Here is a 115,343-nt window from a genome sequence, read left to right as displayed (position 1 = left end):
TAAAATTGCTTCACGCGCTTCCACGTTTTGCTTTTTTATTACTTTTTCTTCTTCGCGACGAATTAAATTGGCACTCATATTCTGTTTTGCCGTTAATTCGGTAATCTTTTTAATTCCTTCAGAATCTAAAATATTATCGGCACTTAAAAAACGTAATTCGGTTTGTTCCAAATAATCAATTGCACAATCGTCTAAAATATATCCATTTAAATCTGTTCCGATAATGTTCAATATTTCATCACGAAACTCACGACGTGCTTCGTATAATTCAATAAAATCGAATTTTTTACCAACGGTTTTCAATGCTTCGGAAAACTTCGATTCAAAAATACTTTTCAATGTTTCCGGATCACTTGCACGGTCACATCCTAAATTTTGCGCTACATTGATCACATCGTCTACCGACTTGTTTACGCGAACGAAAAACGCTACTTTGATATCGGCACGAATATTATCGCGACAAATCAACCCGTCATGCTGCATACGGGCAATTTCGATTTTCTTTACCGAAATATCCATGATTTCCATTTTATGAAAAACCGGAATTACGTACATTCCTTTGTTGAATGCCACTTTAGATCCGCCCACACCAGTACGCACAATTGCCTTGCCCTGCGGAATTTTTTTGTAGAACATGCTTAGTACTACAAAAAACGAAATAATTAAAAATACAATTATGCCTAATGCTAAAAGTATGATTCCTGATACGCCCGAAAGCCCATCGATTAATAATAGTTTGTTCATTGATTTAATTTAGTTAGTTTATATTATGTAAGGTTATGTTTGGTTGTACTTCGTAAATATTGTTTTCTACGGCTTTAATAATCATTACTTCTGCGCCGTATTCTATGCGGTTTCCTGTTTGACTTTTTACATTTAACCGAAATACATCTTTTTGAATGGTTACTTCTAAAATGCCTATTTTGTTGTTTTCTATGGTTGATTTCAACGTACCGGTTCTGCCTAAAAAATCGATTGATTCTTCGCCGTTATAGCCTAAATTTTTGTACATTTTTACTAATGGTTTTGTTACATAATGCATGATTACGAAGGTGATTACAAACACCGGAAGCAGTATTAACACTGATTTGATGCCCCAATTCGCCAAACCTAAAAAGATGGATGACAATAAGGTAAGAATCCAGCCGATGAACTTAAACAAGGTTACAATGACCATTAACGGCATTTTGCCTATGTTGATAAATTCTAACACTTTTGATCCGAAGGAAACCTCGCCGTCAGCATCGGTATTTACATCGCCATCGGAAACATCGCCCATGTGAAATTCGGCATCGGTATCTATTCCATCGCCCGAAAAAAACATAAAAACCCAATACAGCAAAGACATTCCGGTAAGAACCGTCATAATTCCGTTTGAAAGCGGATAGAATAATAGGTTTAAAAGTTCTGCCATAGTATAGTTATTTGTTTTTAGTTATTAGTTCTTGCAAACAGTAATATAATTAAATTTTCGTCAGTTCGAGCCTGTCGAGAACCTATCATTCAAAGACTTCTCGATACGCTTCATTTCGTTACGCTACTCGAAGTGACGGATCTAAATATCATGTTATAAAGTTAGTAACAGTCATTACTTTTATATTTCGCGTTTAAAAGTGTAGTGAAAACCATAAGCTGTTCCGCTCATATCACGACTTTCGGTTGTTACTAATTCCCAGCCTTGACTGCCCATATCGTTTAAAATTTTATCAATTTCAACAATATCGAATTTCCAGGTCCAGGTACCTTTTGGTTTAATTTCTATTGTTTTATATTCAAATCGTTTCATATAATGGTGTTTTAATTATTTCTTGAATTAATATTGTTTTAGATTTCTCGACTCCGCTCGAAATGACAGCTATCGATTGAACTAAGAAAAATTAGAGATTCCTCCTGCGTCGGAATGACAAACTTTTGGTTCTCAACTCCGCTCGAACTGACGGTTCTTTCGACTTTTCAACCTTTGACTTTAAGACTTTATTACATTCCTAATTGTTTCTTCAATGCATCTAAATCGGCATCTGATGAATTTTCGTTCAACGCCTGATCTATTTCATCTGAAACATTTGGTGTTTGTTTTGCCATTTCGCCATAAGCTTTAGCCAGCGCTTCATCTTCTTCCACCTTTTCTTTCATGCGTTCCAACATACTTATGGTGCTGTTTGAATCCATTTTTGCCAGTTGTTTATTCACCACTTTAGTTGCGTTTGCCACACGAACCCGAGCTTTAATGGTTGCTAATTCGGTTTCCCATTTGTTGATGTTGTACTTTAACACCTCGATATTCTTATGAACTTCGTTCGAAGATTCGTCGTGAATATTTGCTTGCGAGCTTAATTCTTCGGCTTCCAACAAATTCTGCTTCTTTAAATGCAATGCTTCTTTTGCCAAACGTTCAGCCTGATCAACTTCCAACTCCTGTTTTTGAAGTTTTTGAAGCAACAACACCGCTTTGTTTTCAAAATCGGCAGCATCTTCGCGTTTTTTATCGGCAGCGTTATGGGTGCGAATTGCCAATGCTTTTACTTTGGCGTACGCTTCCATTGCCTGATCTAAATCTTCTTTCATTTCACGGATTCCTTGTTCCGTCATTTTAATGGGATCTTCCATTTTATCGACTACGGCATGAATTTCTGCCTGACCAATTCTAAAAATTCTTTTAAAAATATTCATATCTTTTATTTTTTAATTCTTTGAAAACTGTATTAACTGTTCGGAATATTCGCTTAACAACAAACTCAGCGAGTTTAATGCGGCATCAAATTCGTTAAAATCTAAATTGTGAATTTGCAGCGTATATCTAAAAATAACTTTCGAACCATCTTCGGTAAGTGCAAAAGCACCGTGAATTATATCTCTGTTTTTCATTAACAAAGCCTTGAACACCTGCATATTATCGGCTTGTAACGTAAACAGGTATTGTTCAAATATTAAAACGGGCGCGGCAACACCAACGATTAAATTCTGAACTCCGTCTGCCAGATTTTCTATCAAAAAAATCCCTTCTTCTTTGCTTTTATATTTGATACTGTATCCTGTATCCAAAATATATTTTTCGACGTTTAAAAAATGCATTGTAAATTAATTTTGTATCTTGCACATATCTTTTGCATAAAGATAATACTTTTTGCAAATAAATTTAGCAAAATTTTTATTTTTTTTCAAAATGAGTAAAATTGGTTACAATATAAAGAAGCTTCGAAATGTAAAAAACTTAAGCCAACAGGCTTTTGCCGATATATTCAACCTTACGAGAGGTAATATTTCGTCGTACGAAGAACTACGTGCGGAACCCAAATTAGAAAGCATTATAAAAATTGCTAATTATTTTAGCATACCATTAGAACATCTTTTGACAAAACAACTGTCGGTTAACGAGATTTTAAACTTTAACGACTATTTTAACGAGGAAGGTCAGAAAAAATTACAAAAAAACTTTGCAAACATTCCGTTTATTTCACGCGAAGCTATTCATCATATTAAAGAAGGAACTTTTGATGTTCAGAAATTAGATCTTATTGCTTTTCCAATGTACAGCTCGCACAAGTTTATTGCTTTGGAGCTTACACACGAAATTGCCGCACCGGCAAATGTGGATATTCCCGAATACACCATTCTGTTTTTTGAACAAGTTCAAATTGATACCTTACACATGTTAGATAATCATTTCGGAATGTTTTTAACGAATACCGAAATTTTTATTGGAACGTATAATCAAAACAAAACAACGATAAATTTGAAGCTGAACGAATGGAAATCGGAAGATTTTAATACCGAAAACCTGCAAAGCTTTTGGAAATTATACGCTAAATTTGAAAAAAAATTATAAAATGGTTCAGTCAAAATTAAGTAACACCGCCTACTTTTACAGCTTACTAATTTTAAGTTTTCCGGTTTTAACTGCCTTTATTGTCAACAAGTTTTTACGCATGTTTCAAGATAACTGGCATTGGGGCTTAACAGTATTTTTGGTTGTGTGCGGTTTGGTAAGTTTGTTTGTAATTATTTGGGGCTTTTTTATTGAAATGAACCTGCGCATGGCAACAATAAAAATAACTAACGACACCATTGAAATAAAACAACTGTTGGGCTTTGGCACTAAAAAAACTTTTAAAAACACTGATATTGATGGTTTTGCCATTCGTGAATTTAGACAGCGAGCGCAATACCACGAATATTGTTATTTGATTCAAGACAAAAAAGCAATTGCCGTTTTTTCTAGCTTGTATTACAAAAATTATATGGAAGTTCGAGATGAATTGCAACAACGCTTAAAGCTTTTGAAGTAGAATGCAAAAGCACCGAAGAAAATATAGCCTTTTTGAAAAAATAATCGACAGTATTGTTTTACTTGGATTGATTACATTTTGGTGTATTATTTGGAGAGTAAATCAAAATCCGGATCAAAATCTTCCAACACATTTTAATATTCAAGGTACAGCCGATAGTTTTGGCAACACTTCTCATTTATATATCCTAGGATTTATTAATACTTTTCTTATACTTGGACTGTATTTTTTGAAATGGAGAAATATCCCTTTAAATTTTGGACAAGAAATTACAAAAAATAATAAAGAAGCAATTATGCATGTGATGCGTAAAACCGTTTCCATTTTCGCATTGAGTATTTTGATAATTTTCGGTATCATTTTGTACGAAACCATTACATATAAATCTTCGCAAACACCCTACTTATTTATTTTGATACTTTTTTGTATTAAAGTTCCAGTTATTTTTTACTTCATTAAAACACAAAATATTAAACAGTAATTTTGTATCTTTAAAAGAAAATATGGGCAAAAATTGTTTAGAATGTGGCGAAAAAATCATTGGTCGTGAAGATAAAAAATTCTGTAACGATGCCTGTCGCAATACCTACAACAACAAATTAAACAAAGACACCACCAATTTAATGCGAACGGTTAATTACGCGTTGCGTAAAAATTACCGTATTTTATCAGAAAACAATCCTGAAGGTAAAGCAAAAATCAATCGTAAAAGACTGCTCGATTTAGGTTTCGATTTTTCACTATTCACTTCCATATATGTCACAAAGTCTAACGCAACTTATTATTTTGTGTACGATCAAGGTTACATGCCTATAGAAAACGACTGGTTTGTTTTAGTAAAAAAGAATTAAAATGTACGGATATCTGTTAAAAATTCATTCTTATCTGCGCTGGATTGCCTTAGTATTTCTATTATTCGGTTTGATTTTCATCTTCCTGAAAAAATCGAAAAAAGCTATTTACACGATCAAAGATTATCAACTTTTTAAAGTGATAAAAAACGTTTTCAACCTACAGTTTTTAGTCGGAATTTTACTACTTACACAAAGCCCAATGGTTAAAGCTTTTTGGTCGCAAGTTAGCCAAGCAGTAAAATGGCGAGAAATACGCTTTTTTGGATTAGAACACCCATTTATGATGATTTTGGGCGTATTGCCTTTAAATGTTTTTACTGATAAAACCAAAGACAAAATCGGCACAGATACCGCTTTTAATTATCTGTTTGTTAGATATCTAATCATACTTTTTATTCTTTTTGTTTCGGTTCCATGGTCCTTTTCTCCCTTTACCGCCCGACCAAATTTTCGATAATTTTAAGAACTTACTCATACTTTTTTCATAATTTAAGGGAAAAATTCACGAGAAAGAATGCAGATTAATAAAGTAGAACTCCGCAATTTAGAAATTGAAGATTATATAGAATTAAAAAATTCCATGCTTCAAGCGTACGAAGAAGGTGTGGAAGATCCGTATTGGAAAAAAGAAGAAATCCGTCGATTATTGAAAGTTTTTCCCGAAGGACAAATTGTTATTGTGGTTGACGATGTGGTTGTTGGCGCAGCTTTGTCGTTGATTGTAGATGAAAGTTTGGCACTATCAAACCACAAATACAACGATATTGTTACCGACAGTAAATTCAACGCGCATAACCCCGATGGCGATGTGTTGTATGGGATCGATATATTCATCCACCCGAATTACCGTGGTTTGCGCTTAGGTCGCCGTTTGTATGATGTACGAAAAGAATTGTGTGAACAACTGAATTTAAAGTCGATAATTTTTGCCGGCCGAATTCCAAATTATCACAATTACTCCAAAGAACTCACGCCCAAACAATATTTAGATCGGGTTAAAACCAAAGAAATCCATGATCCGGTCATTTCATTTCAGGTTAACAACGATTTTCATATAAAAAGATTACTGCGCAATTATTTAGAAGGCGATCGCGATTCTCGTGACTACGCCGTTTTATTGGAATGGAACAATATTTCGTACGATAAATCGCCTGTTTTAATCAACGCCAAGAAAAGTGTGGTTCGTTTAGGTTTGATCCAATGGCAAATGCGTCCACTGAATAATTTAGAGGAATTTTTTGATCAGGCAGAATTTTTTATCGATGCCGTTTCAGGCTACGAAAGCGATTTTGCAACCTTTCCCGAATTGTTTGTTGCTCCGTTAATGGCAGATTACAATCATTTGTCAGAATCTGAAGCAATTCGTGAATTATCAAAATATACCGATACCATTCACAAGCGTTTTCAGGAATTAGCTATTCAGTACAACATCAATATCATTACCGGCAGCATGCCCTATTTAGAAGATAATGTGCTATATAACGTTGGTTTTTTATGCAAACGAGATGGATCGTCTGAAATGTATCGAAAAATACATATTACACCTAACGAACGTTTGTATTGGGGAATGCAGGGCGGCGATGTGATACAGACGTTTGATACCGATTGTGGAAAAATCGGAATTATTATTTGTTATGATGTGGAGTTTCCCGAATTATCGCGTATTATGAGCGAAGACGGAATGGAAATTTTGTTTGTACCTTATTTAACCGATACCCAAAACGGATACACCCGTGTACGTAGTTGTGCACAGGCGCGCGCTATTGAAAACGAATGTTATGTGGCAATTACCGGTTGCGTAGGAAATTTACCAAAAGTAAACAACATGGATATTCAGTACGGACAGGCGGCGGTTTTTACGCCGTCTGATTTTGCTTTTCCTAACAATGGCGTAAAGGCAGAAGCTACACCAAATACCGAAATGACCTTGATTGTTGATGTAGAATTAAATGCTTTAAAAGAATTGCACGAATTGGGAAGTGTGCGTATTAAAAAAGACCGACGCTTGGATTTGTATAAATTGAGAAAACTAAAATAGAGCCATAAGGCTCTATTTTTATTTAATGTAAGATTCTAATCTGTTTAAGAAATCTTGAAAAGCAACCGCTTCGTCTTGCGGAACGCGTTTAGCCAATTCAACACCTCTTTTTTGGTATTCGTTTAATTTAGGACCTAACGTTTTTAAAGCTTCAGAATCGTTATTTGCTGTAGCTGTTTTAAAATCGTTAACAAACTTGCTGTATTCTTGCGCAAACTGATCTGCTTCGGCGTACTGAAACTTTGGAACAGCAACAACATCTTCTACCGTATTCTGTTGTACTTCGTTAGAATTTTCAACCGGCGGATCGGTCATTGGTTCCTGAATTTTGTTTTCTTCTTTTTTACATGCTGTCAACAATACTGCCGACAATAACATGGGATAAACTATCTTTTTCATATTAATTAATTTTACTATTTGATTTATAAATGTAGTAAAAAACAAAATACAATTGCAAAAAAAAAGACACAGCAAACACTGTGTCTTAAAATTTAGAAAAATTTGTTTTACTATTTAATTGGAGCTTGTTGTTGCTGAGCCAATTTCATAGCGTATTCTTGCCATAACTTAACATCTTCCGGTGTTAATTTTGCAGCTAATTCTGTTTGTTTTTTAGTCCACTCAGCAGCTTTCGCTTGTAATTCTTGAATTTTTGCAGCATCTCCAGATTTTGCTGCTTCCATTGATTCTTTTACATAAGCAGTATATTCTTCTGCCATTTTTTGTGCTTCCGGAGAACTAAATTTAGGTACTTCTAAAGTAGTTTCTGTGGTGGTAGTTGTTGTCTGCGTTTCTGTTGCAGGATCTACAGTTGTTTCTGTTTCTGTAGTTGTTGTTTCTTCAACACCTTTCTTTTTGTCACAAGATACTACTAACATAGTTGATGCGAATAATGCTGATAACACTAATTTTTTCATATACAATATTTTAATTATTTATATCAAATATAATTTTTTTTTTGAAACTTACAAATTTTTAATTAATAATATAGTGAATTATTAACAAATGATTTTTTAACTAAAAGTTGATATTCTTATAGTTATAATTGATTTTTCATTTCTTCAATAATTTCTTTTGGTAGAAATTGTTGAAAACTATATTTCAAGCCCATTTCTGCCATTGCAAAACGTACTTTTTGTGTTGAATAATCGTAAATGGCAGCAACCAATCTTTTATCCTTTATATAAATTACAGTTACACCTTCTTTTTGCAACATTTCACCCATTTTGTAACGATCTTTTCCTATGGTTTCGATTAAACCAACAGTGCTTGCGATTTCTTTTTTACTGTAATTTCCGGTTACGGTCATTTCAAAATTCATTATGGCTTCTAAAACTCCAAAAGTTTTATTTCCTTGCTTGATGATTTTTTTTGGTTTTGTTGTTTCAATTTCTTTCAACACAACTTTTAAATCTGGAAGGATTTCCCAATTATCAAAATTGCTTTGAAGCATATTTTTCATTTGCTCTTTTGAAAACCGAGTGGCTTCAAGGTAATCTTCCGATACAAAATTTACGGCTTGATCAAAGTTCTTTTGCTGGAGCGAGGTATAGAATTTTTTAAACTCGACTTTCATTAGGTATTTTATTTCATTGTCTAACGCTTTTTGGGTGGTGTTTTTGCCTTGTAAGTTGTATAATTCTGTTTTGCCTATTTGTTTTCCATTGGTATATTTTACAACCGAAGCCAATTGCCCGTTTACATGGTAGGTTTTCCATTCACCTATTTGCTTTCCATTCTGATAGTTACCGGTTCGCAAGAGTTTTCCATTCGAGTAATAATCATTCCATTCACCGTGTTTTTCACCGTTTGCGTATTGTCCGATACTTTCTAAATCTCCACTTTGGGTATAAAACTTCCATTCGCCGGTTTGTTTACCGTTTTGGTCATATTTACCCGATTCTTTGATTTTACCGTTTTTGTAGGTAATATAGGTATTTCCCGTTTTTTCATTATTGGTCTCTGGTGCTATTTTAATTGCCTCTGTTTGATTTTGCCCTAAAGCAAAAATGCTGGTAAAGAGTATTACTGTTAAAATGAGTAACTTTTTCATATCAATATTTTTCTGTTTTTATTAGGTTGCCTTGTTCATCATAATATTTCCATTCGCCTATTTTGTTTCCATCTTCATAATTTCCATTAGCTTTTAATTTTTTATTTTTATGATAAAATTTCCACCGTCCAATCCATTCACCAGACATTCCAAAATTACCTTTTGAGTATAATTTCCCATTCGGATAATAAAATTTCCACTTGCCTATGCGGTCGCCACATTCATTCTTCCTATTTCTTTTAATTGTTGCATGGCAAGCAAATCTTTGAGTTTACTTTTCTCGTCCTGATTTTTGCTTTTTTGGGGTAATATTTCAAAAACATATTCACCGTAATATTTATTTTCTGGTTTTGCGGTAAGTTTATTGTCTTCAAAAATTAAAATATTGTCAACGAATATTTTTTGTCCGTCATCATAATGTGGTTCTACATTTTTTAAGATAATTTTATTTTGCTCTTCAAACATCCATTCTGTAGTATAAGTGTTGCTATAACGTAGTTCTTTGCAACTGCTAATTCCTTTTTCAAAAATAATGGCATTTTGTTCATTAAAAGTTATCTCGAAATAAGTATTGTATCCTGCACAAGCATCAGGGACATTGGTTTCTTCGCATACAGATCCAATCTTTGTTATAAAAGTTTTCCCTTCAAGTTCAGTTTTTAACTGTGCTGATGCGCAACTTGAAATTAAAAGCAAAGTGAAACGTATTATTTTTTTCATTTTTTAAATTTATCTTTATGTATGTTTTTATACTTCACGAAAAGTGAAGTACATCTGTTGTCATAATCGTTATAAACCGTTTCATCAAAATCTTCGAGATACGTTTTAAAAAAATACATTTTACTTTTAATAACGGGCATTTCTACCCATTGTTCGCTTTGTTCTTTGTCATTATACTGCCAATTACCTATGTATTTATTGGTAAGTAGATTTACACTGGAAGAGCCGTTTGCTCCGTACCAATTTATATCACTTTCACGACGTCGCATTCCTATCAGGCGTATACGTTTTGTTCTTTTCTCATATTTAAATTGACTCGCCACGCCATAACGCCCAAATTCAATCGCAAATTCAAATCCGTTTTTGCTTTCTTTTATGTAATAATTATCAGCGTATTCTAATCCGTCAATTGGTAAACTATGCACTGGTTTAAAATTTATAGAGGACAATTGACTGATAATTAATCTATTGTCTTTATCAAAATATATTGTATCGTTTATACTATCAAAATCAATGTCTTTTACAAGCTTTTCTTGTGTAAATACATTTGTACAACAAAATGTAGCGAGTATGTATAGAAAATATTTTTTCATTTATTGATGTTGTTTTGTTCAATTAACTTTTCAAACCCAAAGCATTTTATTTTTGCTAATATTCAATTGAAAAACCTGTTTTATTTTGAAAATATTTCATATCCATCTGGTAATCAACTCGTTTTAAGAAAATATATTGTGCGATTATACTTTTTTATTTCTTTTTAATCATATAAAGTCTTCCACCTTCATTTATCTTAAAAAGTTGATAATTCTGGAAATCGTAGCAAGAATAAGAAATGTTTTGAACAGCTTCTCCATCAATTTTAATATGTTCTGATTTTCCGTCCGAATAGGTATGATACCTTGCTAAAGTACCTCCGATAGATTTTTCGTCTATTATAAATTCTTTTAATTTATCGGCAGTTTCAGACAAGAGAAAGCTTTGTTTTAAGTGTAAAGTTTCTTCGTTTAAAATCACATCAAAAAACAATTCTCCTATCCATTGTGTAGAATGTCTTCCCGAACCGTTTCCGTATCCGCCTCCGCCGCCGTAAATTGCTACCTTTTTTGTTTTTTGGAAATGGCGTGGGGTTATTTTAAACTCCGGTTTATTGATTTTAGTTCGATAAGCAGCTTCCTCGTATTGCTCGTTATGGTCTTCAAGAGGACGTACCAAAGTATCTGATAGATTACCATTTTCATCGTATTCATAAAAAGTCAAGGTAAAAGGTTGGTTTTTTAGACGGCTCTTTTCCAAAATGGTAATATTATTTTGTGGTGTGACGATATATCCTAAAGGATAAAAATAATAGTGATCATCAAAAATCATTTTCATTTCATACTTGTCCGATACGATGGTTTCTTCGGTGTCTATGTCTTTATAATGTTTATATTCATCAGGTATTTTTGAGTCATGGAAGAGGTTAGTTACAAAGACATTTGTTTTTGCTCTACTAGCATCGCTGTCTACGATTATTAAAATAATAAGCGCCAATATTCCTGCAATAATGTATGTCATCTTTTTCATAATATTAACCAAAGATATAAAGCAACAGACCAACACTGAAAACCGCTAATACAACAAGTATAACTATTTGTACCGCACTGATAAATTGAGGGTTTTTGAATAAATAAAAACTCCATACTCCACTAACAAGAGTAATAAAACTGCATACCCCGAAAAAAAGTGATGCAATATTTCTGCCTAATCCCGATGCTCCTTCTGCAACGCCAGTGCGAGACTGGGGTAAGTAAATGCCTATCCAATTAACAATGATAATCAGCAAATAAACGGCAAAATAAATCAATAAAATAAGGGCTGTTTTTTTCATAATTATGTATAGGTTAAGTGAATATTTTTCTGTTATTTTATTTGACTTTAGCTAACTAGAACAGAAATTATTAGTGTGTATGGAGAGTTATTATTTTTGCTTAATAATATTAATTACTAAAAGCAGCGTGGCAATTATCCCTACTAATATAGCAACGAACTTCATTACAAAACCTGTATAGAAGTAAATATAAGGCGGGTCGAATCCATAAATTTTCTCTATGTAGCTACCAATTAAAAAAGAAACAGTTGCCACAAGAATAAGGATTATCCATTTCTTTGCTCTCATAGTTTGTACCAAGTGATTTTTTGTTTTTCTTTGTTGTAATACATCTTATAAGTATTTCCATTTTTGTAGAACAAAATCTTTCCATCTTGATAATTGAAACTCTGAATAAAAATATCCGACGATAAAATCAAGTTTCCACTGTAATCGTAATAATCAACTTTGTGTTTTTCTTTGTTAATCCATGCTTTATATAACGGAAGTTCGGAATTGATGCCGCAAACCTCTTCGTATCTCACCGGGATTATCCATTTTTTGTTCACAATATCATAAACACCAACCCTTTTTTCTTTTGATGCAATGGCATAATCCGTATTTTTCCCAAATGTTATATTGTCGTATTCCAAAGACAGAACAGCTTGCCCCAAACTGTCAAACAAACCTTGATAAATAGGCAGGTTTTTCATATTGTTGATGATTATTCTTGTATCGGGATTTGGGATGCGGCAGGGATTTTTAGAATAGGTTTCTATTGTCCAAAGATTTCGGTCCAAATCTTTGGATTGTACACCCTGAACAAAAACATCTTTCCGTTCATGATTAAATAAATATGCTTTTTCCATGATGAAATCATGTTTTACTTTCTTACCGTTATTTAAAACGAAATAACAGTAAGTTCCTTTGTCTGCTAAGATGTATTGTCTTTTGTTTTCACGATTCCAAATCAGATTTATTTTCGAATATTCCGAAGGAAGAATCTGTTTTCCCAAACTATCAAACAATGCAAAATTTTCTCCTTTTGATAAAGCAAAATCTCCGTTGGAGAAATTAGATTGATTTGGTTTTCTTTCGTTTTCTCTTTTCTTATTTGACGGTCGTATTCAAAAGGAACAACTATTTCATTTTTCCGATTGATGACACCTTGTTTTCCATTACTACCTCTGGCAAAAATTTAATTAGGATTGTATCGATAAGGATTTTCAGTATAATTATATGAAAATGGAATGACTACAAAACCTGTTGTGTCAATCAGTCCATGTTTAAAATTAAAAAACGGTGGTGTATAAAATGCTATTCTGCAATTTCCTCTTTCGCAATCGCTCAACACTTCGCCCAACCCCCAAAATATGTGATATTCATTTTTATCCGCATCGTACTTTCCCGGAATCCAGGCTCCAGCAAAACCGAAACAACCCCAAATAAAATAGATGGGAAAAGGTATCATCAATGCAATGAGCCATTTTTTGTATTTTTTTCTATTATTCTTCAATCTACAAAATAAATATGATGCCCAATATAAATGTGAATCTTTATATTAATTGGGGTTACAATATTTTTTATATTCCCTTTTTACATCTTCACGACCAAGCTCAATCGCTCTTTGCAAATCTGAACATACGCCCTCTGTATCATTAAATTGATGCTTAGCGACGGCACGATTGATGTATGCTAAAGAATAGTTGGGATTTAACTCAATAGCCTTATCGAAATAAGGTATACTTTCACTGTATTTTTTCTGATGATTGTATAATATTCCAATATTGTTGTAGGCTTTATCTTTAAATAATAACTGATTATCGGTATCTTTTACTGCCAACTTAAAATAATCCATTGCTTTTTCTGGTTTTGCCTGATCCTGGTAACATATACCAAGACAGTAGAAAGCATCTCCCCAATCGGGTTTTAACTCCAGTGCTTTGAGAAAATCTGTTTCTGCTTCAGCCATTTTTCCTGTATCTGCTAAAGCCATCCCCCTGTCTAAATATGCCCATTCATATTTTGGCTGTAATTCGATTGATCTAGAAAAATCGGCAATACTTTCTTCAAACAGCTCCAATTTGTAATTTAGATCACCTCTTCTATAATAGATAAAAAATAATGCCGCAGGGTCAGGATTGAGGATAATAGCTTTAGTTAGGTTAGTTTTTGCTTCTTCATATTTACCCAGCGCTGTAAGCAGACTTGCCTTTTTGATGTATAAAGCTCCTGCTTGAGGATCATGAATTAATGTGACTTCAATGTTTTTTAAGTACTCTTCAATCTTTGCTATTTTCACAGGATCAGTTTCTATAACAATATTATTTTGATTATAGCCGATGTTAGTAACAAATAACGCAATGATAATAAAAAGAAACAATTTAGTTGCTTTATATTTTCTATATATTATATTCATACTGATTTCTTTATGCTAAAATAACTTATTTCAATCAACTACATTTAGAGTATTATTCATTTTACAGCCATTAGTTATTTAAAATAATACGGGCTTAAGTAAAAACCAAGCCCGAATGTAATAAGTGTTATTTAACTTTTTTAAATACAAATTTTAATGCAACTACATTTAGTTCGTAATCTTCTGCTTCTTCTCTTGTTAAGGGTCTTTGAATTTCAAAAGCATCAGCTGTAAGTTTTTTAATTTCAAAACTGTCTTCAAAATCTTCGCCTTCACCCAATGCCAACTTAAATGTGTTTCCTGTAACATTCCAAATTCCGTTTATGGTATCTCCGCTACATTCGCTTGCATTGTTACTACGATTGTAATCTATATTCTGCAAAATACCTCCTGATTTAAATTCAAAAGTATCGTGCGGACAAACTCCATTATCATCAGAATAAGTTGAAACCACATTACCATTAGCATCCAAAGCTAATTCTTCTATGTAATCCCATTTTCCAACTAACTGGTTTTGTTCTGACGGTGCCGACTTATCATCATCTGAACATGATGCAACTGTAACTGCAATAGCACTTAATGCTAACATTGAAAAGATCTTTTTCATAATTTAATTTTTTCTAAATAGTAAACAGTACAAAATTATGATGCGTTTAAAAAAGTATTTGTAGAACTTTTTATAGGCAGAATGACGAACTTGTTCTACACATTAAAAAACAAAACTCGCACTGAAACTATATTCGTGCGAGTTTTATCATTTTATTATCAAATTGATTATTCTTCCACATATAAAACCAAACCTTTAAGGTAAGATCCTTCTGGGTGGAACATATTCACAGGATGATCTGGACCTTGCGAAAGTTTGTGCAATACACGTACTTTTCTACCCGATTCTATTGCTGCAGCTGCCACAGTATTGTAAAAAAGTACCTCATCTATAACCTGCGAACACGAAAAAGTAAATAGAAAACCGCCTTTTGTAATGGTTTTTAAACCGGCAACGTTTAAGCGCTTGTACGCTTGAGTTGCAGTATGTTTGCTTTTGATGTTTTTGGCAAATGCAGGCGGATCTAAAACAATAACTTCGTATTGGTTTTTATTTTCTTTTAAAAATTCAAAAACATCTGATGCTACTGCCTGATGATTACTTCCCGGAAAGTTCAACTCCATATTTTGCGCAGCCAATTTCACGGCTTTATCAGATATATCAACAGAGGTAACCAAATTGGCACCAGCATTCATGGCGTAAATAGAAAAACCGCCGGTGTAGCAAAAAGTATTCAACACTTTTTTTCCGCTTGAATATCTTTCTAATAGCTTTCTGTTTTCACGTTGATCTAAAAAGAAACCAGTTTTTTGTCCTTCAACCCAATTTACATGAAACTGAATGTTGTTTTCTTTCGCCACTGTTTCGGCAGCGGTTCCGTATAAATGAAAATCGGTTCCGGTATTTGGAAGGGTGTTGGCACTTTTGCAATAAATGGTTTCGCAATAATCAGGAAAACATTTTTGTATGGCTTCGGCGATTTTCTTCATGTTCAAGTAAATCCCTGTAGAATGTGCCTGAACCACGAAGTTTTTGTTGTAATAATCGATAATCAAACCCGGGATTTCATCGCCTTCGCCATGAATCAATCTAAACGCATTGGTTTCTTCAATATTAAAAAGTTTTAAACGTAAATTCCATGCAGCTTTTAATCGGTTTTCCCAAAAACCATCAGTAAAAACTTCGCCTTTAAAAGTTAATATGCGTACAACGATGCTTCCTTTATTGCTGTAAAAACCTGTTGCCAAATGATCGCCATTGTACGTAGTAACATCAACCATTTGTCCGTCTTCCAACGCATCACTTACACCATAAACGGCACCACTAAAAACCCAAGGATGCTTACGTAAAATTGACTTTTCTTTACCTTGCTTTAATATAACCTTTGCAAATTCCATTTAATTATTTTTTACAAAAGTAAAACAATCTCGTGTTTTTAGGCGTAAAAAAATCCATCGCAATGATGGATTTTATGTTTAAGTTTGATCTTTTTCTTCTTTATCAGAATCAGATGTTTTTCCTTCTTCGTGGTTCTGCTCTTCTGTTTGCAACACTTTTGGTAAATCTTCGTCTTTTGGTTTTTTACGGTAAATATATCTGTTGTAATATTTTTCAAATAACGGTGTGGGTGCAGTATCTTCGCCTAAAACAAAACCGTACGGGCGTAAGCCTTCTACATTATCGAAAATAATTTTAAAGATCGCCAAAACAGGAATTGCTAAAAACATTCCGGCAATTCCCCAGATCGATTCTGCAATTACAATTCCAAACAGTACTACGAACGAGTTTAATGCTACTTTAGAACCAATGATTTTTGGTGTGATAATGTTTCCGTCGATTGAATTTACAACCAAAACTGCAACAATTACCCAAAGTGCCTGTATAGGTTCGCCTGTTGCCAATGTTACAATTGCTGCCAAAATAGTAGCTATAAAAACACCAATGTAAGGTATTAAATTTAACACTCCGCACAGCACCGCAAACAATAACGCATACCTAATACCAATGATTGAATACGCAATAAACATTAAGCCCGAAACCGCAACTACCTGTATCATTAAACCAAAAATGTATTGTTTTATGATGCTTTGAATTTCGGTAATTACTTCTTTTACTTTGATTTGATCTTGTGGCGGAAAACACCATATTAAGAATTTAACCAAATGACTGCGGTACAGTAAAAAGAAAAAGATTCCTAAAAAAGTGAACATTGCCGATGCCAGCACAGAAGTTAACGATGTAACTGCGGTACCCAGCACGCCAGATCCGCGCTTAAGGAAATCTTCGGCATTTTTTTCGATATAATTTATTTGCTCTTGTTCTGATACGCCAAATTTATCGTACACATAAACTTGTGCTTCGTGAACCAATTTTTCAATTTGTTGTTGAAATTCCGGCAGATCTTCCGTGAACCGAGCCATTTGTGTTCCAATAAAATAAAACACGGCAATTACCGCCAAAGTAAACACTATGGCAGATAACAATGAAGATACTATACGCGGAAATTTCAGTTTTTTTTCTTGAAAATTCGACAGCGGCAGCAGCAACATCGATACCAAAAAACCAATAACCAACGGCACCAACACAGGTTTACCGGCAATACAAATATAAAATATAGCTATTAAGCTGATTAAAACACACGCCAAACGTACTACAAATGGTACTTTCTTTTTTTGATCGGATGGATCGGCTATAGCTAAATCATTATATCTTTCTAAATTTTCGTTTTTCATAGCCAATTTATTTTTTTAGATACTCATTTCAGGAATCGTTCCTTCAATGATTAATTCAGCTTCTGTTGCTTTAATGATTTCTTCTACCGATACACCCGGAGCACGTTCTAACAATTTAAAACCGTTTGGAGTAATTTCCATTAAAGCCAATTCGGTCACCACTTTTTTAACACAGCCAACACCTGTTAAAGGCAAGGTACATTTTTTTAATATTTTAGATTCGCCTGCTTTGTTAACGTGCATCATGGCAACAATGATATTTTCTGCCGAGGCTACTAAATCCATAGCACCGCCCATACCTTTTACCATTTTTCCAGGGATTTTCCAGTTAGCGATATCTCCGTTTTCAGAAACTTCCATAGCTCCTAAAATGGTTAAATCTACATGTTGTGAACGAATCATTCCGAAACTCATAGCCGAATCAAAAAATGATGCACCTGGTAATGTGGTGATGGTTTGTTTGCCAGCGTTGATTAGATCTGCATCTTCATCGCCTTCAAAAGGAAAAGGTCCCATACCTAAAACGCCGTTTTCTGACTGAAATTCTACGTTCATTCCTTCGGGAATATAATTTGCAACCAAGGTTGGAATACCAATTCCCAAGTTTACATAAAATCCGTCTTGTAACTCTTTGGCTATGCGCTTTGCAATACCTATTTTATCTAATGCCATAATTAATCTCTTTTACGTACCGTTCGTTGTTCAATTCTTTTCTCATACTTTTCGCCTTGAAAAATACGCTTCACATAAATTCCCGGAATATGGATTTGGTTCGGATCTAATGCACCTACCGGTAACAGTTCTTCTACTTCGGCAATGGTGATTTTACCTGCACCAGCCATAACTGCGTTAAAACTGCGTGTAGTTCCTTTGAAAATCAAGTTTCCGGCTTCGTCACCTTTCCATGCTTTTACAATAGCAAAATCGGCTTGGTAGGCTTCTTCCATTACATACATTTTTCCGTTGAATTCGCGTGTTTCTTTACCTTCGGCAACTTCGGTTCCGTAACCAGCCGGTGTAAAAAATGCAGGAATACCTGCTTGTGCAGCACGACATTTTTCTGCCAATGTACCTTGCGGTGTTAATTCAACATCTAATTCGCCACTTAACATCTGGCGTTCAAATTCGGCATTTTCACCTACATAAGAGGCGATCATTTTTTTTATCTGACGTTTTTGCAATAGTAATCCCAGACCAAAATCATCAACACCTGCGTTATTAGAAATACAGGTTAAACCCGTAATGTTTTTACGAACCAATTCGGCAATTGAATTTTCGGGGATACCGCTTAATCCAAATCCGCCCACCATAATGGTTTGATTATCTTGCACATCGTGTAATGCTTCTTGCGCATTCGCAACCTTTTTATTAATCATAATTATTTAGATTGTTAAGAGTATAAAAATATAAAAAAAACGACTTCAAAAAAAGAAGTCGTTTAAATATTAAAAATCAAATTCCGTAGGAACAGTTTCTGTTGGTGGTGCTAAACTATCTCTTTTGCTGCTTCCGCCAATAACCGAATCATTTGCAGCACGTTTCCAGCAATCAACCAACACACTTATGTTTGCAGGACGTTCAAAATCTTCATCGGAAACATACAGCGTTTTATCGCCATAACATTTTTTCATAAAGATACCCCAAATTGGCAAAGCCATTGTTGCTCCTTGTCCGTAAACGGTTGATTTAAAGTGTGCTGCACGATCTTCGTTACCAACCCAAACACCGGTAACCAAATTTGGAACCATACCAATGAACCATCCGTCTGAATTGTTCTGTGTGGTACCCGTTTTACCTGCAATAGGATTTTTAAACGCATACGGATAACCTGTCATGGTATGATAACCCGCTCCACCTGAACCTGTGTAACGCAAACGCCCACCTGATCCACCTTCGGTAACTCCTTCTAACAATTTAACAATTGCGTAGGCAATGTCTTTATTCATAACATCGCGCGTTTCGGCTCTTGATTCAAACAAAACAACTCCGTTTTTATCTGTAATTTTATTTACAAAACGTGGCTTAACATAAACTCCTTGATTTGCAAACGTACTGTAAGCCGCAACCATATCGCTCACCGTGATTTCAACAGCCCCCAACGCAATTGCCGGAGAAGCCGGAATATCTGATTTTACACCTAAATCTCTACATAAATCGATTACCGCTTTTGGGCCCACACGATCCATTAAACGAGCCGTAACAGTGTTTAACGATTGCGCCAAAGCATATTTCATTGTTACCGAACCGTAATATTTACCTGCCGAGTTTTTAGGCGACCATGGTTGTTGAATTCCATAGCGTCCTTTAGGCATGGTAAAAGGTCCGTCGTAAATATAATCGCAAGGACTCATTCCCAATTGATCTATAGCTGTTGCGTACACAAACGGCTTAAAGGTAGATCCAACCTGACGTGCCCCTTGAGCAACGTGATCGTACTGGAAATGTTTGTAATCGATCCCTCCTACCCAAGCTTTTACATTCCCTGTAACCGGTTCCATAGACATCATACCCGATTGTAAGAAATGTTTGTAGTAAACAATAGAATCGCGCGGTGTCATTAACGTATCTTTTTCGCCTTTCCAGGTAAAAATCGCCATTTTGGTTTTAACATCGAACGATTTAATGATATCTTCCTCTTCTTTACCTTGGGCACTCATTTGTCGCCAACGCTCTGAATTACGCATTGCACGATCGATGATCTTCTTAGTTTCTGCCTGATTGATCTGAATGAAAGGTGCATTTTTATTGCCTTTTTGCTGCTTAAAGAATTCTTTCTGCAAATTAGCCAAGTGCATTTCTACCGCTTCTTCGGCGTATTCCTGCATACGGGAATCAATTGTGGTATAAATACGCAAACCATCGCGGTAAATATCATACGTTGATCCATCTTTTTTAGGATTTTCTTTTACCCATTTACGCATATAATCGCGCAAATATTCTCTAAAATACGTTGCGTAACCTTTTGTGTGCGTCTCTGGTGTATAGTTGATTTTTAAAGGCTTTGCCTGATATTTTTCTTTTTCGGCTTCGGTAATTTTACCGTTCTTAGCCATTTGCGCCAAAACAATGTTTCTACGGTTTTCTGCTCGATCCGGATTAAAACGCGGATTGTAACGAGAAGGTGCCTGAAGCATTCCTACCAAAACAGCAGCCTCTTCAACCGTTAGTTTTTTAGGTTCTTTATTGAAATAGATGTTCGCCGCCGAACGGATACCATAAGCATTACTAACAAAATCTACCGTGTTTAGATAATAAGCAATGATTTCGTTTTTGGTGTACTGACGCTCTAATTTTACGGCAATAATCCACTCTTTTACTTTTTGAATTACACGAAAAAGCTTGTTGCTTGAACCCGAACTTCCGTGAAATAAGTTTTTTGCCAACTGCTGGCTAATGGTACTTGCACCCCCGCTTGATCCGGCGCTGAAAATAGCACGCATGGTTCCACGGGCATCGATACCAGAATGCGAACGGAAACGCTCATCTTCGGTAGCAATCAACGCATCAACCAAATGTTGCGGTAATTCTTCGTACTTAACAGGCACGCGGTTTTCAAGGTAAAATTTACCAAGGGTTTTTCCGTCTGCCGATATAATTTCTGTAGCTACACTTGATTCCGGATTTTCCAATTCATCGAAACTTGGCATCGCACCAAAAATTCCCCAATTGGCAAAGGCAAAAATCAATATAACAAAGGCAACACCTGCACCGAACAATTTCCAAAATAAACGCAGAAATTTTCTGTTTGTAGATAGTTCCTTCTTTTTAGAATCTTCTATTTTTTCCATAATGTCTTATGAATAATTATTGTACTTGTAAACCAATTTCGGTAATACCGTTTAAAACTGCATCGCCTTTTACTTCATTTACTTTTCGCATGGCGTGTTCCACTTCAATTTTGTAAACTCCCTGCTTTTTAAACACCACTTTTTTTCGCCAGATAAGCTTGTGTTCTTTCACATCGGTAAAACCGGTTCCCAACATAGTTCCGTCTGCATTCGCCATTTGATACTGCAACGTATCAACCGTAGCGTTACCTTCGGGCGGAAACATTTTTACGATTAAAAACAGGTTACTGTACGGATAATCGCTTTTTGTACGAATATTTATGTACGCATCGTGCTTTGTTATGGTATCTAACGATTCAAAATCAAAAACAGTAGGTTCGCTTTTTTTCCAACCGTCTGGCAATGATTTGTATTCGTTAAAAAAATCGGTCGTAGTACAAGCTGTAAATGCCATTACTGTTGATAAGGCAACAAATTTAAAGAGATTTCTTTTATTGTTTGTTATCATTTGGTTTACTGTTTGGGTTGTTTCCGTTGTTTTTATTAGGTCGTTTAAAATTCTTCTTCCGAGCCTGATTTTTACTGGCACCTTCTTCGTTTGATTTTACAGGTGCGTTATTTTGAACAGCCGGTTTTGGCTTTTCGGTTTGATTATTTTGATTGTTCTGATTATTATGAACTCTTGGCTGATTGCTTTTTGGCGAACGATTATTTTGTTGCTTTGACTGACCTTGTGGTTGTCTTGAAGCATTTTCGTTTGAACGTGGGGCTCTTTTAACATCGGTTGCTGTGCTTGCAGCCGGTTTTTCTACTGTATTGCCTACCGGTTTTTTCTTGTTGTTGCGCTGTGGTTTTCTTCTTCGCTTAGGTTCGTCAAATCGCGATAAACTGTCTTCTGTAGTTGCTACATTTTGAACAGAAACAGTATTTTCATCTTCCGCAACATAATCTTCAATACTGTCAATAACTTGTCCTTGCTTGTTTAAAGCCAATATTTCTTTAACCTGCGGGACTTCGATCTTATACCAGTTTGCGCTGTTTGATGGATAAGCAAACCACATAACTTGTTTGAAAATATCGATCTTTTGGCAATATGCTTCTCCGTTTTTTGTTTGTAATTTAGTATCTGTATCGGGCATTCCTTTTAATGCATCCAAATACGTATCTAATTCATAATTCAAACAACACTTCAACTTACCACATTGACCAGCCAATTTTTGCGGATTCAACGACAACTGCTGATAACGCGCTGCTGCCGTATTTACACTTCGAAAATCGGTTAACCAGGTAGAACAACACAATTCGCGACCACAAGATCCTATACCGCCTAAACGAGCAGCTTCTTGACGGAAACCTACCTGTTTCATTTCGATACGGGTATTGAATGTACGGGCAAATTCTTTAATCAACTGACGGAAATCTACACGATCGTTCGCCGTATAATAAAAAGTGGCTTTAGAAGCATCGCCTTGAAATTCGATATCGGAAATTTTCATTTCCAGTTTTAATTCAATAGCAATTTCACGAGCACGAACTTTCATTGGTTCTTCGCGCTTGCGGGCATCACTCCAAATGTCGATATCTTTCTGCGTTGCTTTTCTGTATATTTTTAGGGTATCACCATACGGATCTACCTTCTTTTTCTTCATTTGCACTTTAACCAACTCGCCGACTAAAGTTACCACTCCGATATCATGCCCGGGACTTGCCTCGGTTGCAACCACATCGCCCATTTGCAATGCCAGTTTATCAGTATTTTTATAAAAGTCTTTTCTACCGTTTTTAAAACGAACTTCAACTACATCAAAAGGTTCAAATCCCGAAGGATAGTGCATGTTCGACAACCAATCGAACACACTTAACTTATTGCAACTGTCGGTTCCACAAGAACCTTTGCTACCACAACCTTTTGGAATGCCAGAATCGTTTGTTTTAGTAGAACAATTTGTACATGCCATATATATTGAACAACTTGCGTTGTGTATATTAATTAATAAAAAATTTGTGTAAAGATACTATATTTTCGTTGCGCATAATAACGTGTTAACGTTTTATAGCATTTTACCAAAATCTAAGATAAGTAAAAAATTAAAAAAGTGACAATTTTAATTAATGGGGATGTCTTTATAAAAAATTAAAGCTGCCAAAAGGCAGCTTTATTTTTATTGTTTCTCTTTAATCAAATAAATATAAACGGGAAAGTGATCACTAAATCCCGGTTCGCCGCTTAATTGGTTTCGCAACGGATAACCTTTATACTGACCTGATTTCTGTACTAAAAACGGTTTGTTGAAAATTCCTACCTTCCAATAACGGAAGCTTGAATAATCTTTGCTTAAAAGTGGTTCTGTAAAAATAATCTGATCGAAAATATCCCAGGCATCGCGGTAAGCAATTGTACCGTGACCTTCTTTATACAATTGATACATCGGGTTAAAAATTCCGCCTTTCTTCACATCGTCTTTTTTGCCTTTTGCTTCTAAAACATCTTTTACCGATTTATTATAAGGCCCGTCGTTTAAATCACCCATTGTAAAAACTTTAGCATTTGGGTTGATGTTGTATAACGAATCAATAATTTTTTTGTTCAACGCTGCCGCAGCCTCACGGTTTGGACTACTTTTTTTCTCGCCACCCGAACGTGACGGCCAGTGGTTTACAATAAAGTGCATTTCTTCGCCATCTAGCAAACCGGTAACCAATAATTGATCACGTGTGTAAACGCGTTTTCCTTTGCCATTGTTACTGTCTTTATATTTAGTATCGGTTGGATCATAAATATATAAAGGAATATTTTTAGAACTTGTTGGCTTAAAATGTTTGGTTTGATAAAAAAGAGCCACATCAATACCACGGCGGTCCGGAGAATCGTAATGAATGATTCCGTAATTCGCTTTTTTCAGTTTTGGCATATTTACCAGATCTTCCAAAACTTTACGGTTTTCAATTTCGCTGACACCTAAAATTGTCGGCATGTTCGTGTTTTCATCTGTACCAATTTCGGCTATAACTCTACTTAAATTTTCTAATTTTTGCTGATACTTTTTTCCATCCCAGCTACGTGCACCCTTCGGCGTCCATTCTTCATCATAAATTTTCTCGTCGCGAATGGTATCAAACAAGTTTTCAACGTTATAAAAAGCTACCGTGTGTACTGCATAAGATTTCTGCTGAGACTGTGCAAATACTGTACCTGCAAAGAATGCCAGTATTGATAAAAGTTTAATTTTCATGCCCATTATTAAGTTATTATAAAGTTTTTAATAAACCTGAGGGCAAAATTAGTTAATATTTATAAAATAACTACCTTTGCGCCATGTTAAGTTTAGTTTAAAACTTGACAAAAATTATATAGTTTTATTTTTTGTTTTTATGAAAAAATTACTCTTTAGTACTCTTTTAGTACTAATTACCCTAACAACTTGGGCACAAAGTACAGCGTTACGAGGAGTTGTTGTTGATGCTAAAACACAGCAACCCCTATTTAATGTAACGGCAAATTTATCCAACACAAATTTATCGGCTACTACAAACCAGCAAGGTGAATTTGAAATTGCAAACCCTACGCCGGGCAGTCAGGTGCTTTACATTAACTTTACAGGTTATGTTCAAAAACGATTTACTTTGGATATAACTACCGAAGCAGATATCGATTTAGGTACGATTTATCTGGAAGAAGATTTAACTGCAGAACAGCAATTGAGCTTAATTACCCTTACCGAAAATGATTTGGGCGATGACAACTCGGGATCTGAAACTACATCGGGATTATTACAAGCATCGCGTGACCCTTTCCGTCAGGCGGCAGCTTTTAACTGGGGACAAGCCCGATTCAGAATTAGAGGGTTAGACAATGAGTATGGAAATATCTTTATAAACGGTATTTCTATGAACAAGATTTTCGATGGTCGTCCGCAGTTTTCTAACTGGGGCGGATTAAACGATGCTACACGTAACCAAGAGTTTATCAACGGTTCAATGCCAAACGATTATACTTTTGGCGGTATTTTAGGTATTCAGGCAATAAACACTCGTGCGTCTTTTATGCGTACCGGAACACGTGTTTCACTTTCTGGTGCAAATACTAACTACAGCGGTCGTGGAATGATTACGTACGGTTCGGGAATGAATAAAAATGGATGGGCTTATGCTGCATCGGCTTCTTACCGTATGGCGAAAGAAGGTTTCTTTGACGGAACAGATTACGATGCAAAATCGTTTTTCTTGGCGATCGAAAAGAAAATCAACAGCAACCACAGCTTAAACTTGTCTGCTATTTACGCACAAAACAGCCGTGGTAAAAACGGACCTAACACACAAGAGGTTGTAGATTTAAAAGGCTACAAGTATAACTCATATTGGGGTTGGCAAGATGGTAAAAAACGTAATTCTCGTGATAAAGACGTAGAAGAACCAATTTTTATATTGAGCCACTATTGGGATATCAGCGAGAAATCGACATTAAACACGAATGTATCGTATCAGTTTGGTAAGATTTCAAACAGTCGTTTAGAAACAAACGGAGCAAACAATCCTGATCCTACTTACTACAAAAACTTACCAAGTTATTATTTGAATTTCCACAATACAGATGGAAGCTCTCCAATTTGGACTCCAGATTTCAATAATGCAGAACGTAACAGACAAGATTTCTTAGCTAATTCTCAAATTAACTGGGATCGTTTATACCTTCAAAATGCAAACAAAGGTTATGCGGTAAACGCGTTGTATGCCGATGTTATGCAAGACAACCAATTAACAGCGAATACTTTGTTTAATACACAAATTTCTAATGTAGTTGGATTTAATGCAGGTTTAACCTACCGTAATTTACGTTCAGAAAGCTACCAGGAAATGCTTGATTTATTGGGTGGTGGTTATTTAATTGATAACGATACATTCTTAAAAGAAGAATTTTCGGCTTCTGATTTAAACAACCCAAACCGTAAAATTTACGAAGGCGATAAATATGGTTACAACTATATTATGCGTGCAAACGTGGTTGATTTGTTTACACAGTTTCAATTCAACTTTGGTAAATTCGATTTTTATTTAGGTCAAAATGCATCCTACACAGAATACCAACGTGAAGGATTGTACAGAAACGCATTATACGCAGATTCATCTTTTGGAAAAGGTCAAAAATTATCTTTTGAAAACTACGGATTCAAAGGAGGAGCGACTTATAAATTAACAGGTCAGCATATCTTTAACTTCAATGCAAGTTATTACACACAAGCGCCATCAATACGTAACAGCTATTCAAACGTTCGTATCAGTGATGCAACAGTAAACGGATTAACCGATGAGAAAATTTTTGGATCTGATATCAATTACATTATCCGTACACCAAAATTAAAAGGACGTATTGGTGCTTATTTCAATGAAATTAAAGACGCTACAAGAACATCGTTCTTCTATGCTGATGGTATCGATATAGAAATGGACGATGAAACAAGCAGCGATTTCGTAGCAGAAATTACGCGCGGAATCAGCAAACAAAGCATGGGTATTGAATTAGGTGCAGAATATCAAGCAACTAAAACAATAAAATTGACTGCTGCCGCAAACTATGGTCAGGCAATTTATTCAGACAACGCAAATGTTTATTTGAATGTTGATGGTCGTCGTGAAAGTGGATTAAGCCCAATGGTAAACTACGGAACAAGTTATATTAAAAACTACCGTGTTGCAGGAACGCCACAACAAGCTTATTCGTTAGGTATTGAATACCGCGACCCGAACTACTGGTGGATTGGTGCAAATGCAAACTTTTTAACGGATATTTATTTAGATATTTCGCCTTTGTTACGTACAAACAATTTCTTTGCAGAACCTGGTCAGGGTGGTGCAGCATTCAGCGATATGGATACCGATACAGCTAAACGTTTGTTAAAACAAGAAAAGTTAGACGATATTTTCTTGGTAAACCTTCAAGGTGGAAAATCGTGGAGAATTAACGGTAAAACCTTTGGTTTCTTTGCATCTGTAAACAACGTGTTAGGTTTAGAATACAAAACAGGTGGTTTTGAACAAGCACGTAACGCCAACTACCGCGAATTATTAATGGATCACGCAAGCGGAACCCGCACTTTTGGTCCTAAATATTTCTATGGTTTCGGTAGAACTTATTTCTTAAATTTATACATCAACTTTTAATTAAAAGCGTGATATGAAAATATTAAAACACATATTCCCAATAGCTGTATTAACTTTAACCGGCTTATTTGCAGCATGTTCACCAGAAGACGAACAGGAATTACCAACTTATAGTCCAGCTATTTTTTCTGATGATTTCGAATGGCACACTAAAGGAGAAAATCCACAAAACACATGGGGCACCACCGCAGTAAAAGGTACAAAAAAGTGGACGTTTGCAACCTTTAGAAATAACAGCTATTTATACTTTTCTGCATTCGACAATCCAAAAGAAGCAGAAAACGATACTTGGGTAACATCTAACGAACTTGATATTGATAAAGCCAATCTAAAACGCTTAACATTTACATCAACGCAAGGTTTTGTTACCGATACATTAAACAATAAATTAGAATTGTACGTATTGCATAATATAACTGAAAGCAACGCTGACACAGTTAAATTACATTTTAGAAAGCCACAGTTAAATGTTCCAAATTTTACATGGGTAAACTCTGGAATTGTAAATCTATCACAATTTAAAGGAAAAATTAAAATTGCTTTTAGAGCTACCGGAAGTGGTACTGATGGTAGATACGATGGAACTTATGAAGTAGATAATATTAAAGTTTTTTAATTTTTAAGAAATGAAAGCATTAAAATATACGTTTGCAGCCTTAGCATTGGTTGCAACATTAGTAACAACAAGTTGTGCAAACAGCGACGATGTTTCTACACCGGAAATTAAATACCACAACGCTACAGCTACAATTACCTTAGAAGAATTGTACGCCAAAGCTAATACTACGGTGCAACAATATACTGAAGAGGATATTTTAGAAGCCTATGTATCATCAAGCGATGAAGGCGGAACGTTTTACAAATCGGTATCATTGCAAAATTTAGAAGGAACCAAAGGTTTTTCTATTTCGGTTGATATGTACAACATCAGCAACGATATCGCTCCGGGGCGTAAAGTGTATATCTATTTAAAAGATATGTATTTTTCAATTGTACACGGATCTTTGGTTTTAGGCGATCTTTACCAGGAAACAAGCGTTGGTAGAATGCGTCCGCAAGATTTCTACAAAAAAGTATTTGCTTCGGCAGATGTTGTTCCTGAAACACAATTAATGAAAACCATTACGTTGGCTGATCTTAAAAACGACAACTACATTAACACCTTGGTTGAAATTGATAAAGTGCAGTTCGCAGACAATGCGGTTGATAAAACCTATTACGATCCATCAAATGTTTTAGGTGGTGCTACTAACCACAATATTGTTGATCCTACAGGAACAATGATCTTTAGAACAAGTGAATTTGCAAAGTTTGCATCGAGAGTTGTACCAAAAAACAGCGGAAAAATCCGTGGAGTTCTTACAAAGTTCAACAGCGATTATCAGTTTATGGCACGTACATTCAATGATATCCAATTAACAGAAGACAGAATCGGAGTTGACCCGGGAGAAGGTGAAGAGCCTACAGCACCAACAAACTTATTGTTTACAACAGCCGATTTTGAAAACTGGGCAAACTTTACAGCTTCATTAAACAGTTTCGGATTAAAACCGTATGCCGTTCAAGGTATGGGTACAGGTGCTTTAGGAACAAATTCTATGCATCTTAACGGAACGCCAACTGCAAACGATTACGTATTTACGGTATTGGCTTCTGCTAAAGGTAACATTCCGGCAACACCAACAAAAATTACGTTTTGGGTTAAAGGAACGTCTGCTAAATCGTTATCGATCAACGTTTATCGTGGTACTTCGGGTTATGATGTATTTAACGTATCTAACTTAAACAGTTTGGCGATTACATTAAACAAGGCTGTGCTTAATGATTCTGGTAACGGAACAAATAATTACACCGGAACTATTGATACCAGCAACAAATGGGTTAAGGTAACGTTGAATATTGCAGATGTTGATATAAACAAGAGTACAACAGGTGATCTTTTCGCTTTAAAAGTGGGAAGCAACGCTGCATACAATCTGCATATCGATAATATCGAAATTCAATAAAACATACACCATTAAACTTTAAAAGCTGTTTTCTATGAAAGCAGCTTTTTTTTATTTACAATCGAAATTTTGTTCATTTTCAACACCGCTTTTTTGTATATTTAGAAACAAATTTTCGCTCCATTTTTATGCCAGCAGCTGTAGAAACCTCACATCATTTATATCCGTTAATTTCCGATTTAGGTTTGATCTTAATGACTGCCGGAGTTGCTGTTTTGATCTTTAAAAAGATAAAGCAGCCTTTGGTTTTAGGTTATTTAATTGCCGGATTTTTGGCAGGTCCGCATTTTCCGTTATTTCCCACCGTTCAAGATATGGGAAACGTAGAGGTTTGGGCAGAAATTGGTGTAATCTTTTTACTTTTTAGTTTAGGACTTGAATTTAGTTTTAAAAAGCTCGTTAAAGTTGGTGGATCCGCCAGTATGACCGCCGCTGTTCAAATCATTACCATGATTATTGTGGGTTTTACTACAGGAAAATTGCTCGGCTGGAATTTTATCGACAGTATTTTTTTAGGTGCGATTCTTTCCATGTCGTCCACAACCATCATTCTACGGGCATTTGATGAATTGGGTGTTAAAACCCAGAAATTTGCCGGCGTAGTTTTCGGAACACTGATTGTAGAAGATATCGTAGCGATTTTACTGATGGTTTTACTCTCAACCATTGCCGTATCACAACAATTTTCGGGAGTTGAACTAATGGAATCGATCTTTAAACTGGCATTCTTTTTAATGCTTTGGTTTTTGGCAGGAATCTTTTTCATCCCTACATTACTTAAAAGAACCAAAAATCTGTTGACCGAAGAAACCACATTGATTGTATCACTGGCATTATGCTTAATGATGGTTATTTTGGCAACAGCCGCAGGTTTTTCACCAGCATTAGGTGCTTTCATTATGGGATCGATCATTGCAGAAACAACCAAAGCAGAACAAATTGAACATTTAGTGAAGCCCGTAAAAGATTTATTCGGTGCGGTTTTCTTTGTATCTGTTGGTATGCTTATTAATTTAGATACGCTGCAAGAATATGCTTTTCCCGTAGTAATTATTACCATTGTAACCATTTTCGGAAAAACAATTGCCACTACAATGGGTACCTTAATTTCGGGGCAACCGTTGAAACAGTCGGTTCAGGCAGGAATGAGTTTGGCTCAAATTGGCGAATTCTCATTTATCATCGCCACTTTGGGTATGACATTGGGTGTAACAAGCGGTTTCCTCTACCCTATTGTAGTTGCAGTTTCGGCAATTACCACTTTTACTACTCCGTTTTTCATTAAAAATTCCTTAAAAGTATACAATCAATTAAAAATCATCCTTCCTAAAAAATGGGAAGATAAATTAGACAATTATTCGGCTACAACGCAAACCATCCATCAAACAAATCACTGGCAAAAATATATTTCCGGCGTTGCATCGCACATCATAATTCATTCGGTAATTATTGCGGGCATTGTTTTCGTAAGTATTTACTATTTAATTCCATTATCTAATGGTGCGTTTACCTATTATCTGTACATATTTTTAACTGTAGTGGCGTTTCTGCCTTTCTTGTATGCGTTGGCGTTACAAAGAGTCGCAGTGCAGTCGTTAAATCAGTTAAAAACCGACAGTAAAAATATCACACCACTTATTTTAATTGCCTTGTTTAGAATTTTGCTGTGCATTGTCATTGTTTTTATAATGATTAACGAACTGATTAATCCGTTAACAGGCGTAATTGTATTGGCAGTTTTAATTGCATTTGCCGTTTTATTTCCAAAGAGGATTCAGGCGATGTACGGAAAGATCCTTCATCAGTTTATCGAGAATTTTAATGATAGAGAGAGATCCGAAGCTATTAGAAACAAAAGTGATTTAACGCCTTGGGACGGACACATGACTACTTTTGAAATTCCGCAGGAATCACTAATCGCTGGAAAAACCTTGAATGAATTAAAAGTACGTGAAGAACTAGGCGTAAATATTGCCATTATTAAACGTGGCGATTTGGTGATTAATATTCCTGATAAAGACGAAAAAATTTTCCCGAAAGATATTCTATATGTGATTGGAACCGACGAGCAGGTGAAAGATTTTGAGCTTTTTGTTGATAAGTCGTTGGTGGGATCTGTGGATTACCATACCGAAATTGTACTGAAAGGTTTTGAACTGACTAATGAAGCCTTGAACGGAATATCGATTCGCGAAAGTAAAATTCGCGAAAACAGCAACAGTATAATTGCCGGAATTGAACGCAACGGCGAGCGCATTTTAAATCCGCAGCCTACATTTACCTTACAAAAAGGCGATATTTTATGGCTCGTAGGCGATAAAAAGAAAATTACCGCTTTATTTTCAAAATAAATTATGACGATAGAAATTGCAAAACCCGAACATTTAAACAGCATTATGCAGATTATTGGCGATGCCCGTAACATTATGCGTACCAACGGCAACCTTACGCAGTGGATTAACGGATATCCGTCGGAAGAAGTTATTCTGAATGATATCAATCAAAACATAGGATACATTTGTTTGAACAACATCGAAATGGTCGGTTATTTCTCGTTTTTAAAAGGCGATGATCCGGAACCAACCTACAACGTCATCGACAACGGAAAATGGCTGAATAACGAACCTTATGGCGTAATTCACAGACTGGCATCAAACGGAAAGGCTAAAGGTGTAGCAAAAGCGTGTTTTGATTATTGTTTTACGCAGATTAACAACATTCGGGTTGATACCAACAACAATAACCTGCCTATGCAAAACTTCTTTAAAAAGTATGGTTTTACGTATTGCGGCGTTATTTATGTTGCGGATGGAAGTCCCAGAGATGCCTTTCAGATGAAATTATAGCACATTCACACAAATAAAACAATTTAAAAGAATGAAAAAAATTTTATATATTTTAATAATAGTTTTAAATACTTCTTATGTTTATTCACAGACTGACACTATAGCAATTATTAAAGAAGTAAACAAAAGAAATGAATGGAAGAAAAAATATGATAAAGTCGAGTACCTTAACCAAGGGCTATCAATAATAAGATTAAACCACAAATTTGGTTTAATTGATAAAAAAGGTAATGAAATAATTCCTCTAACATATGACAGAATCGAAAATTTTAATGATACCCTCTTAATCTATAAATCAAACAACAAATTTGGATTAATTGATAAAATAGGTAATGTTATAATCTTACCTAAATACAACGAAATTTCTAAACCTCATGAAGGAATTGCTCATTGTATATTAAATAGAAAATGGGGAATAATAGACACAAAAGGTAAAGAAATAATTCCTCCTAAATATGATGAGATTGCAGATTTCAAGGAAGGATTTGCAGCTTTCAAATTAAATAAAAAATGGGGATTCATTGATAAAACTGGTAAAGAAATTATTCCACCCAAATACTATTTAATTTTTAAATTCTATGACGGTATAGCTGCTGTTGTGTATGATAATATTAATTTTAGACTTGGTTTTATTAATACTTCTGGAAAAGTGATTACAGAATTTAAATATGATGAGATAAGAAATTTTACTGAAGGTCTGGGAGGTATTAAACTGAATGAAAAATTCGGATTTGTTGATAAAACAGGAAAGGAAATTGTACCGCCTATATATGATAATATTGGAGAATTTTACGACGGTTACTCTAGGGTTTTTATTCGCGATACTAACAAAGAAGAAAAATTTGACCTAGATGATATGACTACTTGGTTTAAAAGAGGAGCTTATGGCTTTATAGATAATAAAGGAAAAATAATTGTACCCTTAAAATATGATTATGTTGAGTACTTTAACAATGGCATGGCTAAAGTAAGATTAAACGATAAATATGGTTTCGTTAATGAAAATGGAGAAGAAACAATAACTCCAAAATATGATGAAGTTAGGAACTTTAAAAACCAATTTGCAATCTTTAGTTTAGCGAACAAATGGGGTATTGTAAATAAGGAAGGAAAAGAAATAGTACAAGCAAAATATGATGAGATTTACTACGATGATTCAAATGTCTACTTAGTTGTTTTAGATAAAAAATGGGGAATTTTAAATTATAATCTTAAAGAGCTTATCCCAATAAATTATGATGAAATTACTATCAATAATGAAGGGTTTATACTTTTTAAACGAAACAATAAATGGGGAATTTTAGACATCACAGGTAAGGAAATTATTCCTCCGAAATATGACGGCATAGATACCACTAACAGAAAAGACAACGATTTAATAGCAGTTAAAACTAATGAAAAGTGGGGATTTATAGACATCAATGGTAAAGAAATTATACCTCCTCTATATAGTCATTTTAGACTTTTCAATAACGGATTTATGTATGTTAGATTAAGTTCAACTGATTTCTATTTTGATATTGACAAGGATGGTAACTTGGGAGAAGATTAGATATGATTGACAAATTATTTTTGTCAAAAAAACCTTTACGAATAAAGATAAAAGTTTTTAAAATATCTTTCAAAAAATACGACTCATCTTTTAAAATTGACAGTTCAGAATAAAAATTTTTAGTTTTTGTTTGCAGCTACATACATTTGATAAAAAATATAAATCATGAGAAAAATATTATCCGTAGTTCTGCTAACATTAAGTTTTTATGTTACAACTGCACAGTCAGATGAAAACTTTTATCAACCAACGAAAGAGTTAAAACCAATTGAATTCAGCAATACAGAGGAAATTACAATTCCTGTTGCAAATGACACAATTACAGCCATTCTGTTAAAACCAAAAAGCAAACCAAAAGCTACAATTCTGTTCTTTCATGGCACAGGCGGAAACGTTTCAACTTACCAATTTATGGTAGCACCTTTAGTCGAAGATCAATTTCAGGTTGTTATGGTCGATTTTAGAGGTTATGGAAAATCAACAGGGAAACCTACCCATTTAAATATTGCAGAAGATGGTCAGATATTTTTTGATTTCATGCTAAAAAGAAAGGACATTATAGACATTCCGGTTATTCTGTATGGTGCATCTATGGGATCGCAAATTGCTACGCTATTGGCAAAAAACAACCAGAACCAAATAAAAGCATTCATTTTAGATGGTGCCTTATCTTCGTTCACAGACATTGCTGCGTTCTATGCGCCACAATACAAGGAAATGATTGAAAAAAGCTATGTATCGCCTTATTCGGCTAAAGAAAATATTAAATCATAATACTATCAGAAAATTATTCATTCATAACAAAGAAGATAAAGAGATTCCGTATGATCAGAGTTTGATGGTTTTCAACAATGCTCCAGAACCTACACAGTTTTTTGAATACAAAGGATCTCACTTAATGGCAATTGTTCAAGAGAAAGAACGGATGCTAAAAGCTATAAATGATTTGCTACACCGATAACCAGTATTATTCCATAAAAACTTTAATCAATTAATTATAATCACTAAAGTAATAACATATGAATACCAAGAGTTTTTATCAAAAAAATATCAACTAAATAATTAATTTAAAAACATTTTATTTATTTTTATATAAATTTATAAAAAAATTAGTATGAGAAATTTATTTTTTGGCAGTAGTCTTTTAGTAGGAATATTGCTTACAGGATGTGGGGATACAGCAAAATATTCAAAACTTGCTGAAGAACTGAATAACTCGCAAACCCACAATAATAAGGAAATTGAAGCAGTAGGAACTATAGAAGTTCCAACAGGCTTGTTCGCGATGGAAGAAGGAGAAAAACAAAAGGTATTGATGTCTGTTTCTGCGGGTTATGAAAAAATTAAAAACATAGAATTAGATTATGGAAAAGATAAAAAAAATTCCATGTTTGTTGATATTCCAAAGGATCAAGAAGAATTTGAGGGCAAAGATTTTAAACTTTATGACAAAAACGGAAAACTAATAAAGCGAAGCAATGTACGCATAAAAGGAACCGTAAAATATGGAAAAGACGGAGATGCTGATGAATACGTAATACAGAATGTACAGATTGAGCAAGCAGAATAATATTTCAAAAAGAATTCAAAAAAAACCTTTATCAATTACGATAAAGGTTTTTAAATATGTTTTAAAAAACGTATTAATTATTCAATGCTTCGGCACCACCAACGATTTCTAAGATCTCGTTTGTAATAGCAGCCTGACGTGCTTTGTTATACGTTAATTTTAACTGATCGCGTAAATCTTTCGCATTATCGGTTGCTTTATGCATAGCCGTCATACGTGCGCCGTGTTCAGCTGCGTTAGAATCTAAAACCGCTTTGTATAACTGCGTTTTTAACGATGTTGGTATTAAATTTAAAATGATTTCTTCTTTAGAAGGCTCATAAATATAATCTGTAGCAACGTTACTTTCTGTTTCAATTGGTTTTAAAGGCAAAAACTGTTCTGTTAATACAATTTGCGTAGCAGCGTTTTTAAACTGGTTATACACCAATTCAACTTTATCGTACGTACCTTCAATAAACGCGTCCATAATTTGTTGGGCAACCGCTTCAACATTTACAAACGTTAAGGCATCGAACAAATCACTGCGGTTAGCAAAAACAGTTTCGGTTTTTCCAACCAAATCGTATCCTTTTTTACCAATTGTTAGTACATCAACATTTTTACCTGCATACGTTGTATCAATTAAGGTACGTGTAGCTTTAATTACGTTTGCATTAAAAGCACCACACAACCCGCGGTTTGATGTTATTACAACCAATAAAACCTTGTTAACTTCACGTTGTTCAGCGTAAACACCAGCAGCATCGCCTTCTAATGTTGCGCTAATATTCTGAATTAATTCGGTTAATTTCTCTGCATACGGACGCATAGCAGTAATAGCATCTTGCGCCTTTTTTAATTTTGCTGCAGAAACCATCTTCATTGCAGAAGTAATCTGCATAGTTGATGATACCGAATTGATTCTGTTACGTATTTCTTTTAAGTTTGCCATTTTTTAAAATGTATATTGTAAAATTGTATATTGTAAAGGCATCTAAATTAGCTTGATACATTTTACAATATACAATATACTTTTAAAATTAGTATTTAGACGATACTTCTTTTGCAACTTTCTCTAATGTAGCTGTAGCATCATCAGATAAGTTACCTGCTTTTAACGCATTTAAAGTATCGCGGTACGATAAGTTTAATACTTGTAAGAATTCTTTTTCGAACTCTTTTACTTTTTCTACAGGAACGTTACGCAATAAGTTTTTAGAACCTGCATAGATGATCGCAATTTGATCTTCTACCGTGTAAGGATCGTTAACTGTTTGCTTTAAGATTTCAACGTTACGTTTACCTTTCTCAATTACGTTCATTGTAGCAGCATCTAAATCAGAACCAAATTTCGCGAAAGCTTCTAATTCACGGAATTGCGCTTGGTCTAATTTTAATGTACCAGCTACTTTTTTCATTGATTTAATTTGCGCGTTACCACCAACACGAGATACCGAAATACCTACGTTAATCGCCGGACGTACACCAGAGTTGAATAAATCAGACTCTAAGAAGATTTGCCCGTCTGTAATCGAAATTACGTTTGTTGGGATATATGCAGAAACGTCACCAGCCTGAGTTTCGATAATTGGTAAAGCAGTTAACGAACCACCACCTTTAACGATTGGCTTTAACGATTCTGGTAAATCGTTCATGTTTTTTGCGATTTCATCGTCACCGATTACTTTTGCAGCACGCTCTAATAAACGAGAGTGAAGGTAGAAAACGTCTCCAGGATACGCCTCACGACCTGGTGGACGACGTAAGATCAAAGACATTTCACGGTAAGCTACCGCTTGTTTAGATAAATCATCATAAACAATTAATGCAGGACGACCTGTATCACGGAAATACTCACCAATTGCAGCACCTGCCATTGGAGCATATACCTGCATTGGAGCAGGATCTGATGCGTTTGCAGCAACAATTACAGAATAAGCCATTGCGCCTTTTTCTTCTAATGTTTTTGCAATGTTTGCTACTGTAGAAGCTTTTTGCCCAACAGCAACATATATACAGAATACTGGTTTACCAGCATCGTAAAATTCTTTTTGATTTAAAATGGTATCGATACAAACAGTAGTTTTACCAGTTTGACGGTCACCAATAACCAACTCACGTTGACCACGACCAACCGGAATCATTGCATCGATTGCTTTGATACCTGTTTGCATTGGCTCGGTTACCGGCTGACGGAAAACTACACCAGGAGCTTTACGCTCGATTGGCATTTCGTATAAATCGCCAGTGATAGGTCCTTTACCATCAATTGGGTTACCTAAAGTATCAACCACACGTCCTAACATACCTTCACCTACTTTGATAGATGCGATACGACCTGTTCTTTTTACAGTAGATCCTTCGCTTACACCAGTAGATGGGCCAAATAAAACAACCCCAACGTTATCTTCTTCTAAGTTTTGAACCATTGCCTCTAAACCATTCTCAAACTGAACCAACTCACCATATTGTGCGTTTGCCAATCCGTGAACACGTGCAATACCATCACCTATTGTTAAAACGGTACCAACTTCTTCTACAGATCCTTCTGCTGTAAAACCAGATAATTGTTTCTTTAATATTGCTGAAATCTCAGCAGGATTAATTGCTGCCATGCGTTTGACTATTTTATCACGTTAACCGTGTGTGATTTTAATTATTAAATTCTCTTTTTAATTGACTTAATTTGTTTGCAATTGATGCATTGTACTGCATATCGCCCAAACGAATAATAAAGCCGCCAATAATGTCTTTATTTACTTCGTTTACAATAGTAACTTCTTTTGTAGAAAGTTCTTTTACTTTTGCCAATACCTGTGCTTCTAATGCCGGTGTTAAAGGTGTAGCTGTAGTTACATAAGCAACTTCTGTTCCTTTTAACTCGTCATACAATGTAGCGTATTGTGCTGTAATTGCTTCTAAAATATCTAAACGCTTGTTTTGTAATAAAACCGAAAATAAGTTTTTAGTATCTGCGTTAGCCGAAGCAAAAATTTCGTTTAAGGCAGCTAATTTAGATTCTCCTTTAATTACCGGATTTTCTAAAAATAACTTTAACTCACTGCTTTGTGAAATAGCATCAGATATTGTTTTCATATCTGTACCAACCACTTCCGCATTTCCTTTTGCGTTAGACACGTCAAGAATTGCTTTAGCGTATCTTAAGGCTGCTCTTGTTCCCGTCATAACGTACTATTAATTTAATTTAATATCGTTTAATAATGATCCAACCAATTGCTCTTGCGCTTGCTTGTCTGCTAACTGACCTTTTAATAATTTTTCTGCGATATCAATTGATAATGTAGAAACCTGATTTTTAATATCAGCCATTGCAGCGTTTTTCTCGCTTTGGATAGATGCCTGTGCTTGTGCAATCATTTGTGCACCTGCAGTTTGAGCTTCTTCTTTAGCTTCAGCAATCATTTTGTCTTTCATTTCGCGCGCTTCTTTTAACATTGCATCGCGCTCTAAACGTGCTTCAGCCAATAATTTTTCGTTATCTGCTTTTAAGTTCGTTAACTCTCTTTTTGCGTTTTCTGCTGCTGCTAAAGCATCTGCAATTCCTTCTTCGCGTGCCTCTAAAGCATTAACGATAGGTTTCCAAGCAAATTTTCCTAATAAGAAAATTATAACTACTAAGATGATCGCTTGCCAAAAGAATAAACCTAAACTAAAATCGTTGATTAACTTTTCCATTATATCTTAAATGTAACTTTTAATTTTTACTGTAATTTTTGTTTAATTAAACAATATCTGCAACCAACCGTTACAGATATTGTTTATTGTAATTAAGCTCCTAAGATTAAAGCACCGAATGCTAAACCTTCTAATAATGCACCAATGATGATCATTGCAGTTTGGATTTTCCCAGCAGCTTCTGGCTGACGAGCGATAGCGTCCATTGCAGAACCACCAATTTTACCTAAACCGATACCTGCTCCGATAACGATTAAACCAGCACCTACTAAATTTGGAATTGTCATGATAAATGATTTATATATAATTAAACAAAATTTTAATACTCTTTTACTTTTTTCTATTAATGATGATCGTGTTCTTCAACAGCCGAACCAATAAACAATGATGATAACATTGTAAAGATAAACGCCTGTAAAAATGCTACTAATAATTCTAACACTGTTAAGAATAAAGTTAGCAAGAACGACACACCTACTGCACCTGGCGTTGTTAATGTTTGTTTCATTACAAACGCTACTGCAATTAACCCCATTACTACCGAGTGACCTGCTGTAATATTTGCGAACAAACGAATTAATAACGAGAATGGTTTTGTAAACATACCTAAAACCTCAATTGGCGCTAAAACAATTTTCATTGGCCACGGCACACCCGGCATCCAGAAAATGTGTTTCCAGTAATCTGCATTTCCGCTAAAGTTTACATATAAGAACGTAAACAATGCCAAACAAACAGTAATTGATATGTTTCCTGTAACGTTTAACCCAAGTGGCGTTAAACCTAATAAGTTTAATAAGAAGATTAAAAAGAAAACCGATAATAAATACGGCATGTACTTTTTATATTTTTTCTCACCAATGTTTGGGCGAGCCATTTCATCGCGTACATAAATTACCAATGGTTCTAATGCGCGTGCAATTCCTTTAGGTAAGTTATTTGGTGATGATTTGTATGTTTTTGCTAAAGCAGTAAATCCTAAAAATAATAATACAGTTGCTAATAATAAACCTACAACATTTTTAGTGATAGAAATATCGAAAGGTTTTTCATTTGTAGGATGATGATGCTCATCATAAGAAATGGTACCAGCAGCATCTGTTTTATAAATTTTACCGTGGTAGTATTTATAATGTTGTCCGCCGTTTTCTACAACTGTTCCTTTGTAAACAAAATCTTCGGTTGACATAAAAACTTTCAGACCGTTATCAATCAAAATAACTGGTAATCCAAAACCATAATGTTTGTGCTCTTCTGCATTTCCAAAGAACGAATAATAATGATCGTCCATTAAGTGATGCTCTGTGTAAGCTTGTACAAATTCTCTTGAACTTGGATCAACCTCAGCATGTGTATCATGTGAATCATGAGTTTCATGTGACGTTTCTGTAGTAACAGCGTGCAAAGAATCATGCGCTGAAACAACTGGTGTTTCTGCATTTGAAACCAATGGCATCAAAGCAAATAAAGCAGCTGTTAGTAAATGAAGTGATTTTTTAATAGTCACCATACCGGGATTAAATTTTTTATGTTTCAAAAATTTTGTGCAAAAATACATAATTTATCGTTTCCGCACAGAAGTATTTTAAACTTTTTTTATTTATTTATTTTCTGATGAATGTGATTGATTTAAAACACGATACGTTACGTACACATCAAAAAACATAAACAAAAAGAAAACGGCTAAAAAATTGTATTTAAAAAAATCATCTGCTGCACTGGTTTTCAACGCACTGCTTATAGCAAAATAATTAATTACCAGTTTTAGCGTTAAGAATCCTAAAAATATAAATCCTAAATTTTGCGGCATGCTTTTCCCAATACCTACCACAGCAAAAATTAACAATGCCGACAGCAGAAACTGCAACGCATAAATTTGCCAAAGCTGCATGTAAGCGGTATCCCACAAAGGCAGGTGTTTGGTGATTGACTGTAACAAAAAGTGCAAACCGAAGGAAACCAGCGCCAAAATTGCCAACTGACCTATAAAAGCTAATGCTTTACCCATTTTTATTTAATTTATTAACCTGACTGATGACTTGATACATTGCCAGAAAAATTCCGAGCAAAGTTACACTTTTTGTTCCCCAATCGTCATATATTAAATACTTTTTATCTAACCAGCCGCCAATCTTGTAAAACACATAAATTGTTGCACCCATTTGAAAGGGAATCGATGTAAAAATCAACCACTTACTGGCAACACTTGGTTTTTTGGGCAGTTTGTTATTTTCCGGCATCCTTAATATATTCTTCCCAGTTTTTCTTGATAAGCACCACACCGTAATCATCGGTACTTATTAAAACAGGATTCTGCTTAATGTTGTAATCCGATTCTAATTCCAGATACATTTGCGCCGATTTTGCTATGTTACCCGATTTAACCCCGTGCAGTACAAAGAAAATAGTGTTATCGTTATACATATCGGCACTAAAAATAAGCCCGGTATGGCGTCGGTCGTTTGCATATTGTTCCAACTTCAGCTTTAAGGCACTACCCTCTTCTGTTAACGGATATGGAACTGCATAAACCATTTTTATGTTTTTAGATAAATCGCGTTTAAACTGTAATCCTTGTAATTTAGGCAAATCTTTCGCAATGATTCGTTCTGCTTCTTTTCCTTCTTTTGTTGTAGGATACGTTAATGCCACATATTCTAACGCTTCACGGTAATTGGTCAATCCGCGTAGTTTACCAATCGTCATTGCTTTTAACAATTCGTATTTACTGATGATTCCATCGCCAATAACCGTTGGTATTTTCGTATCTAATTCCTGTAAGGTTTCATAAAAAGCACCATTTGCGTACAAGCGGTAAATTTTATTGTAATCATCAACTGGAGATCCTTCTGTAGAAAGCACCGTATTCGGATTCATTGCCACCTGCGTGTATCTTGAATTTGGATGGTTCGTTTTTAAATCTTCCAACATTGCTTGCGCTTTGGCAGGATCGATCTTTAAATAGATCTTATACAAATGATATTTTGCAGGTTCAATTAAACCAACTTCCGGATTTATAGAAAGCAAATGTTCTAATTTACCCGCAGCCACTTCATATTCTTCCAATCGATCGCTGTACAACAATCCTAACTGATAATACGCATTGTCGCGCTCTGTTTTAAGATTGGTTAATTCTGTTTGATCTGTCGGGATTTGTTTCAGATAGAAATCTACATTGTATCGTGCCACCGCAGGATCGTTCGGATCTTCTTCGGTTGGAGTTCCAGCTGCTGTTTGATCTTCGGTTTGTTGTGTATTTGCAGCAACTGTTGCCGCACTGCTCGAAGCTACCGATGACCAACGCCAATTGTCGGTTAACGGTCTGTTACCCCATTTTCTGTTAAATTCGCTTTTACCTTGCTGTACGGTATTGGTATTGTAAAAATAGAAATTTGACGACGCACTTGTACTTGGCGCCATTCCCGGCATTTGCGGATTTGCCTGTTGAGCAGCTACTTGCTGTGCTTTGGCATCATCTGCCTTCAGTTTTTCGATCAGCTTTTCAATTTCTTGTCGGCGCTGTCTATCGTCTTTACCAACCAAATTCAAAATACTGTCATTTTTTCGGGCGATTTGTTCGTATCGAACAATATCAACCAAATTATTTCTTTTACGTTTTACCTGAACATATTCGCGCGACATAGGGTTCATGTAAACCATTGTTGAATCGTAATATTTTCCGGCTGTCTCGAACTGTTTTTTCTGATAGTAGATATTTGCCAGCTTGTTGTAGTTGGATACTTTTACATATTCATTAGTCTTTCCAACTCTTAAAGACATATTGTAATCTTTAATGGCTTTATCTTTTAAATCGTACGCTTCGTGCATCACACCCAACTGATGAAAAATTATATCGGAATACGGGCGGTTCTCACGATCGTTCAACAACGATAAATATTGGCGGACAAACGCTGTAGTATCAACAGTGGAAATATCCTGATTGGCAAATTTTTCGGCATGCGCATTAATAACCAATGCACGAGAAATTCTGCGATTATAATCTATTACATCTTGGAAATTTTTAACCGCATCACTTTTCTGACCGGTTTTGCTGTTCAACTGTCCTAAAATGTATGTATAGCGAGCCTTTTCGTCGGTATCGCTTGTAAGATCAATTGCTTGTTGTAAAGGAATTTTAGCAGAGTCTAAATGTTCTAAATGAATGTAGCCTTGTGCTAAAGTGGCGTAGGCATCGGCTTTTGTTTGATTTTTTAAAGCAGCTTCACTATCTCTAAAAATCTTTTTGATATTTTGTATCGCCAACCCGTAATATTCTAATTTTAAATTGGTTTTTTCTTTCCAAACCAACGCATCATAAAACAAATCACTGTCGGGATACTTTAAAATGATGTAATTGAAAGCTTCAATCGCAGGTACAAATCGCAAATCCTGATAACGCGCTTTACCCAAAAGCATATACGCTTCATCCATCTGCGGATTGTGTTCTTTACCAGCAACATTTATAGAGTGCTTTTGGGCAGCTTTTACAGCTTTGTCTTCTGCTCGTTGAAAATGTGGATTTTTCTCTGCAACGCCCGTAATTATCAGTGCTTTTTCATCTTTTTGGGCAGGTTCAACTGTAATCAGATTCGAAAAATCATCGACATATTTCTTTTTAAGTTCCATTACACCACGGTCATAAGCAACCGTACCGTTGTAAAGCACGTTGTATTTGGTGGTAGTAGCGTGATATCTTTTATTGGCAAAGCCTGCTTTTTCGGTAGAACAAGCAATGGCTACCAAAAGAATAAATAAGACAGGAATATATTTAAAGGAAACAGTTTTCAATAGATTGATTTTTTACAATAACTAAAAAACACAGAATTTCGTATAAATAATTTAAAAAACTTAACGTTCTGTACTTTAATGTGTAAAAATAATAAAACAGAACAAATTTTCATTATAAAAAGAATTTAAAAAAATCGCTCCAAAAAATGGAGCGATTCTTCTTCATAGCAAATTTTTGCTAATCATTTTAATCTAACCAAAAACCAATTTATTTCTTTAAATACTAAAAATATATTATCGAATGTACGAATTAAAATAACATTTCACAAACTTTAATATAATTTTTTAATAATTTATCTTAAAAATAATTAAAAAGTTTTGCACTACATTTGTTTTTTAAATTTTTAGAATGAAAAAGGATATCGATTTTCCTAAATCGGAAAATGTTTTTTTAGCAGCTATACAGCAATGGAACGATGATTTTCTGGAAAACAGCTGGTATGTTTATCTGATAAATAACACCGACGAAACTTTAGAAATGGTTTTAGCTGTTTCTCGTGCTTATGGCATCATCAATAACGAACAGCGTGCAACCGGAACGTTTCGTCATGCTTTTAAAGAAGTTGCTCCTAAAAGCATCATTAAAATTGAATTATTAGAAAACAACGTTTTACAGTTAAACAACGAATTTGCTGTTACCTATTTTTTAAACAACAAAATGTTCGACAAAACTTTTGTTTTTAAAACCAACACCATAAACGACAAAGCTTTAAGCGATATTCCCGGAACTGATTTACGAGGAGTTTTATTGAAATAAAAAAGCCAGATTTTAAAAATCTGGCTTTTTTTGTTTTATGCTTCTTTATGTTTTCTGTTTGATACTAACGACCAAATAACCGAGATTGCCAATACCGAACCAATAATGGCTAACGATATAGAAGAATCGAAATGGTAGTAAGGCATAATGATCATTTTTACCCCGATGAATGCTAAGATAATTGCCAAACCGTAATGTAGTTTAGAGAACATATCCATTGAATTTGCTAGTAAAAAGTAAAGCGAACGCAATCCTAAAATAGCAAATATGTTTGATGTATAAAGAATAAACGGATCGTCTGGTGCAATGGCAAAGATTGCAGGAATACTATCTACCGCAAAAACCAAATCGGTAATTTCTATTACAGCTAACGCAACGAATAAAGGCGTTACCATTTTTACACCATTTTCAACCGTGAAGAATTTATCGCCATGAAAATCTTTGGTAACTTTAAAAAACTTGTGAACCAATCGAACTCCGATATTTTTTGACATATCAGCTCCTTCTTCTTCGTCCTCATGATTGTCTGAAGCCCAGGATTTTATTCCGGCAATTATCAAAAAGATACCAAAAACAAACAGTACAACGTTTAATTGTCGTGGTTCGCCTGTTTCGGGATCAATTCCCAAAAACGGTAAGGTTACATAAGTTAGTTTTATCAATTCAACTCCTGCAAAAATGAAGATCGCTCTAAAAAACAAAGCTCCTAAAATTCCCCAGAAAAGTACTTTGTGCTGATAATCTTTTGGTATCTTAAAAAACTTAAACACCAGAATAAACACGAATAAATTATCAACCGACAAGGCTTTTTCTATCCAATAAGCTGCTTGATATTTCGCGAAATTATCGGTAATTCCGTAAGGTTTATCTAACACCCAATAAACAACGCCACTGAAAACCATAGAAAGAGCAATCCAGACTATTGACCAAGAAAGCGCTTCTTTGTTTGATATGGTATGACTTTTCTTGTTGAAAACACCTAAATCAAGCAAAAGCATTATTACAACTGCAACCGCAAAACCGCCTATTAGCCAAGGGTGGTCTATTAAATGATCATTTCTCATAGCGTATTAATCTAATTTATCTGTTAGTTTTTTAAATACTTTTTTAGGTTCTTTATTGTTGTACAAAATGTCGTAAACGGCATCAATAATCGGGGTTTTTGCTTTTAGCTCCAAATTCATCAGGTAGGCACTTTTTGCTGCATAATATCCTTCGGCAACCATATTCATTTCCATTTTTGTAGAAATTACGGTGTAACCTTTACCAATCATGTTTCCAAACATACGGTTGCGTGAAAAAAGCGAATATCCTGTAACCAGCAAATCGCCCAAATAGGCAGAATCGTTTATGTTACGTTTTAATTTGTGTACTTTCTTGATGAATTTCTTCATTTCTCGAATGGCATTACTCATTAACAACGCCTGAAAGTTATCGCCATAACCCAAACCGTGCGCCATACCTGCTGCTATTGCATAGATATTTTTAAGCATTGCGGCATATTCGGTTCCCATAACATCGTCTGATGTTTTTGCTTTAATATAATGGCTGCTTAAACTTTTTGCTATTACATCTGCTTTTTCTAAATCGCCACCGGCAATTGTAAGGTATGAAAGTCGTTCTAATGCAACTTCTTCTGCGTGACATGGTCCTGCCAAAACCGCAATATTTTCTATAGGAATGTTGTAGGTTTCCATGAAATGCTGACCAACAATTAAACCTGTTTCGGGAATGATTCCTTTAATGGCAGATACAATGATTTTACCTTCTAAAGAAACGGTTAATTTTTCCAGTTCGCTCCCCAAAAAAGCCGACGGTATGGCGAAAACAATATAATCTGCATAGCTGATTGCTTCGTTAATATCGGTTGTCAGCAAAAGCTGATCGGTATCAAATTCTACCGAACTTAAATAATTGGGATTGTGCTTATTAACTTTTAATTCTTCAATTGCAGTATCGTTGCGCATATACCAGGCAATTTCAGACAAATTGTGGCACAGCATTTTAGCAATAGCCGTTGCCCAACTACCACCGCCAATTACTGCAAACTTTGGATTGTTAATCATTCTTATTTTTTTGATTTGCAAAAATAGACTTTTTAAACTTTCTTTAATTTATTATTTTGTTAAGCTTAAATTATTTATGTTTTTGAACAATAAACACATTTTGCTTTGCGTTGTACTTATGATTTTTAATTTGATTTTTTAATAAATTTAAAAAGCGACTTCGTTATTGTTGTCGCTTTTTGTTTTAAAAAAAGACCCTTTCTTATTTTTATTAAAGATAATCTTTTTAATTATTTCTTATAGAACAAATTATGATTGATGTATTCCCAAACTTTGGTATCTAACATTGGTTTGATATTTTTTTGCTCTTTTATGCTGTTGCGGATGAATGTGGAAGATAATTCTATAATCGGTGCATTTACTTGATGAATGTTCGGATGATTTAGGAATTCGTCTGGAACCTCATCGGTTGAAATTCGTGGATACACATACAAATTATAATCGTTCAGAATCAATTCGAAATTTTTCCACTTTTTGAGCGATTTTAAATTATCCTCGCCCATTATCAAAGAAAATTCATGTTGTGGAAATTTTTCCTGCAGATGCGCCAGCGTGTTTACAGTGTAATTTGGCTGAGGCAGTTTAAATTCTATATCGCTCGGGATAATTTTATCGTAATCTTCTGTAGCCAGATGCACCATTTGCAAACGATGATAATCTGCCAGCAAACCCGATTTCTTTTTCAGTGGATTATGCGGCGTAACAACCATCCAAAGTTGATCTAAATCGCTGTTTTCAACAATATGGTTGGCAATAATTAAATGCCCCACGTGTATAGGATTGAATGTGCCGAAATACAAACCTACCTTCATAACTTACTTATTTAAAAAGTTTGAAACCAAGTTGCAGGCTTCTTTTTTAGCTGTTTCCAAATCGTGATTTTCCAAAATAACATCGAATTCAGGTGCACGAGATATTTCGCGTTCTGCCTTTTCTAATCGCATAGCAATTTTTTCATCACTTTCGGTTTGGCGAAAACGTAAACGACGCTCTAATTCTTCAACAGACGGCGGACTAACAAATATTGCCAGTGTTTGATCTGGATATTGTTGTTTGATGTTTAAACCGCCCACAACATCGATATCAAAAATTACGTGCTTGCCTTCTGCCCAAATACGTTCGATTTCGGTTTTAAGTGTGCCGTAATAATTGTCTTTATAAACTTCTTCAAACTCAACGAAAGCATTTTCTTCGATTTTTTTCTGAAAATCTGCCGGAGAAATAAAATAGTAATCTTTACCATTTACTTCGTCGCCACGCATATAACGTGAGGTTGCCGATATAGAAAAATCTAAACACAATTGCTGCTGTGTTAGTAAATGCTTTACAATTGTTGTTTTACCAGAACCCGATGGCGCCGAAAAAACAATCAATTTTCCTTGTTGTGTTGTCATTTATATAGTGTTTTTGATTTATAGAGATTGAATAAATTACTATCCTTTTTGTCAAACCGCACTTGATGCGGTTTCTCATCCTTTTCTCAAACTTTTGAGATACTGCACTTCGACTGCGCTCAGTGACCCGTCCAGCATGACAACTAGAGATCTATTCAATTATAATATATTTAAAACCTGTTCTTTGATCTTTTCTAATTCGTCTTTCATTTTCACGACCAACTTCTGCATTTCGGCATGATTAGATTTTGATCCCATGGTATTGATCTCGCGACCCATTTCCTGTGCAATAAAACCTAATTTACGACCCGCGTGTTCGTTGGCATTCATTGTTTCCAAGAAATAATCTAAATGATTGGTTAAGCGCACTTTTTCTTCGTTGATATCTAATTTTTCAATATAATAAACAACTTCTTGTGCGTAACGGCTTTCATCGATATTAACTTCTAATTCCTTTAAATTTTGCAGTAAACGATCTTTTACCGATTTAATTCGATCTTCTTCGTAACCTTCAATTTCTTTCATACAGCTGCGAATATTCGAAATGCGGTTAGCAAAATCGTTCCCCAATTTCTCGCCTTCCTGCTTACGGAATTCGTTGATGTTAATCAATGCTTGGTTTAAAACTTTTACAATTTCGTTCCATTCCTGTTCATCTAATTCACAACGTTCTACTTTTAAAGCATCGGGCATACGAACCGCCATTTTCATTAATTCGGTAGCATCGGCATCGGGAATAATGTTTTTCATTTGAGCGATATAAGCCCTAACGATTGGCGCATTTAAGGTTGCCGATGTTTCTTCGCCGGTAACTTCGATAAATACAGAGCATTCCACTTTACCACGTTCTAATTGCTGGGCAATTACATTGCGAATTTCCAACTCTTTTTCTTTATAAGGTTGTGGTAAACGTACGCTTAAATCTAAATTTTTTGAATTTAACGATTTAATTTCTACCGTTATTTTTTTTAATGGCAACTGCACCAACGCTTTACCAAAACCTGTCATTGAATAAATCATACCGAATTATAATAAAGGTGCAAATTTAGTAAATTGTAACATACCTTGTTAATTATTTGTAAAACAAAAAGCTGCCTTAAAAAAGACAGCTTGTGTTTTGTTAGGATGTAGATGTTTTTTTAAATAATTAAAACCTATACCCAACCGCAACAGCTAATTTTGCATTTGCCCATGGTCCTTTTATTTTAACATCAACGCCTTCATCGTTTACGTTATAAGTATATTTTACAACAGGAAGTTCTACTTCATCTATTGCTTTGCGAACTTCGGCTTGTTCTTCGGCATCTAAAGAGCGTCTGCCGCTTAATTCGCCCGATGCAAAACCGTAACTTAAGCCTACAAATGTAACATCGAGGTACCACTGCGAAGCCAATCGCCATTGTGCACCAAACGACAATCCTCCGGAGAAACCATCGACATTTCCGTTAATAGTTACATATTCTATTTGTTCTTTGTAAATATAATCTACCGGAATATCAACCGAAAAACGATCGTATCTTAAAAAAGGAGCTATATAAAAACCACGCATTCCTTCTTTACCCATATAAAATCGGACTTCGGGCGTAAATGAAAAGGCGTTCATTTTTACATCTTTTAAAATATCAATCGCACCTTTGTCTTTCACAATATCTTCTACCGCACCAAAAAACGGAATACTACGCTTGGGCATGATGTTGATATTGGCGGCGATACTGGTTTTTGGAGCGATTAATCGTTCGTATTGAAGCGAAATGGTCGAAGATGTTAAACCAAGTACATTCCACTTAACCATGTTTTTATCGTCAGAAAAATTGGATGATTCTTGCGCAAATCCGCTAAAGCAAAGCAAACTAAAAAGTATGGTGACTGTATTTTTCATAGCAAACAGGTATTTTTACTTTCAACGGTTAATTTACGCAAAATATTTCTGTCTGATAGTTAAATAATCATATTCTTCAAACCAATAAAATCAAAAAAAACGAACCTATTTAAAGTTCGTTATTATTCTTCTATAATCAGCTCGCCACAAATGGGTGTTTGAAAAGCTTTTGAAAATTCTTTTGCCGGTAAATCTTTTGGTAGTAAAACCATTAGTTTGGTTATAGCGGCTTCGGTAGTAATATCGTAACCCGAAATCACGCCAATCTGCTTTAACGCAGTACCGGTTTCGTATTTACCCATATCTACACTTCCACCCCAACATTGCGTTACGTTTACAATTTTTATGCCACGATCTATGGCTTTTTGCAGGGTATTAATAAACCAAAACTGGGTTGGTGCGTTGCCAGATCCAAAGGTTTCTAACACGATTCCTTTTAAATTGGGAATGTTTAAAATAGCTTCCAATACGTTTTGAGTAATGCCAGGAAAAATCTTGAGAATAAACACGTTGGCATCTAATTCTTTCTGAATGATTAATTGTTTCGATTCATAAAAATCATCCAACAAATGTTCGTTTACTTTTAAATGCACGCCACTTTCTGCCAAATGCGGTAAATTGGGCGATGTAAAAGCATTAAAATGTTCGGCTGAAATTTTGGTGGTTCTGTTTCCTCGATACAATTTGTATTCAAAATACAAACCTACTTCTTTTATAACAGGAATTTTATCTTGATGAAGCGATGCAATTTGTATTGCGGTAATTAAATTCTCTTTAGCATCGGTACGAAGATCGCCAATTGGCAGTTGCGAACCAGTTAATATTACCGGTTTTGAAAGATTTTTCAGCATAAAACTCAATGCCGATGCAGTGTACGACATGGTATCTGATCCGTGCAAAACCACAAAACCATCAAAATCTTGATAGTTTTTTTCAACAACTTCGGCAATCGTAATCCAATGCTCCGGATTCATATCAGAAGAGTCGATAGGATCTTCAAAAGAATACGTATCAATAGTGCAATCTAATAACTGTAATTCGGGAATACGCTCTAACAATTGGTTAAAGTTAAAGGCTTTTAAGGCACCGGTTTCAAAATCTTTAACCATGCCAATGGTACCACCCGTGTAAATTAAAAGAATAGCCGGTTTATGCATTTTGTAACTTTAATTTGTTAACCACCGGGTTGGCGTACATTTCTAAAAACGTATCAACCATAGGCTCGTTACCTTTGTCTAATTTTAATTCTAAACGGCGTAAAAACAATTGCTTTTCCTTATCGGTATATTCATTGGCAAAACGGTCGGTATCGTTCAATAAATCGTACGCAATGTAATTGGTTGGCCACAGTTTGTAGTTCGAAATAATCTGCTCGTCGATTACTTTTGCAAGCATTTGAATTTGTTTGTTTACGTTGGTGGTTTCGTTTTTAATAGTATCCAATTCCGTATTTAAAGGTTTGCCAACATGTAAATGAATACGTTTTTTTTGACCAACAACGCCGCTCATTAAATTTAAAAAATCTTCGTTTTTATCTTTAATATACAGTTCGTCTGCCATTTTTGCCATAAGCTGCGGCATTTTTAGTTTATCGGTAGGATCGTACTCGTAAGATATCGTTACAGGAACAATGCGCAGATTCTTAAAATAATCCATCATAGAATCTTCGTTGCACGCCATACCAATCATTTTTAAAACGCCTTGATGTGTTGCATCGTTTCCGTCTTTCGTTCTTCCTTCGCGCTGTGCGATCCAAACCGAACGATTTTCTTCTTTCAGTAAATGATGCATGTATTCTGACAACAGCTTACTGCTTTCTAACAATTCACGAGGTGAAAGCCCGCGTTTTACAATAAAGTTTCGATTTAATTTGGCAAGATCCATGAACAACTGTTTCTGAACCAGATTATCGCCAACTGCAGAACCGGTCATAATTTTGCCGTGTTCCATTAGCAAAACGTTCAAAAAACTGGTATCTAAAAGGATATCACGATGGTTTGATATGAAAAGATACGATGTATTATCGTCTAAATTTTCAAAACCAGAACTCGATAATCCTTCCGATGTATTTTTTAAAACCTGTTGTAAGGTATGGTAAATAATTTTCGATTGAAAGTCGCGTATGCTGTGTATACTGTTAACCAATTCGTTAACCTGTTCATCTGAATATTCCGGAAATGTATAATCTATCAACGATTTTACCATAGGATGATGGGCGATATTCTGAAGTACTTTTGGCACTTCTTCATCGTGATAAAAACGTATCGAATCGAATTTAGACATAGTTTGATTTTATTTTCGTAACTGAAACAAATATACTTCCAATTTACAATTTAAAAATGTTTAATGCGTTTTTTGTTGTTTGTTGTGCAATTTCTTCTACCGGCAGGTTATAAATAGTTGCTAATTTTTGCGCAACCAAGGCTACATAACTGCTTTCGTTACGTTTGCCTCGGTGTGGTGCGGGTGCCAAATAAGGCGAATCGGTTTCTAAAACAATGTTTTCTAAAGGAATTTGATCTAAATATTGATCTATTTTCCCGTTTTTAAAGGTTGCTACACCGCCAATTCCCAATTTCATGTTTAAATTCAATGCATGTTCTGCCTGATTAAAATCGCCTGTAAAGCAATGAAAAATTCCGAATAAATCGTCGCTTTTTTCTTGATCCAATACTTCAAAAACGGCATCAAACGCATCACGACAATGAATATTTATAGGCAAACCTAATTTTTTTGCCCATTGAATTTGTGTTTGAAATGCCTGCTGCTGAATTTTTAGGGTAGATTTATCCCAATATAGATCAACACCAATTTCGCCCACAGCAACATACGTTCCTTTTGCCAATTCTTGTTCCACAAAAGACAATTCCTGTTCAAAAGTTTCGGGTTTTACATAACACGGATGCAAGCCCATCATTAAATGAACGTTTTGCGGATATTGCTGTTGTATTTGCTGCATACTGTTAAAATAAGAAGAATCGATCGCCGGAACAAAGAAATGTTCTACTCCAACGGCAAGTGCGCGATCCATCATTTGGGTTCGGTCACTTTCAAATTCCTCACTATATAAGTGGGTATGTGTATCAATTAAAATCATTTTGTATTTTTAATTTTCTTTTTTACCACAAAGAACGCATAGATTTTTCCTAACCAACCTATGCACTGTTTTAGATAAATTCTATGTGGTTAAATTATATCTACCTATTTTTGCTTTTCAACAGATATTAAATTAATGAACGATATTGTAACTGTATTAGAACAGCAAAATTATTATAGCATTCCGTTTCGCATTCGAAAATCGAACCATTTGTATGTACATGCAAAGGTTAACGGCATTAAAGGTTTGTTTTTGATTGATACCGGAGCATCAAACACCTGTATTGACAGCAACGAAAAATCGTTTTTTAAATTATTGTCAAAAGCACATAAGGCCAAGGCTTCGGGTGCAGGTTCAAACGATATGCATGCCGAAATTTCTACCGACAATACCATACAATTAGGTAAATGGAAAAAGAACGATATTAGCTTAATTCTGCTTGATTTAACCCACGTAAACATTGCCTTAACCGAATACAATTTGCCAAAAGTCCACGGAATTATTGGCAGCGATTTACTTAAAAACAACGGAGCAATTATTCATTACCCGTTACAATTACTTTTTATTAAGTGATTGTTTTTGCCACTCGGTAGCCACGGTTTCCAATTCTGCATACCAGCTTTCGCCGTATTTGCGAATTAATGGTTCTTTTAAAAACTTGTAAACGGGTACTTCTAATTCTTTCCCTAATGCACAAGCATCGTCACAAATATGCCAACGGTTGTAATTTACCGCCGAAAACTGCGAATATTCTTTAATACGAATGGGATACAAATGACACGAAATTGGTTTTTTCCATTTTATTAAACCTTCGTTATACGCTTGTTCTATACCACACAATGCTGTATTTCCATCAAAAATAACATAAGCGCATTCTTTATTGTCGATCAAAGGCGTTTCCAAATCACCATCTTCGCCTACAATCCAGGTTCCCTGCTCTTCAATTACGGCAATTCCTTTGGCACGTAAATACGGTTTTATAATCGGGTAAATTTCTTCTAAAATAGCTGTTTCTTCCTTATCTAAAGGCGCACCGGCATCTCCATCCACACAACATTGTCCTTTACAAGCTGTTAGGTTACACACAAATTCTTTTTCAAGAACATCGTCTGAAACTATTGTTTTTCCTATCTGAAACATAAATCAATTCATTTGCAGCCGCAAAGTTACAACTATTTACGGTTTTAAAACTGTTACCAAAAATGTAAAAATTATTATTCTTTTTATTGAATCATGAAATTGTTGTAAATTCGTGTGCTGCTTTTTGTTAGGGCAAGTTGATTTTGCAATAGGGCTGTTAAATTATCCGGTACTATTTGTTAAAGACTTGCATAACTAATTAAATATTTTGTACTTTCGTTTCCTATTCAACAAAATAAATCAATAATGAAATACGTTACATACATAGTTATAGCTATTGCTATTGCTTTGATTGTATTAAACATTACAAAATTAGATTTTAACAACTTATTTCAAGGCGAAAGTGTTGTAGCTTTAATTTGTATTATTGCCATTTTGTGTGCAGTAATCTTATTGCTTATCTTTAATACTTCAAAAGCAATAGACAATAAAAACAAGTAAAATGTTTGACTGTTTAATAATTGGCGGAGGCGTTTCTGGGGTTTCTTGTGCCTTGGTTTTAGGATCGGCAAATGCAAAACCATTTGTAAACGATAAAAAAATCGGTATCATTGCCCACCAGAAATCATCAATGCTGCAAGATGCACTGTTTAACAACGCCTACGGAATACTACCCGGCACTTTAGGAAGCCACTTATTACAACAAACTTTAACCGATTTAAGCAATTTATACCCGCACATTAATCAAATTTTAAACGAACGGGTACTTTCTATAATTAATCACAAAGATTATTTTTTAGTAACTACTACCGAAAATATCTACGAAAGTAAATGTGTTGTTGTTGCTATCAACTCAAGCAATCCTTTTACCATTAACGGTTGTTTGGAACCTTATGTAATTCCGCACGGAAAATCGCTACCACAGAAAAACCGTATTCAATTAGCAAATAACGATCATTTGGTTTTTGAAAATATTTATGTTGCCGGAACTTTAGCAGGACATCGCAGTCAGTTGGCAATTGCCGCCGGAAGTGGTGCTGCCGTTGCAACCGATATTTTAACTTTGTGGAACAACGGTATTGAAACCCACGCTCACGACAGTATCAGAAAGAAGTAAGATATATAATCATTAAAAAAGCAGGTTTAAAACCTGCTTTTTTAATCTTTTTATTTTAAGAACGAATGTGCTGTAGTGTCTTGATCGTCTTCATTGTTAGCTGCAAAAATGCGCAATTGTTTTAACCAGTAAACAAAGGCAACTGTACAAATAATAATGAAAATCCAGTTAAGTAAGTTTGCAACCCACCAGTTTGTTAATTCTAATTTCGCAAACCAGTCCATTGGTACAAACAAAACATCAACGAATAAAAATTGTATCCCGTGAAAGAAAGATGTCCACATAATATTGTTATTAAATTATTTATGTTTAGTTTTAGTTTAATTCTAACTTTGCAACAAAAGTAAAAAAAATTATTAACAACTTATTTACAAAAACAAAATAATATCATTAATGCTTACAAATCTTTTTTCTAAAAGCAGACCAATAGGATATGTGGTTATAGGGCTAATGCTTTTGGCAACGTACATTTTACATCTTTTAAGCGATTTAAAATGGTTACAGTCGCCAACGGTTGTTATAGAGAAAAGCTTTTTGTTTGTAGTAATGGTGTTTTCGGTTTTATTGATACAATTCATTACCGTAAAAAACTATTTAGCGGTTAACAACTTATATTCGTTGTTTTTGTACGCCTGCTTTCTAATTTTGTTTCCTACTTTTTATGATGATGCCCAACTAATTATTGCAAACCTGCTGGTACTTTTAGCATTGCGAAGAATTATTTCGTTACAAACATTAAACGAACCAAAGATAAAAATTTTCGATGCCAGCTTGTGGATTTTTGTTGCAACATTGTTTGAATCATGGACCATTCTTTATTTTGTAATGATCTATCTTGCAATAATTTGGTACGTAAATCAGGATTACCGCAACTGGATTATTCCGTTGATTGCCTTATTAACCGTTACTATTTTATTTTACACGTATAGTCTGTTTTACAATATTAATCTGGTAGAATTTTGGACTGATAAATACGATGTTGGTTTCAATTTTAGTTATTTCGAAAACGTTTATCAAAACATCGCACTTTCTTTTCTGGCTACAATTGCTGTTTTGTTCACGGTTTATCAGTTGACCAATTTAAAAAGCATCGCTACTAATCAACTAACACTTTATAAAAACATTGTACTTTGTTTTGTAATTGGAGCTGCTATTTATATCATTACTCCGGAAAAATCAAACGGATTGTTGGTTTTTACTTTCTTTCCGTTATCGATTATCGGTGGAAATTTCATTGCAAACACGCCTATTAAATGGGTTAAAGAAGCTGTTTTAGCTACAATTCTTGGAGTAAGTTTATTATTGTTTTTACTGAAATTATAATTTTTCGCCATAAGCCAAATCTCCTGCATCGCCAATCCCGGGAATAATGTATTTGTTTTCGTTTAAAGAATCGTCTAAACTGGCAACCCACAAATGAATGTTTTCAGGCAAATGTTTCTTTAGATATTCAATTCCTTCGGGCGCGGCAATAACAACACAAATATGAATTTCCTTTGGACGATCCTTTTTCATTAACTGATCAAAAACAGCAACCATTGAATGACCCGTTGCCAACATTGGATCTAACAAAAGCAGACATTTATCTTTAAACGATGGCGCTGCCTGATATTCAACCAAAATCTCTGATGCTCCATGTGTTCGTGCGGCAGATACAAATCCGTTTTCGGCATCATCAAAAAAACTCATAAAACCGGTGTGTAAAGCCAATCCGGCGCGAAGTATCGAACACAAAACCACCTCATCTTTAATCAGCATGGTATCTTTTGTACCCAATGGAGTTGTAATCGAAGTTTCTTTATACGACAATTTCTTACTTAATTCGTACGCCATGATCTCGCCTATCCGTTCCATATTTTTACGAAAACGCATCGAATCGTTTTGCACATTCACATCGCGCAACTGCGCCAAAAAATGATTTAAAATACTGTTCTGCTCTGATATGTAGTGAATATGCATAAGTTTACCAATGAATTTTGTTGTTGTAAAAGTATTAAAAGTATATTTGTAAATAAAAATTATAACAATGTTTGCAGAATTAGCTTTTCCTGTTTTTGAAAAAAGTATCGAAGATTACCACCAATTTGACGATGTTAACCAACCAATAGCAAACCCGTACGAAAAAGGTTCTATTGAACATTTGCTGTATGCTAAAAACTGGGTTGATACCGTACAATGGCATTATGAAGATATTATTCGCGATCCGCAGATTGATCCTGTTGCCGCTTTGGTTTTAAAGCGTAAAATTGATGCATCGAACCAGGTAAGAACGGATATGGTTGAGTATATCGACAGTTATTTTTTAGATAAATACAAAAACGTTCAGGTTAAGCCAAACGCAAAGATTAATACCGAAAGTCCGGCTTGGGCAATGGATCGTTTGTCTATTTTGGCATTAAAGATCTACCACATGCAAGAAGAGGCTACACGCCCAGATGCATCGGCAGATCACCGTGCAAAATGTCAGGCAAAATTAGATGTTCTTTTAGAGCAGAAACAAGATATGTTTACATCGATCAGCCAATTGATTGAAGATATAGAAAATGGCGACAAATTCATGAAAGTTTACAAACAAATGAAGATGTATAACGACGAAGAATTGAATCCGGTATTGTATCAAAATAAAAAATAGTACTGAAGTCAAAAGTTTGAAAGTCGAAAGTCAAATGTTTGTTTTGTCGTTAGACTTTTCAGCATTTGACTTTTAAACTTTTAACTATGAACAAACTTTTAAAAATAGCGCAGGTATTCGTTTTTACCATTTTAATACTTTTAATTGCCGTGTTTATATGGCAGTTTTTCGATGCTTACGCCAAATTACTTTTTATTCCGCTGGGTGTTTTAAGTATTTACTACCTGTTAATTTATCTTTTTGCTAAACTTTTGCAGCAAAACCAATCAAAAATTTGGTTTTATATAGGCATTGTTTTTATGATTATTCCGTTGCTGGCTTTTTCATTGGCTTATAAACCCGTTTTAGAATTTTCGTACAATATTTTGCAGACTTTAGGCAATTAAAATGAAGCATATTTTAGTAATACGGTTATCGGCAATGGGCGATGTTGCTATGACGGTTCCTGTTATACGATCATTGATTCAGCAGCATAACGATGTAAAAGTTACTGTGGTTTCGCGACCTTTTTTTAAACCTTTTTTTGATGATATGGATCGGGTTGATTTTTTTGGAGTTGATTTAGAAAACCGTCATAAAGGATTTTTTGGAATTTACAGATTATATAAAGATCTAAAAAAGCTAAAAATAGATTTTATTGCCGATTTTCATAATGTATTGAGATCTAAAATACTTCGTAACTTTTTTAAATCAAACGGAACAAAAACAGCGTTTACCGATAAAGGCAGAAAAGAAAAAAAGGAATTAACCAAATTAGAAAAAAAAGCACTAAAACCAGTAAAGCCAATGGTTGAACGTCATGTTGACACCTTGGCACAATTAGCTTTTAAGGTTGATTTATCAAAAATTGCTTTCCCAAAAAAACCGGTTTTGTCTGATGAAATTCTGGCGGTTACTGCTGAAAAATCAAACAATAAATGGATTGGAATTGCCCCTTTTGCACAATATCAAACAAAAGTATATCCAACCGAATTAATGCAGCAGGTTATTTTAGATCTTTCAAAAAATCAAAATCATAAAATTTTCTTGTTTGGTGGAAAAAATGAATTAAATTCGTTAAAAAACCTTCAACAAAACCTTGAAAATGTTATATTAGTTGTCAATAAACTTACTTTTAAACAAGAATTACAGTTTATTCCGCATTTAGATGTAATGCTTTCAATGGATTCTGGCAACGCGCATATTGCAGCAATGTACGGCATAAAAGTTGTTACGTTGTGGGGAAACACGCATCCGTTTGCAGGTTTTGTACCGTTTAATCAAACATTAGAAAACAGTTTGATTCCAAATTTAGAAAAATATCCGTTTTTGCCGACATCGGTTTACGGAAACAAAATTGTAACAGGCTACCAAGATGTTATGCAAAGTATAACGCCCGAAGAAGTTGTTGCAAAAATTAGTACGAATTTATACGAATGAAAGATTTAATAGAAAAAAGCATTGGGCTGCTAAAAGATTTAATTATAACACCGTCGTTTAGTAAAGAAGAAGATATTACAGCCGAAATTATTGATACTTATATAAAAAGTTTCGGCGTAGAAACATACCGCGAATTAAATAATGTTTGGGCTTTTAACAAGTATTACGATCCGTTAAAACCTACTATTTTATTAAACTCGCACCACGATACGGTTCGCCCGAATATCGATTATACACGCAATCCTTTTTTAGCGGAAATAATCGAAGGGAAATTGTATGGATTGGGATCGAACGATGCCGGTGGATGTTTAGTTTCGTTGATTTCTACCTTTCTATATTATTACAATCAGCCGAATTTAAAATACAATTTAGTGATTGCTGCCACTGCCGAAGAAGAAATTTTAGGCTTGCACGGTTTGGAATTTGTGGTGCCAAAATTAGGAGCATTAGATTTTGCAATAGTGGGCGAACCAACACAGATGCATTTGGCAGTTGCAGAAAAAGGTTTGATGGTTTTAGAATGCAAAGCTTCTGGAAAATCGGGGCATGCGGCACGTAACGAAGGCGAAAATGCTATCTATAATGCTATTGAAGATATTTTGTGGTTTAAAACGTTTGAATTCCCTAAACAATCTGCAATGTTCGGACCGATAAAAATGTCGGTTACCATGATAAATGCCGGCACACAGCACAACGTAGTACCATCGAGTTGCGATTTCGTGGTTGATGTCCGTATTACCGATGCGTACACCAACGAAGAGGTTTTAGATATTATTAAAGCAAACACCAAATGCGAAATTAAACCGAGATCAACCCGTTTGCGTCCGTCGTTTATTTCTTTAGATCACCCTATTGTAAAAGCCGGAATAAACATCGGTAGAACCACTTACGGATCGCCAACTACAAGTGATCAGGCAGTATTAAAAATTCCATCGTTAAAATTAGGGCCAGGAAATTCGGCTCGTTCACATACTGCAGATGAATTTGTCTATGTTAACGAAATTGAAGAAGGTGTAGAACTGTATATTAGGATATTAGATCAGTTGGTGTTGTAATGTTTTATGATGCTATTTAAACATCCCGGTTTTCATCATTGATTTTAAATGGATTTTGTTTTGTGTGAAAAACATCATTAATTACAATTTGATTTTCTACAATTCTGTAAATCAATTTATAATTCCCAACAACAAGATATCTATATTTTTCAGATAACTCTTCAAGATTTAATTCCAATTGACCCGAATTTGGATTTTTTACAAGTTGTGTTGTAGAGTTAAGGATTTGTTTTCGGATTTTATGAGCAACTTGTTTTCCTCCATTAACCGAATAATAATCGAAAATAGCTTTTAGATTTTTAATAGCAAAGTCAGTCCAAATTATTTTCACGATTTACCAATTTGAAGAAATTTTTTCTAAATCTTCTTGCGATTTAAACTTTCCGGTTTCATAATCACTTTCTGATTCTTTAATTCTGCTTATTAATTCTTCCTGTGTAAAAGGCTTTAATGGAACATTGTTTTCTGCTTTTTGCAAAATATATTTTTCAATTTTATCAAAGAAAATCTCGTCTTGCAATTGCGCAAGATAGGCGATTAAATTTAATTTTCTTGTTTGTAAATCCATCACATAAACTGTTTAATATCAAATATACGGAATTTATATTTATCTAAATGTTTGAAAATTAGCAGTTAAAAATCCCCAATATTTGCTTTTATCGGAATTACCATAAACTGTTTTTTATACTCGTTGTCTTTTGTAGCAACATTCCAACGGGTTGATGCAATTACACGCACGGCTTCTTTATAAAAACTGTTTTCTGCCGAAATTTCTTTTGGCGAAAATTCAAATGCTTTACCGTCTTCACTCACTGCAAACACCACATAAAACACAAAATAAGGTTTCTTTTTTGCCGTTTTGGGAATGTCTTCTTTTTTTACGTTGTTGTAGTTGAAATTATTGTTTATGTAATAGTACAAATCTTCGGTATTTCCGCCGGCATAATTGGCATCTTTAACAACCGGTTTGATGGGTAAAACCAATGTATCCTGAGCAAATGCCGATAAATTACTAAAAACTAAAAATAATAAAATGCTTAAATTTCTCATAACTGCTGTAGTTTTTGAAGATTCTCTAATGCTTTGCTGATTGATTTTATATGATCGAACGTTAACAGCAATCGTAAGCCGTTTTTGGTCTGTTTTTCTTTTAACGTTGCCAGTTTTGGATACAGCTGAATAAACTGTAATACTTTGCGGAATTGTGCCGATTGATAATACATGGACTGTTGATCGCTTACAAAATAACCAATCATTTTACCTTGCTTAAGCACTAGTTTTTCAATTCCGGCTTTTGATGCAATCCATTTTATACGAACCGAATCTAACAGGTTCACTACTTGTCTTGGCAATGCACCAAAACGGTCGATCAATTTGTTTTGAAAAGCAATTAATTCGTCTTCGGTTTTCAAAGTTGCCAATTCATTATACAAAGTTAATCGTTCAGAAACATTATTAATGTATTCGTCTGGAAACAAAATCTCGAAATCAGATTCTATAACAATATCTTTTACATATTCTTTGGTATCGATATTCTGTTCTTCCTCGTATAAATCTTTAAACTCGTTTTCTTTCAGCTCATCAATAGCTTCATTTATGATTTTTTGATACGTTTCAAATCCAATTTCATTAATAAATCCGCTTTGTTCGCCACCTAAAATATCACCAGCACCACGAATTTCCAAATCTTTCATGGCAATATTAAATCCGCTGCCCAAATCGCTAAACTGTTCTAATGCCGAAATACGTTTGCGCGCTTCTTCGGTCATTACGCTATAAGGCGGCGTAATAAAATAACAAAATGCCTTTTTATTGCTTCGACCGACACGACCGCGCATTTGATGCAAATCACTCAATCCGAAATTATTGGCATTGTTAATAAAGATCGTATTTGCGTTTGGAACATCCAATCCGCTTTCAATAATCGTTGTAGCAACCAAAACATCAAATTCGCCTTCCATGAACGATAAAAGCAAATCTTCCAGCTTCTTCCCTTCCATTTGTCCGTGCCCAATTCCCACTTTTGCATGCGGAACCAAACGCTGGATCATTCCGGCAACTTCCTTAATATTTTCTATTCGGTTGTTGATGAAATAAACCTGACCGCCACGTTCAATTTCGTACGCAATGGCATCGCGAATAACCTCTTCGTTAAAACCAACCACATTAGTTTCGATTGGATAACGATTTGGCGGTGGCGTTGTAATTACCGATAAATCGCGGGCTGCCATTAACGAAAACTGTAATGTTCTCGGGATTGGCGTTGCGGTAAGTGTTAAAGTATCGATATTTTCACCAATGGTTTTTAGCTTGTCTTTTACGGCAACTCCGAACTTTTGTTCTTCATCAATCACCAATAATCCCAAATCTTTAAAAACCACATTTTTGTTGACCAACTGATGCGTTCCGATTAAAATATCGACTTTCCCTTCTGACAATTCTTTCAACGTTTCGGCTTTCTGTTTCGCGGTTTTAAATCTGTTTAAATAGGCAACTTTCACCGGCATATCTTTTAAACGCTCGGTAAACGTTTTGTAATGCTGAAATGCCAAAATGGTTGTTGGCACCAAAACTGCGACCTGCTTGCCATTATCGACCATTTTAAAGGCAGCACGAATGGCAACTTCGGTTTTACCAAAGCCCACATCGCCACAAACCAAACGATCCATCGGACGCTCGTTTTCCATATCTGCCTTTACTTCAATCGTTGATTTTAACTGATCGGGCGTATCTTCGTAAATAAACGAACTTTCTAATTCTGCCTGCAAATAACTGTCGGGCGCACACGCAAACCCTTTTTCTAATCGGCGTTTTGCGTACAGTTTTATAAGGTTGAACGCAATGTGTTTTACACGCGCTTTTGTTTTTTGCTTTAAGGCTTTCCAAGCTCCCGATCCAATTTTATAGATCTTTGGCGGCGCACCTTCTTTACCGTTGTATTTTGATATTTTATGCAGTGAGTGTATCGAAACATACACAATATCGTTATCGGCATAAACAAGCTTAATAGCTTCCTGTTTTTTTCCTTCTACATCAATTTTCTGCAAACCGCCAAACTTTCCAATTCCGTGGTCAATATGCGTTACATAATCGCCCACAGAAAGCGTGGTCAATTCTTTTAACGTAATGGTTTGCTTTTTTGTGTAGCCGTTCTTTATGCTGAATTTATGGTATCTTTCAAAAATCTGGTGATCGGTATAACAAGCAATCTGGTTTTCTTTGTCAATAAAACCTTGAAACAATGGCATTACAACGGTTTTATACTGCTGAATACTTTTGTTTTGATCTTTTAAACTACTGAAAATTTCTTCGAAACGTTTGCTTTGCGATTCGCTTGAACAATACAGATAATTGGTGTAACCATTTTCGGTATTCTGATTTAGGTTTTCAATCAATAAATCGAACTGTTTATTGAACGACGGTTGCGGATTGAAATGAAAATCGACCGAAAAATTAGGTGTAAAAAAGTTTTGCTGCGCCAGTTCAAACACCGTAAAATCATCTGCTTTCTGAAGGAATTCAGCCGAAGGCAAAAACATTTGATCTGGTGCCAAATGTTGAACATCCTTACTTAATTTATCGAAAGCTTCGGTTGCTTTCTGAAACATTTTGGTAAGTTGTTCCTTTATTAAAACGGTGTTTTGAATAAACACAACAGTATTTGGACTGATGTAGTTTAGGAAACTTTCGCGATTTTCCTGCAAAAATTTATTTTCTACATTAGGGATAATCGTGATTTTTTTATTGGTCTCGATCGAAAGTTGCGTTTCCACATCAAAAGCTCGAATACTATCAATTTCATTTCCGAAAAATTCAATTCGATAAGGGTTTTCGTTCGAAAAAGAAAAAACATCGATGATTCCCCCACGAACCGAAAATTCGCCAGGTTCCGAAACAAAATCAACTCGTTTAAAATTGTATTCAAACAAAACCTCGTTCACAAAATCGATCGTCATTTTATCGTTAACGGCGATTTTCAAGGTGTTTTTGTCCAATTGTTTACGCGTAACCACTTTTTCGAACAAAGCATCGGCATACGAAACAATTACAACCGGTTTTTTACGCGCATTTAATCGGTTTAAAACTTCAGCACGCAACAAAACATTCGCATTATCAGTTTCTTCGATTTGATAAGGTCTGCGGTACGATCCAGGATAAAATAGCACATAATCTTTCGAAATCAAATTCTCCAAATCATTCAAATAATAAGCAGCTTCTTCTTTATCGTTAAAAATCAACAAAAAATGCTGATCAGACTCTTTAAACAATGCCTGAATTTGAAACGACAATGCCGAGCCGATAAATCCTTTCGCATGAATTTTATTGCCTAATTTGTTAAGCTGCTGTTGTAATTGCTGCGTTTTGGTTGCTTGTTCAAATACTTTTTTAATACTCATTATTCTTGTGGTAAGGCATTTAAAGTGGCACGTTTAATAGTGTCAATTGGCTGAATTAGTTGGTCTTCGCCAGATTCTTTCGGGATTTTTGACTTTATTTCGAATTCGTTAAACTGATTGATTATCGAATTGGTGCTTTTTTGAATATTTAGAAGCAACGTATTTATTTCCTTAACATTCAACGGTTCTAATTCCAACTGCATGTTCAAGTTTTGAATATGAGTTTCCAACAAAGAAAAACGAGCTTTGGTTTCGGGTCTGTTGTACATTTCGGGAATATCGGTTTTTAAAACTGCCGATCTTTCAACCAAAGCATTCGATTTATGAATTAAGTTTCGAAGTCCTGCATTAGGCATAATCGTTAATTCGTTTACATAATTTCTCCAATTTTCCCAATTATTCAATTTAGAACTTGTCGACGGATTTGAAACAGCTACGGTAAACTTCCATTTCTCGTGAATGTTATTAACCATAGAATCCTGCGAAATTTTGCTGGTTACATTCGGTGTAGCAACTACCTCTTTTTTACAACTAATTGTAGCCGTTGCAAGCAGTATTAAAAAAAATATATATTTCATAAAACGGTATCTAAAACAAACCACAAAATTACTAATATTGACGGTATGAAATAGTTTAAACAACAAATATTAAGATCGTTTTGAGGAATTTTTGCAAAAGATTTAAAAAAAATAGTTACAAAAGCTATCTTTGTAAAAGAAATTAAACAACATGAACGATACCAAAATATTGATTATTGGAGCTTGCGGACAGATAGGCTCTGAACTTACCTTAAAATTACGCGAATTATACGGAACGGATAACGTAATAGCATCAGACATTAGAAAAGGCGAACAAGATGTTTTTAAAACTGGTCCTTTTGAAATTGTAGATGCCATGAATTATGAGCAGATTGAAGCTTTAGTGGACAAATACCAAGTTGACGAAGTTTATTTAATGGCGGCATTACTTTCTGCCACTGCAGAGAAAAATCCGGCTTTTGCATGGGATTTGAATATGAATTCACTTTTCCACGTATTAAATTTAGCGAAAGAAGGTAAAATTAAAAAGATTTTTTGGCCGTCGAGCATCGCTGTCTTTGGACCAACAACTCCAAAACATGATACACCACAATACACCGTAATGGAACCATCTACGGTTTACGGAATTTCTAAACAAGCCGGTGAACGCTGGTGCGAATATTACTTTAATAAATATGGGGTTGACGTTAGATCTATCCGTTATCCGGGATTAATTTCATGGAAAACTCCACCAGGAGGCGGCACAACAGATTATGCTGTTGATATTTATTATAAAGCAGTTGCAGACAATAAATACACTTGTTTTTTATCAGAAAATACCGAATTACCAATGATGTATATGGATGATGCTATTCGTGCAACCGTTGGAATTATGCAGGCAGATAAAGAAAAAATCAAAATTCGTTCTTCGTACAACTTATCAGCAATGAGTTTTACTCCTAAAGAAATTGCAGCAGTTATTGCGAAGGAAAAACCAGGTTTTGAGATTTCATACGAACCAGATTTCCGTCAGGCAATTGCAGATTCTTGGCCAAGCAGCATTAATGATTCCGAAGCCCGTAAAGATTGGAACTGGCAACATAATTACGATTTAGAAAGCATGACAAAAGTTATGTTGGAAAATTTAATGAAATAAATGATTCTCTTTTAAAAATTATTTTTTATCATTGTAAATTATAAAAATTTATTACATTAGCATAAAAAATACATAAACTATAAACATATAACTATGAAAAAAGTATTTTCACTTTTATTAATAATATTACCACTAATGCTTTTAACTGTATCTTGCCATGAGGAAGAAGATCCTATTACTGCCACATCACCTTATGCTAAATATAAAGGGCCTTGGGTTGGAACTTATTCAGGAAGCGACTTAGGTGAAATGGAATTTACCGTTAATGCAGACGGAACAATAAAAGGCGAGGTTATATCTCAAGGTTTTAAAAATTTAGAATTAACTTTAAAAGGAAAAGTTAACATTCACGGCGAAGTTTCTATGATTTTAATTAATACAAATGAAGACGACGTAGAAGAAGAAATAGGTGCTTTTATAGGATCGTTTTTTGAAACTAATGCCTCTGGAACTTGGACAAATGATTTAAACGGAGGAATTAAAGGAACTTGGATTGCAAATAAATAAAATACAATTTATAGATAAAAAAGGTCATCAAAATATTTTGGTGACCTTTTTTATTAGACTATAATGCAATAACAGAATATTTTTATTATATTAGCTATCAGATAACTAATACTTAATATTATGAAAAAAATTACACTAACATTAATTACTTTATTTGGTTTAAGTGTTAATGCACAAACAACCATTGTTGACGAAAATTTTGATTTAATTCAAAATAATGCTTTACCAACAGGATGGAATTTTATCAATACTCTAAACCCTATTGGTACTGACGATTATTATACTGCTTGTAATGGAACACTTTATTTGTATGCTAATATTTATCGAACTGAAACAACAGAAGTAACAACAGCTACTTATTCTGGCTTAAACACAGGAGCTTTAACCGTTAGTTACAATTTAATGATACTTGACTATGATACTGAACAACCAGTAGTTGGTAATTTTGGTGCTATGGAGATGTTGTATTCTATAGATAATGGAACTACTTGGGTAACATTAGGCACAATTAACAGCACAACTTTTACACCTTCTTCAACCTGTCAGCTTATTACTTACACAATTCCTTCTGGCACAACTTCAAGTACCTCTAATTTAAAAATCAAATTAGATTTCACATACAATACAGGTGATTGGGAAGTTATTTTAGACGATTTTAAAATTGTTCAAGCAACTACATCTTCTACACCAAGTTTAGATTTAGCTAATTTAAGCGTTTATCCAAACCCTGTTTCTGATGTGCTAAATGTTGATTATAAAGAAAACATATCTAATTTAACTGTTTATGATTTATCAGGAAGATCAGTTAAATCGTTTACTACAAACAACAGTAATAATTCAATGGATGTTTCTGATTTAAAATCTGGAACGTATTTGTTAAGAATAGAAACTGAAAACAAAAATGTTTCTACCGTGAAATTTATAAAGAAATAACGTCAAACAAAATCCACTTTTAATACGAAGTGGATTTTTTATTTTCTTTCATTGCTTCAATATTTTCAGAAGCCTCACTTAAAGCTATTTTGTACCATTCTTCCATTAACGGAAATATTTTTTTAGAAACTTTTTCTATAGGTTCATAAAAAACAGATTCATCTAATGTTTCTTTTGAAACTATCAAATTATTGAAATTTATCTTTTGGAACAAGTTCAAAAAAACCGAAATAATCAATAACATTTTAATTCCTTCAAAAACAGCTCCCAAAATTTTATTTACAAAGCCAAGTGCCAAACTTTCGGCAAGTTTTGTAACTGCTTTTCCTAAAAAATACAGTAAAATCAGCACTGCAACAAATGTTATAAAAAATGCTGCAATGGTTAACATATTAGGGTTCCATTGTGTGTTTTCGGTTAAAAAATTACGTGTAAAAAATGAAAATCGCAACGAAATGTAAATTCCAACAATCAAAGCAATCAATGAAATTACCGATACTACCAAACCGTTTTTTATCCCTTTAAACAAAGCATATCCCAATAAAACGGCAATTATTAAATCTACAACAATCATATCGTTAAAATAAAGTGCAAATATAAAGTAGTTTAGGCATTATGAAATATCTTTGCAGTTCAATAAAACAATTTATGGCAAGAGACGAAGAATTAAAAGAACGATGGAATTTGCTGGTTGAAAAACTATCTGATCAATTTGCCGACGGAGATACTTTAGATGTTGATGGAATTATCTATTTAATTGGCGTGCAGGAATTGGGCAAATTCACCAAGAAATTCAAAAAAGACGAAAAAGTAAACATTATGCACATTGCTATTTGCCGTTTGCTGGAACCGTTTGGTTATTACGAATTTTCGCATTTCGATGTTGATGGCTGGCCTCATTACACTATAAAAGACCAATTACCGCATTTAAAAGCTGGGGAACAAGCTGTGCTTATGAAAGATGCTATTGTGAATTATTTTTTAGACAACGGTTATATAAAGTAATTTTTAACCATTCTAATTTTCAGCATCAACCAAAAAGCGTAAATTTGCAGAATACCTGTTTATAAATAATGATAGATAAAATTAAAGAATTAATTGGCGAAGCGGAAGCTTTTACTACCGATAATAAAGACACTTTAGACACTTTTAGAATTAAATTTATTTCTAAAAAAGGTCTGATTAATGAAATTTTTTCTGAATTTAAGAATGTTCCGAACGATCAAAAGAAAGAATTTGGACAGGCAATCAATTCGTTAAAAAATGCGGTTGAAGGTAAAATTAAATCTATCCAGGATGCGTTAGAATCTAAAGAAGAAGCTGCGGGTATTTTTGGTGATTTAACGCGTCCGGGAACTCCAGTAAACATTGGATCTCGACATCCGATATCTTTAGTAAAAAATCAGGTAATCGATGTGTTTTCGAATATTGGATTCAATGTTTCCGAAGGTCCGGAAATTGAAGACGACTGGCACAATTTTGAAGCATTGAACTTCCCGGCCCATCATCCGGCTCGCGATATGCAGGATACGTTTTTCGTGCAAATGAACCCAGATTATTTGTTGCGTACGCATACATCGTCGGTTCAGGTGCGTTATATGGAAAACAACCAGCCGCCAATTAGAACCATTTCTCCAGGACGTGTTTTCCGTAACGAAGCTATTTCGTCACGATCGCACTGTATTTTTCATCAGGTAGAAGGTTTGTATATTGATAAAGATGTGTCGTTTGCCGATTTAAAGCAAACCTTGTTATATTTTACGAAGGAAATGTTCGGAAAGTCGAAAATTCGCCTGCGTCCATCCTATTTCCCATTTACCGAGCCAAGTGCCGAAGTTGATGTTTATTGGGGTTTAAAAACCGAAACCGATTACCGCATTACAAAAGGAACAGGTTGGTTGGAAATTATGGGTTGCGGAATGGTAGATCCTAATGTTTTAAAGGCATCGAACATTAATCCTGATGAATATTCTGGTTTTGCTTTTGGTATGGGACTAGAGCGTATGGCAATGCTTTTGTATCAAATTGGCGATATTAGAATGTATTTTGAAAACGACGTACGCTTCTTGGAACAGTTTAAATCTAATTTCTAAAATTTTACATAATTATATAAAGCTCTTGTTTATTCAAGGGCTTTTTTTATTTTTGACAAAAAACATTTTTATGGATTTATCAGACATTGTTCAGAAAAACAAAGCAGACAAAGGCTTACGTTTTGCAAATTTTTTAATTGATACTATCTTATTTTATTGTAGTTTTTTAATACTTGCTTTTGTGATTGGTTTCATCGCCATTGTATTAGATTTTGATACTTCATTTCTTGTAGAATTAGAAAACATACACCCTTTGTTAGACAGATTAATAACCGCTATTATTATGGTTTTCTATTTCTTTGGTTTTGAAACGCTGACTAAAGGAAGATCAATAGGAAAATTCATTACAGGTACAAAAGTAGTTACTTTAGAAGGTGAAACACCAACAGCAAATGTGTTCTTAAAGAGAAGTTTTTGCAGAATTATTCCTTTTGAAGCCTTTAGTTTTTTTGGCGAAAACGGTTGGCATGACAGTATTCCTAAAACTGCTGTTGTGGTTAAAAAGCATTTTGACTATGAATCTAATTTATCGTTAGATGTAGATACAATCGGGAAAGAGTTCGAATAAAAACGGTCTTTAAAAATCAATATTTTTTAAACTTGGTCTATGGTTTACTTATAAAACAATCGTTTAGAACCAATAATAAAAAACACCAAAGCTGTTGCAAACGATATAAAACCAACGTTTACAATAAATCCTAAAGCAAAACAAATTACCCAGATTAATTTTTCGCCGGCAGGCATTTTTTTCGATTTAAAAATCATAAAATAAGCCAACGCAATATAAATAACCGATGAAATAAGTCCTACGGTAATTAAATTGTTTCCGTTTAAAGAATTCCATTCCATGTGGGTAACTTTAAATACCGACCCCACAATTAAGATTATAAAACTCAATACAAAAGCTATTCTGTAATATTTAAAAAGACTCATAAATTACATTTTTACAAATTTAAGCAAATTGAAATCTTTTTTCGGTCTCTTTTATGCTTTGTAAAAACCTTGGTTTAATGATTGCCGAAAATATATACAGAGTAAGCACGTGAATTAATATAAAAACGATAAATACATTCAATCCCAAGACTGATAATTCGCTAGTTCTATCTTCTCGAAAAAAATTGCTGATTAATGAAAACCCAAAACCTGTTAGATAAATAAACGGCAATGAAAATACAGATTGTGCAACCGATTGTATTAACCAACTTCTTCCTTGTATTTTCTGTTGCTTTTTAATTTTAGACACAAACCTAAATCCATCGACCATAAAATAAATAAATGATAATAATAAAATTGCCAATGAAATAATTTCTCCTAATTTACCTGTCCTTTTCAAAAGAAAAAAAAGAGCCAAATACAGAATTATTGTTACAACGACTTTAGGAATCGAAATAAATTTCAGCAATTCGTTTACAATCATTTTATTGTAATGTTTGTGTAGTTCAACCTGCTTTTGTTCTACCAAACCTGTAAAACCAAAGATCCCAAACTTTTTAAATTCGGTTTGTAAAGCTTCTTCAAATAAAACGTTCGGGTTTTCTTTCAATTGATTTTCAATCGCATTTGCCAAATGATCTACCAGTTCTACCTGAACATCGTAATGTTCTACATAATGTTTTTTGGTAAAAGTAAATAATTGATCTATTTGTTGATTTGTTAAGCGTTTTTCCATTTCTTAATATTATTAACCATTTTTAAATGACGAAAATAATTGCAGTATTTTATAATAAACATGAAGTAAAAAGCATTGAAGAACACTAACATACCTATCCATCCGTCAAGATTTTCTCTGTATTTAATTGAATTTTGTTGCATAAAAATCATAGAGAAAGCCATTAAACTCATGGCTGCTAGTGCTTTTTTATTTGAAAATGCTGCAATTTGTCCGTAAACTGTAGTGTAATTTCCTTCGGTATATTTTTTTAAAACATATTGGTTCAATATTAAAGCAATAGCAAAAACAACTATCTTATAAATAAAAACCACATTATTAATTGTTTCTATTTCCATTGAATCTTTAAAAAGATAGATTAACACAGGAGCTAGTAACGAAATTACACCCCAAATAATTAGATCATTTCTAAAAGTTGACAATAATTGATCTTTATAAAACAAAGGCATTTTAATTTTTCCGTATAAATGCATTCCGCTCCACTCAACTTCTCGTAACCGATCGTGCCAATTTTCAAAGACTTTATCAAACGATGTTTCAAAAGAATCGTTTCCCATTCCTTCTTCAATTTCTGAAGCTATATGATCTATTACTTCGTGCTTTGCATCATCGTAATAAAAATCGTAATCAACATACAGTTTTTCTTCGATTTGCTGTATTTGCTCTATCGATAACTTCATTAGTAACCTAATTTTAAATTTGGGTTTACAATATTTTGCATGTTACGTACAAAATTCTCCAACTCTTCCATACGCGAAACCGTTTCTTTTACACCGCTTTCTGTCAACTTGTAGTATTTACGAATACGTCCGTCCACGCGATCCATTTCCACATCTAAAAAACCGTCGGCTTCCATTTTGTGCAATGCCGGATACAAAGCACCTTCGGTAATATTCATTTCGCCCTGCGTAATTTCTTTAACCTTTTGGGTAATTTCATAGCCGTACATTTTGCCGTGCTGTTCCAGAAGTTTCATAATAATGGTATTTAAACTTCCTTTATATAATTGTTGCTTTTTCATATACTTATGAATTTTAGGTATGGCAAATATACATAATTTTTTTATGCATCAAAATTTTAGGTATAAAATTGTTTCAGAAATGATAAATATCAGTATTAAGCGGTTGTAATTTTGTACTTTTGCAGAAATTAAAATCAAATGTCAAAATTCAATCCTTTAAAGGTAAAAGAAATAAGAAGAGAAACGCCTTTGGCAGTTTCGATTGTTTTTGATATTCCTGCCCATTTACAAGCAGATTATCAGTTTCAGGCGGGTCAATACGTAAACATAAAAGCTGTTATAAACGGCGAAGAAATAAGAAGATCATACTCTATAAGTTCGTCGCCGAAAAGTAACGAATTGCGCGTTGTTGTTAAGGCGGTAGAAAACGGATTGTTCTCGAATTACGCTACACAACAATTGCAGGTTGGCGATGAATTGGAAATTGCCGTTCCCGAAGGTAAGTTTGTTTTAGAGAATAAAGAAGCAAAAGTTATTGTGGGAATTGCTGCAGGAAGCGGTATTACGCCGATTATTTCATTGGCAAAGGATACATTAGAAAGTGCTACTGATACCACTTTTGTATTGATTTATGGAAATAAAACTGTAGAAGATACCATTTATTTTAATGAGATCGATGCACTTAAAAGCCAATATTTAGGTCGATTTTTTGTACATTATACCTTTACAAAAACACATCCAGAAGGTGCTTTGTTTGGAAGAATTGAACGATCTACCATCAATTTCGTACTTAAGAACAAACATAGTGAAAAACGTGTTGATGAGTATTTCTTGTGCGGTCCGGAAGATATGATTAAAAAAGTTACCGATGTTTTAATTGAAAACGGAGCCAACGAAGAGCAAATTCATTACGAATTGTTTACCACAAGCTCTACCAATGGTGAAATTCCGGTTACGGGAGAAGGAATGGTAAAAGTTACTGTTATGGTTGACGATGTTGAAACAACCTTTAACATGCCACGTACCGAAAACATTTTAAATGCCGCTTTAAAACACGGTGTTGATGCGCCGTATTCATGCCAAGGCGGTATTTGTAGTTCGTGTATGTGCCGTACAGTGAAAGGATCGGCAGAAATGAAAACCAATCATATTTTAATGGACGATGAAATTGAAGAAGGCTTACTTTTGGCTTGCCAAGCTTATGTTACATCAGATGAAATTTATGTTGATTTTGATGATGTTTAATCGTTGATAAATTATAACATAAAGTTCTATTTTTAGTTAAATAAAAACCCCGGCAGAGTTTGAAACTCTGTCGGGGTTTTATAATTTATTAGGATAACATATTTTTTTAAGACCTCAAAGGTTTTAAAAACCTGTGAGGTCTGTCTTTTTTACAAATCAAAACCTAAATCGGTACGGTAATATTTTTTGTCGAAGTTTATTTTTTCAACGTTTTTGTACGATTGCTTTAAAGCGTCTTTAAAGTTTTCTCCGTATGATGTTACTGCAATTACACGCCCGCCGTTAGTAACGATAGTTCCATCTTTTTCGGCAGTTCCTGCATGAAAAACAATCGAGTTTTCAACATCATCCAAACCAGTAATCGGCTTGCCTTTTTCGTAATCTTCAGGATATCCACCCGAAACAATCATTACGGTTGTAGCAGTTCTTTCGTCGATTTCTAACACCGTATTTGCCAACGTTTGATTTGCAACTGCCTGAAACAATTCCACAAGATCCGATTTTACACGAGGTATAACCACTTCCGTTTCCGGATCGCCCATACGAACATTGTATTCAATTACAAACGGATCGTTTCCTACCTTTATCAAACCAATAAAAACAAAGCCTTTATATTCAATAGCATCACTTTTTAAACCATTAATTGTTGGTATTACAACACGTTCTTCTACCTTTTGCATAAATTCTGCATCGGCAAACGGAACCGGAGAAACAGCGCCCATTCCACCTGTATTTAAACCCGTATCGCCTTCGCCAATTCGTTTGTAATCTTTAGCTGTTGGCAATATCTTATATGATTTTCCATCCGTCAAAACAAAACACGACAATTCAATTCCGTCTAAAAATTCTTCAATAACAACTTTAGACGATGCGTCGCCAAACTTAGCATCAACCAACATATTGCTTAATTCCTGCTGTGCTTCGGCTAAATCATTCAATATTAAAACACCTTTACCAGCAGCCAAACCATCGGCTTTCAATACGTAAGGTGGATTTAAAGTCTTTAGAAATTCTTTACCTGCCTCAACGGTATCTTTCGTAAAAGCTTCGTATCGAGCTGTTGGAATATTATTTTTTACCAAAAACTGTTTGGCAAATTCTTTACTTCCCTCCAATTGTGCACCGTGTTGTGACGGACCAATCACAGGAATGCCGTTTAAAGCAGTATCGTTCTTGAAAAAATCGTAAATACCTTTAACCAAAGGATCTTCCGGACCAACAACCACCATTTCTACAGCGTTGTTTAAAACAAACTGTTTAACAGCGTTAAAATCTGTTGGGTTTACAGCAACATTGGTTGCAATTTGCGCAATACCTGCGTTACCCGGTGCTACAAATAACTGGCTGCATTTGGTACTTTGAGTAATTTTCCACGCTAATGCATGCTCTCTTCCGCCCGATCCTAATAGTAAAATATTCATATTTGTTGTGTTGTAGTTTTATTGCAAAATTAGTAATTAATAAGCCTTTTTTTCGCCTTTTATTGCATTTTTTATGGTAAGATAAATAATCTTCAAGTCAAGTAGCAACGACCAGCTTTCCATGTAAAAAATATCGTATTTAATTCGGTTGATAATATCTGTATCGTTTTCAATTTCGCCTCGATAACCATGTGTTTGTGCCATTCCGGTAATTCCGGGTTTAATAAAATGGCGTGCTTTAAACTTATTGACTTTTACCGCGTATTTTTCGGTAAAATTCAACATGTGCGGACGTGGTCCTACAACAGACATACTACCAAATAAAACATTAAAAAACTGCGGCATTTCGTCGATACTTGTTCTACGGATAAATGCTCCCACTTTTGTTATTCGGGGATCGTTCTTTACGGCTTCATCAATATCTGCTTTTTCGTTAACAAACATTGATCGAAACTTATAACAGTTAAACTCCTCATAATCAAGCCCATTTCTTTTCTGTTTGAAGAAAATAGGACCTTTAGATTCCAACCTAATTAAAATAGCAATTAGCGGCGTTAACCACGACATAATTAAAATGATTACAAGCGATGAAAAAATGATATCGAATACGCGCTTAATAAAGTAATTCAATGGATCATTCAACGGAGTAGTTCTTGATGCCATTACAGGAATTACTCCATAATAATCGACCTTTAAATTGGCTGAAAGCAGATCTTTTTGTGATGGAAGAAACTTTAAAAGTTTTAGGTTATTATCAACATAATCAATAAAAACAGAAACCTGTTTGGTGTTTGCTTTCTCTAAACTAAGATAAATTTCATCGATGTCATTTTCTATACAAAACGCGATAACATCTTCGGGAGAAGTATCAATTAAAGAAAAATTACCGAATAATTTATAACCATAATCATCATTTCCGGTTACAAATTTTATAAAATTGGCAGTTAAATCATCATGACCAACAACAACAATTCTACGTATATTTCCTTTATAGTATTTTCTGAATAATTTAAGTAGCCAGAAAATAAGATACTTTGCCAGAACAATAACAATTGCAGTACCTAACAGATAATATCCAACTACATTATACTCTTTTGTTAGCGAAAACAAACCGTTTAAGGCAAATATGTTTAAAGCGAATAAAAAGTATTGCTTGATTGTTTTTTGGGCAATTTGAATTAGTTTTGTGAAACGATATACCTGATAAAATTTAGTGGTTATCGATATTACAATCCAAGAAAAGGCAAGGTACAGATAAAAATAAGTTGCTTGAAAACTGTCGGGCAACAGCCAAATACCAAAAATTACCAAAACTATTAAGTCAAAAGTTATGGTAATGGGTCTTAAATACTTGGAATATCTACCTATTTTGCGCTGCACTAATAAATGTATTTAGAAAAATCTTTGTGTTCTTCTTTTTGCAATTCTTCTGCCGATAAAGTTTTAAAATAATCGAACGTTTTCTGTAAACCGGTTTTACGGTCGGTTTTTGCTTCCCAATTTAATAATTTTTTTGCTAATGATGTATCGGGTTGGCGTTGTAACGGATCATTTTCCGGCAACGGTTTGTAAACTATTTTTTGATTGGTTCCGGTTAGCTGAATAATTTCTTTTGCAAAGTCGTTAATCGTGATTTCATCAGGGTTTCCAATGTTCACAGGCAAATGATAATCGCTCATTAACAACCTGAAAATTCCTTCGATCTGATCATCAACATAACAAAAAGAACGCGTTTGGTTTCCATCGCCAAAAATCGTTAAATCTTCGCCTCGTAACGCCTGACCCATAAATGCCGGGATTACACGACCGTCGTTCAAGCGCATTCTTGGTCCGTACGTATTAAAAATACGAACAATACGCGTTTCCAAACCATGAAAATTATGATATGCCATTGTTAGTGATTCCTGAAAACGCTTGGCTTCGTCGTAAACTCCGCGAGGTCCAATCGTGTTTACGTTTCCATAATAATCTTCGGTTTGCGGATGAATTAACGGATCGCCATAAACTTCAGAAGTTGATGCAATTAAAATTCTGGCGTTTTTGGCTTTTGCCAATCCTAACAAATTATGAGTTCCTAACGATCCTACTTTTAAGGTCTGTATGGGAATTTTTAAATAATCGATCGGGCTTGCCGGCGATGCAAAATGCAAAATGTAATTTAAATTTCCGGGTACGTGAACAAACTTGGTTACATCGTGGTGATAAAACTCAAAATATTCATTTTTAAACAAATGCGCAATATTTTTTAAATCCCCAGTAATTAAATTATCCATTCCAATAACATAAAAACCTTCGTTTATAAAGCGATCACATAAATGTGAACCCAAAAAACCTGCAGCACCCGTAATTAATACCCGTTTCATTTGTGAAAATTTTGTTAAGCAAAAGTACGGTTTAAAATAATTATAGAAAAGACCTAAATTTAGTTTTTATAATAAATCTAAATAGGTAAAAGATTTAAAACATAGCTTTTCATTTCAGCTTCAAACCGTTCTTTAGAAAAAGTAAAAGCATGGTTTCGAATTTCAGATAAATTAAAATTACTACATAACTAATTATTAATGATTTTTTATGTTAATTTTTTAATTATATTTGATTATTAATATTAACAAAATAAAAACATATAAAAAATGAAAAACACTACACTAAAAAAGAGTCGTCTATTTTATTTACTTGCTCTATTAATATTGACAGTTAATACTATTTCTGCACAAGGCTGTATTGTGTACGACGATTTAACCACAAGCCAACGCACAGCTTTAGGTATTACAAATCAAACATTTCAATCGAATCAAATTAATTCTTTATCGCCATTTTTTAGTACGCCTGTGGGTTATCAGCTAACTCCCAAAAAATTTAGAATACAAATTTGGAATGTTAGAAGTACCGATGGATCAACCGGAGTCTGGGTTCCTTATCACGAGGCAGTTGAATATATAAAAAATTTGAATAACTACTATAAAGATTATAATATTTGTTTTGCTTTAACCGGCATAGGTGTTTTACATGATGATGCTGTTTTAAACGGGGCTTGGCATTGGGAATTAAAAGATTCAGGAATGCTAAATAATGCTTATTTAGACAACGCAATTAATGTTTATATGGCACCAAATGTTACCCCCATTCCTGGAGTAGGGGGTGTTACAAATTATTATAATAATGCAATTGCCATTAGGCAACCATCTATGTATGATAAAGCACTACTTGCTCACGAAATGGCACATGCATTGGGTATTATGCATACCATTGGAAACCGGAATGAGAATGAGATACCTAATTCACCGAATGGAATGGGCAGCCTGTCTGGATGTGAACATGTAACCCGAGATCCGAACGACCCTACTTATAATGCAGATAGTGCCGGGGATTATGTAAGAGACACTGCTGCAGATCCCGGTTTAAGAGGAAACTCTACACACCAATATTATAACACAGACGCTAATTGTAATTATTTTGGCAATGAGATAAATTGTGATGGCACACCTTATCAGGTTGATAGCGCCCTTATTAGCAACATAATGTCTTATGGTGGTTCGCAATGCAAAATTGGGTTGTCTTTAGGTCAAGCGGAACGAATTCATTATGGTATAGATAATGCAGATTTAAGTAATGATGTAAAAAGAGCTTTAATTACAGATGAGAATGATTTTGATTATGATTTTGTAATAAGAGATGGGGAAGATGATTTTGGTGTAGAACCAAATACCGTTACGCAAAACTTTTGGACAAGCCCAGATATTTGGGTGCGTACAACGAATGATAACAATTTATCTCATGAAAATCCTGTTTATGGTATTGGCAATAATTATATTAAAGTTCGTGTAGTTAACAAAGGCTGTTCAATCTCTGCCGGGGAAGGAAAACTAAAATTATATTGGACAAAAGCAGGAACCAATTTACCTATGGATGTATGGGAGAGCGGTACTTACAATGTAAATGGCTATCCGCTAGGTGGTTTAATTGGTGAAATAGATTTACCTGCTTTAGAATCTTATGAAGAACATATTTTTACATTTCCTTGGGCTGTACCAAATCCAGCTAATTATTCAACCATAAACGAACCTTGGCATTATTGTTTAATGGCAAAAATAGAATCTCCAAATGATGTTTCTACTTTGCCAGAACACAATGGCGTCTATTATCACTTTTTAAACAGCAACAATATTGCTTTAAAAAATGTTCATGTAATTAATAACACTTCATCAAATTCAGGTAAAATTCACATTGGTAATTTTACAGGTGCAGTTAAAAAATTCAAATTAAAGTTAAGTAATTATATATCATATAATTCTAATACAAATATTTTTAATGAAGCAGAAGTTAAATTTACCTTTGATAATAAATTATGGTCTATATGGCAAAGTAGTGGTTTTCAAGGATCAAACTTCACAAATTTTGGCGAAAAAACTATAATTGTGAATGAAGACACCGAAATATTCCTAAATAATTTTCCTGCAAATGACTTTGGTTTGTTAAATGTTAAAGTAAATTTTTTAACTGATGCTTATACAAGCAATGACCTGTTTGGATTTAATGTAGAACATTGGGATAACGATTCCAACGAATTAATCGGTGGCGAACTGTATTTAGTTAATAAAAATGAACGCGATTTGTTCACTGCCGACGCTACTGTGGCTAACAACACTTTACAAGCAGTAACTATTAACGAACCCGCAGTTTATAACTGGTACGATGCCAATGGTACTTTATTACATACCGGGCAAAATTATACAGTAAGTAATACAAACGGGACCTATTTGTTAGAAGTTGTTGCAGATTATGATGGGTATAAAGACATGAAAGAAGTTACTATAATACCTAACAATTCTGTATTACTTCATAACATTTATCCAAATCCAGCAACAAACAATGTAACAGTACAATATAATCAGCTTAATTGTAATAATGCCTATATAATGTTGGTAAATGTAAACAGTAATACAAGTGCTAATTATATTTTAAATTTAAATAATGCAAGCATTAAAATAAATACCGGTCAATATACCCCGGGCTTATACCGTGTAGTATTGGTGTGCGATAACAATGTAATAGAAAGCCATAACCTAATAATACAATAATTATGAGAAAACTAACTATTATACTACTAACATTGATGCCCTTTTTAACCAAGGCACAAATTACGTTGATACCAGACCAACAGTTTGAGCAAAGATTAATTACATTAAACATTGATAGCGATGGAATTGTGAATGGTCAAATTCTAACAAATGATGCATTAGCTGTTACTGATTTATATTTAGGAGGAGGTTTTATAAATGATTTAAGTGGGCTGCAAGATTTTATAAGTTTGGAAAAATTAACTTGTTACTATAATCCTTTAAATGGTTCTTTTGGTGCACCCTATGGCATAGTAAATATTAGTACATTGATAAACCTAAAAGAGTTAGACGTTAGGGCATCGCATTTAAACACTATTGATGTATCAAACAATGCTTTATTAGAAAAGATTTTAATAGGAAACGAATCAGGTGGAGATATTCCAATTATTAGTGATTTTACAAAGTTAGATTTAAGCAATAATCCAAATGTAAATTATGTGGATGCCACTAATTTATTTAATAGATTTACTTTCTTAAATATGCGTAATAATACAGCCAACAATGTTTATATTGATGTTTCAAGCGTAATGATTAATCCGCCAACAGTATGTATAGAAGTAGATAATCATATAGCTGCAACAAATGGAACTGCACCTTATGATACTTGGGTGGTAGCCGGTAACTATTACTTTAGTGACAACTGCGTTTTAAGCGTAGAGAAATTCGTAAACGAAAACTTTAAAATTTACCCTAATCCTGCAACAGATTATGTTTCCATTGAACAAAAAGAAACAAATGGCGTAACCTTACAATCGGTTCAAATTTTAGATAGTTCGGGTAAATGGATACGTTCTGTTAAAGAGAACTTCAATCAAATAGATGTTTCAAACCTAAGTGAAGGGATGTATTTGTTTGTAATACAGACTGACAAAGGCAATAAAACCGAAAAAATTATTGTAAAATAGATCTTCAAAAACAGAGCTTTAATTAGCTCTGTTTTTTTTGCCTTCTATAAATTCACTAATCTCTTTTTCAAACCGTTCTTTACAAAAAGTGAACGCATGGTTGCGAATTTCAGATAAGTTAAAGGTTGTTTGTTCAAATTCATTAATCGCATTTATTAACGATGCCGATGTTTGCTCATTAAACAAAATTCCGGTTTTACCGTTTACAACGGTTTCTAAAACGCCGCCTGCCTTATAGGCAATTACGGGTGTTCCGCAAGCTTGTGCCTCAATGGGTGCAATACCAAAATCTTCTAAACCTATATGAATAAAGGCTTTTGCTTTTGAAAGTATTTTGTTTACTTGGGCAGAATCTAAATAACCGGTGAACTGAATGTTTTCTTTGGCTATTTTTTTAAGATTTGATAGTTGATCGCCATCGCCAATAACAATCAGTCTTTTGTTAAGCTGATTAAAAGCTTCCACAACCAAATCAAAACGTTTGTAAGGAACAACTCTGCCAATTGCAACGTAATAGTCTTCTTTGGCATCGCAAAAAGAAAAATGTTCTAAACTGACCGGCGGATAAATAACAACCGAATCTCTGTTATAGGTTTGCTTTACCCAGTTTTGAACGAATTTTGAATTGCTTATGATAAAATCTGGACGTTGAGCCTGACGTACATCAATCTTTCGAAGCAAATTAATTAGTGGTTTTAATAAAAAAGCGGTTTTACCAAAATACAAATCAACCTCGTCCCAAATATATTTAAAGTTTCTTGCTTGAAAATAACTAATATGCAACTGATTAGGCGATGATTTTTTTACTCCTTTTGCCACCGCATGCGATGAAGAAATAATTAAATCAACGTCTTTATTAACTTTAATTTTTGATGTAAAATAATGAAATGTGAAGAAAAATGCTCTGAAATACCGTCCAAATTTTTGCAACAAAGTAGTTTTAATAGGATACTTATCAGGAAAAATCTTTTTAAAATCATTTTCCTTCATTATATCAACCAAAGCATGCGTTTCATTAAACTGAAAAACGTTCTGCAAAGACGTCAACACGCGTTCTGCACCGCCGTATTTATCCAACCAATCAACTACTAATGCTTTTTTCAACCTTATTTAATTTACAAAGTACAAAAATAGTATTTAACAACGATATGAACACTACACCAATTTGGCGGTCTAAAAGATTTTCTGTTAAAAAACTTATCGCAATAACAATTAGAAAAGTTTGATACAAAACCGACGAATTTGAATAGAAATAAAACAGCGTCACCAAAAATAAAATTAAGCCAAAAATGCCGAATTTTAACATTTGATCAAAATACTGATTGTGTGTGTTGTAAGTAACTTTTGAAAAATCTTCATATGATTTGTAGGTAAATCCGTTGTAACAATTGTTCAATTTTTCTTGAACCTTATCGGCACCAACTCCCAACACAAAATGATCTGATATCAGATCGGTAGCGCAATGCCAAATTCCGTAACGGTAATTTACCTCGTGCGGTTCCTGATTTTTATTGGGCAAAACCAGATCTTTTTCTACCACTTTTATGTATCGTTCCTTCATCGGTGAAAACCAGAAAAAAGCCAACGCGCACAAAGGCAATGCAATTAAAACACTCCATTTTACGGTTTGGTTTTGTATCGATTTAAAAACGATAAACAGCAAACCGATTAAATAGCACGCTAATGCGATTCGGGCCGAATAAATGTACGTCGAGGTCAATAAAAATACGATTGCAAAAATACTTAACAAGTTTATTTTTCTGTTGAAAAACATCTTAAACGTTAGCCACAAAGCAGCAAAAATGGTCAGTAAACCTAAATATGGTAAGTGTAAAGAAGTGGCATCGGCAAACAAATTCCGAAAAATAGGATGGTAAAAATCGTTTTGCTGCCAAGCGTTGTTCCAACCAAAATTAAACACTTTAAACCAGCCTAAGCCATTCAATATAAAAACGGACGTGATGTACACTGATCCAAACGTTTGTAACAGTTTTTTGGTAACAATTTCTTTGTTCAGAATGAATCCTAAGGGAAAAATTAGAAAAGGCAGACTTTTGGTAATTGATTTACCTAATTCTTTAAAATTATCTGCAAACGGAAGGTAAAAAATATACATTAAGCACAAAAATGCCAATATTAAAATGGTAAATTTATGTGTTTTTAAAAGCGGAAATGTTTTGTTTTTAAACGCATTTATTAGCGCTAAAACAAACCAGATCATCATTAAAGTAGAGAAATGGTTCAGTTTTAAAATTGGGAAAAGACCTAACGCACAGGTACTAAAATAAAAAACTTTAGCTAAACGCATTCAATTCGGTTTTTAAAACATCAAGATAATTATTTCTTTTAAGATATTCCTGCGCTTTCAAGGTTTTTTCAATAGCTTTTTGCTGATTATTGATAACCGATAAAATCTGATTTTTAAAATCGAACAATTCATCGGCATGAAAATACATATCGTGCGTTAAACCAATACCTTCGGCACCAACACTTGTACTTACCAACGGAACACCGTTTATCAACGCATTTACAGATTTTACTTTAACACCACTGCCATGAAACATTGGGTTTACAAACACCTTTGCCAATTGATAGTACTGCTTTAAACACGGCGCATTTAAAACAAAAGTTACGTGTGGCAAATGACTGTATTTTTCTTGAATTTCTTGATTTTCTTCTTTTAAAGATCCAACAATATAAAAATGATAATCAGGAATTTCGGTTATCAGCAAAGGATGAATGTTTTTTAAATACCAGTCTAAACCAAAGGTATTGTTCTGCATAAAAAGCGATCCCATAAAAACTACATTATTTCCAGTTTTTTCCGTCGGAACAACAATCTCGTCGTTAATAGGAAAAGGCATAAAAACACTTTTATTTAAAAGGTTTACAGCAGATAAATCGTCTTTTGAAATAAACCATAATTTATCGGCTTTTTCAAAAACCAAGGCAGACAAGTGTTTAATTTTTGATGTTTCCAGCTTATAATAAATCTTCTGTCTTAAACTGTTGGAACTTTTGCCCAGCATTTTAAAATAATGACTTTCGATATTATGAACCCGAACCACTATATTTTTATAACTGATGGATTTGTTAAGCGTAATTGCCCAGCAAAATTCGCTTTCTAAAATTACTAAATCGTAAGTTTGATTGATATCGATCGAAGCCAAACCTTTCCGACTTAAAAACTGTAATGGTAAATTACTAAAAAGTTGCTGCAATTGATTTTTACGGCGTGTAAAGAAAAAATGACGCGTGTGTAACGCAATTTCATCGATTTGTTTTTGGGTAGGATTTACCTTTTCGGTAACCACCAAATCAACTTCATGCCCTAAAGAAGTGAGCCCTTTTATTCGTTCCCAAACATCGATAGCTCCACCAAAAATGGGAGGCGAAGGAATAAACCCGCTAACTACTGCTATCTTCATTCTTCTTTAAATTATATTTCTTTTCAAAAACATCGGCAATTGCCAGGAAAATCCACACATCATATTTAACATGATAGGTAATATAAACAATTCCTGCCATAACTGCAAACGCTAACGGAATTCGTAAAAAATAAAAATCTAAATCCTGTATTTTGCTTAACGTTAAATATCTTTTGATATAGAATTGATAAAAGAAAATAATGAAGAAAATTCCGCCGAACATCAATTCATCAAAGAAAGCACTTTTGGTTGATAAGGCTTGGGTTGTTGACAAATATCCGCGAATTTCCTGCAAATTGAACTGATCTACGATGCTTGATTCTAAAATATATTCTAAAACTTGCGGATAATACGTTACAAATCCGCTCCAACCCACACCTAACGGACATAAAACAAAAACCGAAACAGAGGTTATTATTGATGAAAATCGTGTGCCGAAAGTTCCGCTGGTTGTGATTTGTTCTGCTATAATTTCACGCAAAACAAAACCTAAATATCCACCTACAACTAAAAGCAGCGCAATAGCAATTACAAATGTGTTTCGTAAGTATTTGTTTTTCTTTAGATATGATAGCGTTAAAGGTAAAATTGAAAATAATACTAATAATAAAAACCCTTTAGATTCACTCACCAATGAGTATGCTAAAAACAAGTAGATACTTTGCAGATAGACCATCCATTTCCAAAAACCTTTAATTTTTAAGTAATGTATCAGGAAAACAGGTAGGAAAATAAAAATAATTAATATGGTACCTGTCCAGCTTTCTTCGGGTGTTAATAGTCGAACACGCCAATATTTTTTTGCTAATGTGTGTAAAAAAGGCAAGAAAATTTCATTCGTTTTTAAGAAGTATATCTCTACCGTTAAAAATGCAGTTATAAACAACTGCGTTAAAGATACAGCCGAAAAAAGATTTCTTACTTTACTAAAATTATTACTTAAATACGCGTAAAAAAACTGATACAGAATAAAAATAACTATTGGATAAACACTCATTTTAAGTGTTTTAATAATGATATTTTCATCTAAAACCACAAGCGTTTCATTATGAATGTAGGATATTACGAGAAAAACAGCCGATATTAAAACAGAGTAAAGCAGATATTTTAAATAGTGTACTGCGTAATTACTGAATTTTATTGTGTGGTTAGATAAAATATAAACAAGCATAAAAGGCGCCAATAACACAACAGGCGACCTACCAATTTCGCCCACCACATTATGCAGCGGAAAATCTTGATAAATAGCAGCAAAAATTACTATTAAATATATAATTACCTGTTTATTTAACGTCATTAAATGTAATTTTAATCAGTTTTTTAGCCAATGCTAATTGTCCTTTGCGCAATCTGTTTACTATTAATAATAAGCTTGAAAAATAAAATTTAAAACCTAACGAATAGTATTTTTTAATGAATTTTTTTCTGCTGATAAAAAGCTGTGTTTCAGAAAAGATGCTTTTCTTTTTTTTGTAAGATGATCCTATGGTAGCTCCTTCTTTATGGTAAACAATGCTTTTTTCGCACCAATCGGGCTTATATCCTTTGCTTTTTGCGCGATACATCCAATCTAATTCCTCATAATACAGAAAAAAATCTTCATTCAACAGACCTACTTCTTCCACAAAGAATCTTGAGACAAACATAGAAGCACCATGAGGATAATCAATACTTGGTAAATCTTTCTTTAAAACATCTTTATTTTTTCCTTCGCCAACGTGTTCTGAAATGTAAAATGTTTGGTTAAAAGATCCTCCAACCGCTTGGATCGTTTCATTATCATAAAAATACAATAATTTGCTGCCTAAAATGGTTTTAGGATGTTGGCTGTGATATGCTTTTAATTCGCTTAAAGCTTCAGCATCAACAATGGTATCATTGTTTAAAATCCAGAAATTGGCTGCATTATTTTGCTTTAAACCAAATTGCAATGCAATATTGTTACCGTGTGCAAACCCTTTGTTTTCTTTGGCCTTTATTAAGATAATTTGTTCTTTATTGATTTCTTTATCTTCTTTTTGATGAAAACTCACAAATGGTATCCGCTGACTTTTTACAAACTGAATAAGTTTTGTGAACTCATTAGGATTAGAAGAATTATCTACAACAATAATCTTAAAATCAGTTGCAGTCATTTTTTGTAATGAAAGGATACAATCGCAGGTATCGCTACTTCCGTTGTGGTTTAAAAGAATTATGTAGGTAATATTCTTCATGCCGATAGTTCCTTTTTACCAGTTATCCACATACTGCCGGTTACAAAAATTTCTGTAATATATAATGTTAGAATAATGCCGTACAACCCGTAATTGTAAGTTAAAACAAAACCTAAAACTACCGTAATTAATAAGGCTACACTTAAAATTAGTAAGATTTTTTTGTGATGATTTTTAAATAATAATGTTTGATAAAACGGAATGTTCAATGCAACTATTATAGGTAAAAAAAGTAGGAAACTACTTAATTTTAATCCTTCATTAACTTCTTCGTTCAAATCAAAAAAATGAGCCAAATAAGGAATGATAAATACAATTACTACAGCTACTATTGATAAAAACATTACGTTAAAAAACGTCATTTTAAAAACATACGATTTTGCTGCTTTAAAATTCGATACAATTAAATTGCAATAGCTTGGATAGGTAACATTGAAGAACACACCTAAATAACTTCTGAAAGCAACTAAAAACAAATCGATTATCTTATAAATTCCGGCATATGTATTTCCTAACAACGTGTTGATAATAAATACTGGTGCTTGTGTGTAAAGACTAATGGAGAAATTAGACAGTACAATAGATTTATTATGTTTGATAAATACCCCAACTCTTTTTACTGATAGTTTAGTGTTTTTTGATATTTTGTAGTAAAACCACGCGTAAATTATACTGTTTGCTACCCCTAAAATTCCTACTACATACACATAATCTTCCGGTTTTTGTACGAAAAAATAGATACCAACTACATAAATTAGTTTCGACCAAAAAATGATATGATTGATTTTTTTAAAAGATTCTTGTGCCTGATAAATCCAGATTGGATTGTAATACCAGGCAACAATCCATGTTAATCCCCAATAATACGTTTTATCTACATTTAAAATACTAAAGATAATTACAAGCAGAATTGTTAACACAATGCAGCAAATCAATCGGTATTTGTAATTTAAGCCTATATAATTTTTTAGGTAAGCTATTTTAGATCGGTAAGCACTAATTTCTTTTACTCCGATTAAATTCGCACCAAATTCAATAATCAATCCTAATAAAATATAAACCGTCGTAACTAAGCCTACAATTCCCCATTTATCAACACCACAAACCGGAATAACGTACAATGCAACTAAAAAAGGCGCCAGCAAATTAACAACTTGTCCGGCACCATGTATTAAAATATTTTTTATTGAGGTTTGATTATCCAAAAAGTCTAATTTTTTAAACTCTTTATTTTAGAATTTAAATAAGCAATTACAATATATACAAACATGAAAAATAACGGTAATGTAATATAGTAAGGTAAAAACGGACTTACCGCAATATTCATGAATTTGGTTGCAACGTACACTACTTTTTCTTGCTCAATTAACTGAATATCAACAGCGTTTAACTGTTTCATTAATCCTTCTTTAGCTGTTAAAAGATCTGCTAATTCCGGATAAGCGTTCATGGTAATATCATTTACTTTATTTTCGCTACCCAAACGTTGAAACAACCCGTTTATATGTTCGATTGATTTTACTATTTCTGCACGTTTTGCAAGCGTATTCGTTTTTTCAATTTCTTTGCGCTTGTTAAAATAAGGATCACTATTTAGTTCTTCAAGAATTTTCTCGATACTTAAATCGGTCTTTCCCAAACCTTCGGTATAAACCGTTAAAAGATGGTATTTATAATTTTTTGACGCCAGTTTACTCTTTGAATATTTTTCAATATCAATACCGCGATCACTTAAAACTTTAAAGGCTTCAAAATGAACAGGATCGGTTAAAATATAATTATACGCATCGTAAATTGGTTCTATCTTAAGTTTGTAAACTTCGTTCCCTGCGTTAATTGAAATCAGCTTTTTATTAAGCTCTAAACGGTCATAATCTTTTACCTTCTGATTTAAATAATCGATACTTCCAAAATTCGGCACCACAATCAGCTCATGTCTTAACCTGCTGCTTTTTGTAGAATCTACATAAATTCCTAACGCAATTCCAACAACTAAAAGACCTAAAAAAACATACCATCTGCGAACAATGAAACGCAGCAGACGATAAAGATTTAAAATGAAATTATTGTAAAAACCGTTTGCGCGTTGAGCCATAAACTTAACATCTACTTCGTTAGGCAGATCCGCATTATGATTTGATAGTTTTTCTTGCATATTAACAGTTAAAAATTTGTTCTAGTATCTTTATGGTTATTAGGTATGTTGGTTTTACGCCCGATGCTCCTAAACCGCCCGAAGCCAGTGTACTTCCTGTTTCCAACGGATTATCTGATGCGTAATAAGCATACCTTACTTTTATATTTGGGTTGATGCTTTTTCGTATTTTTGATGCCGATTGTATGGCTTTTTGATAATGTGCGCCTTCCATTTCTAACCCAATTACACGCCAGGTTGAATCATGAAAGAACTTTAATAAATCTTTGTTTTGTAACGATGTTCCTAAAACGGTAATCATTGATCCGCCAAAAACAGGAATATCATTCCCTTCAAACATTTCTACGTTTAATTCGTTTTCAAACGGATAATTGTCGCCTGTTCCTTCATTAATATGCGCTGTTGGAATCATGATATCGCCTTTTTCGCCTACCAAAATTCCTGCTTTTCCCATTATTGAAACCGATTCAACATTTAAATGAAAATCTCTATTAAAAGGTTTCAACAATTCATCGATCGTTTCATAAGCTTGTTCGCCAAAAGCATAGTCCATTACAATAAGTACCGGTTTATCTGCTGTGTTTTCTGGAACTGCGTATTTACTAAACGCGGTGTTTTCGAACTTTATTTTAGCAGTATCAAAAATCTGCACGTCTATATTTGTTCCCGATGTATCCGGCAAAAAAAGCATTCCTTCATTTGTAGCGCGTTCGGCAACTAATGCACGCAAATCGCTGTTTCCGGTTTTGCTTAATTCTTCAAAAATTTCGGTTTTATCTTTCCCTCTTAATTTCGATTTTAAAACATCCGCAGCAAAAATCGAATTCATTACACTGTGCATGTTCGCACTGATAATGTGCAACGGACGGTTTAATAGCTGTAAACGCTGTAATTCAGTTTTTATTTTGGTTGCCCAAATTTCGCCGTAAATATGATGTCCCAAACGCTCGCGCAAAATCGGACTAAAAGTAATGGTTCTTTTGTTGTTTTCCAAAACTTCTTCTAAAGCAATTTTTCCAAGCCAGTAAATTACGTGTAAAAAACGATCGGGATTTTCTTCGGTAGCAAATGCGCTGTAAATATCGTTAATTTCGGCGAAGCTTCTGCCTAAAATAATGGTGGTGTGCGATATTGCAATTTCGCGTTCGGTCAGCGACAAAGGTTCTTGTGTTAAAACGGCATGTTCCAACTTTAACCAATCGCGCGAAACATTGTCGTCATCGTCAATTAAAATGCGGTCTTTAATTTTGTGCGATTCCACAAACATAAAGGTTAAATGCGTTAAAACATCGTAAATATCAGATCGTCCGCGTGTGATTTCGATGTTCATCTGCTCATAATCGATACGGTAACAATTGCGTCGGCGTTTTGGCGGAACAATCGGTTTAAAGTGAGATTGCGAATAACCTTCGTCTGATGTTAAATTGATGTATCGGCATTCTTCAATACCAATCGGCAAGCGTTCAATTACATAAAGCAAACCGCTTAATTCTACTTTTTCATCGGCGATCGATCCATAAATTTCAGGGCGTAAAAGCAATAAAGCTTCGCGCAAAGTTTCGCCCGAAACACCCATTGGTTTGTAAAAACCGCGGTTAAACAAATGGCGCATGGTAATGTACAAACGTTCTACCGCTGCCGATGATTCTTGTGCCCGTGTTCTTGTTATGTATTTTATTTCTGTCATTTTCTTACTTTACTTAATCATTACCACAATAGACACATAGTTTTTTATGCTTTAAAATGATTTTTTCTATGTAACTATGTTGTAAATTATATCTTGATTTTTAATTTGATAAAATCAATCCGATTGCCGGATCTACTATTTCTCTTGGTGCATTTGGATTTCTTGGTTGAAACTGATCGTTTGGAAACCATTCCCCGTACATATATCTGAAAGATGAGGTTTTTTCTACTTTATTATTCATAACATCGGGCTGATAACGGAAATCTTCAAACAACTGATCTCCTTTCACAAAATTTGCCGGACGAAACTGATTATTTTCGGTCATTAACCATTCAACCGCAACGAAAATTCCGTTTTTAGGTATTTTAATATTATACTTTAAAACATTGATTAAATTTTTCTTGGTTCCGCGTTTTACTGTCGTAATTATAGGATCAATCAGTAAATCATCGCTTGGGCAACCGTATTCGTTCATTCGTAAAAACCGAATTTTAATGGTAGCTGCAGCAACGGCACTTTTAGTATAAACAATTACTTTATCGATATATTGAACCGATTTTATTTCGGCATCGTTCTCAAAAAACTTTCCGTACATATACGGAACATTTCCCGGAGCAAAATACATGTTTTCGAAATGCGCATCGCCAATGGTATGATGGAACGATTTTTCGGGCAGAACCAACAAAGCAGGCTGCGGAATTTCGTAAGATTCTAATGTAACATTTGTGGTTTTTGATGCTTCTTCTTTAAAGATTTTATGTCCCGATGCGTTGAAAACCAAAGTATCTGTAGCCAGTGCAGACGGTATGTAAAACATGCCTAAAGAATCGGTTGTTGCGCCGTCGCTTCCGTCTAAAACCCAAATATTAGTGAGCGGTAAAGGTTTGTTTTCGGTATTCACCACCTTTCCGCTAATCTGTGCAAATACACATATTGGAGTTATTAATAAAAGAAACAGCAACTTTTTCATACGCTATTTTAGTTCATGAATAAAATCGGCAATTTTACGGTCGTTCGCCAAACGCGGTAATTTATTTTGCCCGCCCAATTTTCCTTGTGATTTCATGTATTCGTTAAAACCACCAACAGGAACTTTGGTAATTACTAAAGTACGCAAAACATTGCCAACAATTAAATCATCGTAATAAACATTTTGATTTCTTAACGCAGCATCTATTTTCAAAGCGAAATCTTCCAAATTAGTCGGATCTTTTTCAAATTCAACCAACCATTCGTGATAAGGCAGTCCGCTTTCGGGATTAATTTGTGGTGCCACCGTAAATTCAGTAACCATGGCATCGGTTTCATTCAAAGCTTGTTGCATTGCCTGCTCTACTTCTTTACCAATAACGTGTTCGCCAAAAGCCGAAATATAATGTTTAATACGCCCTGTTACAATAATTCTATACGGTTTTAAACTTGTAAACATGACCGTATCGCCAATATTGTACGCCCATAAACCTGCATTGGTACTAATGATTATTACATAATTAACGTTTAAAGCTACTTCGCCTATTGTGTATCGTTTTGGATTTTCGTTATAAAATTCATCGGCTTTAACAAACTCGTAAAAAATTCCGGCGTTTAAAAGTAGCAACATTCCTTTTGCTTTTTGAGAATCCTGATAGGCGAAAAAACCTTCGGAAGCCGGATACAGTTCGATACTATCTACTTTTCTGCCAATTAGCTGCTCAAACTTTTTGCGATAAGGTTCGTAATTCACTCCGCCATAAATAAACAGATTAAAGTTTTTAAACAGATCACCCACTTTTTGTCCGGAAACCTGAATTAATCGATCAAAATACATTTGCACCCAAGAAGGAATTCCGGAGATAACCGACATATTTTCATCTTTTGTTTCTTGTACAATGGCATCAACTTTTGTTTCCCAATCATCGATACAATTCGTTTCCCAACTTGGCAAACGGTTTTTTTGCAGATATTTAGGAACGTAATGCGCTGCGATACCTGATAATCTGCCGACTTTTACTCCGTTTTTTTCGGTCATTTCGGGACTTCCTTGTAAAAAGATCATTTTACCATCAACAAAATCAGCATTGCCCGTTTCTTGGATGTAAAACAAAATGGCATTGCGCGCGCCTTCTACATGATAAGGCATGGATTCTTTTGTAATAGGAATATATTTTGCGCCCGATGTAGTGCCCGACGTTTTTGCAAAATACAATGGTTTGCCTTTCCATAAAATATCTTTTTCGCCGGCAACCACTTTATCTACATAAGGTTTTAAAGCTTCATAATCACGCACAGGAACATATTTTACAAAATCGGCATGCGATTTTATTGCCAAAAACAAATGATCTTTACCAAACTGCGTTTGCTTTGCCTGCTGAATTAACGAATGAAACAAATTTTCCTGCGTTACAACGGGTTTAATCATCCATTTTTGCTGCTGCATTACAACAACATTGGCGAATATTTTTGCAAAAAACGACTTTAAAGACATACGTTTGGTTTTATATAGTACAAAAATCGAACATCTAACTTTAATAAAATAACAAAGCGTTAAAAACTTTAATTATTTTACTATTAACACGTTCTATTGTTAAAAATTACAAAATAAAAAAATAAGTTAGCTTTAAAATGTTATATCTTTGCTTAGTATTAATTATAATTAAATATAATGAATTCTTTAGCAGTTTTTTTAGGAATGATAGGTGGATGGCAAATTGTATTAATTGTTGCCGTAGTTTTGTTGATGTTTGGAGGTAAAAAAATTCCTGAATTAATGCGCGGATTAGGCTCTGGTATTAAAGAGTTTAAAGATGCTACACAAGATCAAGTAAACAACAATCAATCTAAAAAATAAATAAAATAATAAAATGGGAAGATTTGGTGCTACCGAGATAATTTTAATAGTAGTTGTTGTACTATTATTATTTGGAGGAAAAAAAATTCCGGAATTAATGAAAGGATTAGGTTCTGGTATTAAAGAATTTAAAGATGCTACGAAGGATAACAGTGGAGCAACTTCAAATCCGAATAAAAACAATACAGATTCTAAATCTGAATAAAACGTAAAAGATGCTTTTGGCATCTTTTTTTATTTCCAATTAATTTCTTATTGTTGAAAACAACATAAAAATTAAATACCCGCTTGAAAAGTCTCAAGCGGGTATCCCTTATAAAACATAATAAAAACACTACTTTTTTTTAAACTCCTCTCATTTAAAATTTAAATGATTGGTCTTTTTCATAACAATTTCTTTTTTTAATACTTTTCTTTTTCATAATACATAAAGCAAATGCAAGACCAAAAAACAGAAAGTATATTTTATTTTTAGTAGATCATGCAAAAACCCACGTAAATCAACGGTTTGAGCGATAATTCATTTTTTAAAATAAAATCTACAATGCGAATTACTCAATTTACATTGTGAAAACGTACCCGAATTGAGTATTATTTCCACTATTTTAGTGTGTAATTGCTAATTGTTTAAAATCATTGTAAGCTGTAAACGCTTTTTCTGTTGATCTACCTCTAACACTTTTACCTGAACATGTTCGTGCAGTTTAACCACTTCGTTCACATCTGCCACAAAACCCGCTTTTAACTGCGATATATGCACCAAGCCACTTTCTTTAATACCGATATCAACAAAACAACCAAAATTAGTAATGTTGTTAATGATGCCGTTGTAAACTTTGCCAATCTCAACATCGTTGATTGATTTTAATGCCGCATCAAATTCCAACACTTTTGCTTTTTTACGCGGATCTAATCCCGGTTTTTCCAACTCTTTCAACAAATCGGTTATGTAATGAATTCCAAATTGTTCTGAAATGTATTTTGAAGGATCTATTTTTTCGATCGCTGATTTATTTCCAATTAATTCATTGGTACTGATTTTTAAATCTTTTGCCATTTTTTCGACCAAAACATAAGCTTCCGGATGCACCGCAGAATTATCCAAAACAAAATCACCATTTACAATTCTAACGAAAGCTGCTGCCTGTTGATACGCTTTTTCGCCCAAACGTGGTACGTTTTTCAACTCTTTTCTATTCGTGAAAGCTCCGTTTTCTGCTCGATAATCCACAATTTTCTCTGCCAATTTTTCGCCAATTCCCGAAACATAACTCAACAGCGATTTGCTTGCCGTGTTTAAGTTGATGCCGATTTTATTTACGCTGCGAATGACCACCTGATCTAATTCTTCTTTCAATAAGGTTTGATCCACATCGTGCTGATACTGCCCAACACCAATTGACTTTGGATCGATCTTAACCAATTCTGCCAACGGATCTTGTAATCTTCTACCAATTGAAACGGCACCACGAACGGTAACATCGTATGTAGGAAATTCATCACGTGCAATTTTCGACGCCGAATAAACCGATGCGCCTGCTTCGCTTACCACAAAAACCTGCAAAGGTTTATCAAACGCTACTTTTTTTATGAAAAATTCGGTTTCACGACTTGCCGTACCGTTCCCAATGGCAATGGCATCAATTTTATAAGAATTTGCCATAGAACGTACTTTTTTGGTAGCCATGGCAATATCTTTTTGGGGTGCGTGTGGAAAAATGGTTTCGTTATACAACAGATTTCCGTTTTCATCGATACAAACCACTTTACAACCCGTTTTAAATCCGGGATCTATTCCCATAACGCGTTTCTCGCCCAATGGAGCCGACAATAACAACTGCGATAAATTCTCTGAGAAAACACCGATCGACTGTAAATCGGCTTTTAGTTTATATTCCTGCAAAACCTCGTTAGACAACGCTGGTTCTAATAATCGTTTGTACGAATCTGCAACTGCTTTAGAAATTTCGGCAGCTGTTTCGTGATTTTTATTTTTAATTACAGCATCTTCTATAAATGTAATAGCTTCGGCTTTATCAATGCTTACATCTAACTTTACAAAACCTTCGTTGTTGGCACGTAACATTGCCAGCAATCGATGAGCTGGTGCTTTAAACAACGGTTCGTTCCAATCAAAATACTGTTCGAATTTCTTTGCAGCATCTTCGTCTTTTTTTGTTTTTACAACTTTCGTGGTAATTTCTGCATTGCGCTGAAACTTGCGTCGAAGTGCTTTTCTAACAAAAATATTTTCGTTGATCCATTCGGCAATAATGTCGCGTGCACCTTGTAAAGCATCTTCACCCGAAAAAACTTTACTGTTTAAATATCTTTCGGCAGTGTATTCCAGATCATCAACATTTTGCGACATGATCATTTTTGCCAAGGGTTCTAATCCGGCTTCGCGAGCAGTATCGGCTTTGGTTTTTCTTTTCTTTTTAAAGGGAAGATACAAATCTTCAATTTCGACCAAATCAAAAGAATTCTGAATTTTATCTTTCAAGAAATCGGTCAGTAATCCTTGTTCATCAATCGATGCCAAAACAGATTCTTTCCTTTTAACTAATGTTTCAAATTGATTAGAAAGTTTTGCAATTTGTTCAATTTGAACTTCATCTAAATTCCCAGTAGCGTCTTTTCTATACCGCGCAATAAACGGAATGGTACAATCTTGGGCTAATAATTCTAAAGTGTTTTGTATGGATTTATCGGAAACGGCAACTTTTTCCTTTATATATTGAATAGTGTTCATTGCATTAATTTTGAACTGCAAAAATACTACCTTTGCACCAATTACTACCGTATGAAATTTGTATTTGTATACTTAATTATTGTTAATTACATTGCCTTTAGCTTGTACCATTTAGATAAACAGCGGGCAATTAAAGGCAAACAGCGTATTTCTGAAAAAAATCTGTTAACCATTGCTGCTTTTGGCGGCACTTTAGGTGCTTATATTGGTATGCAGAAGTATCGACACAAAATCAACAAAATGTCTTTTAAACTGTGGTTTTACGGTATTTTAATTTTACAGATTTTATTCTTTTTTGCTTTTTATAAGAAGAAGTTTTTTATTTGATTTTAAGGATGGAGTTTTTTATAATCTTCGAAAATATTAAAATTTTTTTTAATTATATCCAGAAATTCATTAATCGATATATATTCATCAATATTAGGATAATGTTCTAAATATCTTTCTGGATTACTATAATGTATTTCATTAAAATCTTTACCCTCTTTTACTTGCACGTAGTATCCAACACCATCTACAACAGTCATTCCATATGTATTTGGATATGAAAAATAACCACCAATATCCAAAGTAATTTTAGGCTTGGGCTTCATTTTATAACGAATTGCTTCGTCACTTGGCAAATATTTAATATTTGAAGTCAACAGCTGCAAAGCAATATATTCTGTATTGTAGAATGATTTTAATTCGAAATGTTTGATTATAATTTCATGTGAATCATTTGAAGATTTTTTAGCAAACGTATAATAAAAATCAGCTTTATAATCTTTCTTCTGCTCATCAAAATAAATTCTGAACAATTCTAAACCTGTAGAAATCTCATGTTTTTTGTAAACACGGATTTCCTTATCTAAAAATGGTATTGTATCAACTTTTAATATTTTTTCTAATTTAGAAAGATATGATCTTTCACTTTCAGAAAATTTCTGACAGAAACCTGAAAAAGAACAAAACAAGAAAATTAATACAATACAATTTTTCATTAACTACAAGCAATTTTATTAACACGGGTTTCATGACGTCCGCCTTCAAATTCGGTAGTTAAAAAAGCATCGACCATTTCTAAAACTTGCGGAATAGCAGTAAAACGCGCAGGAATAGAAATTACATTTGCGTTGTTATGCTGGCGTGCCAAAACGGCAATTTCCTTTGTCCAACACAAAGCACAACGAACACCCTGATGTTTGTTTGCACTCATGGCAATTCCGTTACCCGAACCGCAGATTACAATTCCAAAATCAACATTATTGTCTTCTACATCTTGAGCTACTTTGTGCCCGAAATCCGGATAATCAACAGAATCAAACGTATCAGTTCCGTAATTTACCACTTCAATTCCTTTGTCCTGAAGCATTTGCACCAATGCTTTTTTATATTCCGGACCTGCGTGATCGTTTCCTATTGCAATTTTCATATCGTTTAGTTGTATTGTTTGTACAAAGGTAATTATTTTGAATTATTGGATTATTAAAAATTCAGTCAAAAGAACATCAAACAATAATTAAGACAAAATTTACATTTACACTTTAATATTTTCTTATCTTTAATAAGTATTTGGGCTATATGCTTAAACAATTTATATATGACAAAGAAAATTAGAAGATTCAATAAAAAACCGGGCAAAGATTATTCCGGAAAAATTTTAAAATTACTATCACAAAACAGCTCTAAAGTTTTTAACTACAAACAAATAGCCGCTGTTTTAGAAGTTACTGATACCAAAGGACGAAACGAAATTATTAAAGAATTAAAATACTTGGTTTCTGCCCAAAAGATAGAAGAAGTAGATCGCGGAAAGTTCCGCATTTTGGAACAATCAAGCTATTTTGAAGGAACAATTGACATGACTGCCCGCAAAGCAGCTTATTTTGTTAGTCCTGAGTTTGAAGAAGATCCGTTTATTCCAACCAACAATTTAAACAAGGCATTACACGGCGATAAAGTGAAAGCTTACGTGTACAACAAACGCAAAGGTAAAAAGCCCGAAGCCGAAGTTATTGAAATTTTAGAGCGCAAACGCGAAGAATTTGTCGGTGTAATTCAAATCAACGGCACATTTGCTTTCGTTGTTACGGCAAACCCTAAAATGTATGTGGATTTGTTTATTCCGAAGGAAAAATTTGGCGATGCTGAAAACGGCGATGTGGTTTTGGTTAAAATGACCGATTGGCCCGAAAAAGCAAATAATCCATACGGCGAAGTTATTAAGGTTTTAGGAAAACCGGGCGAACACAATACCGAAATGCACGCTATTTTGGCAGAATACGGTTTACCGACCGATTTTCCTGTGGAAGTTGAAGCATTTGCGCAGAAATTAGATACATCGATCACCGAAGAAGAAATTGCAAACCGCAGAGATATGCGTGATGTATTGACGTTTACGATTGATCCGCGCGATGCAAAAGATTTTGATGACGCCTTATCTTTCCAGGTTTTAGAAAATGGAAATTACGAAATTGGTATCCATATTGCCGATGTTTCGCATTATTTACAGGAAGGAACCGTTTTAGACGAAGAAGCTTACAACCGCGCAACATCAATTTATTTGGTTGATCGTGTAGTGCCAATGCTTCCTGAAGTATTATCGAATTTTGCATGTTCGTTACGACCAAATGAAGAAAAATATACGTTCTCTGCGGTTTTCGAACTGAACAAAAAAGCCGAAATCGTGAATTCGTGGTTTGGTAGAACCGTAATTTATTCAGACAAGCGTTTTGCTTACGAAGAAGCGCAGGTTATTATTGAAACCAAAGGAAATAAAATTCCTGCCGAAATATCGTTAACCAACCAAGATCAAACCATAGAAAAACCTATTGTTGATGCTATTTTAACAATGGATGATCTTGCTAAAAAAATGCGTGCAAAACGTATGGCTGCCGGAGCAATTTCGTTTGATAAGGTTGAAGTGAAATTCCATTTAGATGAAAACGACGAACCAACGGGCGTTTATTTCAAGGTTTCAAAAGATGCCAATCATTTAATTGAAGAATTTATGTTGCTGGCAAACCGTAAGGTTTCAGAATTTATCGGCAAACAGAAAAAAACCTTTATTTACCGCGTACACGATGAACCAGATCAGGATAAATTATTCAATCTGCAATCGGTTATTTCAAAATTTGGTTACGGATTGAATTTTAAATCGAAAAACACCATTTCTCAATCGCTAAATCAATTGTTGACTGATGTTCAGGGTAAAAAAGAACAGAATTTGGTTGATACATTGGCAATTCGCAGTATGAGCAAAGCCGCGTATTCTACTGAAAATATTGGGCATTATGGTTTAGCGTTTGATTATTATTCGCACTTTACCTCGCCTATTCGTCGATACCCTGATGTTATGGCGCACCGATTACTGCAAAGTTATTTAGACGGAGCAAAATCGGCAGATGAAGAGGTGTACGAACAAAAATGTGTGCATTGTTCACAAATGGAAAATTTGGCGGCAAATGCAGAACGCGACAGCATAAAATACATGCAGGTTAAGTTTATGCAAGATCATAAAGATGAAGAGTTTTTAGGTGTAATTTCAGGCGTTACCGAATGGGGAATTTACGTGGAAATTGTTGAAAATAAATGTGAAGGAATGGTGCGTATCCGCGAAATTAAAGACGATTATTACACGTTCGACGAAAAACAATACGCTTTAGTGGGTGAGGTTACCAAAAATTTGTTGCAGTTGGGCGATGAAATTATCGTGAAGGTTAAAAATGCCGATTTGGTTAAAAAACAGTTAGATTTTACGTTTATTAAAAAAGTAAATGAATAATGAAAAAGCATTTTTTTACAGCAGCCCTTTTCATAGGATTGCAATCAATAGCAAATGCTCAGGTTGATAAAAACGTGGGTGATTTTACATCGTTAAAAGCAAGCAACCGCATTAAAATAGAACTTATTCCATCAACCGAAAACAAGATCGTTGTAAAGGAAAGTCAGGCAGATGCGGTGAATATCATCAATAAAAACGGTCGGTTGGTATTAAAAAACACGTTGAAAGAACTGGTTTCAGAAAGTGAATATTCGGTTACCATTCAGGTTCATTTCAATAATTTAAAAGAAATCGATGCGCAAGGCGGTTCGTATATTTTTAGCGATGCCGTTATAGATCAAAACAAAATAGAATTAAACGCCAATTTGGGCTCTACCATTAAATTGAACCTGAAAACAGAAACGTTAACAGCCAATGCCAACACTGGTGCAAAGCTGCATTTAAACGGATCGGCTTCAAAATCGGTTAAGCTTTCGGCTTCATCGGGCGGGCAAATTACTGCAAACGAACTAACCACTCTGCGTAATATTATTAAAGTGAATTCGGGTAGTGTTATTAAGGCAACCGCAACCGATTATCTGGAAGCACAAGTGTTAGCCGGCGGAAGCATTAAAATTCATGGAAAGCCTAAAGATGTTAAAGAAAAAATCACCTTGGGCGGTGCAATAGAATATATTAAATAATTTTATCGTAAATTTGTGGTAACATTAAATTAAAATGCCAATTACAGTTGGCATTTTTTTTATACTGTATGGATTTATTTGTAACAGGAATATTACTTGGTTTTTTTCTCAGTTTCATGATTGGGCCTGTCTTTTTTATATTGATAGAAACCAGCATTACCAAAGGATTTAAAGCCGCATTGACTTTTGACGCCGGTGTTATTATTGCCGATATCTGTTTTATTTTAATTGCTTATTTTAGTAGTTTTCAGCTGATAAATAGTATTAAAGACGATCCCGCACTTTTTCTTTTCGGCGGAATGATTATGATAACTTACGGAATCATTTCGTTTGTACGGCTTCAAAAATTGAAGAAAGCCGAAATTCATATCGAAGCTACTTCGTACAAAAACAACTACTTTTCACTATTTGCCAAAGGATTTTTATTGAACTTTATCAATGTGGGTGTTTTAGGATTTTGGCTGACCATTATTATTACCATTGGTCCGCAGTTAGAAATGAATCACGGCAGAATGATCAATTTCTTTGCATTTGTGATTGGAGCTTATTTACTGACCGATATTTTTAAAATGCTTTTAGCCAAACAATTACAAAGTAAACTTACCCCTAAAAACATTTTAAAGGTAAAAAAGATAAGTTGTGTGCTTTTAGTGATTTTTGGGTTGGTAATTATGTCTAAATCATTCATTAAAAGCGAAATTAAAATCCCTAAAACCATAAAAGAACATCAGTTTCAATAGGTATTTATTTTCTGAATAGATCTTCATCAGAAAAAAAAAATCAATCGTTTACAACCTTTTTGTTTACATTTACGTCTATACTTTAAATAAACATTTTACTATGAAAAAACATTTTTTAACGATCTGCATTTTTAGCGCATTGGCATTTGGAACAATTTCTTGTGATTCTAGCGATGACAATCACGTTCACCCAGAAAATAAATTAGAAAAATTTAAAGGAACTTGGACAGGTACCTATTCGGGAGATGGTGAAGGTACATGGACTGCCACTTTTGATAATGCTGGTAATGCAGAAGGTACTCTTGTATCTGGAAGTAACACGTTTAATTTAACGGGTGAGGTTTCAGAAAACGGAACAATAAACGCTGAATTTTTTAGCGGATCTACAGCAGTTGGTACCATGACGGGAACATTAACAGATAAAACCGGATCTGGAACTTGGAATAATAAAGTTCAGAATTTTAATGGAACTTGGACAGGTACTAAAAACTAAAAAATCAGCTTTAAAAGCTGATTTTTTAGTTTTACGGATTATTCAATTTACTATTCCTTTTACTGTAAGCAAAATAAACGATTATTCCCAGAACAAGCCAGAAACCTGATAATAGTAATGCCAGTTTATCTAAGGTTAGTATAAGTCCTATATTAATTATAACTCCTAAAATAACTATTAGTTTATATGCAGGTACTTTAAACGGTCGTTCAATATTTGGTTGTCTTTTACGCATAATCCAAACGGCAATACAAACCATTGTAAAGGCAAACAAAGTACCAAAACTGGTCATGTGCGCCAAGGTTGATATAGGTGTTAAAGCAGAAACGGTAGCTACTATCAATCCTAATAAAATGATTCCTTTATACGGAGTTTTTGTTGTTGGATGCAATTCGCCGAAAAACTTCGGGATTAATCCATCTTTAGACATTCCGATGAAAATACGTGACTGTCCCATCATCATTACCATAACAACCGAAATTAATCCAACCGTAGCGGCAATGGTTACAATATTACTTGCCCAATGTTTGCCGGCAATTTCAAACGCATAAGCCACTGGTGCTTTTATCGCTTCAGGATATTTCCCTAACGGATCAAAATCAGAATAATGCATCATTCCTGTTAACACCAACGAAACCATAATATATAAGGCAGTACAGATCAATAAAGAAGTAATAATAGCAAACGGAACATCTTTTTTAGGATTGATCGCCTCACCTGCCTGTGTAGAAACAGCATCGAAACCAATATAAGCAAAGAAAATTGCTGCTGCCCCTGAAATAATTCCTTGAAAACCATAAGCCGGAGCCATTTCGCCGCTTGTTTGTTTAATCATTGTTTGTTCTGGAATAAAAGGAATCCAGTTTTCTGGAACTACATAAAACGCACCTACAATAACTACGAAAACTACTGCCGATGTTTTTAAAATAACGATAAAATTGTTGGTTTTTGCAGCTTCTTTAGTTCCTTTTACCAATAAAGCCGTTACTAAAAGTACTATGATGAATGCAGGTAGGTTCATTGCAAAACCTTCGCCTGTGTAACTTACGGGATCGGATGTAAGATAATCGGGCAAGTGAATACCGAACATCTTTAAAAATTTAGTAAAATAACCGGACCAGCTCACGGAAACCGCCATACTTGCCATGGCGTATTCCAATATCAAGCACCAGCCCAATCCCCATGCGAAAATCTCACCTACGGTTCCATAAGCATAGGCATAAGCAGATCCTTCTACAGGAAGTATCGAAGCAAATTCGGCGTAACACAACGCCGCAAATATACAGGCAATACCGGCAATCACGAAAGACAATGCCAATGCAGGTCCCGCGTTATAATACGCTCCCGTACCGGTAAGCACAAAGATTCCGCCACCAATAATGGCACCAACACCAATAGCAGTTAAGCTCCACTTACCTAATATTTTTTTTAATCCGCTTTTCTTAATATCTGCCTCGTAGGCACTTAAAGGCTTTTTTATCCAAATATTCGACATACGTTCGATTTGTTTTCTATCAATACCAAATATATATTTTTTTTATCAAAAAAATACGTCTTCTTTCTTTATAATCTTTAGCAACTGACGAAAAGCGAAAAATCGATACCAAATATTACGTTTTTATTAAAATTCATAGAGATTTCTTATCTCTGCTTCTCAACCAAATACTTCCAATATCGTTTAGGAACATGCTGTACATGCAGTTTTATGTTTCTACGGGCTTCTATGTTGGTACTTTTGAAATACTGTTTCCACAAACGCTTAAAAAGTCCGTCGCGTTCGTCTAAAGCAATTGTTAAACTACTGCTTTGCAAATTTTTCTGTTCGGTGGTATCAATTTCAATTTCCGATACAGCAACGGTGTCATAATAAAATCCATATTTGCGTTTTATATCGTAAATAATCCAGGGCATATCGGCATACCGGTTTCTAAAGAATGACAATATCAAAGGCAGTACATTAAAATCGGGTTCAATGATTGCATAGTATAATCCGTCGTTACTTTTGCTGAAACGAATAAACGCCTTCATGCGGTGGCGTTCCCTGCTCACTTTTTTTAAGGTTTGATGGAAGTAAAGTACCTGCATATCGCCAAAATTTTCCAATACATCGGTATTTCCTTTGAACAATTCAACCATAATGTAATACGCAGCTTGCCATGCGACAGGATCTTCAGACAAAAATGCTCTGTAAATATCACCAGCGATCGATTTTCCGAACTTGCTTTTTAATCCTTTTTGAATACGCTGTGCCTTATCAACATCGGTAAAAATAGTTCGTTCAGACAGGAATATATCCGGTTGAAACAAACCTTCGGCAACAGGTACGGCATGCCATTCCTTCATTTCGAAACATTCGAAAACGCAACACAAAAATCCCTGATAACTGCCATCGAATACATAATTCATCTAAAACAATTTTAATTGGTTTTCGGCAATTTCTTGCTTGTATTTGCTGTTTCCCGTTTGTAAAATAATGTTTTTCAATTGCGGCGCGTATTTAAAACCCAAAGGCGCAACCGTATCGGCACAAGTAATAAAATGTTTGGCGCGGTTATAGGCAATTCCCATTTTTTTAAGCTGGTATTCGCGTAAACTTCCATATTTTCGGGCTGAAACAATTTTCATTGCAGAACCTCTGCCAATTCCCGGAACACGAATAATGGTTTGATAATCGGCTGTATTAATATCAACCGGAAACAAATGCAAATTTCGTAATGCCCAACCCAATTTAGGATCGATATCCAAATCTAACTGCGTAAATGCCGGATTTAAAATTTCATTCAAAGAAAAATTATAAAATCGCAACAGCCAATCGGTTTGATATAGTCGGTTTTCACGAATCAATGGCGGTCGCGAACCAATCTGCGGTAATGCGGTATTGTCGTTATTAATCGGAATGTATCCACTATAATAAACACGTTTAAGCTGGTATTTCTTATAAAATTCATCGGCAACACTCATAATTTCCCAATCGTTTTCGGGCGTTGCACCAATAACCATTTGCGTACTTTGTCCGGCTGGAACAAATGTCGGAGTATGTTTGATTAATTTTTTTTCGTTTTGAAACGTCTGTATTTTAGTATTTACAAACTGTAAGGGTTTACGAACCGAATCATGATCTTTTTCGGGAGCCACGAGCTTCAAACCGGCTTCGGTTGGCATTTCGAGATTAATGCTCATACGGTCAACATATAAACCGGCTTCCTGTATCAGTTCTTCACTGGCACCGGGAATGGTTTTTAGGTGAATGTAACCATTGTAACGCTCTTCTAACCGAAGTTTTTTAACAATTCGTAACAGGCGTTCCATGGTAAAATCGGCATTTTTAAAAATACCCGAGCTTAAAAACAAGCCTTCAATATAATTTCTGCGGTAAAAGTTCATGGTTAAATCAACCACTTCTTCCACCGTAAAAGCTGCCCGTTTAACATCGTTACTTTTGCGGCTTACACAAAAAGCACAATCGTAGATGCAGTGATTTGTGAGCAGAATTTTAAGCAGCGACACACACCTGCCGTCTTCGGTATAGGTATGGCAAATTCCGGAAGAAGACGCATCACCAATTCCACCGGTATTTTTTCGCTTGCTTCCGCTTGAACTGCAACTTACATCGTACTTTGCGGCATCGGCAAGAATCATTAATTTCTCTTCAATTCGTTCCAAAACATTCATTCTTATGATCTTATCAAAGGTACTTATTTACTACTTTTTAGAAATGTCGTTGCAATGTTAAAAACGACATGGAACTGTTAAGTTTTTGATAAGATGTATTTTAATGATCAAAAGCCTGTTTTTTAACTGGCTAATTATTGCTAACTTGTAGTTTCATTTTAAAAATTAAAGCTATGAATGATTTAAAAGGAAAAAAAATTGCCATTTTAACCGAAGACGGTTTTGAAGAAATTGAATTGACAAGTCCGCGTGCTGCCCTGAAAGAAGCGGGTGCCGAAGTGCTGATTGTATCGCCTAAAAACGGTAAAGTAAAAGCAAAATCGGGTGATGATTGGACGAAGGATTACGATGTGGACCTGCAATTGAATAATGCAAAACCAACAGAATTTGATGCGTTGGTAATACCGGGCGGAGTAATTAATCCGGACAAATTGCGTACAAATAAAGATGCCATACAATTTGTACAGGCTTTCTTTAACGAAAACAAACCCGTTGCCGCTATTTGCCACGGACCACAAGTGTTGATTAATGCAGAAACGGTTCGGAACAAAAAAATGACATCGGTAGAAGCTATTGAAGCCGATTTGAAAAATGCCGGTGCACAATGGGAAGACAAAGAAGTTGTCGTGGACGGAAACCTGATTACCAGCCGTACACCAAAAGATCTGCCTGCGTTTAACAAAACGACGATTGAAGTTATTGCCAACAGATAATAGAAAATGCCGCTTAATTGCGGCATTTTTATTTTACAATTGGAACATCTTTTTCCACTTGGCAACCGTATTGCGGCTTAAACCAAAATGATCTGCCAACTGTGTATTGTTCAGTTTATTTTTTGCCTGATATTGAAGAATTTTAAGAATAGATGTTTTGTCGTATGAGCGGTATTTTTGATCGTTCTCATTTTCTTCTTTGGTTTCTTTGTCAAAAATTAAATTGTTCAGCAAAAAAACATCCATCGAATTCAGTTTTTCCTTTGCCAAAACAGACTTACATACTTCCTTTTTATGCGGATACTTTCTATCAAGCAAGTCCTCATAGATCCTTTTATAATTTGGAATTATAACTCTTTTTTGTGCTTCTTTATCCATTTGTACAATGTTGTTTTTGGGATGTTGTATTTATCCATTATTTCTTTCTGTGTCATTTCCTTATTCTCGTACAATTCAACTATAAAGTTTATAATCTCTGTTGTATAAACATTTTTTCGAAACTGCGGCAGGCTTGAAACAGTATCTTTTTTGTTGTAATTTAAAGATGCCGGTGGTGCGTAGAGTAACAGATGCTGTGAGTAAATTCTAAAAAAATCGTACTCCAATAATTTGCTCCAAAGCAATAACATTTCTGTACCTAAATCTTTTGACTGATACATTTCATTAATCTTACTTTGAGGAACCTTTAGAAATTTCACGATACGGTCATCATCTATCTCTTTTTCGGTAACCAATTGAAAAATAAGCTTCCCGATATGAATATCCTTATACATAAATTCCATAGTCTTTCTTCATTAATCGATCATAAATATTTTCTAATTCCTTCTAAAAATCATAGTAAAGATGGTAGAAGAAACTTAAATTGAAGTAATCATCCTAAATTAATAGAATGATTTAAGGCTTAAAACAGCCTGTTTTATAGTTTGCGTAGCGCAAAGATTTCATAATTCACTGTGCAGAATTAATCAATAGATAAAATCCTGCACAGTGATAATTAACTATTATTGTTTTGCTTTATTAGGAAGCATCGGGTTCGTAATAGCTCCGCAATTTTTAATTTCAATACTTACCTGATTAGACCTATCTTCACAATTATTGCTGTTCGCTACTTTCAATCGTACTTTAATACCATTTAAAACTGTGGTAGCATGCGATATATTTAAGACAGCATTATTCACTGTTATTTGTCCGCTGTAAGTTGTATTGTTCAGCGTATTCCACACCGTTGGTGCAGCTGCCGTTGCATATTCCCAGTTGTAAGTGGTTCCTCCGGTTACATTTACCGTTATTTGAGCATCATTATTTTCACAGATGCTAATGTTACCAACATTTTGTGCAACTACAGGCTGTGCATTAATGGTAACAGTAAACGGAACTTTAGGACCAATACATACAGTACCTGATACTGATGTTCCTTCGGCTACCCAATAGTTATGCGTAGCAACAGCTGTAGGGTTTGGATCTGATGATAAAGGTACGGTTGCACCTGCCGAATCAAAATAATACAACTGGTAACCGTTTGTAACACCTGTTGGTGACAGTGCATTTTGAAGAACTACAGGACTTCCCTGACATACTGATACATTTTGAACAGTTGGCTGTGTTGTTACCAACTCTACCGATGTTTGCAACCTTATATAGCAGTTTGCTTCCATACCAGGAACCATTGCATAATATGTTGTTTTTGTTCCATTCGCTGCTACAGGAAAGTTACCGGTAACTAAATTTGCATTAGAGTCATAATTTGGCGGTGCTACTGTAAAAAACTTGGTTCCTAACGGGTATCTATCAGCAATTTGTGCACGTGGAAATGCATTACCTGCCAATGAGCAAAAAGCTTTAAACTGTAACATACCGTCTTCTACCGGTGGTGGAGAACAACTTTGAATAAATGCCTGACTAACGGCAATAGTAGATTCAAAATCATCATAAATAGCACCTGAACAACTTCCAGCAGCATAATCACGTACCAACTTAGCTGATACCGGAACTCCCGAAGTAGCTCCCGTTCCAGATATCGTACCGTTAACATTTATCTTTAATCCACACGATCCAACTGTAGAAAGTAAGGCACAATTACTTGTTACCTTAAATTTATATTTCAAGGTTCCCTGTAAAATAGCCATTGTGGTATCCAAAGGCAATGTGCCTACATTCCATCTTAATGTTCCTCCAGGATAATCTTGGGGAGTTGCCCCAACGGGTGCCCATGCAGGTTTTATCCATTCTACCGTTGTATTGTTGGGTATTTTAATTGTTGGGTGTGTGCCTTGAACCACAGATGCCCCATCATAGTGTAGATTAAATGGAATAGGAATATCTATCTGTAAATTATTAACTGCCTCGGTTCCTTTATTGTATATATTCAGATCGAATTCTAAATCTTGATCGGGATCAACTGTACTTCCTGTACCAGGGTTGTTGATTCCCGGTGTATTTTCACCGATTACTTGGGGAACATAGGCATCTACAGCGAAAACAATATTGAAGATACTGTAAACATCCTGATTTGAGCCAAATCTAAATGTAGAACTTGTCTGGCTGTTTCCTATTATACTGTTTCCAGTATTTACCAGATCGAACATCACAATATCTATACCTGTATTATTCTGTAGATTTGGATTTCGAGTGTTTCCGCCTGTTAATATTGATGAATTAAAAAAGTTTGGAGTAGAAGTACCTGGAGTAGAGGTAGATCCATTTGATTTATCAATTCTTCGCCACGCATTGGAAGTATCTCTTATATCAAAGTAATCATTACTGATACTCACATCTCCTTCTGCCGCCATCATTCCAAACTTTACATTGACATTGCCATTTTGAGCTGCTCTAAATCCACTTACAGGCAGTTCTTTTGAACCCACAGCCTGACTCATATATCCATACCCGTCAAATACTGTAATATCACGCCATTTCATCGATGTGTTTTTATAGATGATAACCATACCCCAACCACCTATATAACCTACACTACCACCATTTCCTTCTACTAACGCAATATCACCCACAAAATAATTTCCGGCTCCGTTTGCACGTACATAATCTGTAACATCAGAATATGCTGCATAAATATAATCGTAATTATTATTTGGAAATAATATCTGCGGGTTGTTATTTACGGTATGTGCAGTTATTTCTTCATAATTAAGATTGTCTTTTTTTAGTTTTATCTTACGCTTATCAAAGTCAGTGGTTTGAACAACATAGCCCGCAGTCCTATATTGTGCTTCCGTCATTGTTGTTCTACTATCTCTCTGCAAACCATTAATAATAATTTGCTGTCCGCCCACGTTTAAACTTAAATTTGTATTAAATGTAGCAGTCCCAACATTAGATGAATTTGAATAGCTTACTGGAATAGAAGTAAAGCTTCCTGTTGTTCCCGTTCTATACTGTACCCTGTTACTGTTATTGTTATTTGTAAAATCAATCTGAACTATACTAGATCCTACTGTAATTGTATATCTAGGATAATAATCATTGTTTGTACCCTGTCTAGATATTGTTACTATTGCATTCCCTTCAATCTGACCATTATGCCCGAATCTTCTTGATGTGCTAAAAGTATATCCCGGGTTGATTAAAGACGATGTTTGTGCTCTTCCTGTCCAATATAATCCTGCATACACAATTTCTGTACACTCTCCTCCCGGTATATTTAATTGTGCAGATGAAGAGTTTCTTGTGGCTCCTTGTCCATCAATATCTACAAACTGCATATCAGCACTATTGCTTCCTGTGTTAGAATAATTAACCAATGTAATATTGGTATTACCAATCATAGTAAAATCTCCCTGCAAATTGTAATTGGTTACCCCTGTATACGGAGCCGGAGCTTTAGAAGAAGTTCGTTGGGTAAAATTCACCTGAGCAAAGATGCCGGTAGTACCTATACCTACAAAAACCAATACCATGACTATTTTTATAATAACACGAATGTTATTTATCTTATTTCTTATCATTGAATTTGTTTTTACTGGGGTTGTTCCATTGTTAGATATAATACTTCAACTCCTGATTTACTACTTAACAAGGCTAACAAATTTTGAAAATTTGTCTCAATTGTTTGTTTTGAAAGATTCTGATATGATCTTACATAAACATATTCAAGATTTGGAAGTATGGATAATAAATTATTTGGGAAATTAAAGACATCTGAACCATTCCATTCAATATTCAATACCTTAATAGTACTAATCTCATTTGCATAATCTTGTGTTATCAATGTAAAATCGGAAGGTTTTTTTAGAAATAAAGTATTTATATTTTCTCCGGACCTTACATAAATTTTAGGCTGCTGATCATCATTCACAAATGCAGAACTTTGTGGGCCATTTATAAAATTGTTCAATATTTCTCTCGAAGAATTTTGCAAACTATTTAACTTTACATCATATTCTGTCACAGCATTTTGCGACTGTGCCTTGAATCCAAAACACAGTGCAAAAAATATCGTTATATATAAAACTGCTCTTCTCATAATTAATCTTCGTTTACAGAAAATACAATATTAATAAAGCTTCCATTGCTAATGTCTGCGGTTGAACTCACAGTATATGTCATTAATCCTGCAGCCGTTATGCTATTAATTGTAAATACGTTTGAAGTTGCATACGTTACGTGAAAACCTAATTCGCCTGCCGGTAATACCGGTAATGGTGCTGCTCCTGCACTACTCATAACAGGCGAACCGAACTGTGCAACATAAATACTGTACAAATCAATAGTTCCCGTACGAGTAGCGTTGTTAAATGTAACACCTGTTTGTCCTACCTGACTTTCTGCTGTTGGCACCAATACCGACGGCATATAAAAGAATTTAGGCATTGCAGCTTTTAATGCTTTTACTTTATCGTCTGCTCCTACTGCCAACAGGTAATCTGTTACACCTGTCCCGGTATTTACCGTAGCCTGAACTTTGGTTTTATCTAAACCTGTAATATTCAAATCACTTCCACCTGTTGCTATAGTAAACGGATTACCATTTTGAGTAATGGTTGTAGTACGCGTTAAGTTTCCACCTAATTTCACTTTATCATCATGAATTTCAACACCGCTTTCTGCCTTTACATCTAACCTGTTGTTTGCTGTATTTAAAACAAGTCCGTCTCCTGCTATGCTCGGATTTAAATCTTCTGCTAAAACAGTACCATTGATAATCTTTCCTGTAGTAACAGCATTGTCTGCCAATTTTGCTGTAGTTATACCGTTATTTGTAACATGTAACTGTGTGTTAACCAAAGTTGTTCCCGTACCGTTTGTTACAGTAATAGAATTATCACCAGCTGTTGCTGTTAAATCTTTACGGTCTGTAACATTACCTGCATCAATCTTTGGTGTTCCCGGTTCCCATTGGTTTGATGTACTGTTATAAACCAACGCCTGACCTGCTGCAGAAGGTGCTGTAGCGCTCACAGAAGTGCCCTGAATCTTAACTACTTTTGTAGCGTTTGCAGTACCTGTAACATCTCCATTCAGCGTTATTTCAGCAGGGTTTGCAGCTACCGTATATGTTGTTGTTTTTCCAGATGTACTAGGGGTAACCGTAATACCTGTTCCTTGAGCAACCACCGTATTATTCTGATTTGCCTGTATTGCCGGTGTTAAATCAACACCTGTACCAGGCACTCCGTTTACAGTAGTAATCAATTTGTTATCAACATCTAATGAGTTTGCTACTGAATTAATAATAGCAGCAGCATCTGAAACACCATTTACATTTGATGTAATTGTATTTCCGTTTGACGTTAGTATATTAGTTGTAGTTGGCGATATAACCGACTGATCTACCCACGTTGTTCCATTTCCAGAAGTATTGGTCACCAATACCTGATTAGCTGTTCCCGGAGTTATAGCAAGCGTTACATCTTTTAATGCAGATCCGTTACCATTACCAACCGTTATTCCTGTACCCGTAATATTTTTACCTGATACAATGTTTGCATCTGTAATAGTAACCGTTGAAGCTACACCGTTAACCGTACTTGTTAGTTCGTTGTTTACTAAACGAAGAGTGTTAGTTGTATTCGCCGCTACCAAAGCACCTAAATCAATTGTATTGCTTACGCCTTTGTTGTCTGTGAATACCAATGTTTCGTTCGCTGCATCGTAGCTTAAAGCTGAATTGTTCATTGCGATGTTCGTTGATACACCTGCTGCATTGGTATGCGTCAGCGTGTTCGTTGTGCCATCATAGCTTACAGATCCTTCGTTTAAATTGATTACTGAAGCTGTACCTTTTTCATCGGTATACGTCAATTCATTGGTAGCATTGTTGTAAGACAATACCGTCAATGTTTCGTTCGCCGCTACCAAAGCACCTAAATCAATTGTATTGCTTACGCCTTTGTTGTCGGTGAATACCAAAGTTTCGTTCGCTGCATCGTAGCTTAAAGCAGAATTGTTCATTGCGATGTTGGTTGTTACACCTGCTGCATTGGTATGCGTTAAGGTGTTCGTTGCGCCATCATAGCTTACCGATCCTTCGTTTAAGTTGATTACCGAAGCAGTACCTTTTTCATCGGTATACGTCAATTCATTGGTCGCATTGTTGTAAGACAATACCGTCAATGTTTCGTTCGCCGCTACCAAAGCACCTAAATCAATTGTATTGCTTACACCTTTGTTATCTGTGAATACCAATGTTTCGTTCGCTGCATCGTAGCTTAAAGCAGAATTGTTCATTGCGATGTTGGTTGTTACACCTGCTGCATTGGTATGCGTTAAGGTGTTCGTTGCGCCATCATAGCTTACCGATCCTTCGTTTAAGTTGATTACAGAAGCAGTACCTTTTTCATCGGTATACGTCAATTCATTGGTCGCATTGTTGTAAGACAATACTGTCAATGTTTCGTTCGCTGCTACCAACGCGCCTAAATCAATTGTATTGCTTACGCCTTTGTTGTCTGTGAATACCAATGTTTCGTTCGCTGCATCGTAGCTTAAAGCTGAATTGTTCATTGCGATGTTCGTTGATACACCTGCTGCATTGGTATGCGTTAAAGTGTTCGTAGCGCCATCATAGCTTACCGATCCTTCGTTTAAGTTGATTACAGAAGCAGTACCTTTTTCATCGGTATACGTCAATTCATTGGTCGCATTGTTGTAAGACAATACCGTCAATGTTTCGTTCGCTTTTACGATACTTGATAAGCTTGCCCATTCTACATTGCCTGCCGCATTGGTAATCAACATCGAGTTTGCTGCGCCTTCCTTAATCGATACCTGGTATGGATCGGCCGCTGTTCCCGTGCCGGTTACATCGATAAACGCGCTGCCGCCAATGTTGATGGCATCGTTCGCTATCGTGGTCAGATACTCTTCAAAAGTATTGTAGGTAGCCCCACCAACGGTAATCTGTTCGTTTACAATGTCGTTGTAAATGTTCTCGAACTGGTTCACTACTGATGCAGGTACGTCGATGATCGCCGTTGCTCCTGCTTCGTTGGTATAAGTATACGTCCCGTCGTTGTTGTTTACGATCGTGGTGATTGTTTCGTTTGCTTTTACGATTGTTGATAAGCTTGCCCATTCTACATTGCCTGCCGCATTGGTGATCAGCATTGAATTCGCTGCGCCTTCCTTAATCGATACCTGGTATGGATCGGCCGCTGTTCCCGTGCCGGTTACATCGATAAACGCGCTGCCGCCAATGTTGACCGCATCGTTTGCTATCGTGGTAAGGTACTCTTCAAAGCTGTTGTAGGTAGCCCCATCAACGGTAATCTGTTCGTTTACAATGTCGTTGTAAATGTTCTCGAACTGGTTAACTACTGATGCTGGTACGTCGATGATCGCCGTTGCTCCTGCTTCGTTGGTATAAGTGTACGTCCCGTCGTTGTTGTTTACGATCGTGGTGATTGTTTCGTTTGCTTTTACGATTGTTGATAAGCTTGCCCATTCTACATTGCCTGCCGCATTGGTGATCAGCATAGAATTCGCTGCGCCTTCTTTGATCGATACCTGGTATGGATCGGCTGCTGTTCCCGTGCCCGTTACATCGATAAACGCACTGCCGCCAATGTTGATGGCATCGTTCGCTATCGTGGTCAGGTACTCTTCAAAGCTGTTGTAGGTAGCCCCACCAACGGTAATCTGTTCGTTTACAATGTCGTTGTAAATGTTCTCAAACTGGTTCACTACTGATTCAGGTACGTCGATGATCGCCGTTGCTCCTGCTTCGTTGGTATAAGTATACGTCCCGTCGTTATTGTTTACGATCGTGGTGATTGTTTCGTTAGCTTTAACAATTGTTGATAAGCTTACCCATTCTACATTGCCTGCCGCATTGGTGATCAGCATAGAATTCGCTGCGCCTTCCTTAATCGATACCTGGTATGGATCGGCCGCTGTTCCCGTGCCCGTTACATCGATAAACGCACTGCCGCCAATGTTGATGGCATCGTTCGCTATCGTGGTCAGGTACTCTTCAAAGCTGTTGTAGGTAGCCCCACCAACGGTAATCTGTTCGTTTACAATGTCGTTGTAAATGTTCTCAAACTGGTTCACTACTGATGCAGGTACGTCGATGATCGCCGTTGCTCCTGCTTCGTTGGTATAAGTATACGTCCCGTCGTTGTTGTTTACGATCGTGGTGATTGTTTCGTTTGCTTTTACGATTGTTGATAAGCTTGCCCATTCTACATTGCCTGCCGCATTGGTGATCAGCATAGAATTCGCTGCGCCTTCTTTGATCGATACCTGGTATGGATCGGCTGCTGTTCCCGTGCCCGTTACATCGATAAACGCACTGCCGCCAATGTTGATGGCATCGTTCGCTATCGTGGTCAGGTACTCTTCAAAGCTGTTGTAGGTAGCTCCACCAACGGTAATCTGTTCGTTTACAATGTCGTTGTAAATGTTCTCAAACTGGTTCACTACTGATGCAGGTACGTCGATGATCGCCGTT

Annotated in this window: 120 protein-coding genes and 1 pseudogene (1 of these 121 running past the window's edge); 40 read left to right on the top strand and 81 right to left on the bottom strand. The window is 34.7% G+C overall.

Annotated features, from left to right (window positions below):
* The 5 genes from BM253_RS06355 to BM253_RS06335 all read right to left on the bottom strand — a co-directional run.
* A protein-coding gene (locus BM253_RS06355; RefSeq protein ID WP_091520940.1) for a flotillin family protein crosses the window boundary here: on the bottom strand, positions 1-744 show its 5' portion. It extends 1,377 nt beyond the left edge of the window; only the first 744 of its 2,121 coding nucleotides appear in the window; it begins with the start codon at positions 742-744; the stop codon falls past the left edge of the window.
* Positions 745-757: 13 nt separating this feature from the next.
* Entirely contained in the window at positions 758-1,414 is a 657-nt protein-coding gene (locus tag BM253_RS06350; RefSeq protein WP_091520937.1) for an OB-fold-containig protein, read from the bottom strand.
* A 180-nt stretch (positions 1,415-1,594) separates the two neighbouring features.
* The gene (locus BM253_RS06345) at positions 1,595-1,786 is read right to left on the bottom strand and encodes a DUF4177 domain-containing protein (protein WP_091520934.1); all 192 of its coding nucleotides are present in this window, start codon (positions 1,784-1,786) and stop codon (positions 1,595-1,597) included.
* A 191-nt stretch (positions 1,787-1,977) separates the two neighbouring features.
* Positions 1,978-2,670, bottom strand: a complete 693-nt coding sequence (locus BM253_RS06340) for a PspA/IM30 family protein (protein ID WP_091520932.1) — start codon at positions 2,668-2,670, stop codon at positions 1,978-1,980.
* A 12-nt stretch (positions 2,671-2,682) separates the two neighbouring features.
* Entirely contained in the window at positions 2,683-3,072 is a 390-nt protein-coding gene (locus BM253_RS06335; protein WP_091520929.1) for a type III secretion system chaperone family protein, read from the bottom strand.
* Positions 3,073-3,163: 91 nt separating this feature from the next.
* Between BM253_RS06335 and BM253_RS06330 the strand changes: the two genes are divergently transcribed.
* From BM253_RS06330 to BM253_RS06305, 5 genes are all read left to right on the top strand, one after another.
* The gene (locus BM253_RS06330; protein WP_091521100.1) at positions 3,164-3,826 is read left to right on the top strand and encodes a helix-turn-helix domain-containing protein; all 663 of its coding nucleotides are present in this window, start codon (positions 3,164-3,166) and stop codon (positions 3,824-3,826) included.
* 1 nt (position 3,827) lies between these two features.
* Positions 3,828-4,286, top strand: coding sequence for a hypothetical protein (locus BM253_RS06325; RefSeq protein WP_143095598.1), 459 nt, complete (start codon positions 3,828-3,830; stop codon positions 4,284-4,286).
* A gap of 503 nt (positions 4,287-4,789) precedes the next feature.
* Entirely contained in the window at positions 4,790-5,137 is a 348-nt protein-coding gene (locus BM253_RS06315; protein WP_091520920.1) for a hypothetical protein, read from the top strand.
* A 1-nt stretch (position 5,138) separates the two neighbouring features.
* On the top strand, positions 5,139-5,597 hold the full coding sequence (locus tag BM253_RS06310) for a hypothetical protein (RefSeq protein WP_091520916.1): 459 nt from the start codon (positions 5,139-5,141) through the stop codon (positions 5,595-5,597).
* A 57-nt stretch (positions 5,598-5,654) separates the two neighbouring features.
* Positions 5,655-7,178 carry a bifunctional GNAT family N-acetyltransferase/carbon-nitrogen hydrolase family protein gene (locus tag BM253_RS06305; RefSeq protein WP_091520913.1) on the top strand — a complete coding sequence of 508 codons (1,524 nt, stop codon included), beginning with the start codon at positions 5,655-5,657 and terminating at the stop codon, positions 7,176-7,178.
* 18 nt (positions 7,179-7,196) lie between these two features.
* Here BM253_RS06305 and BM253_RS06300 read toward each other — a convergent pair whose 3' ends face one another.
* From BM253_RS06300 to BM253_RS06200, 21 genes and pseudogenes are all read right to left on the bottom strand, one after another.
* Positions 7,197-7,577, bottom strand: coding sequence for a hypothetical protein (locus BM253_RS06300; protein ID WP_091520909.1), 381 nt, complete (start codon positions 7,575-7,577; stop codon positions 7,197-7,199).
* A gap of 110 nt (positions 7,578-7,687) precedes the next feature.
* Positions 7,688-8,095 carry a hypothetical protein gene (locus BM253_RS06295; RefSeq protein ID WP_091520906.1) on the bottom strand — a complete coding sequence of 136 codons (408 nt, stop codon included), beginning with the start codon at positions 8,093-8,095 and terminating at the stop codon, positions 7,688-7,690.
* Positions 8,096-8,217: 122 nt separating this feature from the next.
* On the bottom strand, positions 8,218-9,231 hold the full coding sequence (locus BM253_RS06290; protein WP_091520904.1) for a toxin-antitoxin system YwqK family antitoxin: 1,014 nt from the start codon (positions 9,229-9,231) through the stop codon (positions 8,218-8,220).
* A gap of 1 nt (position 9,232) precedes the next feature.
* Entirely contained in the window at positions 9,233-9,379 is a 147-nt protein-coding gene (locus tag BM253_RS17175) for a toxin-antitoxin system YwqK family antitoxin (RefSeq protein ID WP_143095597.1), read from the bottom strand.
* Between the two features lie 3 nt (positions 9,380-9,382).
* Positions 9,383-9,439, bottom strand: a pseudogene (locus BM253_RS17665) (hypothetical protein); the annotation flags it as partial.
* On the bottom strand, positions 9,436-9,951 hold the full coding sequence (locus BM253_RS06280; RefSeq protein WP_091520901.1) for a hypothetical protein: 516 nt from the start codon (positions 9,949-9,951) through the stop codon (positions 9,436-9,438). The gene BM253_RS06280 and the pseudogene BM253_RS17665, both read right to left, overlap by 4 nt.
* On the bottom strand, positions 9,948-10,544 hold the full coding sequence (locus BM253_RS06275) for a hypothetical protein (RefSeq protein ID WP_091520897.1): 597 nt from the start codon (positions 10,542-10,544) through the stop codon (positions 9,948-9,950). Before BM253_RS06275 ends, BM253_RS06280 begins: the two co-directional genes overlap by 4 nt.
* Before the next feature lie 154 nt (positions 10,545-10,698).
* Complete coding sequence (locus BM253_RS06270) at positions 10,699-11,514, bottom strand: hypothetical protein (RefSeq protein ID WP_143095596.1); 816 nt, start codon at positions 11,512-11,514, stop codon at positions 10,699-10,701.
* A 4-nt stretch (positions 11,515-11,518) separates the two neighbouring features.
* Positions 11,519-11,818, bottom strand: a complete 300-nt coding sequence (locus BM253_RS06265; protein WP_091520890.1) for a hypothetical protein — start codon at positions 11,816-11,818, stop codon at positions 11,519-11,521.
* A gap of 284 nt (positions 11,819-12,102) precedes the next feature.
* Positions 12,103-12,666 (bottom strand): hypothetical protein, encoded by a 564-nt coding sequence (locus tag BM253_RS06255; RefSeq protein WP_143095595.1) that lies wholly within the window; start codon positions 12,664-12,666, stop codon positions 12,103-12,105.
* A 329-nt stretch (positions 12,667-12,995) separates the two neighbouring features.
* On the bottom strand, positions 12,996-13,313 hold the full coding sequence (locus tag BM253_RS06250) for a hypothetical protein (RefSeq protein ID WP_091520880.1): 318 nt from the start codon (positions 13,311-13,313) through the stop codon (positions 12,996-12,998).
* A gap of 45 nt (positions 13,314-13,358) precedes the next feature.
* Positions 13,359-14,216, bottom strand: coding sequence for a tetratricopeptide repeat protein (locus tag BM253_RS06245; RefSeq protein ID WP_091520875.1), 858 nt, complete (start codon positions 14,214-14,216; stop codon positions 13,359-13,361).
* 127 nt (positions 14,217-14,343) lie between these two features.
* Positions 14,344-14,823 (bottom strand): hypothetical protein, encoded by a 480-nt coding sequence (locus BM253_RS06240; protein ID WP_091520871.1) that lies wholly within the window; start codon positions 14,821-14,823, stop codon positions 14,344-14,346.
* A 167-nt stretch (positions 14,824-14,990) separates the two neighbouring features.
* On the bottom strand, positions 14,991-16,160 hold the full coding sequence (locus BM253_RS06235) for a class I SAM-dependent rRNA methyltransferase (protein ID WP_091520868.1): 1,170 nt from the start codon (positions 16,158-16,160) through the stop codon (positions 14,991-14,993).
* Between the two features lie 78 nt (positions 16,161-16,238).
* A complete protein-coding gene (locus tag BM253_RS06230; protein WP_091520865.1) occupies positions 16,239-17,495 on the bottom strand; it encodes an AI-2E family transporter in 1,257 nt (418 codons plus the stop codon).
* Positions 17,496-17,510: 15 nt separating this feature from the next.
* Entirely contained in the window at positions 17,511-18,167 is a 657-nt protein-coding gene (locus BM253_RS06225) for a CoA transferase subunit B (protein WP_091520861.1), read from the bottom strand.
* Positions 18,168-18,169: 2 nt separating this feature from the next.
* A complete protein-coding gene (locus tag BM253_RS06220) occupies positions 18,170-18,871 on the bottom strand; it encodes a CoA transferase subunit A (protein ID WP_091520857.1) in 702 nt (233 codons plus the stop codon).
* Positions 18,872-18,940: 69 nt separating this feature from the next.
* Positions 18,941-21,283: a penicillin-binding protein 1A gene (locus BM253_RS06215; protein ID WP_091520853.1), complete on the bottom strand. Its 2,343-nt coding sequence runs from the start codon at positions 21,281-21,283 to the stop codon at positions 18,941-18,943.
* Positions 21,284-21,299: 16 nt separating this feature from the next.
* Complete coding sequence (locus BM253_RS06210; protein ID WP_091520850.1) at positions 21,300-21,791, bottom strand: gliding motility lipoprotein GldH; 492 nt, start codon at positions 21,789-21,791, stop codon at positions 21,300-21,302.
* Complete coding sequence (locus BM253_RS06205; RefSeq protein ID WP_091520847.1) at positions 21,775-23,241, bottom strand: PSP1 domain-containing protein; 1,467 nt, start codon at positions 23,239-23,241, stop codon at positions 21,775-21,777. Before BM253_RS06205 ends, BM253_RS06210 begins: the two co-directional genes overlap by 17 nt.
* Before the next feature lie 204 nt (positions 23,242-23,445).
* Positions 23,446-24,516, bottom strand: coding sequence for an endonuclease/exonuclease/phosphatase family protein (locus tag BM253_RS06200; protein WP_091521091.1), 1,071 nt, complete (start codon positions 24,514-24,516; stop codon positions 23,446-23,448).
* A gap of 139 nt (positions 24,517-24,655) precedes the next feature.
* Between BM253_RS06200 and BM253_RS06195 the strand changes: the two genes are divergently transcribed.
* From BM253_RS06195 to BM253_RS06160, 9 genes are all read left to right on the top strand, one after another.
* Positions 24,656-27,442 carry a carboxypeptidase-like regulatory domain-containing protein gene (locus tag BM253_RS06195; protein ID WP_091520843.1) on the top strand — a complete coding sequence of 929 codons (2,787 nt, stop codon included), beginning with the start codon at positions 24,656-24,658 and terminating at the stop codon, positions 27,440-27,442.
* A 13-nt stretch (positions 27,443-27,455) separates the two neighbouring features.
* Entirely contained in the window at positions 27,456-28,058 is a 603-nt protein-coding gene (locus tag BM253_RS06190; protein ID WP_091520839.1) for a hypothetical protein, read from the top strand.
* Between the two features lie 10 nt (positions 28,059-28,068).
* Positions 28,069-29,448 (top strand): DUF5689 domain-containing protein, encoded by a 1,380-nt coding sequence (locus BM253_RS06185; RefSeq protein ID WP_091520835.1) that lies wholly within the window; start codon positions 28,069-28,071, stop codon positions 29,446-29,448.
* Positions 29,449-29,576: 128 nt separating this feature from the next.
* Complete coding sequence (locus BM253_RS06180) at positions 29,577-31,799, top strand: cation:proton antiporter domain-containing protein (RefSeq protein WP_091520832.1); 2,223 nt, start codon at positions 29,577-29,579, stop codon at positions 31,797-31,799.
* Positions 31,800-31,802: 3 nt separating this feature from the next.
* Positions 31,803-32,294, top strand: a complete 492-nt coding sequence (locus BM253_RS06175) for a GNAT family N-acetyltransferase (protein WP_177205741.1) — start codon at positions 31,803-31,805, stop codon at positions 32,292-32,294.
* A 31-nt stretch (positions 32,295-32,325) separates the two neighbouring features.
* On the top strand, positions 32,326-33,846 hold the full coding sequence (locus BM253_RS06170; protein WP_091520827.1) for a WG repeat-containing protein: 1,521 nt from the start codon (positions 32,326-32,328) through the stop codon (positions 33,844-33,846).
* A 165-nt stretch (positions 33,847-34,011) separates the two neighbouring features.
* Positions 34,012-34,620 (top strand): alpha/beta hydrolase, encoded by a 609-nt coding sequence (locus BM253_RS06165; RefSeq protein WP_245758460.1) that lies wholly within the window; start codon positions 34,012-34,014, stop codon positions 34,618-34,620.
* Positions 34,580-34,807: an alpha/beta hydrolase family protein gene (locus BM253_RS17480; RefSeq protein ID WP_245758459.1), complete on the top strand. Its 228-nt coding sequence runs from the start codon at positions 34,580-34,582 to the stop codon at positions 34,805-34,807. Before BM253_RS06165 ends, BM253_RS17480 begins: the two co-directional genes overlap by 41 nt.
* Positions 34,808-34,960: 153 nt before the next feature.
* Positions 34,961-35,416, top strand: coding sequence for a YceB family lipoprotein (locus BM253_RS06160; protein ID WP_091520823.1), 456 nt, complete (start codon positions 34,961-34,963; stop codon positions 35,414-35,416).
* A gap of 73 nt (positions 35,417-35,489) precedes the next feature.
* Here BM253_RS06160 and atpG read toward each other — a convergent pair whose 3' ends face one another.
* The 9 genes from atpG to porW all read right to left on the bottom strand — a co-directional run bounded on the left by atpG (position 35,490) and on the right by porW (position 43,882).
* Positions 35,490-36,350 carry an ATP synthase F1 subunit gamma gene (gene atpG, locus BM253_RS06155; RefSeq protein ID WP_091520820.1) on the bottom strand — a complete coding sequence of 287 codons (861 nt, stop codon included), beginning with the start codon at positions 36,348-36,350 and terminating at the stop codon, positions 35,490-35,492.
* A gap of 88 nt (positions 36,351-36,438) precedes the next feature.
* On the bottom strand, positions 36,439-38,013 hold the full coding sequence (gene atpA, locus BM253_RS06150; RefSeq protein ID WP_091520815.1) for a F0F1 ATP synthase subunit alpha: 1,575 nt from the start codon (positions 38,011-38,013) through the stop codon (positions 36,439-36,441).
* Between the two features lie 37 nt (positions 38,014-38,050).
* The gene (atpH, locus tag BM253_RS06145; protein WP_091520812.1) at positions 38,051-38,584 is read right to left on the bottom strand and encodes an ATP synthase F1 subunit delta; all 534 of its coding nucleotides are present in this window, start codon (positions 38,582-38,584) and stop codon (positions 38,051-38,053) included.
* Between the two features lie 9 nt (positions 38,585-38,593).
* Entirely contained in the window at positions 38,594-39,094 is a 501-nt protein-coding gene (locus BM253_RS06140; protein ID WP_091520809.1) for a F0F1 ATP synthase subunit B, read from the bottom strand.
* A gap of 92 nt (positions 39,095-39,186) precedes the next feature.
* Complete coding sequence (locus BM253_RS06135; protein WP_091520805.1) at positions 39,187-39,381, bottom strand: ATP synthase F0 subunit C; 195 nt, start codon at positions 39,379-39,381, stop codon at positions 39,187-39,189.
* 56 nt (positions 39,382-39,437) lie between these two features.
* Complete coding sequence (atpB, locus tag BM253_RS06130) at positions 39,438-40,604, bottom strand: F0F1 ATP synthase subunit A (RefSeq protein ID WP_091521087.1); 1,167 nt, start codon at positions 40,602-40,604, stop codon at positions 39,438-39,440.
* A gap of 90 nt (positions 40,605-40,694) precedes the next feature.
* The gene (locus BM253_RS06125) at positions 40,695-41,102 is read right to left on the bottom strand and encodes a hypothetical protein (protein ID WP_091520801.1); all 408 of its coding nucleotides are present in this window, start codon (positions 41,100-41,102) and stop codon (positions 40,695-40,697) included.
* Positions 41,095-41,334 (bottom strand): AtpZ/AtpI family protein, encoded by a 240-nt coding sequence (locus BM253_RS06120; RefSeq protein WP_091520797.1) that lies wholly within the window; start codon positions 41,332-41,334, stop codon positions 41,095-41,097. The genes BM253_RS06125 and BM253_RS06120 overlap by 8 nt, the downstream gene beginning before the upstream one ends.
* Complete coding sequence (porW, locus tag BM253_RS06115; RefSeq protein ID WP_143095594.1) at positions 41,321-43,882, bottom strand: type IX secretion system periplasmic lipoprotein PorW/SprE; 2,562 nt, start codon at positions 43,880-43,882, stop codon at positions 41,321-41,323. The genes BM253_RS06120 and porW overlap by 14 nt, the downstream gene beginning before the upstream one ends.
* Positions 43,883-44,231: 349 nt before the next feature.
* Here porW and BM253_RS06110 point away from each other — a divergent pair, with 349 nt between their 5' ends.
* Positions 44,232-44,639, top strand: coding sequence for a hypothetical protein (locus tag BM253_RS06110; protein WP_091520790.1), 408 nt, complete (start codon positions 44,232-44,234; stop codon positions 44,637-44,639).
* A gap of 35 nt (positions 44,640-44,674) precedes the next feature.
* Here the strand turns inward: BM253_RS06110 and BM253_RS06105 are convergent, their stop codons facing one another.
* From BM253_RS06105 to BM253_RS06065, 9 genes are all read right to left on the bottom strand, one after another.
* Positions 44,675-45,703, bottom strand: coding sequence for a TerC family protein (locus tag BM253_RS06105; RefSeq protein ID WP_091520787.1), 1,029 nt, complete (start codon positions 45,701-45,703; stop codon positions 44,675-44,677).
* Positions 45,704-45,709: 6 nt separating this feature from the next.
* Positions 45,710-46,705 (bottom strand): NAD(P)H-dependent glycerol-3-phosphate dehydrogenase, encoded by a 996-nt coding sequence (locus tag BM253_RS06100; RefSeq protein WP_091520785.1) that lies wholly within the window; start codon positions 46,703-46,705, stop codon positions 45,710-45,712.
* A gap of 230 nt (positions 46,706-46,935) precedes the next feature.
* A complete protein-coding gene (gene nadD / locus BM253_RS06095; RefSeq protein ID WP_091520782.1) occupies positions 46,936-47,517 on the bottom strand; it encodes a nicotinate (nicotinamide) nucleotide adenylyltransferase in 582 nt (193 codons plus the stop codon).
* Positions 47,518-47,520: 3 nt separating this feature from the next.
* Positions 47,521-48,099 (bottom strand): guanylate kinase, encoded by a 579-nt coding sequence (gene gmk, locus BM253_RS06090; protein WP_091520778.1) that lies wholly within the window; start codon positions 48,097-48,099, stop codon positions 47,521-47,523.
* 159 nt (positions 48,100-48,258) lie between these two features.
* Positions 48,259-49,119 carry a YicC/YloC family endoribonuclease gene (locus BM253_RS06085; RefSeq protein ID WP_245758458.1) on the bottom strand — a complete coding sequence of 287 codons (861 nt, stop codon included), beginning with the start codon at positions 49,117-49,119 and terminating at the stop codon, positions 48,259-48,261.
* Between the two features lie 127 nt (positions 49,120-49,246).
* Positions 49,247-49,978 (bottom strand): DUF3575 domain-containing protein, encoded by a 732-nt coding sequence (locus BM253_RS06080; protein WP_091520773.1) that lies wholly within the window; start codon positions 49,976-49,978, stop codon positions 49,247-49,249.
* Between the two features lie 122 nt (positions 49,979-50,100).
* Positions 50,101-51,135 (bottom strand): asparaginase, encoded by a 1,035-nt coding sequence (locus tag BM253_RS06075; protein ID WP_091520770.1) that lies wholly within the window; start codon positions 51,133-51,135, stop codon positions 50,101-50,103.
* Positions 51,128-52,261 (bottom strand): 1-acyl-sn-glycerol-3-phosphate acyltransferase, encoded by a 1,134-nt coding sequence (locus BM253_RS06070; protein WP_091520766.1) that lies wholly within the window; start codon positions 52,259-52,261, stop codon positions 51,128-51,130. Before BM253_RS06070 ends, BM253_RS06075 begins: the two co-directional genes overlap by 8 nt.
* Positions 52,262-52,304: 43 nt before the next feature.
* The gene (locus BM253_RS06065) at positions 52,305-53,075 is read right to left on the bottom strand and encodes a TatD family hydrolase (RefSeq protein ID WP_091520763.1); all 771 of its coding nucleotides are present in this window, start codon (positions 53,073-53,075) and stop codon (positions 52,305-52,307) included.
* Positions 53,076-53,210: 135 nt separating this feature from the next.
* On the opposite strand from BM253_RS06065, the gene BM253_RS06060 reads away from it, so the two are divergent.
* Complete coding sequence (locus BM253_RS06060; protein ID WP_091520758.1) at positions 53,211-53,648, top strand: retropepsin-like aspartic protease; 438 nt, start codon at positions 53,211-53,213, stop codon at positions 53,646-53,648.
* On the opposite strand, the gene BM253_RS06055 is transcribed toward BM253_RS06060, so the two are convergent.
* Complete coding sequence (locus tag BM253_RS06055) at positions 53,631-54,215, bottom strand: DUF3109 family protein (RefSeq protein ID WP_091520755.1); 585 nt, start codon at positions 54,213-54,215, stop codon at positions 53,631-53,633. The two genes, BM253_RS06060 and BM253_RS06055, sit on opposite strands and share 18 nt — an antisense overlap.
* A gap of 246 nt (positions 54,216-54,461) precedes the next feature.
* Here BM253_RS06055 and BM253_RS06050 point away from each other — a divergent pair, with 246 nt between their 5' ends.
* Entirely contained in the window at positions 54,462-54,656 is a 195-nt protein-coding gene (locus tag BM253_RS06050; RefSeq protein WP_091520752.1) for a hypothetical protein, read from the top strand.
* A gap of 1 nt (position 54,657) precedes the next feature.
* Entirely contained in the window at positions 54,658-55,272 is a 615-nt protein-coding gene (locus BM253_RS06045; RefSeq protein WP_091520749.1) for an FAD-dependent oxidoreductase, read from the top strand.
* A gap of 50 nt (positions 55,273-55,322) precedes the next feature.
* On the opposite strand, the gene BM253_RS06040 is transcribed toward BM253_RS06045, so the two are convergent.
* On the bottom strand, positions 55,323-55,556 hold the full coding sequence (locus BM253_RS06040; protein WP_091520745.1) for a DUF6341 family protein: 234 nt from the start codon (positions 55,554-55,556) through the stop codon (positions 55,323-55,325).
* A 109-nt stretch (positions 55,557-55,665) separates the two neighbouring features.
* Between BM253_RS06040 and BM253_RS06035 the strand changes: the two genes are divergently transcribed.
* On the top strand, positions 55,666-56,595 hold the full coding sequence (locus BM253_RS06035; protein WP_091520742.1) for a DUF6427 family protein: 930 nt from the start codon (positions 55,666-55,668) through the stop codon (positions 56,593-56,595).
* On the opposite strand, the gene upp is transcribed toward BM253_RS06035, so the two are convergent.
* Positions 56,590-57,231 (bottom strand): uracil phosphoribosyltransferase, encoded by a 642-nt coding sequence (gene upp / locus BM253_RS06030; protein ID WP_091520740.1) that lies wholly within the window; start codon positions 57,229-57,231, stop codon positions 56,590-56,592. The two genes, BM253_RS06035 and upp, sit on opposite strands and share 6 nt — an antisense overlap.
* Positions 57,232-57,298: 67 nt before the next feature.
* Here upp and BM253_RS06025 point away from each other — a divergent pair, with 67 nt between their 5' ends.
* From BM253_RS06025 to BM253_RS06010, 4 genes are all read left to right on the top strand, one after another.
* Entirely contained in the window at positions 57,299-57,904 is a 606-nt protein-coding gene (locus BM253_RS06025) for a DUF4254 domain-containing protein (RefSeq protein WP_091520737.1), read from the top strand.
* Between the two features lie 86 nt (positions 57,905-57,990).
* On the top strand, positions 57,991-58,290 hold the full coding sequence (locus tag BM253_RS06020; RefSeq protein ID WP_091520734.1) for a hypothetical protein: 300 nt from the start codon (positions 57,991-57,993) through the stop codon (positions 58,288-58,290).
* A gap of 1 nt (position 58,291) precedes the next feature.
* Entirely contained in the window at positions 58,292-59,323 is a 1,032-nt protein-coding gene (locus BM253_RS06015; protein WP_245758457.1) for a glycosyltransferase family 9 protein, read from the top strand.
* The gene (locus BM253_RS06010; RefSeq protein ID WP_091520730.1) at positions 59,320-60,378 is read left to right on the top strand and encodes a M20 family metallo-hydrolase; all 1,059 of its coding nucleotides are present in this window, start codon (positions 59,320-59,322) and stop codon (positions 60,376-60,378) included. Before BM253_RS06015 ends, BM253_RS06010 begins: the two co-directional genes overlap by 4 nt.
* 16 nt (positions 60,379-60,394) lie before the next feature.
* Here BM253_RS06010 and BM253_RS06005 read toward each other — a convergent pair whose 3' ends face one another.
* From BM253_RS06005 to BM253_RS05985, 5 genes are all read right to left on the bottom strand, one after another.
* Positions 60,395-60,709: a type II toxin-antitoxin system RelE/ParE family toxin gene (locus BM253_RS06005; protein ID WP_177205740.1), complete on the bottom strand. Its 315-nt coding sequence runs from the start codon at positions 60,707-60,709 to the stop codon at positions 60,395-60,397.
* A gap of 3 nt (positions 60,710-60,712) precedes the next feature.
* On the bottom strand, positions 60,713-60,946 hold the full coding sequence (locus BM253_RS06000; protein ID WP_091520723.1) for a hypothetical protein: 234 nt from the start codon (positions 60,944-60,946) through the stop codon (positions 60,713-60,715).
* Positions 60,947-61,011: 65 nt separating this feature from the next.
* Positions 61,012-61,428, bottom strand: coding sequence for a hypothetical protein (locus BM253_RS05995; protein ID WP_091520720.1), 417 nt, complete (start codon positions 61,426-61,428; stop codon positions 61,012-61,014).
* On the bottom strand, positions 61,425-64,775 hold the full coding sequence (gene mfd, locus BM253_RS05990) for a transcription-repair coupling factor (RefSeq protein ID WP_091520718.1): 3,351 nt from the start codon (positions 64,773-64,775) through the stop codon (positions 61,425-61,427). Before mfd ends, BM253_RS05995 begins: the two co-directional genes overlap by 4 nt.
* Positions 64,775-65,353, bottom strand: a complete 579-nt coding sequence (locus tag BM253_RS05985; RefSeq protein ID WP_091520716.1) for a hypothetical protein — start codon at positions 65,351-65,353, stop codon at positions 64,775-64,777. The genes mfd and BM253_RS05985 overlap by 1 nt, the downstream gene beginning before the upstream one ends.
* Before the next feature lie 151 nt (positions 65,354-65,504).
* Here BM253_RS05985 and BM253_RS05980 point away from each other — a divergent pair, with 151 nt between their 5' ends.
* The 3 genes from BM253_RS05980 (at position 65,505) to BM253_RS05970 (ending at position 67,889) form a co-directional block, all read left to right on the top strand.
* Complete coding sequence (locus BM253_RS05980; protein WP_091520714.1) at positions 65,505-66,449, top strand: L-threonine 3-dehydrogenase; 945 nt, start codon at positions 65,505-65,507, stop codon at positions 66,447-66,449.
* A 93-nt stretch (positions 66,450-66,542) separates the two neighbouring features.
* A complete protein-coding gene (locus BM253_RS05975; protein WP_143095593.1) occupies positions 66,543-66,956 on the top strand; it encodes a hypothetical protein in 414 nt (137 codons plus the stop codon).
* A 120-nt stretch (positions 66,957-67,076) separates the two neighbouring features.
* Complete coding sequence (locus BM253_RS05970) at positions 67,077-67,889, top strand: T9SS type A sorting domain-containing protein (protein ID WP_091520709.1); 813 nt, start codon at positions 67,077-67,079, stop codon at positions 67,887-67,889.
* Positions 67,890-67,908: 19 nt separating this feature from the next.
* On the opposite strand, the gene BM253_RS05965 is transcribed toward BM253_RS05970, so the two are convergent.
* A complete protein-coding gene (locus tag BM253_RS05965; protein ID WP_091520706.1) occupies positions 67,909-68,463 on the bottom strand; it encodes a CvpA family protein in 555 nt (184 codons plus the stop codon).
* A gap of 74 nt (positions 68,464-68,537) precedes the next feature.
* Here BM253_RS05965 and BM253_RS05960 point away from each other — a divergent pair, with 74 nt between their 5' ends.
* The 3 genes from BM253_RS05960 to BM253_RS05950 all read left to right on the top strand — a co-directional run bounded on the left by BM253_RS05960 (position 68,538) and on the right by BM253_RS05950 (position 70,550).
* On the top strand, positions 68,538-68,894 hold the full coding sequence (locus BM253_RS05960; RefSeq protein ID WP_091520704.1) for a hypothetical protein: 357 nt from the start codon (positions 68,538-68,540) through the stop codon (positions 68,892-68,894).
* Positions 68,895-68,962: 68 nt separating this feature from the next.
* A complete protein-coding gene (gene pheS, locus BM253_RS05955) occupies positions 68,963-69,982 on the top strand; it encodes a phenylalanine--tRNA ligase subunit alpha (protein WP_091520701.1) in 1,020 nt (339 codons plus the stop codon).
* A gap of 70 nt (positions 69,983-70,052) precedes the next feature.
* Entirely contained in the window at positions 70,053-70,550 is a 498-nt protein-coding gene (locus BM253_RS05950) for an RDD family protein (RefSeq protein ID WP_143095592.1), read from the top strand.
* 44 nt (positions 70,551-70,594) lie between these two features.
* On the opposite strand, the gene BM253_RS05945 is transcribed toward BM253_RS05950, so the two are convergent.
* The 4 genes from BM253_RS05945 to BM253_RS05930 are packed head-to-tail and all read right to left on the bottom strand — an operon-like array spanning position 70,595 to position 72,672.
* Positions 70,595-70,915 carry a hypothetical protein gene (locus BM253_RS05945; protein WP_091520697.1) on the bottom strand — a complete coding sequence of 107 codons (321 nt, stop codon included), beginning with the start codon at positions 70,913-70,915 and terminating at the stop codon, positions 70,595-70,597.
* A 19-nt stretch (positions 70,916-70,934) separates the two neighbouring features.
* Complete coding sequence (locus BM253_RS05940; RefSeq protein ID WP_091520695.1) at positions 70,935-71,651, bottom strand: hypothetical protein; 717 nt, start codon at positions 71,649-71,651, stop codon at positions 70,935-70,937.
* The gene (locus tag BM253_RS05935) at positions 71,636-72,331 is read right to left on the bottom strand and encodes a hypothetical protein (protein WP_091520692.1); all 696 of its coding nucleotides are present in this window, start codon (positions 72,329-72,331) and stop codon (positions 71,636-71,638) included. The genes BM253_RS05940 and BM253_RS05935 overlap by 16 nt, the downstream gene beginning before the upstream one ends.
* Positions 72,331-72,672 carry a PadR family transcriptional regulator gene (locus BM253_RS05930; RefSeq protein ID WP_091520690.1) on the bottom strand — a complete coding sequence of 114 codons (342 nt, stop codon included), beginning with the start codon at positions 72,670-72,672 and terminating at the stop codon, positions 72,331-72,333. Before BM253_RS05930 ends, BM253_RS05935 begins: the two co-directional genes overlap by 1 nt.
* Before the next feature lie 138 nt (positions 72,673-72,810).
* Here BM253_RS05930 and BM253_RS05925 point away from each other — a divergent pair, with 138 nt between their 5' ends.
* Complete coding sequence (locus BM253_RS05925) at positions 72,811-73,857, top strand: ferredoxin--NADP reductase (protein ID WP_091520687.1); 1,047 nt, start codon at positions 72,811-72,813, stop codon at positions 73,855-73,857.
* Between the two features lie 149 nt (positions 73,858-74,006).
* Here BM253_RS05925 and purD read toward each other — a convergent pair whose 3' ends face one another.
* The 3 genes from purD to BM253_RS05910 are packed head-to-tail and all read right to left on the bottom strand — an operon-like array spanning position 74,007 to position 77,641.
* Positions 74,007-75,278 (bottom strand): phosphoribosylamine--glycine ligase, encoded by a 1,272-nt coding sequence (purD, locus tag BM253_RS05920; protein WP_091520683.1) that lies wholly within the window; start codon positions 75,276-75,278, stop codon positions 74,007-74,009.
* 36 nt (positions 75,279-75,314) lie between these two features.
* Entirely contained in the window at positions 75,315-76,658 is a 1,344-nt protein-coding gene (locus tag BM253_RS05915) for an exopolysaccharide biosynthesis polyprenyl glycosylphosphotransferase (RefSeq protein WP_091520679.1), read from the bottom strand.
* The gene (locus BM253_RS05910) at positions 76,658-77,641 is read right to left on the bottom strand and encodes a UDP-glucuronic acid decarboxylase family protein (RefSeq protein WP_091520674.1); all 984 of its coding nucleotides are present in this window, start codon (positions 77,639-77,641) and stop codon (positions 76,658-76,660) included. The genes BM253_RS05915 and BM253_RS05910 overlap by 1 nt, the downstream gene beginning before the upstream one ends.
* Positions 77,642-77,908: 267 nt before the next feature.
* Between BM253_RS05910 and BM253_RS05905 the strand changes: the two genes are divergently transcribed.
* Both BM253_RS05905 and BM253_RS05900 read left to right on the top strand, forming a co-directional pair.
* Complete coding sequence (locus tag BM253_RS05905) at positions 77,909-80,356, top strand: hypothetical protein (protein WP_143095591.1); 2,448 nt, start codon at positions 77,909-77,911, stop codon at positions 80,354-80,356.
* A 2-nt stretch (positions 80,357-80,358) separates the two neighbouring features.
* Entirely contained in the window at positions 80,359-81,303 is a 945-nt protein-coding gene (locus BM253_RS05900) for a T9SS type A sorting domain-containing protein (RefSeq protein WP_091520667.1), read from the top strand.
* Between the two features lie 18 nt (positions 81,304-81,321).
* Here BM253_RS05900 and BM253_RS05895 read toward each other — a convergent pair whose 3' ends face one another.
* From BM253_RS05895 to BM253_RS05850, 10 genes are all read right to left on the bottom strand, one after another.
* Positions 81,322-82,407, bottom strand: coding sequence for a glycosyltransferase (locus tag BM253_RS05895; RefSeq protein ID WP_091520663.1), 1,086 nt, complete (start codon positions 82,405-82,407; stop codon positions 81,322-81,324).
* Complete coding sequence (locus BM253_RS05890; protein WP_091520660.1) at positions 82,385-83,611, bottom strand: O-antigen ligase family protein; 1,227 nt, start codon at positions 83,609-83,611, stop codon at positions 82,385-82,387. The genes BM253_RS05895 and BM253_RS05890 overlap by 23 nt, the downstream gene beginning before the upstream one ends.
* A complete protein-coding gene (locus tag BM253_RS05885) occupies positions 83,598-84,731 on the bottom strand; it encodes a glycosyltransferase (RefSeq protein WP_091520656.1) in 1,134 nt (377 codons plus the stop codon). The genes BM253_RS05890 and BM253_RS05885 overlap by 14 nt, the downstream gene beginning before the upstream one ends.
* Positions 84,712-86,028: a hypothetical protein gene (locus BM253_RS05880; RefSeq protein WP_091520652.1), complete on the bottom strand. Its 1,317-nt coding sequence runs from the start codon at positions 86,026-86,028 to the stop codon at positions 84,712-84,714. The genes BM253_RS05885 and BM253_RS05880 overlap by 20 nt, the downstream gene beginning before the upstream one ends.
* On the bottom strand, positions 86,015-86,947 hold the full coding sequence (locus BM253_RS05875) for a glycosyltransferase family 2 protein (protein ID WP_091520649.1): 933 nt from the start codon (positions 86,945-86,947) through the stop codon (positions 86,015-86,017). Before BM253_RS05875 ends, BM253_RS05880 begins: the two co-directional genes overlap by 14 nt.
* Positions 86,944-88,152: an oligosaccharide flippase family protein gene (locus tag BM253_RS05870; RefSeq protein ID WP_091520646.1), complete on the bottom strand. Its 1,209-nt coding sequence runs from the start codon at positions 88,150-88,152 to the stop codon at positions 86,944-86,946. Before BM253_RS05870 ends, BM253_RS05875 begins: the two co-directional genes overlap by 4 nt.
* 5 nt (positions 88,153-88,157) lie before the next feature.
* Positions 88,158-89,102, bottom strand: a complete 945-nt coding sequence (locus tag BM253_RS05865) for a hypothetical protein (RefSeq protein ID WP_091520643.1) — start codon at positions 89,100-89,102, stop codon at positions 88,158-88,160.
* Position 89,103: 1 nt separating this feature from the next.
* The gene (locus BM253_RS05860; RefSeq protein ID WP_091520639.1) at positions 89,104-90,789 is read right to left on the bottom strand and encodes a DUF6909 family protein; all 1,686 of its coding nucleotides are present in this window, start codon (positions 90,787-90,789) and stop codon (positions 89,104-89,106) included.
* Positions 90,790-90,889: 100 nt separating this feature from the next.
* Entirely contained in the window at positions 90,890-91,759 is an 870-nt protein-coding gene (locus BM253_RS05855) for a carboxypeptidase-like regulatory domain-containing protein (protein ID WP_091520636.1), read from the bottom strand.
* A gap of 3 nt (positions 91,760-91,762) precedes the next feature.
* Positions 91,763-93,253 carry a GH3 auxin-responsive promoter family protein gene (locus tag BM253_RS05850; RefSeq protein ID WP_091520633.1) on the bottom strand — a complete coding sequence of 497 codons (1,491 nt, stop codon included), beginning with the start codon at positions 93,251-93,253 and terminating at the stop codon, positions 91,763-91,765.
* A gap of 177 nt (positions 93,254-93,430) precedes the next feature.
* Between BM253_RS05850 and BM253_RS05845 the strand changes: the two genes are divergently transcribed.
* Together BM253_RS05845 and BM253_RS05840 are read left to right on the top strand one after the other, a co-directional pair.
* Positions 93,431-93,616, top strand: a complete 186-nt coding sequence (locus BM253_RS05845; protein WP_091520629.1) for a twin-arginine translocase TatA/TatE family subunit — start codon at positions 93,431-93,433, stop codon at positions 93,614-93,616.
* A gap of 13 nt (positions 93,617-93,629) precedes the next feature.
* Complete coding sequence (locus BM253_RS05840; protein ID WP_091520626.1) at positions 93,630-93,821, top strand: twin-arginine translocase TatA/TatE family subunit; 192 nt, start codon at positions 93,630-93,632, stop codon at positions 93,819-93,821.
* A gap of 414 nt (positions 93,822-94,235) precedes the next feature.
* On the opposite strand, the gene BM253_RS05835 is transcribed toward BM253_RS05840, so the two are convergent.
* On the bottom strand, positions 94,236-96,368 hold the full coding sequence (locus tag BM253_RS05835; protein ID WP_091520622.1) for a Tex family protein: 2,133 nt from the start codon (positions 96,366-96,368) through the stop codon (positions 94,236-94,238).
* Between the two features lie 51 nt (positions 96,369-96,419).
* Between BM253_RS05835 and BM253_RS05830 the strand changes: the two genes are divergently transcribed.
* Entirely contained in the window at positions 96,420-96,695 is a 276-nt protein-coding gene (locus BM253_RS05830; protein ID WP_091520618.1) for a DUF1294 domain-containing protein, read from the top strand.
* Between the two features lie 2 nt (positions 96,696-96,697).
* Here BM253_RS05830 and BM253_RS05825 read toward each other — a convergent pair whose 3' ends face one another.
* Positions 96,698-97,351 carry a hypothetical protein gene (locus BM253_RS05825; RefSeq protein ID WP_091520615.1) on the bottom strand — a complete coding sequence of 218 codons (654 nt, stop codon included), beginning with the start codon at positions 97,349-97,351 and terminating at the stop codon, positions 96,698-96,700.
* Positions 97,351-97,782 (bottom strand): ribose 5-phosphate isomerase B, encoded by a 432-nt coding sequence (rpiB, locus tag BM253_RS05820; RefSeq protein WP_091520612.1) that lies wholly within the window; start codon positions 97,780-97,782, stop codon positions 97,351-97,353. The genes BM253_RS05825 and rpiB overlap by 1 nt, the downstream gene beginning before the upstream one ends.
* 168 nt (positions 97,783-97,950) lie before the next feature.
* On the opposite strand from rpiB, the gene rnr reads away from it, so the two are divergent.
* The 4 genes from rnr (at position 97,951) to BM253_RS05800 (ending at position 102,050) form a co-directional block, all read left to right on the top strand.
* A complete protein-coding gene (rnr, locus tag BM253_RS05815; RefSeq protein WP_091520609.1) occupies positions 97,951-100,134 on the top strand; it encodes a ribonuclease R in 2,184 nt (727 codons plus the stop codon).
* Positions 100,134-100,817 (top strand): GIN domain-containing protein, encoded by a 684-nt coding sequence (locus BM253_RS05810; RefSeq protein ID WP_091520605.1) that lies wholly within the window; start codon positions 100,134-100,136, stop codon positions 100,815-100,817. The genes rnr and BM253_RS05810 overlap by 1 nt, the downstream gene beginning before the upstream one ends.
* Positions 100,818-100,885: 68 nt before the next feature.
* The gene (locus tag BM253_RS05805; RefSeq protein WP_091520602.1) at positions 100,886-101,557 is read left to right on the top strand and encodes a LysE family translocator; all 672 of its coding nucleotides are present in this window, start codon (positions 100,886-100,888) and stop codon (positions 101,555-101,557) included.
* Positions 101,558-101,657: 100 nt separating this feature from the next.
* Positions 101,658-102,050 carry a hypothetical protein gene (locus BM253_RS05800; RefSeq protein ID WP_091520598.1) on the top strand — a complete coding sequence of 131 codons (393 nt, stop codon included), beginning with the start codon at positions 101,658-101,660 and terminating at the stop codon, positions 102,048-102,050.
* A 31-nt stretch (positions 102,051-102,081) separates the two neighbouring features.
* Here the strand turns inward: BM253_RS05800 and BM253_RS05795 are convergent, their stop codons facing one another.
* The 3 genes from BM253_RS05795 to BM253_RS05785 all read right to left on the bottom strand — a co-directional run bounded on the left by BM253_RS05795 (position 102,082) and on the right by BM253_RS05785 (position 105,722).
* The gene (locus tag BM253_RS05795) at positions 102,082-103,545 is read right to left on the bottom strand and encodes an APC family permease (RefSeq protein WP_091520594.1); all 1,464 of its coding nucleotides are present in this window, start codon (positions 103,543-103,545) and stop codon (positions 102,082-102,084) included.
* A gap of 146 nt (positions 103,546-103,691) precedes the next feature.
* Positions 103,692-104,456 (bottom strand): TIGR03915 family putative DNA repair protein, encoded by a 765-nt coding sequence (locus BM253_RS05790; RefSeq protein WP_091520588.1) that lies wholly within the window; start codon positions 104,454-104,456, stop codon positions 103,692-103,694.
* The gene (locus tag BM253_RS05785) at positions 104,457-105,722 is read right to left on the bottom strand and encodes a putative DNA modification/repair radical SAM protein (RefSeq protein ID WP_091520586.1); all 1,266 of its coding nucleotides are present in this window, start codon (positions 105,720-105,722) and stop codon (positions 104,457-104,459) included.
* 173 nt (positions 105,723-105,895) lie between these two features.
* Here BM253_RS05785 and BM253_RS05780 point away from each other — a divergent pair, with 173 nt between their 5' ends.
* Positions 105,896-106,435 (top strand): type 1 glutamine amidotransferase domain-containing protein, encoded by a 540-nt coding sequence (locus BM253_RS05780; RefSeq protein WP_091520583.1) that lies wholly within the window; start codon positions 105,896-105,898, stop codon positions 106,433-106,435.
* Positions 106,436-106,468: 33 nt separating this feature from the next.
* Here BM253_RS05780 and BM253_RS05775 read toward each other — a convergent pair whose 3' ends face one another.
* From BM253_RS05775 to BM253_RS17305, 5 genes are all read right to left on the bottom strand, one after another.
* Complete coding sequence (locus BM253_RS05775) at positions 106,469-106,813, bottom strand: helix-turn-helix domain-containing protein (RefSeq protein WP_091520579.1); 345 nt, start codon at positions 106,811-106,813, stop codon at positions 106,469-106,471.
* Positions 106,783-107,217 (bottom strand): transposase, encoded by a 435-nt coding sequence (locus BM253_RS05770; RefSeq protein ID WP_091520576.1) that lies wholly within the window; start codon positions 107,215-107,217, stop codon positions 106,783-106,785. Before BM253_RS05770 ends, BM253_RS05775 begins: the two co-directional genes overlap by 31 nt.
* Before the next feature lie 219 nt (positions 107,218-107,436).
* Positions 107,437-110,397, bottom strand: a complete 2,961-nt coding sequence (locus tag BM253_RS05765) for a hypothetical protein (RefSeq protein WP_143095590.1) — start codon at positions 110,395-110,397, stop codon at positions 107,437-107,439.
* Positions 110,398-110,408: 11 nt separating this feature from the next.
* Complete coding sequence (locus BM253_RS05760) at positions 110,409-110,915, bottom strand: hypothetical protein (RefSeq protein ID WP_091520569.1); 507 nt, start codon at positions 110,913-110,915, stop codon at positions 110,409-110,411.
* A gap of 2 nt (positions 110,916-110,917) precedes the next feature.
* The coding region (locus BM253_RS17305) for a beta strand repeat-containing protein (RefSeq protein WP_091520565.1) at positions 110,918-115,343 on the bottom strand (4,426 nt) is incomplete at its 5' end.

The sequence above is a fragment of the Paenimyroides ummariense genome (assembly GCF_900115115.1).
GTDB classification, from domain to species: Bacteria; Bacteroidota; Bacteroidia; order Flavobacteriales; family Flavobacteriaceae; genus Flavobacterium; species Flavobacterium ummariense.
Note: the sequence above shows the minus strand (reverse complement) of the source record. Positions and strands in the feature narration are given on the sequence as shown.

What these genes read in the sequence shown, in the direction of transcription:
- BM253_RS05910 (WP_091520674.1), bottom strand. Translation starts at nt 77,641, where the DNA reads ATGAAACGGGTATTAATTACGGGTGCTGCAGGTTTTTTGGGTTCACAT.
- BM253_RS06200 (WP_091521091.1), bottom strand. Translation starts at nt 24,516, where the DNA reads ATGAAAATTAAACTTTTATCAATACTGGCATTCTTTGCAGGTACAGTA.
- rnr (WP_091520609.1), top strand. Translation starts at nt 97,951, where the DNA reads ATGACAAAGAAAATTAGAAGATTCAATAAAAAACCGGGCAAAGATTAT.
- BM253_RS06245 (WP_091520875.1), bottom strand. Translation starts at nt 14,216, where the DNA reads ATGAATATAATATATAGAAAATATAAAGCAACTAAATTGTTTCTTTTT.
- atpB (WP_091521087.1), bottom strand. Translation starts at nt 40,604, where the DNA reads ATGGTGACTATTAAAAAATCACTTCATTTACTAACAGCTGCTTTATTT.
- BM253_RS06100 (WP_091520785.1), bottom strand. Translation starts at nt 46,705, where the DNA reads ATGATTAACAATCCAAAGTTTGCAGTAATTGGCGGTGGTAGTTGGGCA.
- BM253_RS06085 (WP_245758458.1), bottom strand. Translation starts at nt 49,119, where the DNA reads ATGATTTATTCAATGACAGGTTTTGGTAAAGCGTTGGTGCAGTTGCCA.
- BM253_RS05940 (WP_091520695.1), bottom strand. Translation starts at nt 71,651, where the DNA reads ATGGAAAAACGCTTAACAAATCAACAAATAGATCAATTATTTACTTTT.
- BM253_RS05890 (WP_091520660.1), bottom strand. Translation starts at nt 83,611, where the DNA reads ATGCGTTTAGCTAAAGTTTTTTATTTTAGTACCTGTGCGTTAGGTCTT.
- BM253_RS06225 (WP_091520861.1), bottom strand. Translation starts at nt 18,167, where the DNA reads ATGGCATTAGATAAAATAGGTATTGCAAAGCGCATAGCCAAAGAGTTA.
- BM253_RS06080 (WP_091520773.1), bottom strand. Translation starts at nt 49,978, where the DNA reads ATGAAAAATACAGTCACCATACTTTTTAGTTTGCTTTGCTTTAGCGGA.
- BM253_RS06045 (WP_091520749.1), top strand. Translation starts at nt 54,658, where the DNA reads ATGTTTGACTGTTTAATAATTGGCGGAGGCGTTTCTGGGGTTTCTTGT.
- BM253_RS06315 (WP_091520920.1), top strand. Translation starts at nt 4,790, where the DNA reads ATGGGCAAAAATTGTTTAGAATGTGGCGAAAAAATCATTGGTCGTGAA.
- BM253_RS05795 (WP_091520594.1), bottom strand. Translation starts at nt 103,545, where the DNA reads ATGTCGAATATTTGGATAAAAAAGCCTTTAAGTGCCTACGAGGCAGAT.
- BM253_RS05925 (WP_091520687.1), top strand. Translation starts at nt 72,811, where the DNA reads ATGTCAAAATTCAATCCTTTAAAGGTAAAAGAAATAAGAAGAGAAACG.
- BM253_RS06220 (WP_091520857.1), bottom strand. Translation starts at nt 18,871, where the DNA reads ATGATTAATAAAAAGGTTGCGAATGCGCAAGAAGCATTACACGATGTG.
- atpA (WP_091520815.1), bottom strand. Translation starts at nt 38,013, where the DNA reads ATGGCAGCAATTAATCCTGCTGAGATTTCAGCAATATTAAAGAAACAA.
- BM253_RS06135 (WP_091520805.1), bottom strand. Translation starts at nt 39,381, where the DNA reads ATGACAATTCCAAATTTAGTAGGTGCTGGTTTAATCGTTATCGGAGCA.
- BM253_RS06205 (WP_091520847.1), bottom strand. Translation starts at nt 23,241, where the DNA reads ATGGCATGTACAAATTGTTCTACTAAAACAAACGATTCTGGCATTCCA.
- atpG (WP_091520820.1), bottom strand. Translation starts at nt 36,350, where the DNA reads ATGGCAAACTTAAAAGAAATACGTAACAGAATCAATTCGGTATCATCA.
- pheS (WP_091520701.1), top strand. Translation starts at nt 68,963, where the DNA reads ATGATAGATAAAATTAAAGAATTAATTGGCGAAGCGGAAGCTTTTACT.
- BM253_RS05965 (WP_091520706.1), bottom strand. Translation starts at nt 68,463, where the DNA reads ATGATTGTTGTAGATTTAATAATTGCCGTTTTATTGGGATATGCTTTG.
- atpH (WP_091520812.1), bottom strand. Translation starts at nt 38,584, where the DNA reads ATGACGGGAACAAGAGCAGCCTTAAGATACGCTAAAGCAATTCTTGAC.
- BM253_RS06010 (WP_091520730.1), top strand. Translation starts at nt 59,320, where the DNA reads ATGAAAGATTTAATAGAAAAAAGCATTGGGCTGCTAAAAGATTTAATT.
- nadD (WP_091520782.1), bottom strand. Translation starts at nt 47,517, where the DNA reads ATGAAGGTAGGTTTGTATTTCGGCACATTCAATCCTATACACGTGGGG.
- BM253_RS05850 (WP_091520633.1), bottom strand. Translation starts at nt 93,253, where the DNA reads ATGTCTTTAAAGTCGTTTTTTGCAAAAATATTCGCCAATGTTGTTGTA.
- BM253_RS06165 (WP_245758460.1), top strand. Translation starts at nt 34,012, where the DNA reads ATGAGAAAAATATTATCCGTAGTTCTGCTAACATTAAGTTTTTATGTT.
- BM253_RS06015 (WP_245758457.1), top strand. Translation starts at nt 58,292, where the DNA reads ATGAAGCATATTTTAGTAATACGGTTATCGGCAATGGGCGATGTTGCT.
- BM253_RS06065 (WP_091520763.1), bottom strand. Translation starts at nt 53,075, where the DNA reads ATGATTTTAATTGATACACATACCCACTTATATAGTGAGGAATTTGAA.
- BM253_RS05835 (WP_091520622.1), bottom strand. Translation starts at nt 96,368, where the DNA reads ATGAACACTATTCAATATATAAAGGAAAAAGTTGCCGTTTCCGATAAA.
- BM253_RS06040 (WP_091520745.1), bottom strand. Translation starts at nt 55,556, where the DNA reads ATGTGGACATCTTTCTTTCACGGGATACAATTTTTATTCGTTGATGTT.
- BM253_RS05780 (WP_091520583.1), top strand. Translation starts at nt 105,896, where the DNA reads ATGAATGATTTAAAAGGAAAAAAAATTGCCATTTTAACCGAAGACGGT.
- BM253_RS05945 (WP_091520697.1), bottom strand. Translation starts at nt 70,915, where the DNA reads ATGAGTCTTTTTAAATATTACAGAATAGCTTTTGTATTGAGTTTTATA.
- BM253_RS06240 (WP_091520871.1), bottom strand. Translation starts at nt 14,823, where the DNA reads ATGAAAAAGATCTTTTCAATGTTAGCATTAAGTGCTATTGCAGTTACA.
- BM253_RS17175 (WP_143095597.1), bottom strand. Translation starts at nt 9,379, where the DNA reads ATGTCTGGTGAATGGATTGGACGGTGGAAATTTTATCATAAAAATAAA.
- BM253_RS06230 (WP_091520865.1), bottom strand. Translation starts at nt 17,495, where the DNA reads ATGAAAAACGAAAATTTAGAAAGATATAATGATTTAGCTATAGCCGAT.
- BM253_RS06050 (WP_091520752.1), top strand. Translation starts at nt 54,462, where the DNA reads ATGAAATACGTTACATACATAGTTATAGCTATTGCTATTGCTTTGATT.
- BM253_RS05810 (WP_091520605.1), top strand. Translation starts at nt 100,134, where the DNA reads ATGAAAAAGCATTTTTTTACAGCAGCCCTTTTCATAGGATTGCAATCA.
- BM253_RS05860 (WP_091520639.1), bottom strand. Translation starts at nt 90,789, where the DNA reads ATGACAGAAATAAAATACATAACAAGAACACGGGCACAAGAATCATCG.
- BM253_RS06110 (WP_091520790.1), top strand. Translation starts at nt 44,232, where the DNA reads ATGAAAAAGGATATCGATTTTCCTAAATCGGAAAATGTTTTTTTAGCA.
- BM253_RS06255 (WP_143095595.1), bottom strand. Translation starts at nt 12,666, where the DNA reads ATGGAAAAAGCATATTTATTTAATCATGAACGGAAAGATGTTTTTGTT.
- mfd (WP_091520718.1), bottom strand. Translation starts at nt 64,775, where the DNA reads ATGAGTATTAAAAAAGTATTTGAACAAGCAACCAAAACGCAGCAATTA.
- BM253_RS06265 (WP_091520890.1), bottom strand. Translation starts at nt 11,818, where the DNA reads ATGAAAAAAACAGCCCTTATTTTATTGATTTATTTTGCCGTTTATTTG.
- BM253_RS06340 (WP_091520932.1), bottom strand. Translation starts at nt 2,670, where the DNA reads ATGAATATTTTTAAAAGAATTTTTAGAATTGGTCAGGCAGAAATTCAT.
- BM253_RS06175 (WP_177205741.1), top strand. Translation starts at nt 31,803, where the DNA reads ATGACGATAGAAATTGCAAAACCCGAACATTTAAACAGCATTATGCAG.
- BM253_RS05960 (WP_091520704.1), top strand. Translation starts at nt 68,538, where the DNA reads ATGGCAAGAGACGAAGAATTAAAAGAACGATGGAATTTGCTGGTTGAA.
- BM253_RS05840 (WP_091520626.1), top strand. Translation starts at nt 93,630, where the DNA reads ATGGGAAGATTTGGTGCTACCGAGATAATTTTAATAGTAGTTGTTGTA.
- BM253_RS06020 (WP_091520734.1), top strand. Translation starts at nt 57,991, where the DNA reads ATGAACAAACTTTTAAAAATAGCGCAGGTATTCGTTTTTACCATTTTA.
- BM253_RS06290 (WP_091520904.1), bottom strand. Translation starts at nt 9,231, where the DNA reads ATGAAAAAGTTACTCATTTTAACAGTAATACTCTTTACCAGCATTTTT.
- BM253_RS05855 (WP_091520636.1), bottom strand. Translation starts at nt 91,759, where the DNA reads ATGAAAAAGTTGCTGTTTCTTTTATTAATAACTCCAATATGTGTATTT.
- BM253_RS06350 (WP_091520937.1), bottom strand. Translation starts at nt 1,414, where the DNA reads ATGGCAGAACTTTTAAACCTATTATTCTATCCGCTTTCAAACGGAATT.
- BM253_RS06280 (WP_091520901.1), bottom strand. Translation starts at nt 9,951, where the DNA reads ATGAAAAAAATAATACGTTTCACTTTGCTTTTAATTTCAAGTTGCGCA.
- BM253_RS06275 (WP_091520897.1), bottom strand. Translation starts at nt 10,544, where the DNA reads ATGAAAAAATATTTTCTATACATACTCGCTACATTTTGTTGTACAAAT.
- BM253_RS05805 (WP_091520602.1), top strand. Translation starts at nt 100,886, where the DNA reads ATGGATTTATTTGTAACAGGAATATTACTTGGTTTTTTTCTCAGTTTC.
- BM253_RS05905 (WP_143095591.1), top strand. Translation starts at nt 77,909, where the DNA reads ATGAAAAACACTACACTAAAAAAGAGTCGTCTATTTTATTTACTTGCT.
- BM253_RS06170 (WP_091520827.1), top strand. Translation starts at nt 32,326, where the DNA reads ATGAAAAAAATTTTATATATTTTAATAATAGTTTTAAATACTTCTTAT.
- BM253_RS05880 (WP_091520652.1), bottom strand. Translation starts at nt 86,028, where the DNA reads ATGACGTTAAATAAACAGGTAATTATATATTTAATAGTAATTTTTGCT.
- BM253_RS06310 (WP_091520916.1), top strand. Translation starts at nt 5,139, where the DNA reads ATGTACGGATATCTGTTAAAAATTCATTCTTATCTGCGCTGGATTGCC.
- BM253_RS06345 (WP_091520934.1), bottom strand. Translation starts at nt 1,786, where the DNA reads ATGAAACGATTTGAATATAAAACAATAGAAATTAAACCAAAAGGTACC.
- BM253_RS06305 (WP_091520913.1), top strand. Translation starts at nt 5,655, where the DNA reads ATGCAGATTAATAAAGTAGAACTCCGCAATTTAGAAATTGAAGATTAT.
- BM253_RS05935 (WP_091520692.1), bottom strand. Translation starts at nt 72,331, where the DNA reads ATGAAGTTATCGATAGAGCAAATACAGCAAATCGAAGAAAAACTGTAT.
- BM253_RS06330 (WP_091521100.1), top strand. Translation starts at nt 3,164, where the DNA reads ATGAGTAAAATTGGTTACAATATAAAGAAGCTTCGAAATGTAAAAAAC.
- BM253_RS06125 (WP_091520801.1), bottom strand. Translation starts at nt 41,102, where the DNA reads ATGGGTAAAGCATTAGCTTTTATAGGTCAGTTGGCAATTTTGGCGCTG.
- BM253_RS05995 (WP_091520720.1), bottom strand. Translation starts at nt 61,428, where the DNA reads ATGAGAAATTTAAGCATTTTATTATTTTTAGTTTTTAGTAATTTATCG.
- BM253_RS06060 (WP_091520758.1), top strand. Translation starts at nt 53,211, where the DNA reads ATGAACGATATTGTAACTGTATTAGAACAGCAAAATTATTATAGCATT.
- BM253_RS05760 (WP_091520569.1), bottom strand. Translation starts at nt 110,915, where the DNA reads ATGAGAAGAGCAGTTTTATATATAACGATATTTTTTGCACTGTGTTTT.
- BM253_RS06195 (WP_091520843.1), top strand. Translation starts at nt 24,656, where the DNA reads ATGAAAAAATTACTCTTTAGTACTCTTTTAGTACTAATTACCCTAACA.
- BM253_RS05950 (WP_143095592.1), top strand. Translation starts at nt 70,053, where the DNA reads ATGGATTTATCAGACATTGTTCAGAAAAACAAAGCAGACAAAGGCTTA.
- BM253_RS05875 (WP_091520649.1), bottom strand. Translation starts at nt 86,947, where the DNA reads ATGAAGAATATTACCTACATAATTCTTTTAAACCACAACGGAAGTAGC.
- BM253_RS06210 (WP_091520850.1), bottom strand. Translation starts at nt 21,791, where the DNA reads ATGATAACAAACAATAAAAGAAATCTCTTTAAATTTGTTGCCTTATCA.
- BM253_RS06000 (WP_091520723.1), bottom strand. Translation starts at nt 60,946, where the DNA reads ATGGATTTACAAACAAGAAAATTAAATTTAATCGCCTATCTTGCGCAA.
- BM253_RS06055 (WP_091520755.1), bottom strand. Translation starts at nt 54,215, where the DNA reads ATGTTTCAGATAGGAAAAACAATAGTTTCAGACGATGTTCTTGAAAAA.
- BM253_RS06215 (WP_091520853.1), bottom strand. Translation starts at nt 21,283, where the DNA reads ATGGAAAAAATAGAAGATTCTAAAAAGAAGGAACTATCTACAAACAGA.
- BM253_RS05790 (WP_091520588.1), bottom strand. Translation starts at nt 104,456, where the DNA reads ATGAATTATGTATTCGATGGCAGTTATCAGGGATTTTTGTGTTGCGTT.
- BM253_RS06120 (WP_091520797.1), bottom strand. Translation starts at nt 41,334, where the DNA reads ATGCCGGAAAATAACAAACTGCCCAAAAAACCAAGTGTTGCCAGTAAG.
- BM253_RS05845 (WP_091520629.1), top strand. Translation starts at nt 93,431, where the DNA reads ATGAATTCTTTAGCAGTTTTTTTAGGAATGATAGGTGGATGGCAAATT.
- BM253_RS05765 (WP_143095590.1), bottom strand. Translation starts at nt 110,397, where the DNA reads ATGATAAGAAATAAGATAAATAACATTCGTGTTATTATAAAAATAGTC.
- BM253_RS05900 (WP_091520667.1), top strand. Translation starts at nt 80,359, where the DNA reads ATGAGAAAACTAACTATTATACTACTAACATTGATGCCCTTTTTAACC.
- BM253_RS05770 (WP_091520576.1), bottom strand. Translation starts at nt 107,217, where the DNA reads ATGGAATTTATGTATAAGGATATTCATATCGGGAAGCTTATTTTTCAA.
- BM253_RS06295 (WP_091520906.1), bottom strand. Translation starts at nt 8,095, where the DNA reads ATGAAAAAATTAGTGTTATCAGCATTATTCGCATCAACTATGTTAGTA.
- gmk (WP_091520778.1), bottom strand. Translation starts at nt 48,099, where the DNA reads ATGACAACACAACAAGGAAAATTGATTGTTTTTTCGGCGCCATCGGGT.
- BM253_RS05985 (WP_091520716.1), bottom strand. Translation starts at nt 65,353, where the DNA reads ATGAAATATATATTTTTTTTAATACTGCTTGCAACGGCTACAATTAGT.
- BM253_RS06025 (WP_091520737.1), top strand. Translation starts at nt 57,299, where the DNA reads ATGTTTGCAGAATTAGCTTTTCCTGTTTTTGAAAAAAGTATCGAAGAT.
- BM253_RS05975 (WP_143095593.1), top strand. Translation starts at nt 66,543, where the DNA reads ATGAAAAAAGTATTTTCACTTTTATTAATAATATTACCACTAATGCTT.
- BM253_RS05885 (WP_091520656.1), bottom strand. Translation starts at nt 84,731, where the DNA reads ATGAAGATAGCAGTAGTTAGCGGGTTTATTCCTTCGCCTCCCATTTTT.
- BM253_RS06180 (WP_091520832.1), top strand. Translation starts at nt 29,577, where the DNA reads ATGCCAGCAGCTGTAGAAACCTCACATCATTTATATCCGTTAATTTCC.
- BM253_RS06160 (WP_091520823.1), top strand. Translation starts at nt 34,961, where the DNA reads ATGAGAAATTTATTTTTTGGCAGTAGTCTTTTAGTAGGAATATTGCTT.
- BM253_RS06105 (WP_091520787.1), bottom strand. Translation starts at nt 45,703, where the DNA reads ATGAGAAATGATCATTTAATAGACCACCCTTGGCTAATAGGCGGTTTT.
- BM253_RS05930 (WP_091520690.1), bottom strand. Translation starts at nt 72,672, where the DNA reads ATGAAAAAGCAACAATTATATAAAGGAAGTTTAAATACCATTATTATG.
- BM253_RS06075 (WP_091520770.1), bottom strand. Translation starts at nt 51,135, where the DNA reads ATGCATAAACCGGCTATTCTTTTAATTTACACGGGTGGTACCATTGGC.
- BM253_RS05775 (WP_091520579.1), bottom strand. Translation starts at nt 106,813, where the DNA reads ATGGATAAAGAAGCACAAAAAAGAGTTATAATTCCAAATTATAAAAGG.
- BM253_RS05825 (WP_091520615.1), bottom strand. Translation starts at nt 97,351, where the DNA reads ATGAAAAATTGTATTGTATTAATTTTCTTGTTTTGTTCTTTTTCAGGT.
- BM253_RS05830 (WP_091520618.1), top strand. Translation starts at nt 96,420, where the DNA reads ATGAAATTTGTATTTGTATACTTAATTATTGTTAATTACATTGCCTTT.
- BM253_RS06325 (WP_143095598.1), top strand. Translation starts at nt 3,828, where the DNA reads ATGGTTCAGTCAAAATTAAGTAACACCGCCTACTTTTACAGCTTACTA.
- BM253_RS05785 (WP_091520586.1), bottom strand. Translation starts at nt 105,722, where the DNA reads ATGAATGTTTTGGAACGAATTGAAGAGAAATTAATGATTCTTGCCGAT.
- BM253_RS06300 (WP_091520909.1), bottom strand. Translation starts at nt 7,577, where the DNA reads ATGAAAAAGATAGTTTATCCCATGTTATTGTCGGCAGTATTGTTGACA.
- BM253_RS05980 (WP_091520714.1), top strand. Translation starts at nt 65,505, where the DNA reads ATGAACGATACCAAAATATTGATTATTGGAGCTTGCGGACAGATAGGC.
- BM253_RS06335 (WP_091520929.1), bottom strand. Translation starts at nt 3,072, where the DNA reads ATGCATTTTTTAAACGTCGAAAAATATATTTTGGATACAGGATACAGT.
- BM253_RS05800 (WP_091520598.1), top strand. Translation starts at nt 101,658, where the DNA reads ATGAAAAAACATTTTTTAACGATCTGCATTTTTAGCGCATTGGCATTT.
- BM253_RS17480 (WP_245758459.1), top strand. Translation starts at nt 34,580, where the DNA reads ATGTATCGCCTTATTCGGCTAAAGAAAATATTAAATCATAATACTATC.
- BM253_RS06270 (WP_143095596.1), bottom strand. Translation starts at nt 11,514, where the DNA reads ATGAAAAAGATGACATACATTATTGCAGGAATATTGGCGCTTATTATT.
- BM253_RS06035 (WP_091520742.1), top strand. Translation starts at nt 55,666, where the DNA reads ATGCTTACAAATCTTTTTTCTAAAAGCAGACCAATAGGATATGTGGTT.
- BM253_RS06185 (WP_091520835.1), top strand. Translation starts at nt 28,069, where the DNA reads ATGAAAGCATTAAAATATACGTTTGCAGCCTTAGCATTGGTTGCAACA.
- BM253_RS06140 (WP_091520809.1), bottom strand. Translation starts at nt 39,094, where the DNA reads ATGGAAAAGTTAATCAACGATTTTAGTTTAGGTTTATTCTTTTGGCAA.
- BM253_RS06235 (WP_091520868.1), bottom strand. Translation starts at nt 16,160, where the DNA reads ATGGAATTTGCAAAGGTTATATTAAAGCAAGGTAAAGAAAAGTCAATT.
- upp (WP_091520740.1), bottom strand. Translation starts at nt 57,231, where the DNA reads ATGCATATTCACTACATATCAGAGCAGAACAGTATTTTAAATCATTTT.
- BM253_RS05970 (WP_091520709.1), top strand. Translation starts at nt 67,077, where the DNA reads ATGAAAAAAATTACACTAACATTAATTACTTTATTTGGTTTAAGTGTT.
- purD (WP_091520683.1), bottom strand. Translation starts at nt 75,278, where the DNA reads ATGAATATTTTACTATTAGGATCGGGCGGAAGAGAGCATGCATTAGCG.
- BM253_RS05865 (WP_091520643.1), bottom strand. Translation starts at nt 89,102, where the DNA reads ATGCAAGAAAAACTATCAAATCATAATGCGGATCTGCCTAACGAAGTA.
- BM253_RS06070 (WP_091520766.1), bottom strand. Translation starts at nt 52,261, where the DNA reads ATGTCTAAATTCGATTCGATACGTTTTTATCACGATGAAGAAGTGCCA.
- rpiB (WP_091520612.1), bottom strand. Translation starts at nt 97,782, where the DNA reads ATGAAAATTGCAATAGGAAACGATCACGCAGGTCCGGAATATAAAAAA.
- BM253_RS06190 (WP_091520839.1), top strand. Translation starts at nt 27,456, where the DNA reads ATGAAAATATTAAAACACATATTCCCAATAGCTGTATTAACTTTAACC.